The 114997-nt window shown below is 71.3% G+C and carries 98 protein-coding genes and 2 pseudogenes (1 of these 100 cut by a window edge); 50 read left to right on the forward strand and 50 right to left on the reverse strand.

Annotated elements, in window-relative coordinates; all coding sequences use genetic code 11:
- Window positions 1–167: 167 nt before the first annotated feature.
- From ACWC91_RS28060 to ACWC91_RS28080, 5 genes are all read right to left on the reverse strand, one after another.
- Window positions 168–896, reverse strand: a complete 729-nt coding sequence (locus ACWC91_RS28060; RefSeq protein WP_308043167.1) for a sugar phosphate isomerase/epimerase family protein — start codon at window positions 894–896, stop codon at window positions 168–170.
- A 353-nt stretch (window positions 897–1249) separates the two neighbouring features.
- A complete protein-coding gene (locus ACWC91_RS28065) occupies window positions 1250–4705 on the reverse strand; it encodes a ThuA domain-containing protein (protein ID WP_450644292.1) in 3456 nt (1151 codons plus the stop codon).
- A gap of 158 nt (window positions 4706–4863) precedes the next feature.
- Window positions 4864–5415, reverse strand: a complete 552-nt coding sequence (locus ACWC91_RS28070; protein ID WP_225078806.1) for a GNAT family N-acetyltransferase — start codon at window positions 5413–5415, stop codon at window positions 4864–4866.
- A gap of 156 nt (window positions 5416–5571) precedes the next feature.
- On the reverse strand, window positions 5572–6030 hold the full coding sequence (locus tag ACWC91_RS28075) for a DUF6174 domain-containing protein (RefSeq protein ID WP_376503109.1): 459 nt from the start codon (window positions 6028–6030) through the stop codon (window positions 5572–5574).
- 40 nt (window positions 6031–6070) lie between these two features.
- Window positions 6071–6664, reverse strand: coding sequence for a MarR family winged helix-turn-helix transcriptional regulator (locus ACWC91_RS28080; protein ID WP_225078804.1), 594 nt, complete (start codon window positions 6662–6664; stop codon window positions 6071–6073).
- 40 nt (window positions 6665–6704) lie between these two features.
- On the opposite strand from ACWC91_RS28080, the gene ACWC91_RS28085 reads away from it, so the two are divergent.
- Window positions 6705–7661 carry an EamA family transporter gene (locus tag ACWC91_RS28085; protein ID WP_450644295.1) on the forward strand — a complete coding sequence of 319 codons (957 nt, stop codon included), beginning with the start codon at window positions 6705–6707 and terminating at the stop codon, window positions 7659–7661.
- Here the strand turns inward: ACWC91_RS28085 and ACWC91_RS28090 are convergent.
- The 6 genes from ACWC91_RS28090 to ACWC91_RS28115 form a co-directional block, all read right to left on the reverse strand.
- Window positions 7658–10357 (reverse strand): M4 family metallopeptidase, encoded by a 2700-nt coding sequence (locus tag ACWC91_RS28090; protein ID WP_450644297.1) that lies wholly within the window; start codon window positions 10355–10357, stop codon window positions 7658–7660. The two genes, ACWC91_RS28085 and ACWC91_RS28090, sit on opposite strands and share 4 nt — an antisense overlap.
- A gap of 161 nt (window positions 10358–10518) precedes the next feature.
- Window positions 10519–11619 carry a helix-turn-helix domain-containing protein gene (locus ACWC91_RS28095; protein WP_450644298.1) on the reverse strand — a complete coding sequence of 367 codons (1101 nt, stop codon included), beginning with the start codon at window positions 11617–11619 and terminating at the stop codon, window positions 10519–10521.
- Between the two features lie 362 nt (window positions 11620–11981).
- Window positions 11982–12881, reverse strand: a complete 900-nt coding sequence (locus ACWC91_RS28100) for an ABC transporter substrate-binding protein (RefSeq protein WP_450642974.1) — start codon at window positions 12879–12881, stop codon at window positions 11982–11984.
- Window positions 12882–12929: 48 nt separating this feature from the next.
- Complete coding sequence (locus tag ACWC91_RS28105; protein ID WP_450642973.1) at window positions 12930–14345, reverse strand: M24 family metallopeptidase; 1416 nt, start codon at window positions 14343–14345, stop codon at window positions 12930–12932.
- A gap of 56 nt (window positions 14346–14401) precedes the next feature.
- Window positions 14402–15817: an MFS transporter gene (locus ACWC91_RS28110; RefSeq protein ID WP_225078798.1), complete on the reverse strand. Its 1416-nt coding sequence runs from the start codon at window positions 15815–15817 to the stop codon at window positions 14402–14404.
- Window positions 15818–16072: 255 nt separating this feature from the next.
- Window positions 16073–17284, reverse strand: a complete 1212-nt coding sequence (locus ACWC91_RS28115) for an NAD(P)-dependent malic enzyme (protein WP_450642970.1) — start codon at window positions 17282–17284, stop codon at window positions 16073–16075.
- Window positions 17285–18080: 796 nt separating this feature from the next.
- Between ACWC91_RS28115 and ACWC91_RS28120 the strand changes: the two genes are divergently transcribed.
- Window positions 18081–19550, forward strand: a complete 1470-nt coding sequence (locus tag ACWC91_RS28120; protein WP_450642968.1) for an MFS transporter — start codon at window positions 18081–18083, stop codon at window positions 19548–19550.
- A 127-nt stretch (window positions 19551–19677) separates the two neighbouring features.
- Here ACWC91_RS28120 and ACWC91_RS28125 read toward each other — a convergent pair whose 3' ends face one another.
- From ACWC91_RS28125 to ACWC91_RS28135, 3 genes are all read right to left on the reverse strand, one after another.
- Window positions 19678–20895, reverse strand: a complete 1218-nt coding sequence (locus ACWC91_RS28125; RefSeq protein ID WP_376503101.1) for an MFS transporter — start codon at window positions 20893–20895, stop codon at window positions 19678–19680.
- 49 nt (window positions 20896–20944) lie between these two features.
- On the reverse strand, window positions 20945–21724 hold the full coding sequence (locus ACWC91_RS28130; protein ID WP_450642966.1) for an ankyrin repeat domain-containing protein: 780 nt from the start codon (window positions 21722–21724) through the stop codon (window positions 20945–20947).
- A gap of 96 nt (window positions 21725–21820) precedes the next feature.
- Window positions 21821–22750, reverse strand: a complete 930-nt coding sequence (locus ACWC91_RS28135; RefSeq protein ID WP_281155444.1) for a carbamate kinase — start codon at window positions 22748–22750, stop codon at window positions 21821–21823.
- A gap of 127 nt (window positions 22751–22877) precedes the next feature.
- Between ACWC91_RS28135 and ACWC91_RS28140 the strand changes: the two genes are divergently transcribed.
- The 4 genes from ACWC91_RS28140 to ACWC91_RS28155 all read left to right on the forward strand — a co-directional run bounded on the left by ACWC91_RS28140 (window position 22878) and on the right by ACWC91_RS28155 (window position 27355).
- The gene (locus tag ACWC91_RS28140) at window positions 22878–23810 is read left to right on the forward strand and encodes a DUF2877 domain-containing protein (RefSeq protein WP_450642964.1); all 933 of its coding nucleotides are present in this window, start codon (window positions 22878–22880) and stop codon (window positions 23808–23810) included.
- The gene (gene fdrA / locus ACWC91_RS28145) at window positions 23807–25351 is read left to right on the forward strand and encodes an acyl-CoA synthetase FdrA (protein ID WP_281155442.1); all 1545 of its coding nucleotides are present in this window, start codon (window positions 23807–23809) and stop codon (window positions 25349–25351) included. Before ACWC91_RS28140 ends, fdrA begins: the two co-directional genes overlap by 4 nt.
- Window positions 25348–26775: an oxamate carbamoyltransferase subunit AllG family protein gene (locus tag ACWC91_RS28150; protein ID WP_450642962.1), complete on the forward strand. Its 1428-nt coding sequence runs from the start codon at window positions 25348–25350 to the stop codon at window positions 26773–26775. Before fdrA ends, ACWC91_RS28150 begins: the two co-directional genes overlap by 4 nt.
- Before the next feature lie 85 nt (window positions 26776–26860).
- Complete coding sequence (locus ACWC91_RS28155) at window positions 26861–27355, forward strand: DUF1097 domain-containing protein (RefSeq protein WP_225078789.1); 495 nt, start codon at window positions 26861–26863, stop codon at window positions 27353–27355.
- Window positions 27356–27398: 43 nt separating this feature from the next.
- Here the strand turns inward: ACWC91_RS28155 and ACWC91_RS28160 are convergent, their stop codons facing one another.
- On the reverse strand, window positions 27399–28661 hold the full coding sequence (locus ACWC91_RS28160) for an MFS transporter (RefSeq protein ID WP_450642960.1): 1263 nt from the start codon (window positions 28659–28661) through the stop codon (window positions 27399–27401).
- Between the two features lie 452 nt (window positions 28662–29113).
- Between ACWC91_RS28160 and ACWC91_RS28165 the strand changes: the two genes are divergently transcribed.
- The 5 genes from ACWC91_RS28165 (at window position 29114) to ACWC91_RS28185 (ending at window position 34379) form a co-directional block, all read left to right on the forward strand.
- On the forward strand, window positions 29114–30178 hold the full coding sequence (locus ACWC91_RS28165) for an acetamidase/formamidase family protein (RefSeq protein WP_281155439.1): 1065 nt from the start codon (window positions 29114–29116) through the stop codon (window positions 30176–30178).
- Between the two features lie 210 nt (window positions 30179–30388).
- A complete protein-coding gene (locus ACWC91_RS28170) occupies window positions 30389–31594 on the forward strand; it encodes an NAD(P)/FAD-dependent oxidoreductase (protein WP_450642958.1) in 1206 nt (401 codons plus the stop codon).
- An 81-nt stretch (window positions 31595–31675) separates the two neighbouring features.
- Window positions 31676–32911: a cytochrome P450 gene (locus ACWC91_RS28175; RefSeq protein WP_281155437.1), complete on the forward strand. Its 1236-nt coding sequence runs from the start codon at window positions 31676–31678 to the stop codon at window positions 32909–32911.
- A gap of 52 nt (window positions 32912–32963) precedes the next feature.
- Window positions 32964–33158 (forward strand): ferredoxin, encoded by a 195-nt coding sequence (locus ACWC91_RS28180; protein WP_450642956.1) that lies wholly within the window; start codon window positions 32964–32966, stop codon window positions 33156–33158.
- A gap of 186 nt (window positions 33159–33344) precedes the next feature.
- Window positions 33345–34379 carry a LacI family DNA-binding transcriptional regulator gene (locus ACWC91_RS28185; protein WP_450642955.1) on the forward strand — a complete coding sequence of 345 codons (1035 nt, stop codon included), beginning with the start codon at window positions 33345–33347 and terminating at the stop codon, window positions 34377–34379.
- 393 nt (window positions 34380–34772) lie between these two features.
- Here ACWC91_RS28185 and ACWC91_RS28190 read toward each other — a convergent pair whose 3' ends face one another.
- A complete protein-coding gene (locus ACWC91_RS28190; protein ID WP_225078783.1) occupies window positions 34773–35372 on the reverse strand; it encodes a TetR/AcrR family transcriptional regulator in 600 nt (199 codons plus the stop codon).
- Window positions 35373–35500: 128 nt separating this feature from the next.
- Here ACWC91_RS28190 and ACWC91_RS28195 point away from each other — a divergent pair, with 128 nt between their 5' ends.
- Together ACWC91_RS28195 and ACWC91_RS28200 are read left to right on the forward strand one after the other, a co-directional pair.
- A complete protein-coding gene (locus tag ACWC91_RS28195; protein ID WP_450642953.1) occupies window positions 35501–37192 on the forward strand; it encodes an amidohydrolase in 1692 nt (563 codons plus the stop codon).
- A complete protein-coding gene (locus ACWC91_RS28200) occupies window positions 37185–38660 on the forward strand; it encodes an APC family permease (protein WP_450642952.1) in 1476 nt (491 codons plus the stop codon). The genes ACWC91_RS28195 and ACWC91_RS28200 overlap by 8 nt, the downstream gene beginning before the upstream one ends.
- 35 nt (window positions 38661–38695) lie before the next feature.
- Here the strand turns inward: ACWC91_RS28200 and ACWC91_RS28205 are convergent, their stop codons facing one another.
- A complete protein-coding gene (locus ACWC91_RS28205) occupies window positions 38696–39913 on the reverse strand; it encodes an MFS transporter (protein ID WP_225078780.1) in 1218 nt (405 codons plus the stop codon).
- A gap of 346 nt (window positions 39914–40259) precedes the next feature.
- On the opposite strand from ACWC91_RS28205, the gene ACWC91_RS28210 reads away from it, so the two are divergent.
- Window positions 40260–41888 carry a SulP family inorganic anion transporter gene (locus ACWC91_RS28210; protein ID WP_225078869.1) on the forward strand — a complete coding sequence of 543 codons (1629 nt, stop codon included), beginning with the start codon at window positions 40260–40262 and terminating at the stop codon, window positions 41886–41888.
- 108 nt (window positions 41889–41996) lie between these two features.
- Window positions 41997–42350, forward strand: a complete 354-nt coding sequence (locus ACWC91_RS28215; RefSeq protein ID WP_225078779.1) for an ArsR/SmtB family transcription factor — start codon at window positions 41997–41999, stop codon at window positions 42348–42350.
- Between the two features lie 57 nt (window positions 42351–42407).
- Here the strand turns inward: ACWC91_RS28215 and ACWC91_RS28220 are convergent, their stop codons facing one another.
- Complete coding sequence (locus ACWC91_RS28220) at window positions 42408–42899, reverse strand: hypothetical protein (RefSeq protein ID WP_225078778.1); 492 nt, start codon at window positions 42897–42899, stop codon at window positions 42408–42410.
- Window positions 42900–43056: 157 nt separating this feature from the next.
- Window positions 43057–43944: an amidohydrolase family protein gene (locus tag ACWC91_RS28225; protein WP_281155433.1), complete on the reverse strand. Its 888-nt coding sequence runs from the start codon at window positions 43942–43944 to the stop codon at window positions 43057–43059.
- A gap of 941 nt (window positions 43945–44885) precedes the next feature.
- Between ACWC91_RS28225 and ACWC91_RS28230 the strand changes: the two genes are divergently transcribed.
- Entirely contained in the window at window positions 44886–45527 is a 642-nt protein-coding gene (locus ACWC91_RS28230) for a hypothetical protein (protein WP_281155432.1), read from the forward strand.
- Window positions 45528–45618: 91 nt separating this feature from the next.
- Here ACWC91_RS28230 and ACWC91_RS28235 read toward each other — a convergent pair whose 3' ends face one another.
- Window positions 45619–46068, reverse strand: coding sequence for a DNA-binding protein (locus tag ACWC91_RS28235; RefSeq protein ID WP_225078775.1), 450 nt, complete (start codon window positions 46066–46068; stop codon window positions 45619–45621).
- 269 nt (window positions 46069–46337) lie between these two features.
- On the opposite strand from ACWC91_RS28235, the pseudogene ACWC91_RS28240 reads away from it, so the two are divergent.
- Window positions 46338–46875: pseudogene (locus ACWC91_RS28240) on the forward strand (alpha/beta hydrolase); the annotation flags it as partial.
- 215 nt (window positions 46876–47090) lie between these two features.
- Here ACWC91_RS28240 and ACWC91_RS28245 read toward each other — a convergent pair.
- From ACWC91_RS28245 to ACWC91_RS28255, 3 genes are all read right to left on the reverse strand, one after another.
- Window positions 47091–47468 carry a fic family toxin-antitoxin system, toxin component gene (locus tag ACWC91_RS28245; protein ID WP_141364985.1) on the reverse strand — a complete coding sequence of 126 codons (378 nt, stop codon included), beginning with the start codon at window positions 47466–47468 and terminating at the stop codon, window positions 47091–47093.
- Window positions 47468–47707 carry a hypothetical protein gene (locus ACWC91_RS28250; RefSeq protein ID WP_225078774.1) on the reverse strand — a complete coding sequence of 80 codons (240 nt, stop codon included), beginning with the start codon at window positions 47705–47707 and terminating at the stop codon, window positions 47468–47470. Before ACWC91_RS28250 ends, ACWC91_RS28245 begins: the two co-directional genes overlap by 1 nt.
- Before the next feature lie 72 nt (window positions 47708–47779).
- Complete coding sequence (locus ACWC91_RS28255; RefSeq protein WP_450643802.1) at window positions 47780–47998, reverse strand: FxLYD domain-containing protein; 219 nt, start codon at window positions 47996–47998, stop codon at window positions 47780–47782.
- 73 nt (window positions 47999–48071) lie between these two features.
- On the opposite strand from ACWC91_RS28255, the gene ACWC91_RS28260 reads away from it, so the two are divergent.
- From ACWC91_RS28260 to ACWC91_RS28300, 9 genes and pseudogenes are all read left to right on the forward strand, one after another.
- Complete coding sequence (locus ACWC91_RS28260) at window positions 48072–48398, forward strand: hypothetical protein (protein WP_450643801.1); 327 nt, start codon at window positions 48072–48074, stop codon at window positions 48396–48398.
- A 330-nt stretch (window positions 48399–48728) separates the two neighbouring features.
- Window positions 48729–49802, forward strand: a complete 1074-nt coding sequence (locus ACWC91_RS28265) for a Gfo/Idh/MocA family protein (RefSeq protein ID WP_376503082.1) — start codon at window positions 48729–48731, stop codon at window positions 49800–49802.
- Between the two features lies 1 nt (window position 49803).
- Entirely contained in the window at window positions 49804–50874 is a 1071-nt protein-coding gene (locus ACWC91_RS28270) for a Gfo/Idh/MocA family protein (protein ID WP_225078771.1), read from the forward strand.
- On the forward strand, window positions 50871–51437 hold the full coding sequence (locus ACWC91_RS28275; RefSeq protein WP_281155429.1) for a PadR family transcriptional regulator: 567 nt from the start codon (window positions 50871–50873) through the stop codon (window positions 51435–51437). The genes ACWC91_RS28270 and ACWC91_RS28275 overlap by 4 nt, the downstream gene beginning before the upstream one ends.
- Before the next feature lie 355 nt (window positions 51438–51792).
- Window positions 51793–52437, forward strand: coding sequence for a dihydrofolate reductase family protein (locus tag ACWC91_RS28280; RefSeq protein ID WP_450643800.1), 645 nt, complete (start codon window positions 51793–51795; stop codon window positions 52435–52437).
- A gap of 150 nt (window positions 52438–52587) precedes the next feature.
- Window positions 52588–53400 carry a hypothetical protein gene (locus tag ACWC91_RS28285; protein WP_450643799.1) on the forward strand — a complete coding sequence of 271 codons (813 nt, stop codon included), beginning with the start codon at window positions 52588–52590 and terminating at the stop codon, window positions 53398–53400.
- Between the two features lie 175 nt (window positions 53401–53575).
- Window positions 53576–54001 carry a hypothetical protein gene (locus ACWC91_RS28290; RefSeq protein WP_450643798.1) on the forward strand — a complete coding sequence of 142 codons (426 nt, stop codon included), beginning with the start codon at window positions 53576–53578 and terminating at the stop codon, window positions 53999–54001.
- On the forward strand, window positions 53998–55581 hold the full coding sequence (locus ACWC91_RS28295) for a multicopper oxidase family protein (RefSeq protein WP_450643797.1): 1584 nt from the start codon (window positions 53998–54000) through the stop codon (window positions 55579–55581). Before ACWC91_RS28290 ends, ACWC91_RS28295 begins: the two co-directional genes overlap by 4 nt.
- Before the next feature lie 364 nt (window positions 55582–55945).
- Window positions 55946–56341, forward strand: a pseudogene (locus ACWC91_RS28300) (site-2 protease family protein); the annotation flags it as partial.
- Between the two features lie 604 nt (window positions 56342–56945).
- Here ACWC91_RS28300 and ACWC91_RS28305 read toward each other — a convergent pair.
- The 7 genes from ACWC91_RS28305 to ACWC91_RS28335 all read right to left on the reverse strand — a co-directional run bounded on the left by ACWC91_RS28305 (window position 56946) and on the right by ACWC91_RS28335 (window position 64498).
- Window positions 56946–57965, reverse strand: coding sequence for a metallophosphoesterase (locus ACWC91_RS28305; RefSeq protein WP_450643796.1), 1020 nt, complete (start codon window positions 57963–57965; stop codon window positions 56946–56948).
- 129 nt (window positions 57966–58094) lie between these two features.
- On the reverse strand, window positions 58095–59318 hold the full coding sequence (locus tag ACWC91_RS28310; RefSeq protein ID WP_450643795.1) for a glycosyltransferase 87 family protein: 1224 nt from the start codon (window positions 59316–59318) through the stop codon (window positions 58095–58097).
- The gene (mptB, locus tag ACWC91_RS28315) at window positions 59315–60703 is read right to left on the reverse strand and encodes a polyprenol phosphomannose-dependent alpha 1,6 mannosyltransferase MptB (RefSeq protein ID WP_450643794.1); all 1389 of its coding nucleotides are present in this window, start codon (window positions 60701–60703) and stop codon (window positions 59315–59317) included. The genes ACWC91_RS28310 and mptB overlap by 4 nt, the downstream gene beginning before the upstream one ends.
- Window positions 60704–60848: 145 nt before the next feature.
- A complete protein-coding gene (gene aspA, locus ACWC91_RS28320) occupies window positions 60849–62261 on the reverse strand; it encodes an aspartate ammonia-lyase (RefSeq protein ID WP_225078762.1) in 1413 nt (470 codons plus the stop codon).
- A 37-nt stretch (window positions 62262–62298) separates the two neighbouring features.
- The gene (locus tag ACWC91_RS28325) at window positions 62299–63366 is read right to left on the reverse strand and encodes an asparaginase (protein WP_374114040.1); all 1068 of its coding nucleotides are present in this window, start codon (window positions 63364–63366) and stop codon (window positions 62299–62301) included.
- Window positions 63363–64040, reverse strand: coding sequence for a FadR/GntR family transcriptional regulator (locus ACWC91_RS28330; RefSeq protein ID WP_450643596.1), 678 nt, complete (start codon window positions 64038–64040; stop codon window positions 63363–63365). Before ACWC91_RS28330 ends, ACWC91_RS28325 begins: the two co-directional genes overlap by 4 nt.
- Before the next feature lie 86 nt (window positions 64041–64126).
- Complete coding sequence (locus ACWC91_RS28335; protein WP_225078761.1) at window positions 64127–64498, reverse strand: DUF1330 domain-containing protein; 372 nt, start codon at window positions 64496–64498, stop codon at window positions 64127–64129.
- 188 nt (window positions 64499–64686) lie between these two features.
- On the opposite strand from ACWC91_RS28335, the gene ACWC91_RS28340 reads away from it, so the two are divergent.
- Window positions 64687–65229 carry a hypothetical protein gene (locus ACWC91_RS28340; protein WP_450643594.1) on the forward strand — a complete coding sequence of 181 codons (543 nt, stop codon included), beginning with the start codon at window positions 64687–64689 and terminating at the stop codon, window positions 65227–65229.
- On the opposite strand, the gene ACWC91_RS28345 is transcribed toward ACWC91_RS28340, so the two are convergent.
- A complete protein-coding gene (locus ACWC91_RS28345) occupies window positions 65112–65420 on the reverse strand; it encodes a mycothiol transferase (RefSeq protein ID WP_450726093.1) in 309 nt (102 codons plus the stop codon). The genes ACWC91_RS28340 and ACWC91_RS28345 overlap by 118 nt on opposite strands.
- A 323-nt stretch (window positions 65421–65743) precedes the next feature.
- Between ACWC91_RS28345 and ACWC91_RS28350 the strand changes: the two genes are divergently transcribed.
- The gene (locus ACWC91_RS28350) at window positions 65744–66886 is read left to right on the forward strand and encodes a glycoside hydrolase family 19 protein (RefSeq protein WP_281155258.1); all 1143 of its coding nucleotides are present in this window, start codon (window positions 65744–65746) and stop codon (window positions 66884–66886) included.
- 92 nt (window positions 66887–66978) lie between these two features.
- On the opposite strand, the gene ACWC91_RS28355 is transcribed toward ACWC91_RS28350, so the two are convergent.
- Entirely contained in the window at window positions 66979–67953 is a 975-nt protein-coding gene (locus ACWC91_RS28355) for an ROK family protein (protein WP_450643593.1), read from the reverse strand.
- Window positions 67954–67985: 32 nt separating this feature from the next.
- On the reverse strand, window positions 67986–68762 hold the full coding sequence (locus ACWC91_RS28360) for a GntR family transcriptional regulator (protein ID WP_450643592.1): 777 nt from the start codon (window positions 68760–68762) through the stop codon (window positions 67986–67988).
- A gap of 292 nt (window positions 68763–69054) precedes the next feature.
- Between ACWC91_RS28360 and ACWC91_RS28365 the strand changes: the two genes are divergently transcribed.
- The 13 genes from ACWC91_RS28365 to ACWC91_RS28425 all read left to right on the forward strand — a co-directional run bounded on the left by ACWC91_RS28365 (window position 69055) and on the right by ACWC91_RS28425 (window position 84719).
- The gene (locus ACWC91_RS28365; RefSeq protein ID WP_225078756.1) at window positions 69055–70209 is read left to right on the forward strand and encodes a Gfo/Idh/MocA family protein; all 1155 of its coding nucleotides are present in this window, start codon (window positions 69055–69057) and stop codon (window positions 70207–70209) included.
- Entirely contained in the window at window positions 70206–71237 is a 1032-nt protein-coding gene (locus tag ACWC91_RS28370; protein ID WP_450643591.1) for a sugar phosphate isomerase/epimerase family protein, read from the forward strand. Before ACWC91_RS28365 ends, ACWC91_RS28370 begins: the two co-directional genes overlap by 4 nt.
- A gap of 94 nt (window positions 71238–71331) precedes the next feature.
- Entirely contained in the window at window positions 71332–72726 is a 1395-nt protein-coding gene (locus ACWC91_RS28375; protein WP_450643590.1) for an ABC transporter substrate-binding protein, read from the forward strand.
- A gap of 104 nt (window positions 72727–72830) precedes the next feature.
- The gene (locus tag ACWC91_RS28380; protein WP_376503117.1) at window positions 72831–73709 is read left to right on the forward strand and encodes a carbohydrate ABC transporter permease; all 879 of its coding nucleotides are present in this window, start codon (window positions 72831–72833) and stop codon (window positions 73707–73709) included.
- Window positions 73710–73712: 3 nt separating this feature from the next.
- Window positions 73713–74543, forward strand: coding sequence for a carbohydrate ABC transporter permease (locus ACWC91_RS28385; RefSeq protein ID WP_225078752.1), 831 nt, complete (start codon window positions 73713–73715; stop codon window positions 74541–74543).
- A gap of 5 nt (window positions 74544–74548) precedes the next feature.
- Window positions 74549–75364 carry a 6-phosphogluconolactonase gene (locus ACWC91_RS28390; protein ID WP_225078751.1) on the forward strand — a complete coding sequence of 272 codons (816 nt, stop codon included), beginning with the start codon at window positions 74549–74551 and terminating at the stop codon, window positions 75362–75364.
- Window positions 75361–76338 carry a 5-dehydro-2-deoxygluconokinase gene (iolC, locus tag ACWC91_RS28395; protein WP_225078750.1) on the forward strand — a complete coding sequence of 326 codons (978 nt, stop codon included), beginning with the start codon at window positions 75361–75363 and terminating at the stop codon, window positions 76336–76338. The genes ACWC91_RS28390 and iolC overlap by 4 nt, the downstream gene beginning before the upstream one ends.
- On the forward strand, window positions 76335–77243 hold the full coding sequence (locus ACWC91_RS28400; RefSeq protein ID WP_450643589.1) for a Cgl0159 family (beta/alpha)8-fold protein: 909 nt from the start codon (window positions 76335–76337) through the stop codon (window positions 77241–77243). The genes iolC and ACWC91_RS28400 overlap by 4 nt, the downstream gene beginning before the upstream one ends.
- Window positions 77243–78127, forward strand: a complete 885-nt coding sequence (gene iolB, locus ACWC91_RS28405) for a 5-deoxy-glucuronate isomerase (RefSeq protein ID WP_225078748.1) — start codon at window positions 77243–77245, stop codon at window positions 78125–78127. Before ACWC91_RS28400 ends, iolB begins: the two co-directional genes overlap by 1 nt.
- A complete protein-coding gene (gene iolD, locus ACWC91_RS28410) occupies window positions 78124–80025 on the forward strand; it encodes a 3D-(3,5/4)-trihydroxycyclohexane-1,2-dione acylhydrolase (decyclizing) (protein WP_450643588.1) in 1902 nt (633 codons plus the stop codon). Before iolB ends, iolD begins: the two co-directional genes overlap by 4 nt.
- Before the next feature lie 289 nt (window positions 80026–80314).
- Window positions 80315–81520 carry a glycosyltransferase gene (locus ACWC91_RS28415; protein WP_225078865.1) on the forward strand — a complete coding sequence of 402 codons (1206 nt, stop codon included), beginning with the start codon at window positions 80315–80317 and terminating at the stop codon, window positions 81518–81520.
- Window positions 81521–81666: 146 nt separating this feature from the next.
- Window positions 81667–83835, forward strand: coding sequence for an RNA polymerase recycling motor ATPase HelR (gene helR / locus ACWC91_RS28420; protein ID WP_450643587.1), 2169 nt, complete (start codon window positions 81667–81669; stop codon window positions 83833–83835).
- A gap of 107 nt (window positions 83836–83942) precedes the next feature.
- On the forward strand, window positions 83943–84719 hold the full coding sequence (locus ACWC91_RS28425; RefSeq protein ID WP_450643586.1) for an SAM-dependent methyltransferase: 777 nt from the start codon (window positions 83943–83945) through the stop codon (window positions 84717–84719).
- A 76-nt stretch (window positions 84720–84795) separates the two neighbouring features.
- Here the strand turns inward: ACWC91_RS28425 and ACWC91_RS28430 are convergent, their stop codons facing one another.
- The 5 genes from ACWC91_RS28430 to ACWC91_RS28450 form a co-directional block, all read right to left on the reverse strand.
- Window positions 84796–85191 carry a hypothetical protein gene (locus ACWC91_RS28430; RefSeq protein ID WP_225078744.1) on the reverse strand — a complete coding sequence of 132 codons (396 nt, stop codon included), beginning with the start codon at window positions 85189–85191 and terminating at the stop codon, window positions 84796–84798.
- 278 nt (window positions 85192–85469) lie between these two features.
- Entirely contained in the window at window positions 85470–85688 is a 219-nt protein-coding gene (locus ACWC91_RS28435; RefSeq protein WP_225078873.1) for a hypothetical protein, read from the reverse strand.
- A gap of 1907 nt (window positions 85689–87595) precedes the next feature.
- The gene (locus ACWC91_RS28440; protein ID WP_450643710.1) at window positions 87596–88615 is read right to left on the reverse strand and encodes an IPT/TIG domain-containing protein; all 1020 of its coding nucleotides are present in this window, start codon (window positions 88613–88615) and stop codon (window positions 87596–87598) included.
- A gap of 148 nt (window positions 88616–88763) precedes the next feature.
- Window positions 88764–89510, reverse strand: coding sequence for an IPT/TIG domain-containing protein (locus tag ACWC91_RS28445; RefSeq protein WP_225078742.1), 747 nt, complete (start codon window positions 89508–89510; stop codon window positions 88764–88766).
- Between the two features lie 834 nt (window positions 89511–90344).
- A complete protein-coding gene (locus tag ACWC91_RS28450) occupies window positions 90345–91997 on the reverse strand; it encodes a glucuronyl esterase domain-containing protein (protein WP_450643711.1) in 1653 nt (550 codons plus the stop codon).
- 477 nt (window positions 91998–92474) lie between these two features.
- Between ACWC91_RS28450 and ACWC91_RS28455 the strand changes: the two genes are divergently transcribed.
- From ACWC91_RS28455 to ACWC91_RS28465, 3 genes are all read left to right on the forward strand, one after another.
- Complete coding sequence (locus ACWC91_RS28455) at window positions 92475–93770, forward strand: PP2C family protein-serine/threonine phosphatase (protein ID WP_281155244.1); 1296 nt, start codon at window positions 92475–92477, stop codon at window positions 93768–93770.
- Between the two features lie 191 nt (window positions 93771–93961).
- Complete coding sequence (locus ACWC91_RS28460; RefSeq protein ID WP_225078739.1) at window positions 93962–94336, forward strand: roadblock/LC7 domain-containing protein; 375 nt, start codon at window positions 93962–93964, stop codon at window positions 94334–94336.
- A 198-nt stretch (window positions 94337–94534) separates the two neighbouring features.
- Window positions 94535–94903: an ArsR/SmtB family transcription factor gene (locus tag ACWC91_RS28465; protein ID WP_225078738.1), complete on the forward strand. Its 369-nt coding sequence runs from the start codon at window positions 94535–94537 to the stop codon at window positions 94901–94903.
- 9 nt (window positions 94904–94912) lie between these two features.
- Here ACWC91_RS28465 and ACWC91_RS28470 read toward each other — a convergent pair whose 3' ends face one another.
- Window positions 94913–96040: an acyltransferase family protein gene (locus ACWC91_RS28470; RefSeq protein WP_281155243.1), complete on the reverse strand. Its 1128-nt coding sequence runs from the start codon at window positions 96038–96040 to the stop codon at window positions 94913–94915.
- Window positions 96041–96479: 439 nt separating this feature from the next.
- Here ACWC91_RS28470 and ACWC91_RS28475 point away from each other — a divergent pair, with 439 nt between their 5' ends.
- On the forward strand, window positions 96480–97391 hold the full coding sequence (locus ACWC91_RS28475) for an inositol monophosphatase family protein (protein WP_450643712.1): 912 nt from the start codon (window positions 96480–96482) through the stop codon (window positions 97389–97391).
- Between the two features lie 67 nt (window positions 97392–97458).
- Here ACWC91_RS28475 and ACWC91_RS28480 read toward each other — a convergent pair whose 3' ends face one another.
- From ACWC91_RS28480 to ACWC91_RS28490, 3 genes are all read right to left on the reverse strand, one after another.
- On the reverse strand, window positions 97459–97779 hold the full coding sequence (locus ACWC91_RS28480; RefSeq protein WP_225078864.1) for a GatB/YqeY domain-containing protein: 321 nt from the start codon (window positions 97777–97779) through the stop codon (window positions 97459–97461).
- Between the two features lie 270 nt (window positions 97780–98049).
- A complete protein-coding gene (gene rbsK / locus ACWC91_RS28485; protein WP_225078735.1) occupies window positions 98050–98943 on the reverse strand; it encodes a ribokinase in 894 nt (297 codons plus the stop codon).
- Window positions 98940–99983, reverse strand: a complete 1044-nt coding sequence (locus tag ACWC91_RS28490; protein WP_450643713.1) for a LacI family DNA-binding transcriptional regulator — start codon at window positions 99981–99983, stop codon at window positions 98940–98942. The genes rbsK and ACWC91_RS28490 overlap by 4 nt, the downstream gene beginning before the upstream one ends.
- 327 nt (window positions 99984–100310) lie before the next feature.
- Here ACWC91_RS28490 and uriH point away from each other — a divergent pair, with 327 nt between their 5' ends.
- Both uriH and uriT read left to right on the forward strand, forming a co-directional pair.
- Window positions 100311–101258, forward strand: a complete 948-nt coding sequence (gene uriH, locus ACWC91_RS28495; RefSeq protein ID WP_281155240.1) for a uridine-preferring nucleoside hydrolase UriH — start codon at window positions 100311–100313, stop codon at window positions 101256–101258.
- Window positions 101255–102697: a uridine transporter UriT gene (gene uriT, locus ACWC91_RS28500; protein WP_225078733.1), complete on the forward strand. Its 1443-nt coding sequence runs from the start codon at window positions 101255–101257 to the stop codon at window positions 102695–102697. The genes uriH and uriT overlap by 4 nt, the downstream gene beginning before the upstream one ends.
- Before the next feature lie 99 nt (window positions 102698–102796).
- Here uriT and ACWC91_RS28505 read toward each other — a convergent pair whose 3' ends face one another.
- The gene (locus tag ACWC91_RS28505; RefSeq protein WP_450643714.1) at window positions 102797–104482 is read right to left on the reverse strand and encodes a CocE/NonD family hydrolase; all 1686 of its coding nucleotides are present in this window, start codon (window positions 104480–104482) and stop codon (window positions 102797–102799) included.
- 123 nt (window positions 104483–104605) lie between these two features.
- Between ACWC91_RS28505 and ACWC91_RS28510 the strand changes: the two genes are divergently transcribed.
- The gene (locus ACWC91_RS28510) at window positions 104606–105325 is read left to right on the forward strand and encodes a TetR/AcrR family transcriptional regulator (RefSeq protein ID WP_281155262.1); all 720 of its coding nucleotides are present in this window, start codon (window positions 104606–104608) and stop codon (window positions 105323–105325) included.
- An 87-nt stretch (window positions 105326–105412) separates the two neighbouring features.
- Here the strand turns inward: ACWC91_RS28510 and ACWC91_RS28515 are convergent, their stop codons facing one another.
- The 3 genes from ACWC91_RS28515 to ACWC91_RS28525 are packed head-to-tail and all read right to left on the reverse strand — an operon-like array spanning window position 105413 to window position 109097.
- Window positions 105413–106738 (reverse strand): M20/M25/M40 family metallo-hydrolase, encoded by a 1326-nt coding sequence (locus tag ACWC91_RS28515; RefSeq protein WP_225078731.1) that lies wholly within the window; start codon window positions 106736–106738, stop codon window positions 105413–105415.
- Entirely contained in the window at window positions 106735–108141 is a 1407-nt protein-coding gene (locus tag ACWC91_RS28520) for a cytosine permease (protein WP_450643961.1), read from the reverse strand. The genes ACWC91_RS28515 and ACWC91_RS28520 overlap by 4 nt, the downstream gene beginning before the upstream one ends.
- A 2-nt stretch (window positions 108142–108143) precedes the next feature.
- Entirely contained in the window at window positions 108144–109097 is a 954-nt protein-coding gene (locus ACWC91_RS28525; RefSeq protein ID WP_450643960.1) for a DUF1177 domain-containing protein, read from the reverse strand.
- A 140-nt stretch (window positions 109098–109237) separates the two neighbouring features.
- On the opposite strand from ACWC91_RS28525, the gene ACWC91_RS28530 reads away from it, so the two are divergent.
- Both ACWC91_RS28530 and pepE read left to right on the forward strand, forming a co-directional pair.
- Window positions 109238–110077: an IclR family transcriptional regulator gene (locus tag ACWC91_RS28530; RefSeq protein WP_225078728.1), complete on the forward strand. Its 840-nt coding sequence runs from the start codon at window positions 109238–109240 to the stop codon at window positions 110075–110077.
- A gap of 29 nt (window positions 110078–110106) precedes the next feature.
- Complete coding sequence (pepE, locus tag ACWC91_RS28535) at window positions 110107–110835, forward strand: dipeptidase PepE (RefSeq protein ID WP_225078727.1); 729 nt, start codon at window positions 110107–110109, stop codon at window positions 110833–110835.
- 1056 nt (window positions 110836–111891) lie between these two features.
- On the opposite strand, the gene ACWC91_RS28540 is transcribed toward pepE, so the two are convergent.
- The 4 genes in view from ACWC91_RS28540 to ACWC91_RS28555 are tightly spaced (each overlapping or abutting the next) and all read right to left on the reverse strand, a layout consistent with a single transcriptional unit that may run on beyond the window.
- The gene (locus ACWC91_RS28540) at window positions 111892–112656 is read right to left on the reverse strand and encodes an ABC transporter ATP-binding protein (RefSeq protein WP_225078726.1); all 765 of its coding nucleotides are present in this window, start codon (window positions 112654–112656) and stop codon (window positions 111892–111894) included.
- Entirely contained in the window at window positions 112653–113453 is an 801-nt protein-coding gene (locus tag ACWC91_RS28545) for an ATP-binding cassette domain-containing protein (RefSeq protein WP_225078725.1), read from the reverse strand. The genes ACWC91_RS28540 and ACWC91_RS28545 overlap by 4 nt, the downstream gene beginning before the upstream one ends.
- Window positions 113450–114328 (reverse strand): ABC transporter permease, encoded by an 879-nt coding sequence (locus tag ACWC91_RS28550; RefSeq protein WP_225078724.1) that lies wholly within the window; start codon window positions 114326–114328, stop codon window positions 113450–113452. The genes ACWC91_RS28545 and ACWC91_RS28550 overlap by 4 nt, the downstream gene beginning before the upstream one ends.
- Window positions 114325–114997, reverse strand: the 3' portion of a protein-coding gene (locus ACWC91_RS28555; RefSeq protein ID WP_450643959.1) for an ABC transporter permease. Its footprint extends 293 nt past the window's final position; only the last 673 of its 966 coding nucleotides appear in the window; the start codon falls outside the window, past its right edge; its stop codon occupies window positions 114325–114327. Before ACWC91_RS28555 ends, ACWC91_RS28550 begins: the two co-directional genes overlap by 4 nt.

Below are 114997 nucleotides of genomic sequence, written 5' to 3' on the forward strand. Positions count from 1 at the left end.
TCACCCATGCACACCCCCACGGCTCGGCCTCCGCACCCGACCAAACGAACTTACTGGCCTCGGACCTTGACCAAACACATAGGGGCACCCCCCCGCCGCCGGATCGGCGACCCCCCGTGGCCTGCCGGGTGTTGGACCGGACAGGCCACGGGGCCGCAGGACGCGGGTCAGAAGCGCACGTTCCGCAGGTACTCGTAGCTGGTGCGGGCCGAGGCGAAGGGGTCGGCCGGGCTGTCGTGTTCGACCAGCCACTGCTTGACGCCGCCTCGTCGCGCCGAGCCGAACATGTGGGGGAAGTCCAGGACTCCGGAGCCGACGTCGGCGAAGTCGCCGTCCGGGGACATGTCCTTGACGTGCAGGGCCGGGAAGCGGTGCCGGTTCTCGGTGAAGTAGTCGGCCGGGTCCTTGGCACCGCCCTTCGCCGCCCAGTACAGGTCCAGTTCGAAGCCGACGAGGTGCGGATCGGTCTCCGCGAGCAGGATGTCGTACAGCATCTGCCCGTCGACCGTCCTGTGGTCCGGCTCGTGATTGTGGAAGAGCACCTTCAGCCCGGCCCCGCGGGCCGTCAGCCCCGCCTGGTTCAGCTTGCGCGCGGCCTCCCGGTAGCCATCCGGAGAGAGCAGGGAGCTCGGCAGGCTCGGTACGACGATCCACTTTCCGCCGAGCGTACGGATGTCCTCCAGGGCCTGCGGCAGACCGCTGCCGGTGACCGTTTCGTATCCGACGTGCTCCAGGACCGCCTTCAGGCCCGTCGCGTCCAGCATCCGCCGTATGCCGGCGGCGCTGTGCCCGTGGCGGCCGCTCACTCCGACGGTCGCGTAGCCGATGGCCGCCAGCTCCTCGAGGGTGCCCTCGAAGTCCCGCGCCAGCGGGTCGCGCATGGTGTACAGGTGCATGCCGATCGCGCTCGGCGGGATCCGCCGCGTCTGCCCGGTCCCGGCCGAGGTGCTCGCGGCGGGGCCGGTCGCGGCCCTCGCCGCGCCGGCCGTCGCCGCTGCCGCCGCGGCGCCGAGCAGGCCGCCGAGGAACAACCGCCTGCCGGGTCCGGGCGCGTGCGCGGACTTCGATCCCGTGTCGCGCGTTGCGTGCCGTTGTGCGCCGTCCATGTGCTGTCGCCTCCGATGAGCGGTGGGTTGGTGGGGAGCGAAGAAGGTTGGTCGCCGTGCGGCCTTGCGCGGTGGCCGGGCTCCCTCGAGCCCGGCCACCGGCCTGTGCGGCGGGGGCTGCACGGGCCGCACGCTCCGGACCGTCAGCTCACGCTGATCCGGACCGCTCCTGTCGTCGTGTGTCCCTTGTCGTCGGTGACGGTGAGGTGGGCGGTGTAGCTGCCCTTGCGGGCGTAGGTGTGCTGGACCGTTGCCGTGTCCGCCGTCTTGCTGCCGTCACCGAAGTCCCAGTGGTAGGACTTCACGGTCCGCCCGGCCTGAAGGCTCGCCGTGCCCTTGAGCGACACGGCCAGCGGCGCGGCGCCCTGCGACGGCGAGGCCGTGACCGCCACGCTGCCCGCGGGCCGCCGCTGGACGCCGGGGCCGTTGAAGTGCAGCCAGTCCAGAGCCAGCAGGTCCGCCTTGTCGGCCGTCCACTCCGGGTTGCGGAAGACCACGTACAGCTTCGTCGTCCCGCCCGGGTCGGCCAGATCGACCGTCGGCGAGACGAGGTTGCCCCAGCCACCGGTGCTGGGGATGTGGGCCGTGCCGAGGAGCTTCCCGGTGGGCGAGCCCGCCCGGAACTCCACGTCGCCGCCGATGCCGCCGGACGCCGCGCCGACGGTCACCGAGTCGATGCCCTTCAGGTGAACCGGGTCGAGGCTGATCCAGTCGCCGTCCTCGATCTCGACGAGCCGCTTGCCGCCGGAGGCGTCGGCCCGGTCCCCGATCTGCGCGCCGCCGTTGGCGCCGCCGGTGGCGGTGTAGTGCTCGGCCTCGCGGAACGCGGGACGCAGCGTCAGCGCCGCGGAGCCGGTGAGGGCCGGTGCTCCCGGGGCGCCCTTGTCCTCGTACTGCGCGCTGATCCCGGCGTACAGGTTCTGGCCCGGGCCGTGGCTGTCACCGGTGTCGGTCACGATCTCGCCCTCGCACCCGGTGTAGTTGTCCAGCGGGTGCAGGTGCGTGTCGTGGCCGAGCTGGGACTGCACGACCACACGCTCGCAGTCGATCGTGCCGTCCTCCGGGTCCTTGACCTTGACCCTGAAGGGAATGGTGTCACCGAAGGCGAACATCCCGCCGTTCGGCGGCTGTTGGATCGTCACCTCGGGCCGGGTGTTGCCGACGGTGATCTCCTTCACCGCCGCGGCCTCCAGCCCGCCGGGACCGGTGACCGTGAGGCGGGCGGTGAACACACCCTTGTCGCGGTAGGTGTGCGTGGGGTTGGCCTCGGTCGAGTCGACGGTCCCGTTCCCGTCGAAGTCCCAGGCGTACGTCACGGGCTTCCCGTCCGGCACGCCCGACCCCTCGCTGGAGAACTTCACCGTCAGCGGCGCGGGACCGTTGTCCGGGCCGGCCGCCGCCTTCGCGGCCGGCAGCCGTCCGTCCTGGACGTAGTCGATGCGGTAGATGCCCGACCCCTCGTTGCTGCCGCCGCGTCCGGTTCCGCTGCCGAGACCGAAGTCGATCACGTACAGGGCGCCGTCGGGACCGAACTCCGCCTCGAAGGGCTGGTTCCACTTCATGTCGGCGAAGACGGAGTTGATCGACAGCAGGTCGCCCTTCTCGGCGTCCGGGAAGCGGGAGTTCTCGAAGGACTGGTCCTGCTGCTGGAACGAGAAGGTCTTGAACCACTGACGCGTCAGCTCGTAGGTGAACCATTTCTTGTCGAAGTAGGCGGGGAACTTGGCCTTGTACGGGTTGTCCTCGTCGTACGCGTAGACGGGCCCGCTCATCGGGCCGCCGCCGCCCGCGCCGAGCTCGGGGAAGTCCTTCGAGGCGGAGTACGCGTACGACACCACCGCCGGCTGGGCGGGCGGCAGTTCGCTCAGGCCGGTGTTGTTCGGCGAGTCGTTCACGAGCGCGCCGCAGTCGAACTTCGGGCCGGACGTCTTCGTCGCGAAGTCGTAGTCGTTGAACGGGATGTTGTCGCCGATGCAGTACGGCCAGCCGAGGTTGCCGGCCTCGGTGACCCGGTTGAACTCGACCGTGCCCTCGGGGCCGCGGTCGGGCACCTCCGTCTTGGCGTCCGGACCGTAGTCGCCGATCATCAGCGCGTCGTCGTGCGGATCGATCGTGATCCGGAACGGGTTGCGCATCCCCATCACGTAGATCTCGGGGCGGGTCTTGTCCGTCCCGGGCGCGAAGAGGTTGCCTTCGGGGACGGTGTACGTGCCGTCGTCCTCCGGGTGGATGCGCAGGACCTTGCCACGCAGGTCGTTGGTGTTGCCCGCGGTGCCCTGCGCGTCCCAGGCGCGGCGGCCCTCACGCTCGTCGATCGGGGCGAAGGCATCGGACTCGAACGGGTCGGTGTTGTCGCCCGTCGCCGCGTACAGGTTGCCCTTGGTGTCCATGGCGAGTGAGCCCGCCATGTGCGAGTTGGCCCGGCCCTCGCCACGCCAGGTCGGGATCGTCAGCAGCCGCTTCTCGGACGCCGGGTCGACGGTGGAGCCGGACACGGTGAAGCGCGAGAGGTTGAGGTGCTTCCCGGTCTTGTCCGAGTAGAGCAGGTACAGCCGGTTGTTGTCGGCGAAGTGGCGGTCCAGGGTGAGGCCGAGCAGTCCGTCGGACTGGCTGGTCATCTCGGGGGTGTACTCGAAGTCCAGGGCGGTGGTGACCTTCAGGTTCTTCTGGTCGACGATCTTCACCTTGCCGGTGCGCTCGATGAAGAAGACCCTGCGGTCTGGCGCGACGGCCAGCTCGAACGGGTCGGCCAGGCCGTCGGTGACCAGCGGGCTGCGTTGGAAACTGCCCGTCCTGGTGGCGGAGCAGTCGCCGGGCCTGGCCCCGGCCGCCCACTCGATGCCGCCGAGGAGGTGCTTGACGAACAGCGGCTCGGAGAAGGCGGAGGGGTCGTGGCCGCCGGCCGTGAACCAGGACCGGCCACCGTCGTAGTTCTGGCACCAGGACCACGGATGGTCGACGCCCTGAGTCAGGCCGGTGATGCCGTCACGTTGCTTGATCTGCGCGAGCGTGTGGACCTTGCCGGTGGGGTTGAGGCGCCAGTTGTACCACTCCTCGGTCCGCTCCCACAGGTCCGGGAGTCCCTCGGTGGAGGGGTGCGCCTGGTCGAGCACCTTGATCCGGCCGGTCTGGACGGCAGGGTGCTGGTCGAAGACCGCGCCGACCAGGTCCCCGTACCAGTCCCAGTCGCGCTCGCTGGCGGAGGCCGAGTGCAGGCCGACCCAGCCGCCACCGCCGCGGACGTACTTCTGGAGAGCGGCGCGCTGGTCGGCGTCGAGCAGGTCGCCGGACTCGGGCGTGGAGTTGGTGTTGTTGAACACGATCGCCTGGAAGCGGGAGAGGTTGGCGTCGGTGAAGGCAGCCGAGTCGTCGGTCGCCTCGACCTCGAAGTTGTTCTCCGCTCCCATCTTCTTGATCGCCTCGACACCGGCGGGGATCGAGTCGTGACGGAAGTTGGTCACCTTGGAGAAGACCAGGACCCGGAACTGCGGGTCGGCGTGCGCCGGTGGCGACGCGGCCACGGCCCAGGCGAGAAGGAGGGCGAGGAGTACGACGAGGACGGGAAGGGGGGACCGGCTGCTGCGGACCAGTGGACTCATGGCGCTCCCGGTGCGAGTGAGAAAACTGCCTACGGGACATGGAAAGCGCTTACTGAGTTGCGCCGCTCAGAGTAGGTTCCCTTCGCGGGGCGGTCAACGGGGCCGGGCGGTACGTGTGTTGCGTGCGAGCAGAGACGCCGGGACGGCGGGAGCGTGCATCACTGTGCGTTGGGGTCACGGAGGCCGACTGCGTCATGCCGCCAGAACGGCTCCGCGTAGACCAGCGTCCCCGTCATCCATGGCTCGTACTCGGGGAGCCTGAGGGCCTGGAAGGCACCGTCCGGGATACGCAGGGACGGCTTCCGGAAGCCCAGGCCACCACCGGGAGCGAAGCCGAAACGCGAGTAATAGCCCGGATCACCCTCCAGGAAGACGAGGGGAACAGCTCGCTCGGCGAGAATCCCCAGTCCGTGTCGGACCAGGGCCGAGCCGATACCGCGCTCATGGAGCTCGGGCATCACGGCCAACGGGCTGAGGACTTGCACTTCAACCAGCTTCCGAGGGGCATCGAGCAGGCTACGGGTGAACATGACATGGCCGACGATCCGCCTGTCGCGCTCGGCGACCAGGGAGAGACCGCCCTCGGGCATGATGGTGTCCCGCAGGGTATCGACCAGGTCGGCCACGACAAGGCCATGGTCACCGAACGCCCGCAGGTGAACATCCCGCACGGCCCCTCTGTCGTTCGGAAGTTCTTCACGAAGATCCATGCCCGCAGGGTAAAGACCCCTCCGGGTGGCTCGCACACGGTTTCCGACGGGGCGAAGGTTCGCCGATACGGCACTGGACATGCGTGCACGGCTCACCGGCGACCCACCGAACGGCCGAAGGCCCACGGCCGGGCCCCGGGACCTCGTCGCATGCGGTCAGGGGAGTTCGCGGTATTCAGTGACGTAGTAGTCGGCCTCGTCGTCGATGGCGTTCTTCTCCCAGTCGATGTGGACCTCGGCGGGGTGGCCGTCCGCGGCGAACACCGTGTGCGCGACTTCGGCGTGATCCGCGCGCGCCTCCTGGACCTGGGTGAGGAGGTCGCCCAGGGTCGGGACGTTGTGTGGATTGTCCTTGACGGTACGCCGCGCCGACTCGTCGAGGCCGATCGCCTTGACGACCTTTCCGTTCTCCACCGTGATCCGGTAGTCCCCGAGGCCACCCCGTTCTCCGGACTCGGAGAGAAGCCGGAAGGAGTACCGGTCCGGTTCGGACCATCGGGCCGGCTTCTCCTGGGGAGCCCCTTCGGCGGGCGTTGCGGACCCTGTCCCGCAGCCGACCGCGGCGAGGACGAGCCCAGCGGACACGACAAGCAGGTGCGTGCGGGTTCTCGTCATGAAAGGGCCTCCCCGTAGCTCAGTCGGTCCTTCGACGATGTCACCGTCGATTCGGTTCCAGCCCCGGAGGGGGCACGACGGTCGGTCCAGGCCGCCCGGAGAGATCCCGTTGGCCGTCGCCGGAAGGGCGCGGATCCTCCATGCGGGCGAGCCAGGTGGTGAGCAGCGTTTCGAGTGCCTCGGCCTCGGTGGGCGTCAGCAGATCCAGCAGCCGGCGTTCGTTGTGCATGTGGTCGGTGAACGCGTGGTCGATCAGCTCGCGCCCGGGGCGGGTGAGGGCGACGATCCGGCCGCGCTGGTCGTCGCCGGAACGGCGGCGGGTGACGAGTCCGGCCTGTTCGAGACGGTCGACTCTCTTCGTGATCGCGCCGGTGGTGACCATGGTGTACGCGGCGAGTTCACCGGGTGCCCTTTCGTAGGGCTCGCCGGCGCGGCGCAGTGCGCACAGGACGTCGAACTCCCCCTCGCCGAGACCGTAGCGGCCGTAGACGAGACAGAGCTCCTCGGTGAGCCGGCCGGCGAGGCGGTGCAGTCGGCCGATCACTCCTTGCGGGGTGATGTCGACGTCGGGTCGTTCACGGCGCCAGTCGGCCTGGATGCGGGCCACGCGGTCCAGCGGTTGCGGATCGTCCATGGACACCATACTAGCTTCCACGGAAGCTATATTGCCTTCCATGGAAACTAATCTTCGCTGGGTGGCACTGACCGCGGTCGCTCCGGTGGCCTGGGGTACCAACTACTTCGTCACCCGCGAGTTCCTGCCGGCCGACCGCCCGCTCTTCGGGGCCGCCCTGCGGGCACTGCCCGCAGGCCTCGCCCTGCTGGCCCTGTGCCGGCGGCGGCCGCACGGAGCCTGGTGGTGGCGGTCCGCCGTGCTCGGGCTGCTCAACGTGAGCGTGTTCTTCGTGCTCGTCTACGCCGCCTCCCAGCTGCTGCCGACGAGCGTCGCCTCGACCGTCATGGCGGTGTCCCCGCTGGCGATGATGCTCATCGCCTGGGCCCTGGTCTCCGAGCGGCCCGGCATCTCACACCTGGCCGGCGCCGCGATCGGGCTCGGCGGGGTCTGTCTCATGCTGCTCACGGGGGTGGGAGGGGTGAGCGTGCCCGGGATCCTCGCCTCGGCCGCGGCCATGCTCGTGTCGGCCTTCGGCCACATCCTGGCCAAGCGGTGGAGCGCCAGTGCCGACGTGCTCGCCTCGACCGCCTGGCAGCTCACCGCCGGAGGCCTGTTCCTGCTGCCGGTCGCCGCGGTCGCGGAGGGCCCTCCCCCCGCGCTCCACACACCGGCACTCCTGGCGTTCGGCTACGTCGCCCTGGTCTCCACCGCTCTGGCCTTCACCGCCTGGTTCACCGGATTGCGTCACCTGCCCGCGGGAACAGTGGGACTGATCGGACTGCTCAACCCCGTCACTGGTGTACTGCTCGGCACAGCGGTCGCCGGGGAAGTACTGACGGTCCAGCAACTGTGCGGGCTGGTACTCGTCCTGGTCGGAGTCGTCCTGGGCCGGCCCACACGCGCGGGCCGACGCGGCAGCGGTCAGGCACCTCCCCCACCGGACGATCGGCACGACGCGGGCGGCCACCGGTCGAAGCGGTGGCCGCCCTCAGTGCCGTACTGCCACAGAGGCTAGGCGCAGGTGTTGGCGAACGTCTCGCGGGTCACGACGTCCGTCGTGGCGGCCGTGGTGTCGAGCCAGACGACGCGCCGGCCGTCACCGAGGGACGGGGCCAGCTGCGAGCCGGAGGAGCAGGAGACGCGGCTGAAGTCGTTCAGGCCGGCCAGCACGTCGGAGGTCTTGGCGACCTTCACCTTGGTGGGGCCGTCCCAGGAGCCGAGGGCGCCCCAGATGCTGTACGTCGAGTACGCCAGGTAGTTGTCGTTCACGGAGAACTGGGCGGCGTAGAGGCTCGACGGGTAGCGCAGGTTCGCCATCTGGTTCACGTCGTCGACCGGCGCCGAGCCCAGCGTGGTGCTCGGGATCAGGAAGCCGTTCGTCACACGGTAGAAGACGCGGTCCGACGTGAGCTGGATGTCCGAGATGTAGTTGAACAGGAAGCCGCCGATCCGCTTGTTCTGCGTGGTGCCGGTGGCGATGTCGTAGAGGTAGAGGTACGTCCCGTCGCCGCCGGCCCAGGCGATGGTGCCGTTCTTCATGGCGAGGTGGGAGGCCTGGGTGCCGGGCTCGGGCGTCACGTCGACCGTGGTGCCGTCGGCCTTGCGGAGCATGACGTCCTGCTCGCCGTCGGAGGTGGTGCGGATGTAGGCGAGGGCGCCGTTCTCGGTGACCGGCTCGGTCTCGTCCGCGCCCGGCTCGTCGACCAGCTTCTTGATCTCGCCCTGGCCCTTGTCGCCGGACTGGTAGATGCCGACGCCGTCGGCGGTGATCCGGGTGAAGACGACGCGGTCGCTGTCGAGGGACGGGTCGAGCAGGTAGGCGTCCTTCTGGGCCAGCTCGTGCTGCGGGTGCTTGGAGAAGCGGCCCACGGTGATGCCGAACGCGGCGCCGCCCTGGTCCCAGGCGATGGCGTCGCCGTGGCTGATGGCGTAGACGTCGCCCTTGATCTGGGCGGCCTGCTCGTCGACGCCGCCGTAGACCTCGTAGGCGGGCAGGACGTTGGCGCCGATGGTGGTGGCGTCGTGCGTGCCGCCCTTCTGCTCCCAGCCCTGCTCGATGCCGTGGGCGTCGAAGGCCTTGTCGATCGCGGCGAGGTCGGCCGTGGAGACCTTCATGGACTTGGCCGCGAGGGTGACCGCGTTGCGCATGTCGGTGAAGCCGGACAGCGGGGTGAGGTAGTTCTCCGCGGCCCGGTAGATGATCTGGTCCGCGAGCTTGGTGTCGATGTTCTTGCGGATGTCCCACAGCGCGCCGCCGACGATGGTGGAGTTGGAGTGCACTCCCCCGTTGTCGATGTCGAGCGTGATGGGCAGGAAGTCCTTCTGCGCGTTGCGGCCGTCGTTCAGGTCGCGCAGGGCGCAGTCCGCGAGCGGCTTGGTGCCGTTGCAGAGGTACTCGCCGACGAGGCCGGACGTGGGGTCGCTCATGGCGATGCCCTTGTCGGCGGTCTCCATGGCGTTGCCGAAGTAGTCGGAGATGGCCTCGTTGAGGGCGCCCGACTGGTTGAGGTAGACGAGTCCGGCGGCGTGCTCGGTGACGCCGTGCGTCATCTCGTGGCCGACCACGTCCAGGCCCACCGACAGCGGCACGCCGTTCATGTGGCCGTACACCATCTTGGAGCCGTCCCAGAAGGCGTTGGCGTAGTCCTTCCCGCTGCTGGCGACGTTGACGACGGAGTAGATACTGCCACCCTTGCCGTCGATGCCGTCCCGGCCGAGCTGGTTCTTGAGGTACTCGTAGACCTTGGCGGCGTTGACGTGGGCGTCGACCGCGCCGGAGGTGGTGTTCGCGCCGTCGAAGCGCTCGGTCGAGGACTTCACCAGCGGGACGTCGTCGGTGACCGGACCGCCCGCGACGAGCGTGTAGCTCTTGCGCTGGGCGTCGTAGGTGCGTATCTGGCCGCCGGTCCGCGCGTACATGTCGCGGGTGGAGTCGGCCAGGGTGTACGAGCCGTCCGCCTCCTGGTTGGCGTTCAGCTGCACCTCGCTGCCGTCCACGCGCACGCCCGTCGCCGTCACGGGCGCGGCGTCGGCCGCGTCGATGTTGTTGTACGACAGGGTGATGCCGCCGACGTTCGCGTCGACATACACCTCCTGGCGCACCGGGCTGCCGTCAGCCCTGGCGCCGGTCACGGTGAAGTGCCAGGTCAGCGTGCCGCCATGGGAGTTGGGCAGGACGACGAGGCCGTGCTCGGCGGTCTTGGCGCCCCGGACGGTGCCCAGGCGCGAGTCCAGCGAGAACATCCGCTGCTTGGCGGTGGCCTCGGTGACCTTCGGGGTGGTGGAGACGGTGATGTCGGTGTACAGCGTGCCGGTGGCGGAGAGGACCTTCTGGCCGCCGTCGGCCGGCTCGGTCTGCACCGCGTACTCGGCGCCGAAGACCGGCACCCCGTCGTGCTTCTGCCGGAAGCGGACCGTGGACTGCTTGCCGACCTTGGTGGTCCTCAGGGTCTGCAGGTCGGAGACCGGGACCCTGTACTTGTGCTGGTGGGCCTTGAGGTGCGCGCGGGCCGCCTCGGCGGGCGTCCCCTTGCGGGTGGCCCGGTCCAGGCCCTCGGTCATGGCCGGGGCCACCGGTACCCGGTCGGCGGTGACGTTCGCGGGCTGCGGTGCCCCGTCCTCGGCCCAGGCCGGTGTGACCAGCAGCGACGCTCCGGTGGCCGCGACGACCACTCCGGTGGCCAGAGCCCGGCGGAGACCTCTTGTCCTCATGGGGAACACAGGAACCTCTCCATCTTGCACGGATACGTGAAATCGCACCTGTACGCGGGGTGCACGGTCCCACGCGTTCGGTGAGCTCGATGGTTCGGTACGGCCCGTTCCGCGTACAAGGGATCAGCCCCGACGCAAATATGCCGTGGCGCAAACGCGCCTCAACCGTGGTGGGATTCCGGACGATTCGCGGGTGTCTCGTCCAGCCAGCCGGATCGGGCCGCGTGCCAGCCCAGTTGGAAGCGGGTGGCGGCGCCGACCTCCACCATGAGGGAGTGCAGGCGGCGTTGGACGGTACGGTGGCCCATGCCGAGCTGGCGGGCGATGGCCGCGTCGGTGAGGCCGACGTGCAGCAGGGCGACGATCTGCCGGTCGACGGCGTCGAGCCGGGACCGTCCGGGACCGTCCGGGCCGGGTCCGGTGCCGGAGTCGCGCAGCCGCCAGCCCTTCTCGAAGTACTCGTCGAAGAGCGAACCGAGCGCGGTGAGCAGCCCGGTGCGGTGCACGACGAGCGCCACGGGTTCGCCCTCGCGCTCCGGGTCGAGGGGCAGCAGGGCGATGCGCCTGTCGACGATGATCAGCTTGATGGGCACCTTGTCGGCGACGACGATGTGCTGGCCCTCAGCCACGTAGGAGGCCAACGCGGAGGCCGTTTCGGGACTTTCGAGCCAGTCACGCTCGATGACGCTGCGCATGACGACCCCGCGCCGGGCCATCTCGTGCTCGACCTCGTTGTGGTTGTCCTCGAAGGTGAGCACCGCGGGCACCCGTCGAAGCGGCAGCATGGTGCACACCTCGCCGACGGCCTGGCCCTGCATCAGCAGGAGTCTGCGCCGGATCGCCGCGGCCCCCGACAGCACCTCGATGGGCGCGCCCGTGGCATGGGCCTGGGCGGAGCGGTGCCGCTCGGCGAGGTCGGCGACGAGGGATTCGACGCGGTGCAGGGCGGTGCGGCGGGATTCGAGGAGGGGACCGAGGGCGAGCACCGGCGAGGCGGCGCGGTAGCGCGGAGGGCTCTCGTCGGTGCGGTCGGCGTTGGCCAGGCCGCGCTCGACCAGGAGGTCGAGGGCGCGCGCCACTTCGGCGGGCCTCCCCGTCGACGGGTCTGCCAGCGCGTCCGGATCACTGTCGGGCCGGTCGACGAGGAGCCGGTAGACGGCGCTCTCCCGGGGGCTCAGGCCGAGTTGGGTGAGCAGGGACGCGTCCGTGGGGTCCGGTCCGGCAAAGGCGCCGCCCGGCGGATGTATGCCGTCGGTTCTCAACGCCCGGCCCTTGTCGGGGCGTTCCCGGAACTCGCCGCACGAGGGCGATCCGCTCCGGGCGGCGTCCCGTCGGCGATGCCGGCGAGCGCCCTGCCTGGTTCCTTGCCCGTCACCACCATGTCCCGCCCCACCCCTGTTGTCCTGCTCCGTCGTTGACGGTGGTCAGGGTATCCACCCGGACCGGGCAGTCCTCCGCCCGGCTGGGTCGCGCGGGAGCAGGAACGTGAAACGTCCGACTCCGCACAGTGAACGCATCGACGACCGCCGGGTGCGGAACATCCGTTCCGCACCCGGCGGTGCCGTCTGCCGTCCCGGCTGCGGCCGGCCAGGCACAGCCCCCCGCCCCCGGATCCGGCTGCTTCTTACGCGACCGCGTCCATCGCCCGGGTGTCCACGATCGACTCGTAGGCGACCGGCGCCGTCGTCAGTCCGGCGTCGTGCAGGATCCCTGTCCACCGGTCGCAGGCGTCACGGTCCACCCGGACCGTGGCCCAGGTCCCGTTCTCCACGAGTTCCGCGGTGACCTCGGCGAGGACCTTGGGGTCCGCCCCGGGCCACTCGCTGCTGAACAGCGAACCCAGGTCGCCGGCTTCCCCGGTACGCAGCAGACCCATGGCCAGGTCGATCGACCGGACGAACGGGATGAGCTTCGGGGTGAGTTCCTCCAGACGTTCCCGCAGGACGTAGTAGACGCTGTTCGGCATCCGCCCGCCGCGCTCCGCGTGCCGGTAGACGATGTGGCCCCGGCCGGCGTGCTCCAGTTCGGTGGCGGTGCCGAGGTCGGCGATGAACGCGTCGCCCAGCCCGCCGAGGAACAGCTCACGCAGCATCTGCGTGGACAGGTCGTGCGCGAAGCGCGTCCGCCACGGATCGAGCCCGGCCTCACGCATCAGTCCTCGGGTGAACTCCGCCGGCGCGGTGCCTCCCTGCCCCGGCGCGAGAACGGTCTTGCCGGTGAGCCAGGACAGCTCGAAGCCGGCGATCGGTTCCCGGGTCACGATGCTCATCGGGAAACGGTCGTTCAGCTGGCAGACCGCCACGAAGTCACGGCCGTTGCCCGCGTACATCGCCGGCACCCACAGGCCGCCGAGCGCGACGTCCGCGGTGCCGTCCGCGAGGTCGTGCATGACACCGTCCCACGGGCTGCGCGGCTGGGAGGGAACCTTCAGCCCGTGGTCGGCGAAGATGCCGTGCTCGCGGGCGACGTACTCGGGCAGGTAGTTGGAGCCGTGTGCGGTGGCGCTGACGTTCAGGATTTCCACTGATGCGCTCCGTGTTCGTTGTCGGTGTGCGGGGCGTGCCGGGCCGGACTACGCGGTGACCCGGTACGGTTCGACACTGGTGCGGCAGGTGAGGTTCTCGAAGCCGTCGTTCGTGACGACGTAGAGGTCACCGAGGTTGGAGCCGGCGACGAGCGGGTCGACCCACTGCGCGTGGAGGACGAAGACCATCCCCGGTTCCATCCGGTCGGTGTTGTGGGACGCCACGTTGTACTGCGGCAGCTTCGGCATCCCGATGGCGTGACCGAGGTTCGGGTTGTGCGGCCCCGGAGCCGCCGGATAGACGTGCATCAGCCTGCGGCCCTGGGCCTCCCAGTCCGCGTCCGGCACGTATTCGCGCCGCACGCGCCGGGGGGAACCGTCCGGCATGGCCTCCCAGTTGAACGGCATCGTCCTGGTCTCCTTGGAGGTCAGGTAGCCGCGCTCCACGTAGGCGTCGAACGCCGCGTCGTGGAGGTCGCTGAACTTGGTGCCCGGCTTGATGAGTTGCTCGGCACGGCGAACGGCGTCGACCGTCATCTCGAGCACTTCCTCCTGCTTCGCCGTGGCGGAGCCGATCACCATCATCCGGGCGGCCTGGGCGCAGTAGCCGAGATAGGTGACGTTGGAGATGTAGAGGTTGAGCAGGTCTCCGTTCTGCACGACGTGGCCGTAGGGCTTTCCGCAGTGCGTCCCGTACCGGTTGACGCCGATCTGGTAGCCGTCGCCGGTCTCCCCGCCTCTGGCCATCTGCGCGTAGGAGAAGGCCGCGTAGACCTCGTAGTCGGTGACGCCCGGGCGGGTGACGTGGCAGGCGGCCTCGTAACCGATGTCGATCAACTGGCCGGCCGACCTGATGATCGCGATCTCGGCGGCCGAGCGGACGCGCTGCATCCTGAGCACGATGTCGGTCGCGTCCTGGAAGCCGGTCGTCGGCATGGCCTCGCCGAGCGCGGTCCAGAAGGTCCGTGCGGTGTCGTCGCCCACGGTGCCGATCCGGCCGCCCTCGGCCCCGAGACGGCGGAGGACCGCGGCGCAGGCCTCCACCGTCTTGCCGAGGGGCGAACCGGGCCGGTTGACGCTCTCGCGGCCGAACGGTGAGATCTGCCAGATCTCACCCACCAGCAGCGGTTCGCCACCCGGCGGTACGACGGCCGACTCGGTCCAGAACGACAGCAGTTCGAGCGGCTGGTCGGCGTCGGTCGGTATGACCAGCACTCCCTCGCGCATCCAGTCGCAGATGTAGCGCAGGAACGGGTTGGACGTGTGGTACCAGCCCACCAGGCTGCTGTGCACCAGAGTCGCGTCGTATCCGGCGACGGTGGCGTCCCGCCGGATCCGTTCGACGCGGTCGGCGTACTCGCCTTCGGTGATCTGCTCGGCCGGTTCGAACTCGAAGCTGGGTTCGAAATCGCGCAGGAGCGACTCCATGCGACGGTAGTCGACCGGGACGCTGTACTGTCTCATCTCTTTCCTTCCTTGTTGTGGCTCCAGCGGCGTCGAGCGCGGTGGGCTCACGTGGGTCAGACCTGGCTGCGGTTGATCTGCTCCAGCGACAGCCGGTACGTCTCCGGTGCGAACCGGGCCGAGATCGCCAGCACGACGTACATCGAGGCGAGCATCAGGAAGACGCCGGACATGCCGTAGGCGTGGAAGACCGGAACCGCGATCAGGGGCATCACCGCGCCGGAGACGTTGCCGATGCCGTTGACGATCGAGGTGCCCAGTGCGCGGACCTCGGTCGGGTAGACCTCGGGCGACCAGGCCGCGAGCGTGCTGTTGAGCAGCAGCGCGAAGAACTGGAAGGCGGCCCCGAGGATCAGGATCAGCGCGACGCCCTTCGCGAAGAGCGCGAACGCCACGGCTGCCGCGCAGCCGAGTACGGCGGCCCCGATGACCGTGGTCCGCCGGCCGAGCCGCTGCGCGAAGTAGGCCGCGGCACAGGCACCGAGCAGGCTGCCGAAGTTCATCGTCATCGTGAACGCCAGGCTGTCGCTGATGCTGTAGCCCTGGGAGACCAGGATCGTGGGCATCAGCACGAGCAGGGTGATCTGGCCGCCGAAGGACATCCAGGACGCGGCCCCGATCGCGGCGGTGCGCTTCAGCGAGGTGCTGGAGAGCAACGACTTGAGCGGCACCGACTCGCCGACGACGTCCGGGATGTCCGCCTCGGTGAGGTACGGCGTCGGAGGGCCCTGCAGCTTGCGGGTCAGCCGGCCCGAGGCCATGACGGTCAGGGCCGCGTTGGCCTCCTCCACTCGGCCCTTCGACAGCAGGAACCGCGGGGACTCGGGCATGTATCTGCGGATGAGGACGACCAGCAGCGCGGGCACGGCGAGGAGCACGTAGAGCCAGCGCCAGCTCATCGAGGTGCCGCCGAGCATGTCGTTGAGGGGGCCGAGGACGACCAGGAAGAGGCCGAAGGCGACGAAGTTGCCCACGCCGCCGGAGCCTATGTTCAGCGACGCGGCCACCGTGCCCCGGTACTTCGTGGAGACCATCTCGGCCACGAGCGCCAGGCCGACGGTGAACTCGCCACCGAGTCCGATACCCACGATGAACCGTGACACTTCGAGCAGGAACTGGTTCGGCGCCGCGGCGCTGAGGAGTCCGCCGAGGGTGTACAGCAACAGGTTGAACGAGAGCGCGTACCGCCGGCCCTTGCGGTCGGCGAGGTATCCGGTGCCGAGCCGGCCGACGAGACCGCCGATGATCATGACGGTGTTCAGGAACGCCAGATCGGACGTGTCCATCCCGAAGCTGGCCTTGAGGCCTTCGGTGATCGCTCCGGTGGTGTCCTGCTCCAGCGCGTCGAAGAACATCCCGGCGAGGACCATGATCACCACTGCCCAGTGGGCGCGGGTCCAGCCGATGCGTTCCATCACCGCGGAGAGGCCCCCCTGCGAGGGTGCCGTGGTGTCGTAGCTTTCCATGCTCATGTGAGGCTCCGTGAAGGTCGGGCCAAACCCCGGCGCGGTGTGGATCACGGCGTCGGGATGATGAGGGCTAGCAGCGTTCTGATCGACGTGTTCGCGATGAGGGGCTTCGGCGGGTGGTCCGCGGTCGGCGTGACCGCCCTGAGGTGCCGTAGCGTCCGGACGCCAGGACAGTTGTCCTGCCTGTGCGTTTGTGTGGAACCGATGTGGTGGGGCTGGTGAGGTGGAGCTGACGTGGTGGTTCGTCGGGCCGGAGGCCTACCTCCTGGCGACGCCCTCCGCGCGGGCCGCCCCGGCGACCGCCGCGGTGACCGCCGGCGCGACCCGTTCGTCGAACGGCGACGGGATCACCTTGTCCGCGCCCAGTTCGTCGGCCACGACCGCGGCCAGCGCCTCGGCCGCCGCCAGCTTCATCCCCTCGGTGATCCGCGAGGCGCGCACCTGAAGTGCGCCCGCGAAGATGCCCGGGAAGGCCAGCACGTTGTTGATCTGGTTCGGGAAGTCGCTGCGGCCGGTGGCCACCACGGCGGCGTACCGGTGCGCCACAGCCGGGTGGATCTCAGGGTCCGGGTTGGCCATGGCGAAGATCAGGCAGTCCTTCGCCATCGACGCGACCGCGGGCTCGGGCACGGTGCCGCCCGAGACACCGATGAAGACATCGGCTCCCTTGAGTGCGTTCGCCAGGCGGCCGGACAGTCCCGCCTTGTTGGTGAGACCCGCCATCTCGCGCTTGACGCCGGTCAGGTCCTCGCGGTCGTGGCCGACGATGCCCTTGCGGTCGCACAACGCGACATCGCCGATGCCTGCCTCGACCAGGATCTTGGCGACGGCGACCCCTGCCGCGCCCGCGCCGGAGATCACGGCTCGCAGCTCGCCGAGCGAACGTCCCGTCAGCTTCGCCGCGTTGCGGAGTGCGGCGAGCGTGACGACCGCCGTGCCGTGCTGGTCGTCGTGGAAGATCGGAATGTCCAGGCGCTCCTGAAGCCTGCGCTCGATCTCGAAGCAGCGGGGAGCGGAGATGTCCTCCAGGTTCACCCCGCCGAAGGACGGCGCGAGCCGGGCGACGGTCTCGACGATCTCGCCGACCTCCCGGCAGTCCAGCGCGATGGGCACCGCGTTCACCCCGCCGAACTGCTTGAAGAGGATGGACTTGCCCTCCATCACCGGCAGCGAGGCCTCCGGCCCGATGTCGCCGAGCCCGAGCACCGCGCTGCCGTCCGTGACCACCGCCACCACCTGGGACTTCCAGGTGTAGTCGTGGACGAGTTCGGGCTGTTCCGCGATCGCGGAGCACACTTTGGCCACGCCCGGTGTGTAGGCCAGGGACAGATCGTCCTTGTCCCGCACCGGCACCGTCGGTTCGACGGCCATCTTGCCGCCGCGGTGCAACGCGAAGGCCGCGTCGATGAGTTGCGCTTCGCTCCCGACGACGTCGTCGTCGTTGAGAGGATTGACGGTATCCGCTGACACGCTTTCCGCTCCTTTGTCGTAGTCGTCATGGCGACGTTCCGCCGGAGGTCCCCTGACGATTCGGGTTGTGGTGCGACGTGGTCGGCGGTGACGCCTGACGTCGAGGTGACCTCGGGAGACGTGCTGCTCAGCCGCGGTGGAGGCCTGGAGAAACCCGCTGGTGACCGCCGGAGCCCGGCCGGTCACGGGTCTGGGCCTCGGTGTCGCACCCGGCTGGTCGTGGCCGGTCCTGGATCCGCGGCACGGCTCGGTCAGTGGTGGTGACGGCCGTGCGGGATCAGCGAGTTGTACTGGCCGCAGTGTGGGTGGGTGATGCCTCGCGGCGTCCGTTCGCCATGAATGCGCCGGCCGAGTCGGCGGACATGTCGCCGGTGTCCGGGTCGAGAGAATCCGATCTGTGCAAAGGAGCCGACCTCCTTCAGAGGACGCTCAGGCTTCGGAGAGGAGCCGAGGCAAGGGACAACCCGGGGGGTGTGAGGGGTCGGGCTGTGACGAGGCCCACTACCGGGCCTCTGGTGACATAATTAGCAGTCATCTGATGACTTCGAGAAGGGGTGGGATGAAGAAAATTGAGCGGGCCTCACCGATCGACGCCGCCAGCAGGTAGCTACAGGAACGGATCGCCGGTGGACGCCGACCCGTTGGCCGGCGCCCCCTCCTGGAGCGGGCCGGCCGAACGGCTCGACGACACCCACGACGGCGGCACCCCGAAGCCCGCCGCGGCCTGAACATCCCCGCCGCCGAACCCACCCCCACGCTTGGTATCCCATTCTGCTTTTTTGGTATACAGAAAAGCATGCAGCCCACACCGACCTCGATCCCCGTTCCTCAGCCACCCCTTCCCGACCCCCGGCGCTGGTGGGCGCTGTGCGTCCTCGGACTGGCGCAGTTGATGATCCTGCTGGACAGCACCATCGTGAATGTGGCGCTGCCGTCCATGCAGAGGCAGTTGGGGATGGCGGACGGGGACCGGCCGTGGGTGGTCACCTCGTACACCGTCGCGTTCGGCGGGCTGCTCCTGCTCGCCGGGCGCATCGCCGACCACGCGGGGCGCAAGCGGGTGTTCATGTCGGGGCTGCTGGGCTTCGCGCTGGCCTCGGCCGCCGGAGGCGTCGCGCCCACCGCTCAGGTCCTGTTCGCCGCCCGGGCCGTGCAAGGCGCCTTCGCGGCCCTGCTCGCCGCCTCGGCGCTCGCCCTGGTCGCCACCACCTTCACCGACCCCCGTGAGCGTCGCAAGGCCATCGCCGTCTTCGGCGCTCTCGGCGGCGCCGGAGGCTCCCTCGGAGTGGTGCTCGGCGGGCTGCTCACCCAGTGGGCGGGCTGGCGCTGGTGCCTGCTGGTCAATGTGCCCATCGCCCTTCTGGCGCTGCTCGGCAGCATATGGACACCCCGCGACCGGGCGCGGCGTCCGTCCGGACGTGTCGATGTCGCCGGGGCTGTACTGGGCTGTGGCGGTCTGACGACCGTGGTGTACGGCTGCAGCCGGGCCGAGGCCCAGGGCTGGACCTCGCCGTCCGTGCTCGGGGCACTGGCCGGAGGAATGGCCCTGCTCATGGCGTTCGCCTGGTGGCAGACCCGTGCCGCCACCCCGCTTCTGCCGCCGCGGCTGCTGCGCGACCGCCGCCGCGTCGCCGCGCTGCTGGCCGGTGGCGCCCTGATGATGGCGCAGCTGTCCGTCTCGCTCTTCCTCACCTACTACTTGCAGACCGTGCTGGGCTGGTCCGCGGTGGCCAGCGGACTGGGCTTCCTGCCCATCAGCGTCGTCACCACCGCGACCGCCACCCAGCTCGGCACGCGCCTGCTGCCCAGGCTCGGCCCCCGATTCATGATGACGGCGGGCCTTGCCCTCGCCGCCTGCGGGCTGTTCCAGTTCACGCTGCTGACGCCGGACTCCGGTTACGCCGCGAACGTCCTCCCCGCGCTGGTCACGTTCAGCGTCGGCAACGGCGGCAGCTTCCTGGCCATCATGACCAGCGCCACCGCCGACGTGCCGGCCCAGGACTCGGGGATCGCCTCGGCCTCTGTCAACTCAGCGCAGCAGATGGGGGGTTCCATCGGATCGGCCGCCTTCAACACCGTGGCCGCCAGTGCCGCCGCGGCGTTCCACGGCGGCACACGGGCCGCTGCGGTGCACGGCTTCACCACGGCGATCCGGGTTCCCCTGGTCGTGCTGCTGCTGGCGGCCGCCGCTACGGCCACCCTGGCGGGCGCGGGGTCGTCCCGCCGTACGAGGCCGGGCGCGCCGACCGAGGTTCCCCCCGCGTAAGGCCGGGCACGCCGACCGCGGTTCCCGCCGCACGCCGACCGAGGTTCCCGCCACGCGATGCCGGGCACGCCGCCCCGGCTCTCCGTGGAGTGAGGGCGGCGGGTCGTCGAGCCGTTCGGGACGGGGCTCACCGTGCCGCGCCGCGGCTCCGCCACCGTGCGCCCGCCCAGCAGGCGCCCACAAGAGCGGTGGCGGCGGCGAGAACCGCGTACGCGACCGTGTAGGAACTCACGGTGACGACCGCTCCCGCCGCGAAGGCACCGAGCCCGGTGCCGGCGTCGAAGCCGACGTTCCAGGCGACGCTGACGGAGGAGCGGGCCCGCTCGCCGGCGGCCGCGAAGGCCTGCACCAGCGTCAGGTTCTGCAGGCCCCCGTACGCCACGCCCACGACGAGCATGCCGGCCACGACCAGAACCGGGCCGGCCGCACCGGACCGGCCTGCCGTGCCCGCGCCGATCACGGCGAGTCCGGCAGCGCCGGCGATCAGCAGCGGGGCGATCGCCGGGGCGGCGCCCCTGCGGTCCGCGACGTGTCCGAACCCCCATCGGCTCAGCGCCGCCGTAGCGGTGAACGCCAGGAGCGCGAGGTAGACGGCGACCGGGTCGGACAGCAGGCGGGGGGTGAAGGTGAGGATGGCGCCGCCGGCCGCAGTGATGGCGAGCAGCGCCGCGATCGGACCGATCAGGACGCGGCGCAGCCGGCTCGTGTCCCGTGCTTCGGCGGGTGCGGTGGATACGTCGCCGCTGTCGTGCAGGGCGCGTGCCACGCGCGGTGCCAGCGGGATGGCGAGCAGCGGCACGGCCGCGCATGTGAACACCAGCCAGAATCCGACGCGTTCGGCCAGCCAGGGCGCGACCGGGATGAGCAGGCACTGAGGGGCCGCGATGGCGAGCCCGTAGGCGCCGACCGCCCGGCCGCGGCGGGCGGGTTCGACGAGCGCGGCGACTCCGGTGGCACCGCACACGGTGAGGATGCCGAACCCGAGGCCCCGCACCGCCGCGAGGCCCATGACGGCTGCCGCCTGGCCGGTGGCCAGATGCCCCAGGGCGGGGAGTCCGAGCAGGCACGAGCCGAGGGCCAGTGACCTCTGCCAGCCCAGGCGTTGGAGGATCCGGCCGACCAGCAGCTGGGCGATCACCGTGAAGAGCATCAGTACGGTGTTGACCAGGCCCGCGCCCAGTTCGTCCGCCCCGCCTTCAAGGGCCCACAGGGGGGCGACCGGCATCAGCAACGACAGGCCGGCGAAGCCCAGCGCCGTCGAGGCCAGCAGGGGTCGCATCCCCGGCACGCGCCACACCGGTACCTCTTCCCGGCAGGCGGGACCGTCACCTTGTTGCTTCAACATTCCGTAGATGGTAGGCCGTTCGCACTGCTGTTCACGCTGCCTCCCCTTGTCAGGACGCCCGGTCGATCTCCTTCACGATCTCCTGGTAGCCGCGCCGTGCCGCGAGGTCGCGGGGCAGGACTCCCTGTTTGTCGGGGATCGACGGGTCCGCGCCCGCCGCGAGGAGCAGTCTGACCACCGTGACGTGGTCCCGGGAGCCGTTTCCGAGCACGATCGCTTCGTGCAGGGCGGTCCACGACAGGTTGTTGACGTGGTTGACGGGTACACCGGCCGCCAGCAGGATCCGGACGGTCTCGACGTGTCCGTGTTCGCCGGCGGGGATCAGAGCGGTCCCGCCGTAGCGATTGGTGCTGCGCACGTCGGCGCCGTGCTCGAGGGTGAGTTTGAGGATCTCGTCGAGTCCCTCCGCCCCGGCGTACAGGAAGGCGGAGTCCTGGATCTTGTCCTTCGCGTTGGGATCCGCGCCGGACTCCAGCAGCAGGCGGGCCAGCTTGACGTGGTTGGCCTTGGTGGCCACGACAAGCGGTGTCCGTCCCCGGTCGTCGCGCGCTTCGAGGTTCGCGCCGGCCTCGATGGCCCTGGCCGCGGAGCTCGTGTCGTTGTCCCCCGCCGCCGCGAGGAGCTGCGCGGTCGCGTCCCCACTGCTCACGGTGCTGGGTGACCGGCTCGTCGCCGGGGCCGGCACCGGAGGCGTTGGGGCACTGCTCGGCGGCACGGAGTCCGCTCTCGCCGAGCAGGCGGCAAGGGTCAGCGCCGCGGCACCCGCCGCCAGCGCGCGGGCCGTCCACCGGCGGGCCGGGGAGATCTTGTCGCGTGGAGTGTCGGCCATGGGCGGGCCCTCCGTTTCCTTTGCCGATGAGACAGCGGTCCCCGCACACGGCCCGTCGCCGTCCGGGGAACCGCCGCGGCCGCAAGAGCGGCCCCGTCACACGTAGACGATGCCGGCGTCGACGTCCGCGCGGATCTCGGTGCCGACCTTGCGGGCCAGCAGGTCGTCGAGCCGGTCCAGCGGCCCGATGAGGGCACGTCCGCCGGCCCTCGCGACGTGGATCGCGGCGTCGATCTTGGGCTGCATCGACCCCTCGGCGAAGGGGAGTTGGGAAATGGCGTCGGCGGACGCGGTCTTGATGTCCCGCTGCTGCGGGGTGCCCCAGTTCTCGCTGACGTAGTCGCCGTCCGTCAGCATGACGAGGGTGTCGGCCTCCAGTTCCGCGGCCAGCGCCGCGCTGGCGAGGTCCTTGTCGACCACGGCCTGCATGCCGATCTCGCGGCCCTTGCCGTCGATCCTCACCGGCACCCCGCCGCCGCCGACGCAGACCACGAGCCGCTGGTTCTCCAACAGCAGGCGCACGACCGGCGCCTGGACCACCCGGAGCGGGTTGGGTGAGGGCACGACGCGGCGGAAGGAACCGCCGTCGCGCGCGATCGTCCACCGGTACTCCGCGGCCGCCTCGGCAGCGTCCTGGGCCGAGTAGGTCGGGCCGATGAGCTTGGTCGGCCGCTCGAAAGCCGGGTCCCCCTCGTCGACCACCGTCGTGGTGAGCACGGCCGCCACCTCACGCTCGCCGGCGAGCGCGTTGGACAGCTCCTGCTGGATGACGTAGCCGATCATGCCCTGCGTCTCCGCCCCCAGGATGTCCAGGGGGTAGGCGGCGACGTCCTGGTAGGCCAGGTTCTGCAGCGCGAGCAGGCCGACCTGCGGCCCGTTCCCGTGTGTGATGACGACCTCGTGCTCGCGGGCGAGGCCCGCCAGGGCCTCGCAGGTCGACTTCACATTGGTGCGCAGCCGGTCGGCCGTCATCGGCTCTCCACGACGCGCCAGGGCGTTCCCACCCAGTGCCACGACGACTCGCATGCTCGTTCCCCTCTCCTTGTCTCGCTGGGCGGACAAGATGCCCAACGTTCCACAGCAAAACCAGATGGTATACCTTTTAGGCGAAAGGGATCCTCGGCTGGAAACGCCCGCACGACGGGGAGGGGTCATGACATCGCCTACTCTGCCGACCTCGACTCCGGCGCTCTCCATCGACGAAGAGCTGGCCGCGCGTCTGCGTCCCGGCCCTCTCACAGCACGCGTGGAGTCCATCTTCGGTCGCGCCGTAAACCTGCTGACCTGCGACGATGAACTCATCACGCTATGTGCGCGCGTTCTCGACGACGCGCCCTGGAGCATCCGTGTCGACCTCGCGGAGTGGTCGGCCTGGCGCCTCACCGTGGGCGACCCCGTCACGCTGACCGCCGATGCGATCATCCTCGGGGAGCCGGCGAAACACGCAGTGACGCTCGACGATCCCGACACATGGTATGCCGAATCGATCGTGCTGGGACTCGGTGCGCAGGAGCTGCTCGCCCGGGCACGGGTGCTGGCGGAGCTGCTGCACACGCACGGCGTCGCCGGGGGCATGCACACCCCGCGAGGACCGGTGAGCGTCTTCGACGCCGAGATCGGTGCCCGGCTACGCCGGGGACGCAACGCGCTGGAACGAGCCGTGCGGGCCGGGGACCTCCCGGGCATGGCGTCGGCGATCACGCAGCTGCTCGGCCTCGGGCCGGGGCTCACCCCGGCCGGTGACGACTTCCTGACCGGAATGGCTCTGCCGGCGGCCCAGCCGGGCAGCCGTCTGTCCGCGTACGTCGAGGTCGTCCGCGGTGTGCTGGACCGTCACCCGGACCGTACGACGCCGCTGAGCCGCATCACACTGCGCGAGGCCCTCCGGGGGCGTGCCCGCCAGAGCCTGCTCGACCTTCTGCACCGTCTCCTCGTCCCGGACGGACGGGACGCCGCGCAGCAAGCCGAGCACCTTCGAGTCCCGGTCCGCCGTGTGCTCGGCATCGGCCACACCTCCGGGACCGACCTCCTGTCCGGCCTGCTGACCGGACTCCGCCTGGAAGCAGAACTGAGAGGTTCCATGTGAACGTCACAGCAGTGGTCAAGAAGAACACCTATTTCGACTCGGTGTCCCTGATGTCGATCTCGACGAAGGCGAACCAGTTCGAGGGCGTCGACCAGGCCTTCGTCGCGATGGCCACCGAGATGAACAAGGGAGTGCTGAAGAACCTCGACCTCCTCACGCCGGAGGTCGAGGGGGCGGGCAACGGCGACCTCATGATCGTCGTCGTGACGGCCGACGGCGTCGACACCGGCACCGTCATCGCCGGGGTCGAGGAGCTCCTGGTGCGCAAGGCGCCGGCCGGCGGCGAGGCGAAGGTCGTCCACCGCACCATCGCCTCCGCGGCCCAGGCGGACCCGACGGCGAACCTCGCCGTCATCGCCGTCAACGGCGCGTACGCGGCCCGCGAGGCCCGCAAGGCGCTGGAGAACGACCTGCACGTCCTGATGTTCAGCGACAACGTCGCACTCGCCGACGAGATCGCGCTGAAGACGCTCGCCCATGACAAGGGCCTGCTGATGATGGGTCCGGACTGCGGAACCGCGATCATCAACAACGTCGGTCTCTGCTTCGCCAACGCGGTCCGTCCCGGGTCGATCGGCATCGTCGCGGCCTCCGGCACCGGCTCGCAGGAAGTCAGCGTGCGCGTCCACGCCCTCGGCGGCGGAATCTCGCAGCTCATCGGCACCGGCGGACGCGATCTGAGCGCCGAGGTCGGTGGCGTCATGATGATCGACGGCATCCGCGCCCTGGCCGCCGACCCGCGGACGGAGGCGATCCTGCTCGTCTCCAAGCCGCCGGCCCCGGAGGTCGAGCGGAAGGTCCTCGCCGAGATCGCCACCGCGGGCAAGCCCGTCGTCGTGTACTTCATCGGCGGATCCGAGCAGGCCGTCACCGAGGCCGGCGGGCACTTCGCCGCGAGCAGCCAGGACGCCGCCCTCCAGGCCGTACGCCTGACCAGCGACCCGGAGTCGGCCGTTCCGGGTCTCGACGCCGACCGCGTCGAGGCCGTGCGCGCCAAGCTGAACGCAGAACAGCGCCACGTACGCGGGCTGTTCTGCGGCGGCACCCTGTGCGACGAGTCGATGTACGCGCTGCTCGACGCCGGCGAGGAGGTCTGGAGCAACATCCAGAAGGACCCCGCCCACGTCCTGCACGCCGCGGACGCCAGCCGGGGCCACACCTTCCTCGACTTCGGCGACGACGAGTTCACCAACGGCCGTCCGCACCCGATGATCGACCCGTCCCCGCGGCTGGAGCGCCTGGTGCGGGAGGCGCAGGACCCGTCGGTCGGCGTCATCGTCATGGACTTCGTCCTCGGGTTCGGCGCGCACGAGGACCCGGTCGGGGTCACGCTGCCGGCGATCGCCGAGGCGAAGAGCATCGCCGCCGCGACCGGACGTCATCTGGAGATCGTCGGCTACGTGCTCGGTACCGACCTCGACAAGCCGTCGCTGGCCGAGCAGGTCGCCGCGCTCGAGTCCGCGGGGGTCACCGTCACCCGCAGCAGCACCGAAACCGGGCAGTACGCCCGCGCCATCGTCCGGGAGGGAACCCGCGCATGACCAGCCCCACCACCCAGCTCTTCGACGGCGAGCTGAACGTCGTCAACGTCGGCCTGGCGATGTTCGACGACGACATCTCCGCCCAGGGCGCGAAGGTCACCACCCTCGACTGGACACCCCCGGGCGGCGGCAACCCCGAGGTGATCGCCGCGCTCGACCTCCTGGCCCGGCCGGACATCGCCGCGCGGATCGAGGCGGCCAACGCCGAGGCGATCGAGCGGATCACCAGCGCCAAGCCCATGCTGGTGGGCTTCGGCCGGGCGATCGACGTCGTGCCCGGCATGACCCCGACCACGATCATCCATGCCGGACCGCCCATCACCTGGGAGCGGATGTCCGGCCCGATGAAGGGCGCCGTGCTCGGCGCGATCGTCTTCGAGGGCCTCGCCGCCGACCTCGCCGAGGCCGAGAAGGTCGCCGCCTCCGGTGCCATCACCTTCTCGCCGTGCCACGAGCACGACTGCGTGGGTTCCATGGCGGGGGTCACCTCGGCGTCGATGTACATGCACGTCCTGCACAACGAGACGCACGGCAACTACGCCTACACCAACCTGTCCGAGCAGATGGCGAAGATCCTTCGCATGGGCGCCAACGACCAGAGCGTCATCGACCGGCTGGTCTGGATGCGGGACGTCCTCGGCCCCATGCTGAAGGAGGCCATGGAGATCGGCGGACCGATCGACCTGCGCCTGCTGCTGGCCCAGGCGCTGCACATGGGCGACGAGGCGCACAACCGCAACATCGCGGGCACCCTGCTGCTCATGCAGGCGCTCGCCCCCTCGCTGCTGCAGACGGGTTTCACGACCGAGCAGAAGAAGGAGGTCTTCGACTTCATCGCCAGCTCGGACTACTTCTCCGGGCCGACCTGGCTGGCCGTGGCCAAGGCGGCGCTGGACGCCGCGCACGGCGTCGAGGGCTCGACGATCGTGACGACGATGGCCCGCAACGGTGTCGAGTTCGGGATCCGGGTCAGCGGGCTGCCGGGCAACCACTGGCTGACCGGACCGGCGCAGAAGGTCATCGGCCCCATGTTCGCCGGCTACAAGCCCGAGGACTCCGGGCTCGACATCGGTGACAGCGCCATCAGTGAGACGTACGGCTTCGGCGGCTTCGCCATGGCCGCGGCGCCCGCGATCGTGGCGCTCGTGGGCGGCACCGTCGAGGAGGCCGTCGCCTACACGCGGGACATGGGCGAGATCACCACCGCGCAGAACCCGAACATCACGATCCCCTCGCTCGGCTTCCAGGGCCTGCCGACCGGGATCGACGTCCGCAAGGTGCTCGACACCGGCATCCTGCCCGTCATCAACACCGCCATCGCGCACAAGGAGCCGGGCATCGGCATGATCGGCGCCGGGATCACCTACCCGCCCGCCGTGGTCTTCGAGAAGGCGGCTCTCGCCCTCGCCGAGAAGCTCGCCTGACCCCGCGGCGGACCGCCCCGGACCGCCCTGGCGGCGACCGGGGCGGTCCGCCGCCTTCCTTCACACCATCTCAGGGGAGAATGGTTTGAACTTCTACCGGCTTGCCACGGCGGCGTTCACCGGCCTGCTCTGCGGTCTCTGGGGCGGATTCGCGGGCCTGATGGACCTTTCGGCATGGGCGGGATTCGCCGGCTGCACGGCGTACTTCGCCTGCGGCATACGCCTGATTCCCGGGGCGGCGCTCACCGTGTCGTCCTCGTTCGCGGGCGTGGGGTGCGCCTGGCTGATGCTCCAGGGCGCGGACCTGCTGGGCAGCGCCAACTCGGCCTACGCGGTCTCCGTGGGCTTCTTCGTCATGTGCATCGTGCTGCTCGGACGGTTCAAGTGGACGTCGTTCGTCCCGGGCACCTTCGTGGGCTGCTACTCGCTCTTCGCCATCAAGGACAACGACTGGGTGGTACTGCTGGCCTCCCTGGCGGTAGGTGTCCTGCTCGGCCTGGTCTGCGACTGGGGCGGCAGCACGATCTTCGCGCGCTGGAAGCCCGGCGCCGACGCCGAACCCGTCGGCCAGGAGAGCTGAAGCGGCGTCTCCGGCTTCCGCGGCCTCCGTGCCGCCGCACTCGTCATGGAGTACGGCGGCCGCCGAACGTCAGCAGCGCCGGCACGCGCAGCGCCAGAACCCCGAGCCCGCAGACAAGGAGGAGAGCCGCGCAGAACACCGTCCTGGCCACCCCTGCCCGCTCCGCCGTCGCGCCGAGGACAAGGGTGGCAACAGGCATGACGCCGATGCAGAGTTCCTGGAGTCCCAGTGCCCGGCCGTGAACGGCCGGATCGGTCGTCAGCAGCAACAGGGTGGTCTGCAGCACCCCGAAGGCCGCGTTGGTGAGGCCGATGACGCACATGAGCGCGAACGACAACGACACCGTGCGGGACAGGGCGAACACCGCCCACAGGGCGGCCCAGGCCGTGGTGCCGAAGACGAACACCCCACCCTTGTAAGGGAAGTCGCCCATACCGGCGATGACGAGTGAACCGACCAGTCCCCCGACGCCGCCGCACGTCAGCAGAGCGCCAAGTCCCGCGGCGTCGAGCCCGAGGGACTCCTCGGCGAAGACCGGCATGAAGGCCTGGTACACCGGCCACAACAGGGTGTTCGCCGCCAGGGTGACGACGAGCACCGCCACCGCGAGCCGGCTGCGCGCGATGATCCGCAGTCCGCCGACGACCATCGCCCGCACCGACTGCGCCTGGTCGTGGACGACCCTCCCGTACCCGCGCAGAGGCAGGAGCAGCACGAGTGAGAGCCCGTACCAGGCGGTCGAGACCCACAGCGCGGCCGGAGCGCCCATCGCCGCGATCATGGCTCCGCCGAGTCCCGGCCCGATCACCTGCGTCATGTTCATCGCCATGGCGTTGAGCGCGTTGGCGTTGGAGAGTTTCTCCTGCCCCACGAGTTCGAGCACCACCGAGGCCCGGGCCGGCTGCGACGGGGACTGGGCGAGGCCGATGGCCAGGCCGCCGACGACCAGTACCCAGTACGGCAGCAGGTCCGCCGTGGCCAGTGCCGCCACCGCGGTGCCCGCGCCCGTGGCCCAGGCGCAGGCGACGACGAGCAGCCGGACGCGGTTGTGCCGGTCGGCGAACGCGCCGGCCACCGGACCGAGGAACATCGGCGCCAGGCGCGCGGCGGTGAACACCGCGACAAGGAGCTCGGAGTGCGTCAGCTCGAACGCGAGCCAGCCGAGTACCAGGGTCTGGGTCCACACGCCGCCGAAGAAGAACACGTTGGAGAACCACAGCCACTGGAAGGGCCGGTTTCCCCGCAGGGAGTCCAACGCGCCGCGCAGGCCCGGCCGGTGACTGGAGGCGTCTGACGCCGACGGCACGTGGAGAACCTTTCGGGTGAAGGTGTTGCGGGACGGGTCCGGAGCAGGACGTACCCATCGCGGGCGACGACCTCGCCACCGCGGATCACGAGCTTGCGCTCAGGGGCCCACGCCGGCGCGTCGGGGACGTTCTCCGTCTCGAAGTCACAGCCACGGCAGAAACGGTATACCAATTATTCCGCGCCCGCCGAGGCCCGTGACCTCGGATGCGGCCGCACAGCTCGCCGCAGGGCTCTATGGTCTACAACATATCGTATGCAATACTGCGGAGGTCGACACCGCGATTGCCATCCGTGCGCCAAGTACACGACCACGACAGCGAGACGGGACACGCTCGGGGCCACGGTGAGCGCGAGGGTGTCCCCCGCCGTCCTGGTATGGACGGCGGCCAGCAGGCAGCAACACCAGTTTCCTCGTACGAGTGCCGCATCACCGGATGACGGGAGACCTGCGTGTACCACAAGCTGACCGCCACCCCCGAGACCTGCCAATGGGGCTATTTCGACAACGCGCTTGAACCGGCGCTGACGATCCGGTCCGGCGACGTCGTGGCGATGGAGTGCCTGACCCACCACGCCGGCGAGGCACCCGACCTCATGATGGACGACGGCGTACGCGAGGTGTACGAGAACATCGACAAGAACGACCGGGGCCCTGGACCGCACATCGTCACGGGCCCCATCGCCGTCACCGGCGCCGAGCCCGGGGACGTCCTGGAGTGCCGTTTCCTCCAGGCGGAGCCGCGTCTGCCCTACGGCGTCAACTTCCAGGCCAACTGGGGGCTGCTGTACGGACCGGTGCGCGCCCCGCTCGGCCACGCGACGACCACGGATCTGGAGTCCCACCAGCACGTGGTGGTCTACGAGGCCGACTGGCAACAGGGCACCGCCAAGGGCCTGTTCCAGTACGCGTACCCCTACGCCGACGAGCCGCCGTACCCCGGCACGCTCATCGAGCCGCACACCGTCGCCCGCCAGTCCGCGCTGCGCGGCGTCAGCGTGCCGTTGCGCCCCCACATGGGCACCGCCGGGGTGGCGCTGGCGCAGGGCGGCCGGATCCACACGGTGCCGCCGGGAGAGTTCGGCGGCAACGTCGACAACCGCAGCTTCGTTCCGGGGACCCGCATGTTCTATCCCGTCCAGGTTCCGTCGGCGCTGTTCTGGGCCGGCGACACCCACTTCGCCGAAGGCGACGGCGAGATCTCGGGAACCGCGATCGAGGGGCATCTGAACGTGATGCTCCAGTTCGTCCTGCACAAGAACCTGCGCATCCGCACACCGCTGCTGGAGACCGACACGGAGGTGATGGTGCACGGCTTCCACGAGAACCTCGACGAAGCGGTCCGCATCGCCGCCGCGGAGACCGTCTACGAGATGGGGCGCCGGTGGGGGCTGTCCCAGCGGGAGTCCTACTCCCTGCTCAGTGTGGCCGGCGACCTCAGGGTGACGCAGGTGGTCAACGGCGTGAAGGGCGCGCATTTCGTGCTGAGCAAGAACGTCATCCGTGAGATGCGGTGAGCTTCCCGCAGGCCCTGTCCCGCGTCGCGGACACGCAAGTCAAACGGTTGACTAAACTTGCCGCCGGGACGTAGGTTCCCCGTGAGGGCATGAGTCGGGGAGCCTTCCCCGCTCCTTGCCCCACTCATTTGTCAGAAGTCTGTTCAGTGCTGCCGGGCGGGTCACGTAATGCCGGCCGAGCGCTTGTCGGCTGGTGAGTTGGAGCAACACGTGGGTGATCGGCCGGGCATATGCGTCGTGGGCGGTTCCGTCGCCGGCACCGCGGCCGCACAGGCACTGCGGACCAAGGGCTATGACGGCGAGATCCGGCTGATCGAGGCGGAGGCACAACTCCCCTACGACCGGCCGCCGTTGTCCAAGCAGGTCCTCCAGGGCGGGCTCGGCCTCCCGGCGCTTCAGTTCCAGTCGACCGCGGACTGGTCCCGGCTGGGGATCACCCTCTCGCTGGGCGCTTCCGTGACCGGGCTGGACTCCGGGCAGCGGGTGCTGCGGCTGAGCGACGGTTCGGAGCTGCGGGCGTCCGGGGTCGTCCTGGCCCCGGGGACGGAGTCCAGGCCCCTGCCGTTCCCGGACGAGCAGGCCCGGGTGCGCCGGCTGCGCACCCTCGAGGACGCGCTCGTGCTGCGCGGATCGCTGCGGACCGCCCGGTCGATCGTGCTCGTCGGCGCCGGCTTCATCGGCCTGGAGGTGGCCGCGACCGCCGTCCGGCTGGGGCTCGACGTCACCGTCGTCGAGCTGCTTCCGCTGCCGCTCGCCCCGGCGATCGGCGAGGTGGCCGCCGAGCGGGTGTGCGCCGCCCACCGGGACGGCGGAGTCACCCTGCTGACGTCGCGTTCGGTCGCGGAGGTCAGGGGCGACGGGCGGGTCTCCACCGTCGTCCTGGACGACGGCCGGGCGATCGAGGCGGACATCGTCGTCGCCGGTGTGGGGGTGCGCCCGGCCACCGGATGGCTGGCCGGATCCGGCCTGGAACTGGGCGACGGCATCGAGGCCGACGCGTACTGCCGGACCTCGGCGGACCTGGTCTACGCCGCCGGTGACGCGGCGCGCTGGCACAACCCCGCCTTCGGCGCCCGGATGCGTGTCGAGCACTGGAGCACCGCCCGCGAGCAGGGCGCGACGGCCGCCGCGAACCTGCTGGGCGAGCTGCGCGGGGAGAGCGCGGCCCGGACCCCGTTCGCGCATGTGCCGTACTTCTGGTCCGACCAGCTCGACATGAAGATCCAGCATGTCGGCCGCATCCTCGGGGGCGGGCACAGCGAGGTCGAACACGACGGCGACGGCGCCCTGTTCGTCACGCACCGGCTCGGCGACCGGCTGACCGGTGCGACGACGATCAACCGCCCGAGGGACGCGATGCTCTCGCGCAGAAGGATCTCGGAGGAGTGCGAGCGGCTGGGGCCGCCCAACGGCTGACCGGCCTGCCGGCAGGCCGTCCGAGGAGCCGCGTTCGGTGCACCGGCGCACCGGTGAGCGTTGACGTTGAAAGGAAGAACCATGGGCAGTTCGCAGCAGGACGCGCAGATTTTCGATCCGACCGACCCCGAGTTCCTGAAGGACCCCTACCCGGTTCTGAACCATCTGCGGGAGAACACCCCCGTCGTCAGGGCGGAGTCGCTGGGACTCTGGCTCGTGACGCGCCACGAGGACGTGTTCGCGTGCCAGCGTGATGCCCGCCTCACCCGGAACTTCAGCCACAAGTACACCCCCGAGGAGATGGGGGTCGCTCCGCGCGACGCCCGGTGGGCCGACTTCTGGCAGGCCGAGAAGTGGAGCCTGCTGGACCTCGAACAGCCGGACCACACCCGCATCCGCTCGCTGGTGTCCTCCGCCTTCACCCCGCGCCGTGTGACGCAGATGCGTGACGCGGTCCGCGCCCGTTCCCGGAAGCTGCTCTCGGACCTCGTCGAGCAGGGCGAGTTCGACCTGCTGCACGACTACGCGATGCCGTACTCGGTGTCGATCGTCTGCGAACTGCTCGGAGCCGACCAGGAGCAGGCCCCGCTGTTCCTGGACTGGGCACACGCGATGGTGAAGATGTACGAGCTGGACACCACCGAGGAGCAGGCGAAGCGGGCCAACGACTCGGCCGCGGCCTTCATCGCCTACGTCCGCGAGCTCATCGCGCTGCGCCGTCGGCAGCCCGACGACGCCCTGGTGAGCGCACTGGTCCAGGCCGAGACCGAGGAGGGCGGGAAGCTCACCGACGACGAGATCGTGTCCACGGTGATCGTCCTGCTGAACGCCGGTCACGAGGCCACGGTCAACACGACCGGCAACGGCATGACCGCCCTGCTGCGCCACCCCGGCCAGTGGGCGCGGGTGACCTCGCAGGAGGTGGCCCCGCGGCAGGCGGTGGAGGAGGTCATCCGCTGGGATCCCCCGTTGCAGCTGTTCGAGCGCTGGGTGCTGGCCGACGACGTCGAGATCGCCGGCCGGAAGATCCCCTTCGGCTCGAAGATCGCGATGCTGTACGGCGCGGCCAACCGCGACCCGCGCCTGTTCACCGACCCGGAGGTGCTGGACGTCGGCCGTGTGAACGCCTCCCGCCACGTCAACTTCGGCGGCGGCGTGCACGCCTGCCTGGGCGCGCCGCTGGCCCGCATCGAGCTGGAGGAGACCTTCACCTCGATCCGGGACCTGTGCCCGGACCTCGAACTCGTCGAGGAGCCGCGCCGCAACTCCGCGTTCGTCATCTGGGGCATGGAGTCGGTCCGCGTGGCCGTGCGCTGACCCCTCAGCCAGCAGCTCAACAGCACGTCAGCAGTCAGTAGGAGGAAAACCCATGCCACGCCTGCAGGTCGACGAAGCCCTCTGCAAGGGTCACGGTCTGTGCTATTTCGGCTGGCCGAAGATCTACGACCTCCGGGAGAACGGCATCGCCGTCGCCCTGGTCGACGAGATCCCGGCCGAACTGCTGGAGGAGGCCCGCAACTCCGTCGAGGCCTGCCCGGAGCGGGCCCTGAGGATCGTGGACTGACCCCGGTCCTCGCGTGCGCACACGTCTGACGGCGGCCGGTCCTGGCCGCCGCCGGACGTGCGGTGCTCACCGGGCCCGGCGCCGGATCCGCGGAACGTATCATCGACGCTGGCGAGCCCGGTCGGACCGGGCCGCGGCGCTCGCAGGGGCTGGTCGCCGGCGTCCGGCGGGAAGGGAGTGACACTCGTGGCACGCCGCCGGGTTACGGGCGCCGATGTCGCCGCCGAGGCGGGGGTGTCGGTTTCCATCGTGTCGCTGGTCCTGAACGGGAAGGACTCCGGGAGGGCGAACCAGGCCACCCGGGACAGGGTCCACGCGGCCGCGCAGCGGCTCGGATACCGTATCGACCGCCGGGGCCGCAGCCTCTCCACCGGCCGGACCGGCATCGTCGGTTATGTCGCGCCCGATGTCGCGACCCCGTTCTTCAGCAGTGTGCAGATGGGCCTGCTGAGCGAACTGAGCCCGGAGTACCAGGTCCTCACCGTGGTCACCGCCCTGGGCCAGACGGTCAGCCAGGAGAGCGTCCAGCGGCTGCTCGACCTGGGCGTGGACGGCCTGATCATCTCCACGGTCGAAAGCGACCTGGTGACGTCCCTGAACCCCTCGTGCCCGGTGGTGATCCTCGACTCCCCCGGGCGGCAGAAGGACCTGCCGCGCGTCAACCTGGACGTCGGCGGCAGCGCCAGGGAACTCGCCCGCCATCTGACGGGTCTCGGCCACCGGAGGTTCGCCTATCTCGACATCGACACCCGGACCCGGACTCTGGAGGCGCGCCGCAGGGCGTTCACCGACGAGGCGCGGAAGGTGTCGGAGCAGGTGGGCGTCGTGGTGGCGCGCTCCCCCATCGATGTGACGGCGGCCTACGACAGCGTGGCGGGCAACTGGCCCTCCTGGCGCGACTCCGGAGTGACCGCGCTGGTGTGCGGCTCCGACCTTCAGGCGTTCGGCGCGCTGGCGGCGCTGCGTGACCTCGGGGTCGGGGTTCCGGAGGAGGTGTCCGTGGCCGGCGCCGACGACCAGCCGATGTCCCGGATCGTGCAACCGTCCCTGACCACGGTGCAACTCCCCTCGTTCGAACTGGGAGGCCTCGGCGCGCGGGAGTTGCGCAAGGCCATGGACCGGCCGGACGCGGTCGCGGGGCGGCCGCTGGTGCTGCCGACCCGGCTGGAGATCAGGGAGTCGACCGGCAGCGCGCCGGCGGCCCGGTCCACGCCGCGCTGACGCACCCTTCGCGGGTGGGCACCGGCGCGGCCGGGTCATACGGGGGGCGGGGTGCGCAGGGCGAGGATGGCCATGTCGTCGTGGCCGTCGCCGGCACTCCGCACGCGCTGCCGCCCGGCCTGACCGCCACGCGCCCGCACGTCCTCACCATCCCGCCCGGCCCCTCCCCACCCTCTTCGTCAGCCGTCACGACAAGGCGCTCTTCCTGGACCTCGTCCAACCCCGCGCCTGGTACACCCGCGAACAGGCCGGCCACCTGGCGAACGCTCTGCAGCGCGCCCTGACCGCCATCACCGGAGCACCCGGCATGGAGGACCTCACCCGCCCCTCACCGCCTTCCGGATGACGGCCAAGGCCCATCAACGAGTCGGCGCGCAACTGTGAATGAGGCGTTCACACAGCCGGTGCGCCGAACGCCCGCGCGGCGTCGAACATCGCCTCGACGGCCCGCTCCACGCTGATCTGACCGTTGCCGGCCACGATGTGCAGCCCGTAGGCGTCCTCCAGCGCCACCAGGTTCAGGGCCGCCGTCGGCGTGTCCAGGACGAGCTTGAAGGCGCCGGCGCCGGCGCCACGTTCCAGCACGTTCCGGTACGTGGCCAGTTGCCGCTCGTACATCGACTCGACCAGCTTGGTGTGCAGCGGAGAACTCTCGGCCAGCACGTCGAACTCGTACAGCAGGCGCATCAGCGCATCGTCCGGTCCCGTCGGGAGACCGGCGCGGATCGTCTCCCCCAGGAGTCGCGCCGGGTTCTCGATCGTGTCCCGCAGCGCGTCCCGCCGGTCGCAGAAGCGTTCCATGCCCGCGCGATAGGCCTCGCTCAACAGCGCGTCGAGGTCGTCGTAGTAGTACAGGACGGCCCCTCGGGTCAGCCCCGCCTTGCGTGCCACATCCGCGAGCGAGAGGGAGCGGAGCCCGGTCTCGGCGGTCGTGTCGATGACCGCCTGGATGAGGTGGGCACGGCGTTCGTCCTGATTTTTTCGGCGGGCCATCCCTTGACAGTAGCCGAGACGCTCATGAGACTCGAACCATTCTTTGACGCCGATGGCAAAAAATGCGCGCGCCGTCTCGGCGCGCCGTCGCCGCGCGTTCGTGGCGCGGCTCAGAACCAAGGACGACCATGCTGGACACCCTGATCACCGGCGCCCGTGTGCGCACGTTCGACGACGCCCGCCCGTGGGCCGGCGCCGTCGGCATCACCGGCGGACGCATCGCCTTCGTGGGCGACGAGGCGGAGGCCCCGGCGGCCCGCGAGCACCGCCGCCTGGACGGGGGCCTCCTCACTCCGGGCATCATCGACAGCCACAACCACCTGCTGCTCGGCTTCGACCCCGACGCCGTCAGCCTCGAAGGCGCCGAGACTCTCGAGGAGGTCCGCCGCCGTATCGCCGAACTCGCCGACGCGCGACCGGACCTGACCTGGATCTGCGCCGAGAACGCCGTGTACTCGGTGGTCCACGGCCGCCGCCCCGCCGCCCGCGACCTGGCCGGCATCACCTCGCGCCCCGTCTTCGTCACCACCTACGACCAGCACTCGGTGTGGCTCAACGACGCCGCCATCCGCGCGCTGCACCTGGACGAAGGCGGCGACATCCCCTGGGGCCGCCCGGAGCGGGACGCCGACGGCCGCGCCACCGGGTGGGTCACCGACTTCTACACGAGCGCCATGACGACGGCGGGCCTGGCCGGCCTCCAGCGCGACATCCCCATGTACTCGCCGCAGCGGCGCTACCGCAAGCTGCTGGGCAGCCTCGAGATGGCCACCGCCGCCGGCATCACCACCGTGGTGGAACCGCAGGTCCCGCTCGCCGAGATCGACCTGTTCCAGCGCGCCCGGGACGAGGGACGCCTCAGCTCCCGCGTCATCGCGGCGCTCTTCCACCCCATGGGGTCCGACGGCGCGTTCCGGCAGCGGTTGCGCGCGGCGGCCGACGCCGCCCCCAGCGGTGACCGTCTGGCCTTCGGCCCCGTCAAGCTCTACGCCGACGACGTGATCGAGCCCCACAACGCCTGGATGCTCGACGACTACGCCAACCGGCCCGGGCACCGCGGCCACCCCTCCGCGCCCCTCGGCGAGCTCACCCAGGTCGTCACCGAACTGGACCGCCTCGGCTTTCAGACCCACACCCACGCGACGGGCGACGGCGGCATCCGCCTGGCCCTGGACGCGATCGAGCACGCCGCGCGCACCAACGGCACGCGCGACCGCCGCCACGGGATCGTGCACGTCGAGTGCCTGGCCCCCGAGGACCTGCCGCGCTTCGCCCAGTTGGGCGTCACCGCCGCCATGCAGCCGCGCCACTGCTCCCCGGACCTCGTGGCCGGCACCTGGATGGAGAACATCGGCGAGGCCCGCTGGGATCGCGCCTGGCGACTGCGCTCGCTCATGGCCTCCGGTGCCCATGTGGCCCTCTCCAGCGACTGGCAGGTGGGAGAGATGGACCCCCTGATCGGGTTCTACTCGGCCCTCACACGGGCCGGCCTCGACGGCCAGGACGCCTGGACCCCGGCGGAGCGTCTGGGGCTCGACGACACGTTGCGCGGCTACACGGCCGAGGGGGCCTGGGCCTGGCACCGGGAGGACGAGTACGGCGTCATCCGCGAGGGCGCCAAGGCGGACCTCGTCGCATGGTCCGAGGACCTCTACGCGCTCGAACCGGACCCGGCGGCGCTGCTCCAGCAGCGGGCCGAGGTCACCTGGGTGGGCGGCGAGGTGGTCCACGAGGCCACCACGGCACGCGCCACCACCGGCCACTACGGTGCGCTCACCAGCTGCTCCGCGCACGCCGAAGGCGGTCACGCCCATGTCTGACAGCAGCCTTCCCCCGCACACAGCCCAGGGCACCGCGACACAGGCCACGGCGAACCGCTCGCCCGCCGCACACGGCGGCACCGGGCAGGACACCGCGACCGCCGCCGACCCCGACCGGGCCCAGGACGACCCGGGCGGTCCGCAATTGCGCCGCAGCCTGAAGCTGCGCCACATCGTCTTCCTCGGCCTGGCCTTCATGGCGCCGCTGGCGGTGTTCGACACCTTCGGCCTGGTCTCCGAGGCGACCGACGGCCATGTGCCGCTGGCCTACCTGGCCGTCCTCGTCGCGGTGGGGCTCACAGCGCTCAGCTACGCGCGGATGGCCCGCCGCATCACGTCCGCCGGATCCGTGTACACCTACGCCGGCAAGTCGCTCGGGGCGCCCGTGGGCTTCCTGGTGGGCTGGTCCGCCACGCTGGACTACGTGCTGCTGCCCATGCTCAACGCGCTGCTGGCCGCGATCTACATGGGCGCCGTGCTGCCCGGGGTCCCGGCGTGGGTGTGGGTGCTCTCCACCGTGGTGGCCTGCACGGCACTGAACCTGGTGGGCGTGAAGCTGGCCGCCAAGGTGAACGTGGCGCTCGTGGTCATCCAGGCCGGCGTGGCCATCGCGTTCCTCGTGTTCGCCGTGCGTGCCATCGCCACCCATGGCCAGTCCTTCGGGACCACCGGCTGGGACCCGGCCTCGGTGCCGCTGCCCGCTCTGCTCAGCGGTGCCTCGCTGCTGGCCCTGTCCTTCCTGGGCTTCGACGCCGTCTCCACCCTCTCCGAGGAGGCCGAGCAGCCGCGCCGGGACATCCCGCGGGCCATCCTGCTCATCGTGGCCGCGGCCGGGGTGTTCTTCCTGGCCATCACCTACGCCATGCAGACGCTCTTCCCGGACGTCTCGGCCGTGGGCAGCATCGTGGGCGCCTCGCCGGAGATCGCCAAGTACATCGGCGGTGCGGCGTTCCAGGCGGTGTTCGTGGGCGGCTACCTCACCGCGGTGCTCGGGTGCGGTCTGACCCAGCAGATGAGCGCGGCACGGCTGCTGTTCGCCATGGGCCGTGACGGCATGCTGCCGCGCGCGGTCTTCGGGCGGGTCGATCCGCGTACCGGCGTCCCCGCCCTCAACGTGCTCGTCGTGGGTCTCATCGCCGCCTCCGCCGTCTTCCTGGACCTCGGCAGCGCCGCGTCGCTGATCAACTTCGGGGCCTACGTCGCCTTCGCCGCGGTGAACCTGGCGGTGATCGGGTTCTGGGTGCGCGACCGGCGCGCGGGACGGGCGGAGGCTCGCGGACCCGTTGCCGCCCTCCTGCAACTACTGCTGCCGGCCCTCGGGTTCGTCGTGAACGCGGCCCTGTGGGTCAGTCTGGACACCCCGGCCAAGGTCGTGGGCGTCATCTGGGCACTGGTGGGCGTGGGGATCCTCACCCTTCGCACGGGCGGATTCCGCCGCCCGGTGCGGACGTTGAACCTGGAGGATTGAGCCCGGGGAGTGCCCGGGTGCCCGGGGCGGCGTGATCAGAGCCGCAGGGCGGTACGCCCTCGTCCCGCACGCTCGGTGGGGCCGGTTCCGGCTCTCAGGGCGCGCATGGCGAGGGCGCCGGCCAAGGGGCCGGGACCCAGGAGGAGGAACGCGTAGCGCCAGCCGACGGCGTCGGCGAGGAGGGGGGTCAGCTGGATGCTGACGACGGTGAGGGCGAACCCGATCGCGGTCTGGGCCGTGAGGGCCGTTCCGATGTAGCGGGAGTCGGCGACCTCGCTGAGGGCGGTGGAGAACACTCCGGAGTCGGCGATCACGGCGGCGCCCCAGAGGACGCAGAACGCGACCACGAGGGCCGGCGGGGAGTGGACGAGCAGCGGTGAGAGCAGACAGCACAGGCCACTGGTGACCAGGGCCGCGATGGCGGCGGGAGAACGGCCGAAGCGGTCGGCGCCCCAGCCGCCGAGCAGACAGCCGACGACGCCGCCGATCCCCATGGTGAGGAACACGGTGACCTCGACCGATCCGGGAAGGTGAGCGGCGCTGTCCGTGGCGGCGAGAAAGGCGGGGATCCAGGTCCACAGGGCGTAGAGCTCCCACATGTGCCCGAAGTAGCCGAGGTTGGCCGAGCGGGGGCCGCGCTGGGTGAACATGGTCAGGGCGTAGCGGGGGTTGCGGGCGGGCGCGGCCGGGGCGGCGTGGGGGCCGACGCGGATGAAGGCCAGCGCGATGCAGGAGGCCAGGAGCCCGGCGGCCGACGCGACCAGGAGAACGCCCCGCCAGGGCAGTGACCCGACGCCGGCGATGAGGTGCGGAAGGGTCGATCCGAGCGTCAGGGCGGCGATGAGAACCCCCATGGACTTGCCGCGTGCGGCGCCGTGCGCCCAGGAAGCCATGAGTTTCATGCCGACCGGATAGACACCGGCCAGGCAGACACCGGTCACGAAGCGGAGCGGAACGGCCGCGGCGAACCGATCGACCGACAGGGCCAGCAGCACGGTGCACACGGCGGCCGCGGCGGCGCCGCCGGCGAGAAGGCGCTGGGGCGGGAGACGGTCGGCGAGGGTGAGAGCGGCGGAGGTGAGCGCGCCGGTGACGAACCCGAGCTGGACCGACGCGGTCAGCCATACGGCGTCGGCGGAGTCGAGCCCCCACTCGCCGCGCAGTGTGGGAACCACCGCCGACATGGAGAACCAGACGGCGAGGCCGAGTACTTGTACGGCGGCGATCGCGCCGCGCTGTATGCCGGCGTTCATGGTCTCTCCCCCTCCCTCACCGGAACCGAGTTGGCGGGAGAAGCCTACGGGGCGGCCTCCTGCCGGCTCGGCTCGGCTCGGCTCGGCTCCCGGAGCGTGGGGCTGATGTGTCCCATCGCCCCACGACGCCCCCTTATCCACACAAACAGAACAAAAAGGATTTCAGGATTGCCAAATTTCGCAATTGCTTAGATGCTGTTTTCGCTGTGCCCCCAGGTAGCCGGGGGCACAGCTTCTGTGTGGCTCGCCCCGGTGGGGCTGTGCGAGGGGAAGCTGAGGGGTCGTGTCGGTTCCGCTGTGTCAACGGATCACCTCCTTGCTGCCCTCCCGCTCGGATCTGTCCCAGATGCGGCGTGATCCGCGCCGTGACCTGCTCGCCGGGCTGACGGTGGCGATCGTGGCGCTGCCGCTCGCCCTCGGCTTCGGGGTGTCTTCCGGGCTCGGTGCCGAGGCGGGTCTGGCGACCGCGGTGGTCGCCGGCGCGCTGGCCGCCGTGTTCGGCGGGTCGAATCTCCAGGTGTCGGGGCCGACCGGGGCGATGACCGTGGTCCTGGTACCGATCGTCGGCCAGTACGGTCCGACCGCCGTTCTCACGGTGGGCCTGATGGCCGGCGTGATGCTCGTCGTCCTCGCCGCCTTCAGGGCCGGGCGCCATATGCAGTACGTGCCGGCACCCGTCATCGAGGGCTTCACGCTCGGCATCGCCGCAGTGATCGGGTTGCAGCAGGTGCCGAACGCGCTGGGCGTGCCCGAACCCGAGGGCGACAAGGTCCTCGTCATCACCTGGCACGCGGTCGAGGCGTTCGTGAAGGCGCCGGACTGGACCGCCGTGGGGCTCGCGGTCTCCGTCGTCGTGCTCATGCTCGCCGGTGCACGGTGGCGGCCCACCGTGCCGTTCTCCATCGTCGCCGTGATCGCCGCCACCGTCGTGGCCCAGGTGGCCGGGCTGGACACGAAGCCGATCGGCGACCTGCCCGCGGGACTGCCCGCGCCCTCCCTCTCCTTCCTCGATCCCGGCTCGCTCGGCTCACTGCTCGCCCCGGCCGTGGCGGTGGCCGCGCTGGCCGCGCTGGAGTCGCTGATGTCCGCGGCCGCCGCCGACGCGATGACCGTGGGACAGCGCCACGATCCGGACCGGGAGCTGCTCGGCCAGGGGCTGGCCAACATCGCCGCCCCGCTGTTCGGCGGCGTCCCGGCCACCGGAGCCATCGCACGCACCGCCGTCAACGTCCGCACGGGGGCCCGCTCCCGGCTGGCCGCCCTCATCCACGCCGCCGTCCTCGCGGTGATCGTCTTCGCGGCGGCTCCCCTGGTGTCGAAGATCCCGCTGGCGGCGCTGGCCGGCGTGCTGCTGGCGACCGCCATCCGCATGGTCGAGGTCGGCTCGCTGAAGGCGATGGCCCGGGCCACCCGGTCCGACGCGGTGATCCTCGTCCTGACCGCAGCCGCGACGCTGGTCCTGGACCTGGTGTACGCGGTGATCATCGGGCTGTTGACGGCCGGGGCCCTCGCCCTGCGGGCCGTGGCGAAGCAGGCCCGCTTCGACCAGGTGTCCCTCGACCGGGGGGACCACACCGACGAGGAGCACCGGCTGCTCGCCGAGCACATCGTCGCCTACCGCATCGACGGTCCGCTGTTCTTCGCCGCCGCGCACCGCTTCCTGCTGGAGCTGACCGAGGTGGCGGACGTGAAGGTCGTCGTCCTGCGGATGTCGCGGGTGTCCACGATGGACGCCACCGGCGCCCTCGTCCTGAAGGACGCGGTGGAGAAGCTGAACCGGCGCGGCATCCTCGTCCTGGCCTCCGGGATCCGTCCCGAGCAACGGCAGGTGCTCGACTCCGTCGGCGCTTTGGAACTGCTTCAGCACGAGGGCCGCGACTACGCCCACACGCCCGAGGCGATCCGCGCCGCACGCGATCACCTGCACCTGGCCGGAGTCCTGCCGGCCGAGCCGACGGCACCGGCTGGACAGTGACGCGACAGGACACGCGAGGATAGGGCGCATGTTCTTGACGAGTAGGTGGATGCGATGCCGAGTGGACCGGCCGTTCCGGTCGTACCGTGCCGGGGAGGGGACGGCAGGGTGAGCACGCCCCTGTACCAACTGAAGGCCGAGTTCTTCAAGACGCTCGGACACCCGGCCCGTATCCGCGTCCTGGAGTTGCTGAGCGAGCGCGAGCACGCGGTCGCGGAGATGCTGCCCGAGGTGGGGATCGAGCCGGCGCACCTGTCCCAGCAGTTGGCGGTGCTGCGGCGGGCGAACCTGGTGCGGACCCGCAAGGAGGGGTCGAACGTGTACTACTCGCTGGCCGACCTGGAGGTGGCGGAGCTGATGCGGGTGGCCCGCTCGATCCTGTCGGGTGTGCTGGCGGGGCAGGCGGAGCTGCTCGCCGATCTGCGGGCGGACCAGCCGGAGAGGAAGCCGCCGCCGCGGTGACGGTCATCGGACGGCGGCGGTCCTGGGCAGGCGGCCTGTAGGGCGTCGCGGTCGGGGCTACGCCCCGCGGGTGGTCTCGTGCTCCGCCCCCTGCGGCCAGAGCACCTCGACGTCGACACCGTGGCTGCGGGCATAGGCCACCAGGTGCGCCGTCGCGTCCCGCCCCGAGGAAGGGGAGCCGTCCCAGACGGCCAGCACCCGCGCGCACGAGCGCAGCAGGCCCTCGTCGGCCGTCACACACGAGGAGCGGTCACCGGGGTCGTACTCCACCAGCCGCACCTGCTGGGACAGCAGCAGGAGTTCCCCGGCCGCCTTCCGGTCCGGCTCGGCGACATGCGCGGGTACGCCGTTGCAGGACGGCAGGACCGTCACCAGGGCCAGTCCCGCCTTCCGGGCGGCCCGTCCGAAGGCCACCGGCAGTCCCTTCCCGGCGCGCACCAGCCCGGACGTTCCCGCCTGGGCGAAGGCGGCCAGACGGGAACGCAGTTCCTCCTCCAGCACAGCCAGCGCCGACGCGCTGAGATCGGCGTGCCCTACAACAGCGATCACTGGTGGCTTTCCCTTCTCCCCATGCTCTTGATCATCGTCAAGGCCGGCCGGGACGCGCAGGGGTCCGGTGGGCCCCGGTATCAGGCTGTTCGGCCCTGGCGGACGACGCCGCACGAGTGCAACGGGCATACGCTCGAGGGCTGTCCTCGCTTGCGCGTCACAGCCCGAACAGTCCTGCCGCGTTGTCGTGGCACACGGCCCGCAGCCACTCCGGTCCGAGTCCCAGCCGCTCCAGGGCGTCGAGCTGATGTACGTAGGGGTAGGGGATGTTGGGGAAGTCGGAGCCGAGCAGGACGCGGTCGCCGAGCGCCGCGAGCCGGGGCAGGGCCAGGCGCGGGAACGGCATGAATCCCTCGGTGAAGTCGGTGAACGCCATCGTCGTGTCCAGCCGCACCTGCCCGTACCGCTCGGCGAGGCCGAGGAAGTCCTCGTACTCGGGCATCCCCATGTGCGCGACGATCAGGCGCAGTTGCGGGTGCCGCGCCAGCACCCGGGCGATCGGCTCGGGGCCGGTGTGCTTGCCGGGCGCGGGCCCCGAGCCGCAGTGGATCACCACGGGGATCCGCGCCTCGGCGAGCAACCCCCATGCCTGCTGCAGATGTTCGTCGGCCGGGTCGTAGGCCCCCACCTGTACATGCGCCTTGAACACGCGCGCGCCCGCTTCGACGGCCTCGCGGACGTACGTCTCGACGTCCGGCTCGGGGTAGAGGGTGGCGGTGTGCAGGCAGTCGGGGGTGCGACGGGCGAAGTCGGCCGCCCATCCGTTCAGCCACCGGGCCATGCCGGGCTTGTGCGGGTAGAGCATCGCGGTGAAGGCCCTGACGCCGAACTCCCGCAGAACGGCGGTGCGTTCAGCCTCGTCCTTCCGGTAGGCGATCGGCCACTCGAGCCCACCGGTCAGCGGTCCCTGCGCGTCGAAGTAGTCCCAGACCTTGTGCAGGACACGCTCGGGCATGAAGTGCGTATGGACGTCGACCAGCCCGGGAAGACCGAGCCGGCCCCAGAAACGGCGGACCTCACCGGGTGCCATGCGGTGATCGTTCATGTCGTCCACGATCGGCCCTGGTGAGGGTGCGGGCCACCCTTTCCGCAAGGGGCGCGGTGCGGGATCCGTCACACTGCCCCCGGTGGCCAGGCGCCGTTCCGGCTAGATCCTGGCCCGGCGGGCGGCTGCTGATCGCGGGCGCCTTCCCGAGCGGTCCGGTGGCTCCCCGGGTGACCCGGGCCATCGCCGGGATGTTGGTCCACGGTGTCGCGCACGGGGAGGTGCCGGAGGATCCCATGTCCGCCGCCGACGTGCGGCAGTACGCGGAGGTGCTCCGTGCCGTCGGGTTCAGCGAGCCGCGGTTCGCCGACGTGCGGCCCTGGACGCGTTATCTCCTGGCGGAGCGGCCGGCCTGCGGCGTGAGCACGGGAGGGGCGCCACCGCGGGGGAGCGGCGCCGCTCCGGAACGTTCGGGCCGGGTGGCCGGGGCACGGCAGCGTGCTCCGGCCACCCGGCCTGTGAGGAAGCCCTCCGACGGGCCGGCCGAGGTCCAGCGTCCGGGTCGCCCGGGTGAGGACCTTCCGCGGATCGCGCACACCGGCGTCGGGTAGGCGCACTTTCCCTGTGGCGTGCTGGACAACAGCGCGTCGGCGTGGGCGTGGCGGATGCCCGCGGCGCGTGCCATGAACCGCACCGCCCGCACCAGGAAGCCGCGTTGCGGCCGGGCGACGGCCGCGAATTCGGGAATGCCCGCGCACACATAGTTGCCCGGCCGCACAGCCACTCGGCGGCAATGCTTCTTGGCCCGGTAATGCCTCCACTTGAGCGTGAATCCGCTCGCGCGGCAAGGGCTGAACGCCATACTGGCCGAAGTGGTCGGTCAACAAGTGATATACCCGGCCTATCATCACTGGGCCAGACCCCCACAGCCGGAGTACCTGCCGCCTGACTCTCTGCACCTGGCACGCAGGCTTCGCCCGGCACGGAGCAAGGAGAGAAGGATGCCCGAAACCACGGCTCCCGCCACCGAGTTGACGTCCCAGTACATCAACCAGGTAACCAGCGACCTCGAGCGCAACGTCAAGGAGCAGGAACGCATCACGGCGGAAATCACGGCGTTGCAGTCACAGTTGGACGCCCTTCAGCACGACCACACCCTGCTGGTGAGCATGCAGCAGGCACTGGGTATCGCGGCAACGGCCCCCGAGCCCGCGCCCGTCGGCAGCGCCTCCGTGCCTTCTCCCCGGAAGAAGACCACTGCCGAGCCTCGGAAGAAGGCGAAGGCGGCGAAGACGGCGACCGCGAAACAGCCCACGGCCAAGAAGCAATCCGCCAAAAGCCCCGCGCCCAAGAACGACGCCGCCGCGAAGAAGGCACAACCCACGCTGGCCGAACTCGTCCGCCGCCACCTGACCGAACAGAGCGAGCCGCGCTCCGCGGCGGAAATCGCCACGGCACTCGGCCAGGCACACCCCGACCGCGACATCAAAACCAACGTCGTGCGCACCACTCTCGAAAACCTTGTGGCCAGGAGCCAGGCTCAACGCAGCAAGCAGGGCACGTCCGTCTACTACACCGCTCCCAACCCGCCGGAGCCCACGGCAGCCCCCAAGGCCGAGGCCCAGCCCGAACCCGCCGCATAAGGCCACGCTCGTCGTGCGCTGAACCGCTGCTGCCCGACGCGGAGTCGGCAGACCCGAGGAAACAGGCCGGGCAGCCCCGAGGCCGGCTCCTCTACTCCGGGTCCTCCGCGTCGGCTGCGGCACGGCCGGCCAGTCGTTCGTATCGCTGCCTGGCCGCCTGCGGGGTGCCGAGCCCGAGCCCGAAGGCGATCTCCTGCCAGGTCATGCCACGGCCTCGTGCCATCTGGAGCAGTCCGGTCTCCAGTTCGTCCATTTCCCCGCGAACCAGCGGGACGAGACTCAACGCGGCCGTGATGTCGGCGCGATCCACCTCCGGTTCGCCGTCATCCGGCTGTGCCGCCCCGCTGAGCAGGAACGACACGAGTCGGACGGCCTCGTGCGGCGCGACGACCGAGGGGTGGACCTGTCGCCTGCGTTGCTCGTCGGTGGCCGCGTGCCGCTCGGCGATCCGGAGCAGGGACGCGTAGACGCGCCGTGCCCGCGCCTGCTCCGGATGCGGAGGCGTGAAGGGGTCGGTGTGCTGATCAGAAGTCGACGCCATGAGACGAGGATGGGGCAGCACACACAGGGAAGTCAACAGAACGTTTTAAACAATTCGTTCAATCCGGTGTTCGCCCGCATGGAAACGTGGGCCTGGAACCCTTGACACCTTCACCCGGCCGACGGATGGTTTCTGGCCGCTCAGCGCTACGGCGTTGCGCCGAGCGCACCGGAAGGCGGCGGAGCCGCCCGGTGCGGGGCACCAGATGATCGAGGAGTCTCATGGCCGAGCCGACTGACGAACCGGGTACACCAGCGCTTCGCGGGGTGCTGCAGAGCGCGTTCGTGGCCGGGCCGGCCGGACCACGGCGGTCGGACGCCTTCCTGCACGGCGCCCAGGCCACGCTGTCCTTCGCGCCGCGTCCCCTGTACGCGGCGCTCCACGAGCGCATCCACGCCCAGGGCGGCCGGGCCACCGCATGGTCGGCGCACCGCGTCCGCGAGGAGTTCCCCGAGTTCGACGCGGACAGTGACGGCCCGTTCCGGTTCACCGGCGAGATGATCTAACCCCTGGCAGTTCGACGAGGACCCGGCGCTGGTTCCGCTGCGCGAGGCTGCGCATCTGCTGGCCGCGCGCACCGACTGGCCCGCCCTGTACGACCTGAACCGGCTCGCGGGCAACAGTGTCCCGGTGGCGGCGGCCGTGTACTTCGACGACATGTTCGTCGACCGCGAGCAGTCCCTGGAGACCGCCGAGGTGGTCCGCGGTCTGCGGCCGTGGATCACCAACACCCATGCCCACGACGGCGTCCGCGCCGACGCCGCCGTGCTGGACCGGCTGATCTCGATGGCGCGCGGCGAGGTGTGAGTCCTCCGCCCGCGGCCCAGTGCCGATCCCCGCTCGGCGTCGTACGAGCGGGGATCAGCGCCGTGCCGGCGGGCTGTGCCCCGGATCGGACGGTGGATGCCCGGGGTGGATCGAGCCCCCTCAGGGGTTCCGGACCGGACCGGCGAAGCCCTCGGCAGGTCTCATGCGGCTGGTGCGGGAGGGCGCTCGCCGTCCGGCTGCCCGGGGAGCGCGGATCAGGTGGCCTGCGGCCAGGCGCGCAGCAGGCCGGCGATCCTCTTGGCGGTGCAGCCGGGGTCGCGTAGCAGGTCGCGCAGGGCGATGGCGTCCTCGCGGGTGGGCTTGACCGGGATGCCGGAGGCCTCCAGGTACATCACACCCGTCGCCGCGGCCACGGCCATGTTGGAGCGCTCGAGCCAGCGACAGCGGCCGAGGATGTGCACGAGGGCGGCGGCGCGGGCGTAGGGGCCGTCGTAGACGGGTGTTCCCAGCAGTTCGGCACGGTGGCAGGCGACCGCGGCCACGGGCACCCCGTAGTCGTCGGGGGCGGGATCCCCCGCTCCCGCGAGTTCGGCGACCTGCAGGATCCAGGGGACGTCGATGTGCAGTTCCATTACGCGGCGTGCGCTCCCCGGGGGCGGAGATCGGCCTCCTCCGTCTCGTCGAAGAGACTCTGGTGCTCGTCGAGGAAGCGCCGCGCGGCTTCCAGGCCCCGCTGCCGCAGCCCGCTGGTGTCCTCCCGCACCAGGCCGGCGATGTAGTCACCGAGGCTCAGGCCGCGGTCCCTCGCACGGGCTTCGGCCAGTTCCTTGATGTCGTCATCGACGCGCACGCCCAGCTGTGTCTTCGCCATCCACCGATGGTAACAGCTGTTACCACTCGGGCGGCCCGACGCGGAACGGCTTTCCGCACACCACCGAGCCGCTCAGTAGCGCTCGGCCTTCGCCAGCCGGGGCGTCAGCTTGGGCTCGGGAGGTTTCCGGCTGAACACGATGGGCTGCTCGCGCTTGCCGGGCTCCAGGTTCTCCGCGCCTGCGTAGCGGGTCTCGACCACGCGCCCCTGCGCGTCCACGAAGTCGACCTGCACGGCGTAGGACGCCTTGCGGTCGGTCTTGTTGGTGATGGTGACCAAGGAGGCCGGCACACCTCCAGTCTGCGTCCTGGGCACTCCGGTCAGGCTCACCTCCGACCGCGCGTTGCCGCCTCCCTTGACGCCCTTGAGCGCCTTCTCGGCGGCCGCGGCCCGCCGGGCGGTCTCGGCCGACACCGACGCCTCGAACTCCGAGGCACGCGCGGACGCGGACGAGGCCGCCGCCGACGCCGAGGCACGGGCGGAGGCGATGGCCGACGACGCGGAGGACGCCAGCGCCGACGGCAGCGGCTGGGACGAGAACGACGCCGTGCTGGGAGGAGTCGGCCTCGGGCTGACCGTGGAACCACCGCCGCCGCTGTTGCCGCATCCGGTCAGCACGCCGGCTGCGAGAGCGAACGCCACGGCGACCGAGGCCCGGGCGAAGTACCGCCTGTGCGGGCGGACACGGTGAGGGGACGGCGGCACGTCTTCCGTCGGCTGAGGGAGCATGACCTCATCGTCCGCACTGCGTGTCCGGTACGCGACGCGGGCAAGTCCTGACGGGTGACCCTCCCGCCCCGGGGAGCGTCGTGTCGCACGACCGGGCGCCGGGACACCCGGTCGACATGCGGGCTCGCCGGAGATCAGTCCGGGACTGCGTGCGCGGCGACATCAACCGGGTCAAGCCGGCCACCTCTTCCTGAGGACCGGCGCATGGCGCCCCTCCCGCAATTCACGATTTGGACATACGATGTCTGACGTCTGAACTCCAAGGCGAGAAGTCGAGTGTGAGGAGCCGTGCGTGCGCTCTGTCCCCGTGCCCGGAGAGGCCGCCGTGCCCGGAGAGCCCGGGCAGAAGGAATCGGAGGACCCCGGACAGCGGACGCGCGACCATCGCGTGGCCGTCCTCGGTGCCGGTGCCATCGCCCGTGACCACGTCGCCGCGCTCGCGGGTGTCCCGGGAATGCGACTGGCCCACGTCGTCGACCGGCATCCCGAGCGGGCCGCCGCGCTGGCCGCCCTCGCCGAGGGAGCCACCTGGTCCACCGACCCGGCGAGCGCGTGGTCCGACGGCATCGACGTCACCGCCGTGTGCACCTCCCCCGAATCGCACGCCGAGTTCTCCGTGGCGGCGCTCCAGGCCGGACGCGCCGTCCTCCTGGAGAAGCCCGCCGCGCTGAAGGTGGCCGACGTCGACCGGGTCCTCGCGGCCGCGGAGGCCGCCGGCCGGCCCCTGCTCGTCGCCCAGACGGCCCGCTTCCAGCCCGTCCACCTGGAAATCGCCCGGGCGGTCGCCGAGGGCGCGATCGGCACACCCCGCCTGGCCCACCTCACCTGGTACACCGGGCACGTCTGGCCCGGAGGCTGGCGCGGCTGGCAGCTGAACCCGGCCCGCTCCGGAGGCCATGTCGCCCACAACGGCGTGCACGCCCTCGACCTGCTGACCTGGCTCATGGACGACGAGCCGGTCCGCGTCTTCGCCCGCCCCTGCCGCACATGGGCGCCCGGGATGCCGACCCCCGACAGCTTCCAGATCCTCGTACGCTTCGCCGGTGGCGCCCTCGCCACCGTCGAGCTGTGCTACGCCCTGGCGGCACGCGGCACGTTCGTCCGCCGGCTCGTGCTGTCCGGCACGGCCGGCACCCTGCACCACAGCAGTGAGGACGAGCCGAGAGCGCACTCCGCGCCGCCGGTCGCCCCGGCCTCGATCGACGGCGCCATGACGGAGCAGACCAGGCACCTGCGCGACGTGCTCGACGGGGTGGCCGCCCCGCTGACCGCGCCCCACCAGGTACGTGCCGCTCTGGCCGCCGCCCTGGCGGCACAGCTCAGCGCGGACGAAGGCCGCCCCGTCGACGTCAAGGAGGTCTGCTGACATGAGGATCCTCATCGCATCCGGGGTCCGGCACGCCCGTGACTACGTGCCGCTGCTGCGGTCCCTGCCCGGCATGGAGGTGATCGGCTGCGCCGACACCGCCGACAGCCCCTTCGCGGAGGACAGCGCCGCCCTCGCCCGTACGACGGGCATTCCGCTGCTCGACCTGGACCAGGGCCTCGCCTCCTGCGACATCGCCCTCGTGTGCAGCGAACCCACGCGGCACGTCGAACTCGCGCTGAGGGCGCTCGAAGCGGACCGCCACGTCATCGTCGACAAGCCCGCCGCGACCGACACCCGTGGCGCGCAGCGCCTGTGGGACGCCGCCGACCGCTCCCGCGGACTGCTCACCGCCGTCCATCGCCTCTACTCTCCCCAACTCGTACGGGCCCGGCGCATCGTGGACTCCGGCGCGATCGGCCTGCCCCTGGCCGTCGACGCGGAGTGGCTCGCGGCCGGCGGACTCGACGGCACCACGGTCGAGCGCCCCGAACTCGTCTGCGACCCCGCCCTGTCCGGCGGCGGCGAACTGATGAACTTCGGGTGGTATCCGGCCCTGGCGGTCCGGCACCTGACCGGCCTGGACGTGGACGAGGTCGTCGCCTTCAGCAGTGCCGCGCCCCACGCGCCGCTGTTCGACGGCCCGCACGGCGCCCACGGTGTCGAGGACGCGGCGGTGCTCTCGCTCCGCCTGCGCAACGGGGTGGTGGCGACCGCCACCGTGGCCCGCGCACCCGCCGGCATCGGCCCGGCGCCCGTCTCGTCCACCCTGCGCGTACTCGGCTCGCACGGCCACGTACTCGCCGACGAGGACGCTCCCTCCGTGTCCGTACGCGGTGCGGACGGCGCCGGCGTCTCCCGCCAGGTCGGCGGACCCGCCGGGGAGACGGCCCTGCGCCGGCTGTTCACCGAGTTCCGCGACGACATCCGCCACGGACGCACTCCCCTGGTCACGGCGGCCGACATCCACGCGGCCGTCGCGGTGGTCGAGGCCGCGCTCAGCTCGGCGCGCCTGAACGGCGCCCCCGTCGCTCCGGCCGTCCGCACAGTGGGCACAACCACCGGGGCATGACTCTCCCGCCACGGCGGCCGCGCGCACGGGGAGCTCGACGCCGCGCCTGCCGCAGGGGCGCGGCAGCGCGCGACACCGTCAACGTCAGTCAGCGGGCAAGCCTGTACCGGACCATCGACCGGCTGCTCGACGCCGAGCTGATCGCGGTGCGCGAGACCAGCCGGGACCAGCAGTACCCCGAACGCACCGTCTACGAGGTGACGGACGCCGGCCGCGCGGCGACGCGTGAGTGGCTGCGGGAGATGCTGGCCGCCCCGCGGGCGGAGTACCCGGAGTTCCCGGCCGCGCTCTCGTTCACCATGATGCTGCTGCCGCAGGAACTGCAGGCCGACCTGACCACCCGGGCCGCGCAGGTGCGGGCCCAGCTCACCGAACTGGACACCGCCGCCGAGGCAGCACGGCGGACGGCACTGCCGCGGATCACCATGCTGGAGGACGAGTACCGCCGCGCCGTACTGACCGCGGAGCTCGACTGGCTCGACACGGTCACGTCCGACCTCCGCTCCGGCGCACTCACCTGGGACCACGAGACCCTGGCCGCCCTGGCCCGGGACACCTTCTGACCCCGGGCTCCCACACCCGCGGTCCGCGGGTCCGCCAAGCCCGTGTGAGCGGCGGCACACAGCCGCGGGTCTTCCGATCCGGACGGCGGAGGCGTACGTTCCGCTTACCTCGCGTAGGCGCCTCCGAGGCGCCGGCCCGCCGGTCCTGGGCGGCGGGCCACGCGGGGGCCAACCGAACCTGCCTCGGTGAGCCGGAGTTGGCATTCGGCCGATCCGAGTGGCGCCTCCCCCGAAAGGCCGGCCGTAGGGGTGCCGCGATCGACGCGGCCGGTATGTTCCTCCCCACGGGACGCGGCGATGAGTTTTCCCCACCCGGAGAGTCTCACCACCGTTGTCGACACCATCGGAGGAACACATGGCTCAGCTGCTGAGGGTGCAGAACTTCAGCGTCTCCAGTGACGGAATCGGCGCCGGGGAGGACCAGAGCTTCGAGAATCCGTTCGGCCACGTCCGCCCCGAGAGGCTGTTCGCCTGGGCCGGCGCCACGGCGAGTTGGCCCATGCGCACCGACCCCGGAGGGAGCCGGGGCCTCGACGACTACTTCACGCGGGACTACGCGCGCGGCGTCGGAGCCGAGATCATGGGCCGCAACAAGTTCGGGCCCCAACGGGGACCCTGGTCCGACCATGAGTGGCGCGGCTGGTGGGGTGAGGAGCCCCCGTTCCGCACCCCGGTGTTCGTCATGACACACCACAAGCGTCCCTCGTTCACGCTCTCCGACACCACCTTCCACTTCGTCGACGGCGACCCGGCCACGGTCCTCGGTCAGGCGAAGGAGGCGGCGCAGGGCAAGGACGTACGACTCGGCGGCGGGGTTACCACCGTCCGGCAGTTCCTCGACGCCGGCCTCGTCGACACCATGCACGTCGCCGTCTCCCCGGTGAAGCTCGGCTCCGGGCTACGGCTCTGGGAGTCACCCGACGAGTTGCTCGACCGGTTCCACCTCGAGGTCGTGCCCAGCCCGAGCGGCGTGACGCACCACCTGTTCTGGCGGAAGTGACACGAGGGCCCACCGGACAGCGGCTCACCGGCCCCGAGTTGCCGCACCACGCGGGCGGCGACAACGGGCCGACGCCGCCTTCGGGTTGCCGGAGGAGTTGGTGATCGGAATCGTCGGCGGGTCACGGCCGTGTGTGCCAGGGTGGTCGGCATGTCGGAGGAGCCGATACCGGGCCCGCGAAGCGGCCATGACCGTCGACGGGATGTCATCGCGGCTGTCATCACGTGTTCGGCGATCGGAGCCGCGATCGTTCACGCGGTCGAACCCGGTCTGAAGATCGACGCGGTCACGGCCGTACTCCTCGCGGTGGCCGTCGTGCCGTGGCTGGGCGCCCTGTTCGACAGTATCGAGCTGCCCGGCGGGACGAAGTTCCAGTACAAGCGGCTGGTGGATCGCATCGAGGCAGCCGAGGAACGCAGCGCGCGAGCCGGTCACGCGGCTGATGACGCATCACGCACAGCCCGTCTCGCTTTCGTGGCCGGCGGCAGTGCGGACGACGAGGGGGCCACCGGCTCCACCGTGAGTGGAACCGTCGCACAACTCGCCGCCGAATACACCCAGGTGCGAGAACGCATGGCGAGCAGCCCCGAGCGCACCAACCTCATGGAGCAGATCTTCGCGGACCTGGTGACCGCCACCCGCCGTGAACAGGACTTCGATGTCGAGGACTCGCTCAAGTCCCACGATCCCGGGACCCGGCTCGCCGCCTACGCGCGCCTTTACGCGCGCCCCGACGCCGACCATCTCGACCCCTTGGTGGAGGCCGTCCTCGGCGACGAGGACCGCGCCTTCAGTCAGTACTGGGGCTTCAAGACGATCACCGCGGTCATCGACACGGCAGGCGCGGGCAGGATGCGGATCGGCGACGTCGACAGACTGGAGACCTGCCTCTCCCGCCTTCCCCGCGACAGCGACCGCATCGGTGTCCTCGCGCGACTGCTCGACAAGATCGAAGCCCGCTGACCGGGCCACACACGCTCAAGCGCGGGGATCACAAAGTCACCTCGCGGAACTCGGCATTGGGGTTGCGCCCGCGAGTCCCCGGACGGTTCGATGACGCGGGTTCTGCGACTTGTACGCCTGTGTGCCCTTCCCATGCCGCAAATCCCTTAAATCGACAAAGAGCTGAGGTATCCGTATGTCCTTACGTCGTTCCCTGCTCGCCGTCCGTGTGGTCGCCCTGCTTCAGTCCGTGCTGCTCCTCTTCCAAGTGGCCCTGGCCGGGGGCTTCCTGGGCGGGCACTTCGACATGCTGGAGATGCACGGCATGCTGGCCCGCGGGATCGTGGGCGTGGCCATGGTGATGGCTCTGGCCGCCTTCCTCGTTGGCCGGGCGGGCGGGCCGTCATCGCTCCTCGGCCCCTCGGTCCTGCTGCTGATCGCGCTCCTGGGCCAGGTCGTGCTCGGCGTGAAGCACAGCGTGCCCGCCCACGTGCTGCTCGGGGTGACCATCGTCGCGGCCACGGCGATGCTCACCCAGCGCGTGATGGCCACCCCGCTGCCACCCGGTGACTCCCCCGGTACCCCGGACACACCGCCCCATGAACCGGAGTTGGTCGCGTGAGACGGCGCACCTTCCTGAACGCGGGTGGCGCCGCCCTCGGCGTGGGTGCCGTGACCCTGGCGAGCCGGTCCCTGCTGCGCTCCTATTTCAGCGAGGGCAAGCCCGGCCGCCTGCTCGGCAGCACGGCCGAACTGCCCCGGCCCTACCAGGTGCCCCTGCCCGTGCCGCCGGTACTGGAGCCCGCCTCCGGCAGCGGCACCACGGACACCTACGACATCACCCAGCACGTGGCCGAGTTGGAGATCCTGCCCGGTCTCAGGACGAAGGCCTGGACGTACGGCGGTACGTTCCCGGGGCCCACCATCGTCTCCCGTTCCGGGCGGCGCACCGTGGTACGGCACCGCAACGAGCTGGACCAGCCCGTCGTCGTGCACCTGCACGGCGGGCACACCCCGGCGGCGAGCGACGGCTACCCGACCTCGCTCATCCTGCCCGCCAACGGCTCCTACGACGCCCACCGCGCCGTCCAGGACATGGCCGGCGGCAAGCACGGCATGTCCGTGGACCACGGTGCGATGGATCTCGCCGAGGGGGTGCGGAGCTACACCTACCCGGTGAAGCAGCGCGCGGCGACGCTCTGGTACCACGATCACCGCATGGGCTACACCGGGGCGAGCGTGTGGAGGGGGCTGGCCGGGTTCCATCTCGTCCACGACGACGAGGAGGACCGGCTGCCGCTGCCGAGCGGCGAGCGTGACATTCCGCTGATGATCACGGACCGGTCCTTCGCGGAGGACGGATCGTTCCGTTACCCCATGGTGGATCCGGGATTTCACGCTCCAGGCGTCACCGACGCCTACATGAACGGCGTACTGGGTGACGTGGTGCTGGTCAACGGAGCGCCCTGGCCGGTGCACGAGGTGCAGCGGCTGCGCTATCGCCTGCGGTTCCTCAACGCCTCCAACGCCCGTGTGTTCAAACTGGAGTTGGACCCGCAGCCCGAGGGCGGTGACGCCTTCGCGCAGATCGGCGGCGACGGCGGGCTGCTGTCCTCCCCCCGCCGCCACGACGCGTTGGAGATCGCACCCGGCGAACGCTTCGATGTCGTCGCCGACTTCTCCCGGTACCGCGCGGGCACGAAGGTGCGTCTGCTCAACCGCTTCGGGGACGGCACGACCGCCGCGGTCATGCGCTTCGACGTGGGGTCGGGCTCACCCGAGGACGACACGACGGTGCCGGAGAAGCTGAGCGAGGTGGTCGCGCTGGAGCCCGGTCGGGCCGCGGTCACCCGGGACTTCCACTTCCGCGGCTCGGTCGAGGGGTGGACCATCAACGGCCTGGGGTACCAGCCGGGCCGTGCTCTGGCCAGGCCCGGGCTGGGACAGACCGAGGTGTGGCGGTTCACCACCAACTTCCACCACCCGGTCCATCTCCACCTCAACCACTTCCAGGTGGTCTCGCGGAACAACGGGGAGCCGGGGGCGTACGACCACGGCTGGAAGGACACCGTGTCCCTGCGTCCGGCCGAGGCCGTGGAAGTGGTCGTCCGTTTCACCGACTACACCGGCCCCTTCATGCTCCACTGCCACAACCTGGAGCACGAGGACATGGCCATGATGGGCGACTTCGTCACCGAGTAGCACCCGCACGCCGGCGGCCGGCCGCCATGCGTCCGACGGACCTGGACGGCCGGCCGCCGTACACCCGCGACGGCCATCATGCCGCTGTACGGATGGATGTTTCCTTTCGTTGGTCTGTGGCGGACCCTGGAAGGAGGGCGGGGGTACGGCCGGAGGGCGTGACCTGTCGGCGGTGATGGGAATGAAGGGTTCGATCCGGATCGGAAGCATCCGAGGGCTGGCGATTCAGGCTCACTGGAGCGTGCCGCTGGTCATGCTCTTCTTCGCGTACGGTCTGGCCAGCTGGACGCTGCCCAGGTACGAGGCGGGCCTGGCACCGGTCGTGTACGCGGCCGCCGGGGTCGTCGGTGCTTCGCTGTTGCTGATGAGTCTGGTGGTGCACGAGGCCGCGCACGCGCTGACGGCCCGCAGGGCGGGGATAGCGGTGCGGGACGTGACGCTGTGGGCGCTCGGCGGACTGACCCGGATGGACCGGCCGACGACAGCACGCACGGCGTTCTCGGTCGCCGTGAGCGGGCCGGTCGCCAGCCTGCTGCTCGGCGGTGTCTGGCTGGGCGCGGCGGCCGGCGTGGACGCCACGACGGGATGGCGGATTCCGGTTGCCGTGCTGAGTTGGCTGGGCGGCACGAACCTGCTGTTGGGTGTCTTCAACCTGCTGCCCGCCGCACCCCTGGACGGAGGGCGGCTGGTCCAGGCCGCGGTGTGGTGGCGTACGGGGGACCGCGAGCGGGCCCAGCGGGCGGCCGGTCGCAGCGGACAGATCGTGGGAATGGCGCTGGCCGCCGGCGGGTGGGTGATGCTCCTGAGGGGCACGACCGGCGGCTTGTGGCTGATGGCCATCGGTCTGTTCGTGGCCGGTACCGCCGCGACCGAACGGCGGTGGGCTGAGCTGGTCACCGCTCTGCGTGGCGTACGGGTGGGGCAGACGATGACCACTCCGGTGGTCACCGGGCCGGACTGGCTGACCGTGGACAGCTTCCTGTCCGAGGTGGCCGCCCGGACAGGGCACTCGGTGGTGCCGCTGCTGGACTTCGACGGTCACCCCAGCGGCCTCCTGCAACTGCGCCGGCTGGTCACCGTACCGCCCGGGCAGCGGGAGCGCCTGCGGGTACGGGACCTCGCGACCCCGCTGTCCCGGTGCACCCTCGCCGCACCGGACGAGCTGCTGAACTCCGTACTGGAGCGCCTCGGCGCCGCGGGCGGTGGACTGCCCATCCTGGTGATGGACGACGGCCGCCTCGGCGGGATCATCACCGCGCACGACATCGACCGCTCCCGCCGACGCTACCGAGACCCGTCGGCCCACAGGGAGCACCCGGCGTAAGACGCCGGGTGCTTCCAGTGTGGTGTCCCCCGGAGGGGACTCACTTCGTGTGGGTGAAGGGCACCCGGGTCCAGCTCAGGACCTGCTTGCTGCCCGGATCGATCGTCACCTTCAGCCAGTTGCCGACGTCGGTCGAGCCGTCGATGGTGACCCGGTGGAGGTTGGGTGCGACGGACTTGACGCCGTAGAAGGACAGCCACTGGGAGCCGGTGTCCAGCGGCTTGTCGCTGTTGTAGACGTGGCTGTCGCCGTTGAAGAGGTACACCGGGCCCCGGAACTTGGCCGACTCCTCGGCGATCGCCCTGACGATCGGCTGGAAGGCGTAATAGTCCGCGAAGGACGGGCCGGTGACCGTCGGATCGAACATGTCGGCCTGGGTGAGCAGGACGACGGCCTTGTTGTGCTCGTGCGCGGCGGCCGCGAAGGTGTCGCGGATCTCCTGCACCACGGCGGCCGTACGGCCGAGTACCTCGGCCGCCTGCTCCGGCGTGGCCGAGGTGTTGCCGGTCCACGGCGCCATGTTGTTGTTGCTGCCGACGATGTGCAGGGCGGCGAAGGCGACGTTGGCCCGGGTGTACCGGACGTCCTCGGGGTAGCCCTGGTCGGCCTGCGAGGTCACCCGGACGCTGTTGCGGCCCAGTGTCCGGCCCGGCTGAGGGAAGAAGACGTCACGGATGGCGGCCAGGCGGTCCAGCGGGTCGTAGCTTCCGTTGTTGGGCCGGTGGCAGTCGGTCCACTCGTTGTCGCCCACCGTGTAGACGAGCGGGTCCTCGAACGTGTCGAAGTCCGACTTGATCAGCCTGAAGTAGTCGTCACTGCAGACGGTGGAGCCGTTCTTGATGTCGCCGATGTGGTGGACGAACCGTACGTCGGGATCAGCGTTGATCTGGCTGATCACCTTCGGGAAATCGGCGATCTGGCTGTCACCGTAGGGAATGTCGCCGATCACCGCGAAACTGAAGCGGCTGTGCCCGGGGTCGGCCGTCGCCGACTGGTTCGTCAGGGCGAAGGGGGCGCTCAAGGCCAGTACGACGGATGCCGCGCGACGCCACGATCTCATCGAAACCTCCTGGTGGTATGCGGCAGCACTGTTCTGCCCGGGGCTTAACTCCGTCTCGAACCCGGATGAGGAAGGGATGAACGGGTGCCGTACACCAAGATCGTCCGGCATCCGTGCCGCGGTCATGGCCTACGGCCGCGTCGTGTACGGGCCGGCGTGCGGCTCGCCGGTCGCGGGCGCGGGCGCGGGTTCTCCGGTGCTGCCGACGGGGGGCGGGCTCGTGGTGTGCGGCCGACCGGTCGGCAGGGTCAGCAGCAGGCCCAGGGTGATCCACACATAGGTGTTGCTGCCGAGGAAGCCGTCGAGTCCGGAGGAATCGTCGAACCACAGCCAGACCACGCTGCTGCACAGCAGCCCGTACAGGACGGCCGCGGTCCGCAGGCGGCGTGCGCGCGCCAGCACCGCGAACGACGGCAGCAGCCAGACGAGATGGTGCACCCAGGTGATCGGGCTGATCAGGCAGGAGACAAGCCCCGTGAGGGCGAGGGCGGCCGGCCAGTCACCGGCGCGCAGGGCCCGGTGCGTGCGCCACACCCAGACCGCCAGGACGAGGACGACGGCCAGGGCCCAGACGGCTCGGCTGGGTTCGCCGGGTGCCGCGAGCCGGGCGATGACGCCCTGGAGGGACTGGTTGGAGACGTAGTCGAGGCGGCCGACGCGGGTGGTGTCCCAGACGGCGTGGGTCCAGTAGAAGCGGGACGCGTCCGGTGCCGCCCAGGCCGCGAGAACGGTGGCGGCCACGGTGACGGCGGTCGCGACGGCGGCGGCCCGCCAGCGCCGGGCGAGCAGCAGCAGGCCGATGAAGACGGCGGGCGTGAGCTTCACGGCCGCGGCGAGTCCGATGCCCGCCCCCGCCCAGCGGCCCCAGCGGCCGCGCCCGCCGGACAGCAGCCAACCGTCGGCGAGCACGAGGGCCAGCAGCAGGAGGTTGACCTGTCCGAAGCTGATGGTGTCCCGTACGGGTTCGAGCAGCGCGAGCGCGCAGGCCGCCAGGGCCCAGCCGAACCAGCCGTGGCGGCGCAGTTCCCGGCCGACGAGGATCCACAGCACGGCGGCGACGGCGACGAGGTCGAGCAGCAGCGCGGCCGTGATCGCCGTGTTGAGGCCGACGAGTGCCATCGGCAGCATGCTCAGGGCGGCGAACGGCGGGTAGGTGAAACCGTAGGTGGTCCCCGGCACCCGGTAGTCGTAGATACGGCCGCCGTGGTGCACCCAGGCGTTCACGGCGCCGTAGTAGACGCGCAGGTCGAACCAGCCGCGCAGCAGCGGCACGGTGGCGGTGAAGACGGTCACGGCCACGGCGAGGCACAGGACGAGGACGAGCCGTCCCCTGTCGGTGCGCGGCGGTCTCACGCGGTCCCTCCCAGCACCGGTGTCTGAGCCGTCTGGTGGGCCTGCCACAGGACGACCAGGGCGAGCGCGCCTCCGGAGACCGCCAGGGCCACCTGGGCGAGGTCCGGCGGGCCGCCGCTGGGCAGTACGGCGAGCGCGAGGACGGCGGTCGTGGCGGCCACCCGGTGCCGGACGGAGGCGCTGGGCGCGGCGGCGGCGATGAGGAACAGGCCCCACAGGGCGTACCAGGGCCGGATCGCCGGGCCGAGGACGGCCACGGCGGCGAGGCTGAGGCCGAGCGCGTAGATCGGGCCGGGGCGCAGCCGGAGCCAGATGAACAGCACGGCGGCCGTGGTCGCGAGAAGTCCCGCCGCGTGCCAGACCGGGGTGGCGAGGGGCGCGAGGCCGCTGCCCAGCCGTGCCAGGATGTCGCCCGTGACCCGGCCCAGGACGCTGGTGGGCGACCAGTTGTGCGGGGAGACCGGTGTCCGCAGGGCCGCGATCCAGCCGTATCCCGTGCCCGTGAGGGCGGTTGCCACGACCGTGGTGGCGAGCGCGACCGCGGTGGTCGTCGCCACCGCGCGTGCCAGTCCGGTGTGCCGGCGCAGCGCGATCACGGCCAGCAGGCCGAGCGCGGCCGGTGCCTTCACCAGTGCGGCGAGCGTGATCAGGACGACACCGAGGACGTGCAGGCGGCCGCGGGCGGCGAGCAGTCCGATGCCGAGCAGCCCCAGCATGATGGCGTCGTTGTGGGCGCCTGCGACCAGGTGCAGCAGCACCAGCGGGTTGAGGGCGCCGAGCCACAGCGCGGCGGCGGGATCGGCGCCGCACTGCCGGGCGAGCCGCGGCAGTGCGACGGCCATGAGGGCCACGCCGAGCAGTGCGACCAGCCGCATGCCGATCAGGCCGGCCGGCAGTTCCCCGCGGGTCAGACCGGACAGGGCGGAGGCGACGGCCAGGAAGACCGGACCGTAGGGGGCCGCGGTGTCCCGCCACACCGGCGCGACCTCGGCCGCGAGCGGTCCGCCGAGTTGCGACGGCCCGTGCGTGTACACGTCGAGATGGGCGTCGACCATGGCGCCCTGCGCGAGGTAGCTGTACACGTCCCGGCTGAACAGCGGCGGCGCCAGCAGCAGCGGCGCCGCCCACACGGCCAGGACGAGCAGCAGGGTACGGGGCGTGGGCGGCTCGGGGCCGCGGATCACCCGGCCGAGCAGCGCCCACGCGGCGATCAGCAGAACGACCCCGAAGTACACCCCCACCAGTCCGAGCGCGGCGCGCCCGGACTCGGGGGAGACCAGATCCGCGACCGGCAGGGCCCCGGCGGTCTGACCGCCCAACGCGAGGAAGGCGGTACCGGCCAGGCCGAGGGCCTGGCAGCGGCGGAGATCGACGGGGAAAGCCATGGCCAACACTCGGGAAGCGTGTCAACGCGTGGTGGCCGGAAGGCGACGCACGCCCCTCGGCCGGGCGGCGCGCGCATGACCGCCGTGTGAGCGGCGCGCGCCTGCCCCGTATGAGCAGTTGCCGACTCTCCGGGCGCGCGGTGGCTCAGACCTCCGGCGAGCCGCTGCCCGCGAGCACCTCGGGCCGCAGCAGTGACTCGAGGCGCTCGGCCGGGAGCAGGCCCTTCTCCAGGACGAGTTCGGCGACGCCGCGGCCGGTGGCCAGGGCCTCCTTGGCGATGCCGGTGGCCGCCTCGTACCCGATGTACGGGTTGAGGGCGGTGACCAGACCGATGGAGTTCTCCACCGCGGCGCGCAGCTGCTCCGTGTTGGCCGTGATGCCGGCCACGCACCGCTCGGCGAGGGTCAGGCAGGCGTGCTCCAGATGCGTGATGCTCTCGGAGAGGGAGTGCAGGATGACCGGCTCGAAGGCGTTCAGCTGGAGCTGACCGGCCTCGGCGGCCATGGTGATGGTCACGTCGTTGCCGATCACCTCGAAGGCGACCTGGTTGACGACCTCGGGGACCACCGGGTTGACCTTGCCGGGCATGATGCTCGAACCGGCCTGTACCGGCGGCAGGTTGATCTCGTTGAGGCCCGCGCGCGGCCCGGACGACAGCAGGCGCAGGTCGTTGCAGCTCTTGGAGAGCTTGACGGCGATCCGCTTGAGCACGCCGGACATCTGCACGAAGGCACCGCAGTCCTGGGTGGCCTCCACCAGGTTGGCGGCCGTCACCAGCGGCAGGCCGGTGATCTCGGCGAGGTGGCGGCGGGCCGACTCGGCGTATCCGGCGGGGGCGTTGAGACCGGTGCCGATCGCCGTGGCGCCGAGGTTGATCTCGTGGATCAGTTCGACGGCCTCCGCGAGCCGGAGGCGGTCCTCGTCGAGCATGACCGCGAACGCGGAGAACTCCTGCCCCAGCGTCATCGGCACGGCGTCCTGGAGCTGGGTGCGGCCCATCTTGAGTACGTCGCGGAACTCGACGGCCTTCCCGGCGAAGGCGTCCTGGAGTACCGCCATCGCCTTGAGCAGGCCGCGTACGGCGAACACCGTGGCGATCTTGACGGCGGTCGGGTAGACGTCGTTCGTGGACTGGCCGAGGTTGACGTCCTCGTTGGGGTGCAGGTGCTGGTACTCGCCCTTGGCGTGACCCAGCAGTTCCAGCGCGCGGTTGGCGACGACCTCGTTGGCGTTCATGTTGGTGGAAGTGCCGGCGCCGCCCTGGATGACGTCGACGACGAACTCGTCGTGCAGCTTGCCGTCCCGGATCTCGCGGCAGGCCTCGACGATGGCGGCGGCCTTCCGGGGCTCCAGCAGGCCGAGTTCCTCGTTGGCGAGGGCGGCGGCCTCCTTGACGGCGGCGAGGGCGTCGATCAGGTGCGGGTAGGCGGAGATCGGCGTCCCCGTGATGGGGAAGTTCTCCTTGGCGCGCAGGGAGTGGATGCCCCAGTACGCCTCGGCGGGTACGTCGCGGTGGCCGAGCAGGTCGTGCTCGCTGCGGTGGGCTGCGGCGGTCATGGCTGTGCGGATCCTCTTTCGGAGGTGGGCGTTGCGGTCAGGCTGGCGTTTGAGTGTGGGGGCCGCCCCCGCCCGAGCGGAGCCGGGAGCCCGGGGCGGGATCGAGCGCGCGGGCGGGGCGGACGCTGCCGACCGGCCGGCCGCCGCCGAGCAGGGGCTCCCCGGCGAACTCGGCGAGCGCGGCCGGGTCGACCCCGGCCCGGGCGAGGGCCGCGGCGGCGACCGGGACGCGCGCCCGGTTCGCTCCGTCGGCGATCTTCACGGCGACGGCCCGGCCGTCCGGCAGCGCGGCGACCTGGACGCCCTCGAACCCGTCCTTGGCGAGCAGACCGGGCACGGCGCGCATCAGCGCGGCGACGTCGCGCCCGGAGCCGGAGGCCGTCTCGGCGTGCTCGCGCATGGCGTCCGCCACCCGCGCCTCGGGGGTGCCGGCCGGCGCGGTGGTGATCCGGGCCGCGGCGCGCGCGAGCCCGTGCAGCGAGACGGCGAACAGGGGCGCTCCGCAGCCGTCGACGGTCACGCGGGCGATCGCCTGCCCGGTGAGGTCCTCGACGGCCTCGGCGACGGCCCGCTGCAACGGGTGGCCCGGGTCGAGGTAGTCCTCCAGCGGCCAGTCGTTGAGGCGGCAGGTGTAGAGCATGGCCGCGTGCTTGCCGGAGCAGTTCTGCGCGAGCCGGGACGGCAGGCGCCCCTCGCGCACCCAGGCGTCGCGGACGACCGGGTCGTACGGCAGGTCGGGGACGTTGCGCAGGTCGTCCTCGGTGACTCCGGCCAGCTCCAGGATGCGCCGGGTGCCGGCCAGGTGCCGCTCCTCCCCGGAGTGGCTGGCCGCGGTCAGCGACAGCAGCTCCCCGTCGAGCGGGAGCCCGGCGCGGAGCATGGCCACCGCCTGCACCGGCTTGAGCGCCGAGCGCGGGTAGAAGGCGGCCTCGATGTCGCCGAGTTGCAGCTCCACGGCTCCGTCGGCGCCGAGGACGACGACCGAGCCGTAGTGGATGCCCTCGACGACCCCGCCGCGGACGAGGTGGGCGACGGGGGCGTGCAGGGGTTCCCGGATCACAGGAGCCCCGGCCACCGAACTTCCGTACAACACTGCCTGGTTCATGACTCGGGTCCGTCTTCGGTGGGGGCGTCCGTGCGGGTCGGGCGCATGATGTCGGTGAGGGTCGTCTCGACGCGGTCGAGATGGTGGGTCATGGCCTGCACCGCGTCGTGCTCGGAACCGTCGATCAGCGCCTCGATGATCGCCCGGTGCTCGCGGTTGGACTGCTCGCGCCGGCCGCCGAGTTCGTTGAGGAAGGCGGACTGGCGGGCCAGCGCGTCCCGGATCTCCTCGATCACCCGGCGGAAGACCGGGTTCTGGGCGGCTTCGGCCACGGCCAGGTGGAAGACGGTGTCCATCGCGACCCAGGCGGTGGTGTCCGTCTCCTGCTCCATCCGGTCCAGGAGGTGGGCCAGGTGGTCGAGGTCCGCCGCGGTGCGCCGCCGCGCCGCGTACCCGGCGACCGGGATCTCGACGTGGCGGCGCACCTCCAGGAGGTCGCTGGCCGCGTAGTCGCCGAAGGTGGGGTCCTCGACGGCGCTGGCGACGACGAAGGTGCCCTTGCCGGTCCTGGAGACCGTGAGCCCCATCGTCTGCAGGGCCCGCAGGGCCTCCCGCAGCACGGGCCGGCTGATCTCCAGGGTGCGGCACAGCTCCGCCTCCGAGGGGAGCTTGTCGCCGATGGCGTAGTCACCGCGCTCGATGGCGCCACGAAGGTGGCCGAGCACCGCTTCCATGGCGCTGACGCGCCGCGGTCCCCGACCACCTGTCTGGCTGTCTGACAGGTTCACGGGGCGATACTGCGGGTGCCGAGGCCGGACTGTCAAGGCGTGCCCGAATCCGAGAGCTGCTCGGCGGGCAGCACCTCCCTCATCGCCTTCGCGGCGCCGGTCGGGTCGTAGTCCTCGGAGACACCTGGGACCAGGATGATGTCGCCTTCGATGTGCCGCGAGCGCAGCGGTGCGATCTCCTGGTACGCGGGTGAGTCCCACCAGGCCCGCGCCTCGGCGATCCCGGGGAAGGAGATCACCACGACGTGCCCGGGCCAGTCGCCCTCCTTCACCTCGTGCCGCGTGGCGTGCACGAGGAAACGGCCACCGTACGGCTCGAAGGTGGCGGAGATGCGCTCGATGTACTCGGCGATCTCCGGGTGCGGAGCGGCCTCCTGCAAGTGGGCTATGGCATAGGCGGTCATGTCGTCCTTCCGGCCGGTCGGGCTCTGTTACACCGGCGATCCTGGCAGGTGGGCACGCTGGGGGCGATGACCTGAGAGGTAGGTGCCGGCCGCGTACACGGGGAGGGACGAGGCCGCCACCGCGGGCCCGGACACCACACCCGGGCGCGAGCTGTGGCGCGCCTCACCTCTGTGACACGCTCTGAAGCATGGGGTGGACTTTCAAACTGCATGGTGGTGTCGCGGCCGGGCTGGGCGCCGTGTTCCTCTCGCCGGCAGCACTCACATGGCTGCCCGGGACCTTGCCGCTGGCGGACGCGGGTTGGTGGCCGGTCGCGATCTTCGCCACCGCCTTCCTGACCTGTGTCTCCGCCCTGGCGCGACTGGCCCTGACGCGTGCGGCCAAGGACGTGGTGTGGCTCGCCTTCCGATGCCTGCCGGGCAAGGTGCAGATGACACTTGGGGCGTTGACCGTGGGGGGTGTGGCGCTGTTGGTGTTCAGCACGCAGCAGGAGACCAGCCTTCAGTCGGCCGAGATGAAGGATGGCCGTTACGTCGCCCTCGACACGACGCCCCATGCGCGCGGCCTGGTCGAGATCTCCCGGCGCCGCTACGAGGACGTACTGGAGGGCGATCAGCGCACCATGCTCGCCGTGCCGGGCCTGCTCTGCCTCGGCGCCGCCTGCGCCGCGCTGACAGCCGGAGAACTGCGCCGCGCGGACCGCGCTGCCGCCCCGGCTGACGTCATGTAAGACGCGCGCCGCCGTCCCACCCGGCCGTCGATGCGCTCGCGCAGCAGATCGGCGTGCCCGCGGTGGCGTGCGTACTCCTCGATCCGGTGAACCCACAACTCCCGGACGCAGTCGCAGTCGCGGCCCACTCGCACGCCCGGATCCGCGTACTCGTCCAACACCACATCTGTCGCCGCCTGTTCGCGGGCCACATGGTGAAGGCGCCGTCCACCAAGCCCTGCTCCCCCGACGGCCCCTTCCCTGCGGCTCGTGGCGACGGCGTGGCCGTCCTTCCCCTCGGCCGCTCCTCGATTATCGGCCAGATGTCATGTACAGGTCTTGACCGGATTGGTTTAGACCTTTAGATTCCAGGCCGTCAGGCCCCTCCCACAGCGCCGGGTTGAGTGCTCGTGTGGCAACGACGCTCTTCGCCGGCCCGCAGTCGTCCCCCACCCTCGCGGCCGCCCCGAGCCCCAACTGGAGCCCGGCGGCCACGTCGTCTCCCCATCACCTCTTCCTCAGGAGCACACTCCTCATGTCCACCCCCCACCCCGGTACCAGCCTCCGCAGACGCTCAGCCCTGGCCAGGCTCACGGTCAGCGCGATGCTCGCTCTCGCACTCTCCGCTCTGTTCGGCGTCTCGCCCGCCTGGGCGGCGGACGGGCAGATCACCGGCCTCGCGGGCAAGTGCGTCGACGTCGCCGCCGCGAGCAACGCCAACGGCACGGCCGTCCAGCTCTACGAGTGCAACGGCACGAACGCGCAGAAGTGGTCCAACTCCGGCGACGGAACCCTGCGGGCACTCGGCAAGTGCCTCGACGTCGTCGACCGCAGTACGGCCGACGGAGCCGCCGTCCAGCTGTGGGACTGTTCCGGCGGGGCGAACCAGCAGTGGGTCGTCACCGGCGCTCGCGACATCGTCAACCCGGCCGCGAACAAGTGCCTCGACGTCCGGGACAACAACAGCGCCAACGGCACCCGCCTGCAGATCTGGACCTGCACCGGAGGCGCCAACCAGAAGTGGAACGCTCCCGCGAGCGGCGGCGGTGGCAACCCGTCCGGATTCGTCGTCTCCGAAGCCCAGTTCAACCAGATGTTCCCGAACCGGAACTCCTTCTACACGTACAGCGGCCTCACCGCCGCGCTCAGCGCCTACCCCGGCTTCGCCGGTACGGGCAGCGACACGACCAAGAAACAGGAGGCGGCCGCGTTCCTGGCCAACGTCAATCACGAGACGGGCGGCCTGGTCTACGTCGTGGAGCAGAACACCGCCAACTACCCCCACTACTGCGACTGGAACCAGCCGTACGGCTGCCCCGCCGGGCAGGCGGCCTACTACGGCCGCGGGCCGATCCAGCTCAGCTGGAACTTCAACTACAAGGCAGCCGGTGACGCGCTCGGCATCGACCTGCTCAACAACCCCTGGCTGGTGCAGAACGACGCGTCCGTGGCCTGGAAGACCGGCCTGTGGTACTGGAACACCCAGTCGGGTCCCGGCACCATGACCCCGCACGCCGCCATGGTCAACGGCGCCGGCTTCGGGCAGACCATCCGCTCGATCAACGGCTCCCTGGAATGCGACGGCAGGAATCCCGCCCAGGTGCAGAGCCGCGTGGACGCCTACCAGCGTTTCGCCTCCATCCTCGGCGTGAGCCCCGGTAACAACCTGTACTGCTGAGCGGTTTCCTTCCTCCGGCAAGCGGGGCGTGGGCCGATGCAGTTCCGGTCCACGCCCCGCCCGCTGTCGGCGTCACAGGCCGGCACGCGGCGTCAGGAGAACGACGCCGTGAGCCCCCTGAGTGCCGGGAGTGCCGCGGCGCCGATCAGGCCGGCGTCCGGGCCGAGGGCGGCCCGGTGGACGGGCGGCGGCGCGGGGCGGGTGCGGGTGGTGCGGGCGTAGGCCTCGCGCAGGGCGGTGTGCAGCGGTCCGTCGCCGGTGCCGAGCCCGCCGCCGAGCACGATCGCCGAGGGGTCGAGAACGCGGACGAGATGGCCGAGCACCGTGCCCAGCGCCTGTCCGGCGGTCGTCAGGATCCGGGCCGCGGCCGGGTCGCCGGACCGGGCCAGGGCGGTGACCTCACGGGCGCCCGGTACGGGTGAGCCGCCGCAGGCGGTGCGGCGTGCGCCGATGCCGCGGCCGGAGCAGTACTGTTCGAGGTTTCCGCGCCAGTCCGGGTCCACGGAGGCCGGGACCTCCAACTCCCCCAGGGCGATGGCCTCCCCGCGCCGTCCGGCGACGGGCCGCCCGTCGAGAACGAGGGTGGAGGACAGCCCCGTGCCCAGGGAGACGTAGAAGAAGTCGGGAAGGTCGCGGCCGACTCCGTGCCGGGCCTCGCCGAGCGCCCCGCAGCGCACGTCGGAACCGACGGCCACCGGCAGGCCGGGCGCGGCCTCGGCGGCGAGTACGGCGGCGGGCTGGACGTCCCAGGCCAGTACCTCACGGCTGGTCAACACGCCGTCGGCGTCGACGTATTCGGGAAAGCCGGCACCCAGAGCGGTCACCGTGATGCCCAGCCGGGCGGCGTCGTCGAGGAGGGCGCGGGCCGCCCGGGCCGTGCCGGCCAGACCGGGGTCGCGCAGTCCTCCCTCGGCGGCGGTGGCGGTGGGCAGTTCACGGCGGTGCAGCAGGGTGCCGTCGGCGGTGACGAGTCCGGCGGCGATCTTCGTGCCGCCGACGTCCAGGGCCGCGACGGCGGCACGGCCGGACGGATCCCCGGCGGGCGCCGGGATCGGGCTGGTGTTCACGGGAGTTGGCCTTCGCCTGGGATGCGGTGGGTTCAGTCGGAGCTGCGGTGCAGGGTGGCTTCGAGGCGGTAGGCGTCGCCGCGGTACACGGCACGGCCGAGCAGCACCGGCGTGTCGTTCTGGTCGTAGGTGACCTCCTCGCCGACCAGGACCGGGGTGCCCGGCGGCACCCGCAGCAGCTCCGCCTCCAGGGGCTGGGCGCCGTCGGCGCGCGCGGTGTACGTGCTGTGCATGACGCGCACCCCGGCCCTGGCCTCCAGCTCGGCGAAGAGCGAACGGTCCGTCAGGTCGGCGTCCTCCAGTGCCCGAGCGCGGGAGCGCACCAGCACCGTGGTGTCCAGGCACACCGGTACGTCGTCCAGGCCGCGCACCCGGACGATCTCCAGCACGTCGGCGGCGGGTGCGATGCGCAGCCGGGCCGATTCCTCGTAGCCGGCCGGGCGGACCTCGCGGCGCAGCAGCCGTGCGGTCGCGGTCAGGCCCCGGGCGCGGGCGATGTCCGTGAAGCTCTTCAGCACGCTGGGCGGCTCGCTGACCACGTCGGTGGCGACGAACCAGCCGCGCTGCGGGGAGGAGTGCACCCGGCCCTCGTCCTCCAGCAGGGCAAGGGCCTGGCGCAGGCTGCTGCGGCTGACGCCGACTCGCTGGGCCAGTGCGCGCTCCCCGGGCAGTTGGCTGCCCGGGGCCCATACCCGGCGGTCCAGCAATTGCCCGAGTGCGCGGCGGGCGAGCTGGACGGCCGGACCTGCGGTCGCGGCGGTGGCGGGGGCGGGGACGGATGGTGAGGCCGTTGCGTCATGCGTGGTCACGGTCATGGACCGTACCAGAGCAACCAGTTCATGGACCAGATCAAAATCTGGTCCAAACACTGGACTGACTGGACTGAAGTGCGCCATGATCCCCCCACGCCGAAATTCGGAAGCCCCTCTTCCGTCCCCCGGCGTGTGCCCGCGTGCCGGTGCACGGGGCCACCGCCGGCCCCGGCCTCCAACAGGCCCCAGGGCCCGGCCCGATGGCACGCCCCCGACACCACCACCCGCGACACCACCCATCCGCGACCGCGACAGCACACCGCGCCGCACCCGAGCCGAGGGAGCCTCGATGCCGTCACATCCACCGGTCCGTCTCGCCGTCATAGGCGCAGGAACGATTTCTCAGTCGGTCCACCTCCCCGCCGTCCAGCGCCTGGGCGCGCTGTTCGAGACCACGGTCGTGTGCGACTTGTCCCCCTCCCGCGCGGCGGCGGTGGCCGCCCGCTGCGGAGTCGGCGTACGGGCCACGCACAGCTATGGGAGCGTGCTGGCCGACGACACCGTCGACGCCGTACTGCTGGCCACGCCCGGCACCCACGCGCAGGCCGCACGCGCCGCGCTGGAGGCCGGAAAGCACGTCCTCGCCGAGAAGCCGCTGTGCCTGACCGTGGCCGAGGCCGAGGAACTGGGCGCGCTCGCCGAGGCCAGGGGCCTGGTGCTTCAGGTCGGCTACATGAAGATGTACGACCCGCTCACCGAGGTCGCCGCGGCCGAGCTGGCCGAGCTGGACACCCCGCGCACGGTCCGGGTCACCGTGCTGCACCCCGCCGACGAACCGCAGGTGGAGCATCTGCGGCTGGCCCCGCCGACCGACGACGCGGACCTCTCCGTGATCGCCGAGTCCCTCGCCTACGAGGACGCGCGCACCCTGGACGCCCTCGGCGAGGTACCGGCCGAGCTGGGCCGCTACTACCGGGACGTGCTGAACGGCTCGGTGATCCACGAGCTCTCCGTACTGCGCGCGCTCGGCTTCACCCTGCCCACCGCATTCGACAGCGCCCAGCTGTGGCCGTGGCCGGTCGAGGGCGAACCGCCGTGCCTGCTGGCCACCGCGCCCCTGGGTGACGGCGCCCAGTTGGTCCTCAACTGGAACTGGCTCCCGGACCACCCCGAGTACGGCGAGGAGATCGCCGTACTCGCCCGCGACGGCCGGCTGCGCCTGGACATGGCCGCGCCCTACCTGGTGGACGTGCGCTCCACCCTGCGCGTGGAACGCGCCGAGGGCGCGCTGCGCCGCGACACCACCGCGCGGCACGGCTACGACACCGGGTTCGTGCGCCAGCTGGAGGAATTCGCCGCCGCGGTGCACGGGGAGGCACCGGTCCGCTCCGGCGCCGCCGGGGCGGCCGAGGACGTGCGCTGCCTCCAGGCGCTGGTCGCCGCGCTCGCCGCGCGGGCGGGCGTCGCGGTCGGCGGCGAGGCCGCGAAGGGGGCCGTCGCATGACCGGCCCCACCACGGGCTCCGCCGTGAACCCCACCACGGTCTACGCCACGCACCCCACCACGACGCCTGGCACGCACCCCTCCGGCGGCCTGCCGGACGGCATCCTGTTCGGCAACGCGCCGGTGAGCTACGGCGTGTACGGCGAAGGCGCGGGCGGGCCCGGCTCCTCCCCCGGCGCCCTGCTGGCCTCCATGGCCGAGGCCGGCTACCACGGCAGCGAACTCGGCCCGCCCGGCTTCTTCGGCACGCCGGAGCAGACCGCCGCACTGTTCACCGAGCACCGCCTGGCCGCCGTCGGCGCCTACATCCCCGTGCACTACGCCCTCGGCGACGACGTCGTGGAGCACGACCTGGCCCGGATGGAACAGACCTGCCGCGAACTGGCGGCGTGCGCCGAGGCGGCGGGCACCCCCGCCGACCGGGCGCCGCTGGCCATCCTGGCCGACGAGGGCAGCCAGACCCTGCTGCACAACCCCGCCCGCTCCTGGGACGACCGCTCGCTGGCCCTGGACGAGGCCGGCTGGGAGCGCCTGGCCCGGCTGTCCGAGCGCGCGGTGGCGATGGCCCGGTCCTACGGACTGCGCCCCTCCTTCCACCCCCACATCAGCACCTATGTGGAGTCGCCGTGGGAGGTCGAGCGGCTGCTGGAGCTGACCGAGGTCGGCCTCACTATCGACATCGCGCACATCCAGCTGGCCGGCGGCGACCCGGTGGAGTGCCTGCGGGCCTGGCGCGAGCGGATCAACCACGTGCACGTCAAGGACGTACGGATGGCCGTGCTCGCCGACGCCAAGGCCGCCGGCCGCACCGACTTCGACGAGTGGTGGGCGGACGTGTGCGTGCCGTTCGGCGAGGGCGACGTCGACATCGACGCCTTCCTGGCCGAACTGCTGCGCGGCGGTTACCGCGACTGGCTGCTGGTCGAGCAGGACCGGGCACCGACCCCCGCCGATCAGTACCCGCAGGTCGCCGCCGAGCAGGCGGCCAACTACGCCTGGCTGGCCGCGAAGGTGGCCGCCCACTCCTGATCACCCGGCTGCCCCGGGGGCGCGCGGCCCGACCGCCGTGCCTTCCGGGCGCCGTTCCCGGTCCGCCCGCGGGCGGGCCCGAAGTGGAGCAAGGATGAACAAGCTGCGTTGGACCGGGGCCGCGGGGCTGGCCCTGACCGGGCTGCTGGTCTCCGGGTGCGGTGTCCCCGGAGCCGGCGGCACCACCGCCTCGTCCGGCATCACCGGACCCCGGATCACCCAGCCGGTGACCGTCCAGGAGGTGGCCAAGCCCGGGCCCACCACCCTGCGTGTGCTCGCCGACTCGGGCGAGGACGCCACTCTCAAGGCGCTCGTGCCGATGTACGAGAAGAAGTACCCCAACGTCAAGGTCGAGGTCGTCACCAAGGGCTTCGACGACCTGATGAAGACCGTCGTCAACTCGATGTCCGGCACCGACGCGCCCGACCTGGTGCAGGGCAACCAGGGCTACGGCACCGACGGCCCGCTGGTCAAGGCCGGGCTGATCCGCCCGCTGGACGACGTGATGCGCGCCTACGGCTGGGAGAACACCTTCACCGACGGCGCCCTCAAGCAGTACCGCTGGACCCCCGACGGCGCCGTCTTCGGCTCCGGCAGCCTGTACGGCATCTCCCCCGCCACCGAGTACGTCGGCGTGTTCTACAACACCGACAAGCTGGCCAAGCTGGGCATCAAACCGCCCACGACCTATGCCGAGTTCACCGACGCGCTGGCCCGCGCCAAGGCCGCGGGACAGCAGCCCATCATGCTGGGCAACTCCGAGAAGTACCCCGCCAGCCAGGTCATCGGCCTGGTCCAGGCGCAGAACGTGCCCAGCCGCGACATCCGGTCGTGGATCAGCGGGGTCCCCGGCGCCACCATCGCCGACCAGGGCACCGAGGCCGCGGCCCGTACCGTGCAGGACTGGGCGAAACGCGGCTGGTTCGGCAACGGCTACGACGGCATCAGCTCCGACGACGCGGTCGCCAAGTTCAGCCACGGCCAGGGCGTCTTCCTGGTCGCCGGCTCCTGGAACGCGCCGGCCCTCCAGCAGAGCATGAACGGCCATGTCGGCTTCACCCTGCCCACCCGGCCCGACGGCACCCGCGCCACGGTCGGCTCGCTCGGCCTCGGCTGGCACATCAGCTCCAAGACCCGGCACCTGCCCGCCGCGGTCGCCTTCCTCGACATGCTGATGAGCGACCGGTTCGCGCAGACCCTCGCGGACGTCGGCCGCACCCCGGTCACCGGCCAGGGCACCGTCAAGGCCGACAGCGAGGTCGTCGACCAGGTCAACAGCATCGGGCTCGAGCTGCTCGCCGACGACGGGCAGAACTTCTACCTCGACTGGGCCTCCACCACGATGCTCGACACCATCGGCTCCAAGACCCAGGACCTGCTGGCCGGCCGCACCTCCCCGCGCGGCTTCGCCGAGGGCCTGCAGAACAACTGGCTGGCGTTCCAGAAGCAGCAGCGCCAGGACGCGGCAGCCGCCGGAGGCACCCCGTGACCGCGGCCCCGCTCTCCGGACGGGCCACCGCCACCGAGCCCGCGTCCCCCGCGCCGGGCTCCGACGACAGCCACAAGCCACCGGCCCACCGGAGACGGCACGGTCTGCGCGCCTGGGCCGGACGCCAGTACTGGCCCGCCCTCTGGTACCTGCTGCCCGCCGCCATCGTCTACACGCTGTTCGTGCTGCGGCCGCTGGGCCAGACCGCCTGGATCTCCCTGTTCCGCTGGGACGGCCTCACCGAGGGCCGCTGGGTGGGGCTCGGCAACTACCGCGCCCTGCTGTCCGACACCCGTATCCCCGCCGCGATCGGCCACTCGCTGGAGTTCGTGGTCTTCTACGCGCTGCTGCCGGTCGCCCTCGGCCTCTTCCTCGCCGCCCTGATGTCCCGCATCCGGGTGCACGGACTGAGCTTCTTCCGCGCGGTGCTGTTCCTGCCGCAGATCCTGGCCACCGTCGTGGTCGCCGTCTCCTGGCGGTGGGTCTACGACATCGACGGCCCGCTCAACGCCGCCCTGCGCGCCGTCGGCCTCGGCTCCCTGGCCCGCGCCTGGCTGGGCGACTACCACACCGCCCTGCCCTCGGTCGGCCTCGTCGGCACCTGGGTGATGTACGGGCTGTGCATGGTGCTCTTCCTCGCCGGCACCCAGAAGATCCCCACCGAGCTGTACGAGTCCGCCCGCATCGACGGCTGCGGCCCGGTCCGCGAGTTCTTCACCGTCACCCTGCCCGCGCTGCGCGGCGAGATGTCCATCGCCCTGGTCCTCACCATCACCTACGCCCTGCGCAACTTCGACCTGGTGTGGAACACCACCACCGGCGGCCCCGGCACCTCCACCACCGTGCCCAGCGTCTTCATCTACCAGGGTGCCTTCCTCACCCACGAGGTGGGCGGCGCCGCCGCGATCAGCGTCTGCCTGACCGCCGTGGTGCTGGTGGTGACCGGGCTCGTCATGCGCCTGGTGCGCGGAAAGGAGGGCTGACGGATGCTCACCAGCCGCCGCCAGACCGTCATCGGACACGCCGTCCTGGCCGTCGCCGCCATCGCCGCCCTGTACCCCTTCCTGTCCGTGGTGCTGCTGGCGCTGAGCAAGCCCGGCACCCGGCAGAGCGGTTTCACGCTCCCCACCTCCATCAGTCTCGACAACTTCTCCGAGGCCTGGAGCCGGGGACTGTTCTCGCAGGCCCTGCTGTCCAGCCTGATCGTGGCCACCGCCGTGGTGGTGGGCACCATCGTGCTGGCCGTCCTCGCGGGCTACGCCTTCGCGGCCTTCCCCTTCCCCCTCAAGGGACTGCTCCTGGGACTGCTGCTGATCGGTCTGGTGATGCCGTACGAGGCGACCGTGATCCCGCTCTACTACCAGCTCCGGTCCTGGCATCTCACCAACACCTACTGGGCGTTGATCCTGCCGCAGATCGGCCTGTCGCTGCCGTTCGCGGTGTTCTGGATGCGCACCTTCTTCGTGTCCACACCGCCGGCGCTGCGCGAGGCCGCCGCGGTCGACGGAGCCTCCAGGTTCCGCACCCTGCGCTCGATCCTGCTGCCGATGGCCGCACCCGCCATCGGCACCCTCGCCACCCTGCTCTTCCTCTTCGCGTGGAACGAGTTCCTGCTGGCACTGGTCCTCGTCCCGGACGACCGCAGCGTGCAGACCGCGCCGCTGGCCCTGTCGTTCTTCGCGGGCAACCGGCGCAACAGCAACCCGGGCGTCACCGCGGCCGCCGCCGTCATCGTCGCCCTGCCCGTACTCATCAGCTACATCGCCCTCCAGCGCCGCATGATCAGCGGCATGCTGGCCGGCGCCGTAAAGGAGTGACATCCATGTCGGCCCCCCTTCCCCCGCGCGTCTTCGACAGCCCCGCCCAGCTGGGCGCGGAGCTGGCCCGCGAGATCGCGGACGGGATCGCGGAAGCAGCAGGCTCCGGCCGGCGCTACGTCCTGGGCTGCCCCGGCGGCCGCAGCCCCAAGCCGGTCTACGAGGCGCTCGCCGAACTGACCGCCGAACGCGGGCTCGACCTGCGGCACGTCGTCATCGCCATGATGGACGAGTACGTCCTGCCCGACCCCGAAGCGCCGGGCGGCTTCCACGACATCGACCACGGCGCGCACAACAGCTGCCACCGCTTCGCCGCCGAGGAGATCGTCGCCCCCCTCAACACCGCGGCCGGGCCCGCCCGGAGCATCCCCGCCGACGCGGTGTGGTTCCCCGACCCCGCGGACCCGTCCGCCTACGAGCGGCGTCTGGCCGAGGCCGGCGGCATCGACCTGTTCATCCTGGCCTGCGGCGCCTCGGACGGGCACATCGCCTTCAACCCGCCCGGCACCGAACGCCGCAGCACCAGCCGGATCGTGGAGCTCGCCGACACCACCCGCGTCGACAACATGGGCACCTTCCCCGACTTCGCGTCCCTCGACGAGGTGCCCCGGCACGGCGTCACCGTCGGCGTGCACACCATCGTGGCCAACTCCCGGCGCGCGGTGATGACCGTCCACGGCGCCCACAAGCGCGAGGCGGTGCGCCGCCTGGCCACCGCCCGCGGCTACGACCCCTCCTGGCCCGCGACCCTGGTCACCGAGTGCGCCGACGCCGCGCTCTACGTCGACCGGGCGTCGATGGCCCTGGAGGACGCCGCGTGACGTACGACCTGATCACCCTGGGCCGGGTCGGCGTCGACCTCTACCCGCAGCAGACCGGGGTCGGCCTGGCCGCGGTGCGCACCTTCGCCAAGTACCTCGGCGGCAGCGCCACCAATGTGGCCGTCGCCGCCGCCCGGCACGGCCTGCGCAGCGCGGTGGTCACCGGAGTCGGCGACGACCCGCTGGGCGGGTTCGTCCGTGACGCGCTGCGCGGCTTCGGTGTGGACGACCGGCATGTGGTGACCGTGCCCGGTTCCCAGACCCCGGTGGTGCTGTGCGAGCTGTTCCCGCCGGACGACTTCCCGCTGTACTTCTACCGGCCCGACGCGCCCGACCTGCGGCTGCTGCCCGAGCATCTGGACCTGCCCGCGCTGCGCGGTGCCCGGGTCGTGTGGGCCACCGGCAGCGGCCTGTGCGCCGAGCCGTCGTACGGCACCACACTGCGGGCGCTCGCCGAACGCGACGCGGGCACCGACACCGTGCTGGACCTGGACTGGCGCCCGATGTTCTGGGACCGGCCCGAGGACGCGCCCGCCCGGTACGCGCAGGCGCTGGAGCACGCCACCGTCGCGGTCGGCAACCGCGACGAGGTCGAGGTCGCGGTGGGCACCCGTGACCCGGACCGGGCCGCCGACCTGCTGCTCGCCCGCGGAGTACGGCTGGCCGTGGTCAAGCAGGGCCCGCACGGCGTCCTGGCGCGCACCGCGACCGAGGACGTACAGGTGCCGCCGATCCCCGTCGAGGCGGTGAACGGCCTCGGCGCGGGCGACGCGTTCGGCGGCGCCCTGGTCGCCGGACTGCTGGCCGGACAGCCCCTGGCCGACACCCTGGCCGCCGCCAACGCCGCCGGGGCCCTGGTCGCCTCCCGGCACGCCTGCGCCGACGCCATGCCCACCCCCGAAGAGATCGCCGAGCTGACCGGCCGCCCCACCCCGCGCGCCGTCGCCACCACCACGACCGGAGAACCTCGTTGAGCGCCACCCTCGCCACCGCCCCCGTCGCCCGTGACCTCTCCGAGGTCACCCGGATCCGGCTCACCGACCCGGACGCGATCCGCCGGGCCGCCGCCGCCCGCCCGAAGTTCGACAGCGCGGACCTGGCCCGGCCGCTGTTCATCCTGGCCGCCGACCACCCGGCCCGCGGCGCGGTGGCCGCCGGCGGCAACCCCACCGCCATGGGCGACCGGCACGAGCTGCTGGCCCGCTGCGTCGAGGCGCTCTCCCGCCCCGGGGTGGACGGCTTCCTCGGCACGCCCGACCTGGTCGAGGACCTGACGCTGCTCGGCGCGCTCGACGGCAAGCTGGTGCTCGGCTCGATGAACCGGGGCGGCATCCCCGGCGCCTCGTTCGAACTCGACGACCGCTTCACCTGCTACGACGCCCGTGGCATCGAGGAGGCGGGGCTGGACGGCGGGAAGGTGCTGCTGCGCGTCGACCCCGCCGACCCGGGGACCGCGGAGACCCTCAGCGGGACCGCCACCGCCGTGAACGAACTGGCGGAGCGCCGGCTGCTCGCCCTGATCGAACCGTTCAAGTCGGTGCGCGAGGGCGGCAAGGTGCGCAACATCCTGGAGGCCGACGCGCAGATCTGGGTGAACAACATCGCCTCCGCGCTCGGCCGCACCTCCGCCTACACGTGGCTGAAGGTCCCTGTCGTCCCCGACATGGAGCGGATGATGGCCTCCACCACCATGCCCACCCTGCTCCTCGGCGGCGAGGGCGGCGGCGACCCCGACGCCATGTACGCGTCCTGGCAGCGCGCGCTGGACATCGAGCACGTCCGAGGGCTGATCATCGGCCGTACGATGCTCTTCCCCGCCGACGGCGATGTGGCCGGTGCCGTGGACACCGCCGTCTCGCTGCTCGGCCGGGAGTCCTGATGTCCCGTCGGCTGCACCTGCCCGACGGCACCGCCGCGGCGGACGGATTCCGCCTCACCGTCACCCCGCGGGACGCCGGATGGGCCTACAGCTCGCTGCGCGTCCTGGACCTCGCACCGGGTGCCTCACGGACGCTGGACACCGGTGACAGCGAGATGATCGTGCTGCCGCTGTCCGGCGGCTGCCGCGTGGAGATCGACGGCACCGTCCTCGAACTCGACGGCCGCCCCGACGTCTTCAGCCGGGTCACCGACTTCGCCTACGCGCCGCGCGACGCCCGGCTCACCGTGCACTCGGCGGCCGGTGGGCGGTTCGCGCTCCCCGCGGCCCGCTGCGAGCGCCGGCTGGCGCCCGCCTACGGTCCCGCCGAGGCCGTACCGGTCGAGATCCGCGGCGCGGGCCCCGCCACCCGGCAGGTGAACAACTTCGCCTCCCCCGAAGGCTTCCCGTGCGACCGCCTGGTCGCCGTCGAGGTGCTCACCCCCGGCGGGAACTGGTCGTCCTATCCGCCGCACAAGCACGACGAGCGACGTCCCGGAGAGGCGGTGCTGGAGGAGATCTACTACTTCGAGATCGGCGGCCCCGGCCCGCACGGCTTCGGCTACCAGCGGGTGTACGAGCCCGCCGCGGCCGGGGTCGACGGGGTGGACGTGCTGGCGGAGGTCCGGCAGGGCGACGTCGTGCTCGTCCCGCGGGGCTACCACGGCCCCTCGATGGCCGCTCCGGGGCATCCCCTCTACTACCTCAACGTGCTCGCCGGGCCCGATCCGCAGCGCACCATGGCGTGCTGCGACGACCCGGCCCACCACTGGGTGCGCGCCTCGTGGGACGGCCAGGCCGCCGACCCCCGGGTGCCGATCTGCGACGCGGGAGGCCCGCGATGACCACGACCACGTCCGCCGGGCGGGTACGCCGACTGACCACCGCCCAGGCGCTGGTGGCGTTCCTCGCCCGGCAGTACACCGAGCGGGACGGCGTCGAACAGCGGCTGATCGAGGGCTGCTTCGGCATCTTCGGCCACGGCAACATCGCCGGCCTCGGCCAGGCGCTGCTGGAACGCCCCGACGACCTGACCTACTACCAGGCCCGCAACGAGCAGGCCATGGTGCACGCCGCGGTGGCCTACGCCCGCACCCGGCGCAGGCTCTCCACGCTGGCCTGCACCGCCTCGGTGGGACCCGGCTCCACCAACATGGTCACCGGGGCGGCGCTGGCCACCGTCAACAGGCTGCCGGTGCTGCTGCTGCCCGGTGACACCTTCGCCTCGCGCGCCGCCTCACCGCTGCTCCAGGAGCTGGAGCAGCCGTACGCCGCCGACATCACCGTCAACGACACCTTCCGCCCCGTCTCCCGGTTCTTCGACCGGATCTGGCGGCCCGAGCAACTGCTCTCCTCGGCCGTGCAGGCTGTGCGGGTGCTCACCGACCCGGCCGAGACCGGCGCCGTCACCCTGTGCCTGCCGCAGGACGTGCAGGCGGAGGCCTGGGACTTCCCCGAGGAGTTCTTCGCCCGCCGGGTGTGGCACGTCCGCCGCCCGGCACCTGACGAGGCGTCACTGGCAGCCGCGGTGCGGCTGCTGCGGGGTGCCCGGCGCCCGCTGATCGTGGCCGGCGGCGGAGTGATCCACTCCGACGCCACCGCCGCGCTCGCGGAGTTCGCCGCCGCCACCGGCGTTCCCGTGGCGGTCACGCAGGCCGGGAAGGCCGCGCTGCCGCACGGCCATCCGGCGGCGGTCGGCGCGATCGGCCACACCGGCAGCGCCGCGGCCAACGCCCTGGCCCGCGAGGCCGATGTCGTGATCGGCGTCGGCACCCGCTGGCAGGACTTCACCACCGCCTCGCGCACCCTGTTCGCCGACCCGCGGGTGGCCTTCGTCAACCTCAACATCGCCTCGTTCGACGCCGCCAAGCAGGCCGGGGTGTCGCTGGTCGCGGACGCCCGCGCGGGCATCCAGGCCCTGGGCGCCGCTCTGTCCGGCTGGTCGGCCGCCCCGGAGTGGCGTGAGCGCGCGGCCGGACTGGTCCGCGGCTGGGACGCGGTGGCGGACGCCGCCTTCACCGCCGGACACCGGCCGCTGCCCGCCCAGAGCGAGATCATCGGCGCGCTGCGGGACGGCATGGGCGAGCGCGACGTGGTGGTGTGCGCCGCCGGTTCGATGCCGGGCGATCTGCACAAACTGTGGCGCCCCAGTGACCCGCTGGGCTACCACGTCGAGTACGGCTACTCCTGCATGGGCTACGAGATCGCCGGAGGGCTGGGCGTGAAGATGGCCGCGCCCGAGCGCGAGGTCGTGGTGCTGGTCGGCGACGGCTCGTACCTGATGATGGCTCAGGAGATCGCCACGGCGGTGGCCGAGCGCCTCAAGCTGGTCGTGGTGCTGGTGCAGAACCACGGCTACGCCTCGATCGGCGCGCTGTCGGAGTCGGTCGGCGCCGACCGGTTCGGCACCCGTTACCGCTACCGCGACCCGGCCACCGGGCACCTGGACGGCGACACCCTGCCGGTCGACCTGGCCGCCAACGCGGCGAGCCTGGGCGCGGACGTCATCCGCGCCCAGGGTCTGGACGGCTTCCGCGAGGCGCTCGCCACCGCGCTGGCCGCCGAGCGCACCACCGTCGTCCATGTGGAGACCGACCCCCTGGTGCCGGCACCCGACTCGGACGCCTGGTGGGACGTCCCGGTCGCCGAGGTCTCCGCACTGCCGTCGACCACCGTGGCCCGCGCCGCCTACGAGCAGCACAAGAAGGCCCAGCGCCCGCTGCTCGCCCCACCACCGGCCTGACCCGGCCCCGGCCCGCGTCCTCCGAGACTCCCTCGGCAGGACGCGGGCCTTGTGTGCCGTCCTGCTTGCTCCCGCCAGTTCCCTCAGGCGGCGGAGTCGATATGCGCAATACGCGCGAAAAGGACATCGCCCGTCGGCGTCGGACGGACAAAAAGAAAGGGAAAGGAGGTCACCCGCTCCTTTCCACTCTCAACGTATAGCGCACTGGGGGGCTTGCGGCAAGGCCCCCGTCGTGCCGCAGAATCGCCGGCCGAAGCCGGAAAACGAGGGTGGGTGTCGCGAAGTGCGTGTGTTGTTGTCGACCTATGGATCGCGTGGGGACGTCGAACCGCTGGTGGCACTCGCGGTGCGGTTGCGGGAACTCGGCGCGGAGGTGCGGGTGTGCGCGCCGCCGGACGAGGACTTCGCGCAGCGGTTGGCCGGTGTCGGCGTACCGCTGGTGCCGGTCGGCCGGTCGGCGCGCGCGCTGACGACCGCGGCGCCGTCGCCGTCGTCGCTGCCCCAGCGCGCGGCCGAGCTGATCGCCGGCCAGCTCGACGCGGTCACCGCGGCGGCCGGGGGATGCGACGTGCTGGTGGCGACCGGCATGATGCCGGCCGCGGCCGGCGCGCTGTCGGTGGCGGAGAAGCTGGGCATCCGCTCCGTGTCCGTGACCTTCCAGCAGCTCACCCTGCCGTCGCCGCACCGCGCGCCGCTGGCGTATCCGGGCCGTCCGTTCCCGCCGGACGTGACCGGCAACCGGGAGCTGTGGGACCTGGACGCCCAGAGCATCAACACGCTGTTCGGTGAGGCGCTCAACACGAACCGCGCCTCCATCGGCCTGCCGCCGGTGGACGACGTCCGCGACTACGTCATCGGCGACCGGCCGTGGCTGGCGACGGACCCGGCCCTGGACCCGTGGCAGCGGACGCCGGACCTCGACGTCGTCCAGACCGGCGCGTGGACCCTGCCGGACGTGCGCCCGCTCCCGGCCGAGTTGACGGCGTTCCTGGACGCCGGGACGCCTCCGGTGTACGTGGGCTTCGGCAGCATGCCCATGCGCACCTCGACGGACGTCGCCCAGGCGGCCGTCGACGCGATCCGGGCACAGGGCCGCCGCGCGGTCGTGGCCCGTGGCTGGGCCGACCTGGCCCTGGTCGACGACCGTGACGACTGCTTCGTCGTCGGCGAGGTCAACCAGCAGGCGCTGTTCGGCCGGGTGGCCGCCGTCGTGCACCACGGCGGCGCGGGCACCACGACGACGGCCACCCGGGCCGGCACGCCTCAGGTGGTGGTGCCCCAGGCGGCGGACCAGCCGTACTGGGCCGGCCGGGTGGCGGACCTCGGCATCGGCGCGGCACACGACGGTCCGACTCCGACCTTCGAGTCCCTGTCGGCCGCGCTCGGGACGGCGCTCGCCTCCGGCGCCCGCGCACGAGCGACCGCCGTGGCCGACATGATCCGCACCGACGGAGCGGCGGTGGCCGCGAGGCTGCTGCTCGACGCGATCAGCTGAGAGGTCCGCCGGTACCCGCGTGGGCCACGCGGGATCGCCGAGCCGGGACCCCGGAACACGACAACCCGCCGGCCCGACGTCACGCCGGGCCGGACACCTTGCCGCACGCAACGGTCGCAAGCGACCCCAGATCGGAACCGAAGACCATGAACCCCCTCACCACCAGCGCTTTCGACCTTCCCGACCGTCTCTCCTCCAAAGCCGACCCGACGCTGATCGCCGACGACGAGCAACACTTCGCGGCCATCGCGGAGTGCCTCGAGCAGTCGATCGCCGAGGTGTCAGACCGCCTCGCCGCCGAACGCAGGGCGCCCGGCGGCATGGGCCGGCAGGCGTTGGACCGGGACCTGGAGATCCACCGGCTGACCGCTCGCCTGCGCACACTGCGCCGCTTCGGCCTGGACCTGTGCCTCGGCCGCATGGTCGGCGCGGACCACTCCGAGCCCGTGTACGTCGGCCGGCTCGGCCTCACCGACAGCACGGGTCGCCGGCTGCTGCTCGACTGGCGCTCCCCCGCGGCTGAGCCGTTCTTCGGAGCCACCCACGCCAACCCGATGGGTCTGACGAGCCGCCGCAGGTACCGCTGGACCGGCGGCCGGATCAGCGACTACTGGGACGAGGTGTTCACCGCGGACGACTTCGCCGGGCACGCCGCGCTCGACGACCAGTCCGCGTTCATCGCCAGCCTGGGCAGCAGCCGTTCGCCTCGGATGCGCGACGTGCTCGGCACCATCCAGGCCGACCAGGACGCCATCATCCGCGCGGGATCCCGCGGCGCCCTCGTCGTCGACGGCGGTCCGGGCACGGGGAAGACCGTCGTCGCCCTGCACCGCGCCGCCTACCTCCTCCACTCCGACCCCCGCCTCGGTCACCGCCGCGGCGGCCTGCTGTTCGTCGGCCCGCACCAGCCCTACCTCGGCTACGTCGCCGACGTCCTCCCCAGCCTCGGCGAGGAGGGCGTGCGGACCTGCACCCTGCGCGACCTCGTCGCCGAAGGGGCCGCGGCGGCGGTCGAGTCCGATCCGGACGTGGCCCGTCTGAAGTCGTCCGCGGATCTGGTGAAGGCGATCGAGCCGGCTGTCAGGTTCTACGAGGAGCCGCCCGCCAAGGGGATGACGGTCTCCACCCACTGGTCCGACATCCGGCTGACCGCCGACGACTGGGCCGCCGCGTTCGAAGCGGCGGACCCCGGTACCCCGCACAACGAGGCACGTGACCAGGTCTGGGAGGAACTGCTCGCGATCCTGGTGGACAAGCACGACGGCGACGCCCCGGACGACCTGCTGCGCAGATCACTGCGGCAGAACAGGGAACTGCGAACGGCCTTCAGCCGCGCCTGGCCGCTGCTCGAAGCGGCCGACCTCGTCGGAGACCTGTGGTCGGTGCCCGCCTATCTGCGGATGTGCGCTCCCTGGCTCGGCCCCGGCGACGTCGAGAAGCTCCAGCGCCCGGACGCCCAGGCCTGGACGGTGTCCGACCTGCCGCTGCTGGACGCGGCGCGGCAGCGCCTCGGTGACCCGGAGACGTCACGGCGCAAGGCCCGTCACGAGGCCGTCATCGCCGCGCAGCGCGAGCGCATGGCGCAGGTCGTGGACAACCTGATCGCCGCCGCGGCCGACTCCGGGGCCGACGGGGACGACGGCGAGGGCCTGGTGACGATGCTGCGCGGTGAGGACGCCGAGGTCAGCCTGGTGGACGAGTCCGAACTGTCCACCGCCGACCCGGACCAGCTCGCCGGCCCGTTCGCGCACATCGTCGTCGACGAGGCTCAGGAACTGACCGACGCGGAGTGGCAGATGCTGCTGCTGCGCTGTCCGTCCCGGAGCTTCACCGTCGTCGGGGACCGGGCCCAGGCCAGGCGCGGGTTCACGGAGTCGTGGCGGGAGCGGCTCGAACGGATCGGGCTCGACCGGATCGACCTGGCGTCCCTGAGCATCAACTACCGCACGCCGGAAGAGATCATGGCGGAGGCCGAGCCGGTCATCCGGGCCGTGCTCCCGGACGCCAACGTGCCGACCTCCGTCCGCGGCAGCGGCGTGCCCGTCGTGCACGGCTCCACCGCGGACCTGCATTCGATCCTCGACACCTGGGTCGCCGCTCATGCCGACGGGATCGCCTGCGTCATCGGCGATCCGGCTTTCCCGAGCACGGCGCGCGTCCGGTCGCTCACCCCGGAACTGTCCAAGGGACTCGAATTCGACCTGGTCGTCCTCGTCGACCCGGAGACGTTCGGCGAGGGCGTCGAAGGAGCGATCGACCGCTATGTCGCCATGACCAGGGCGACCCAGCAGCTCGTCATCCTCACGAGCCCGTGACACCGGGGACGCCGGCCGGGCGAGGCGGCCGGCGACCACCCACCTCGGCACCGGCGCGGAAAAAACTGGTGTCGCCGGCCGCCGTGTCCTCCCTACCGTTCGGGATCATGGATGACATCACCGCCCCGCCACGGCTGACCCGGCTCACCTTCCACGGGCCGCTCTCCGAGGACCGGGCCGCCAGGATGATCCGGCGGCTCGCCTCTCCGGCCGGTCCGACAACCCCGGCCACCGTGCTCGACATCGGCTGCGGCTGGGGCGAGTTCATGCTCCGCCTCCTCGCGGCGATGCCCGGCGCGACCGGAGTCGGTGTCGACCTGAACGAGGAGGACCTCGCGCGGGGGCGCGCCAACGCCGAGAGCCGCGGGCTGGCCGAGCGCGCCCGCTTCGTCGAGGAGTCCGCCGTCGACACCTCCCGAGGCCCCGCGGACCTCGTGCTCTGCCTCAGCGCCAGTCACGCCCTCAGCGAGGCCCGACCCCCCGAGCACACCACGGCCGCCCTGCACGCCCTCCGGCGTCTGGTCACCCCGGGCGGCCGTGTCCTGCTCGGTGAGGGGTTCTGGCAACGCCCGCCTGCTCCGAGCGAGTTGGCGGCCATGTGGCCTGACGCGTCCGCCTTCGAGTTCCACCACGTCGCCGACCTCGTCGACCTCTCCGTCGCCGCGGGGTTCCGTCCGGCGTGGATCGAGACCGCGAACGACGACGAATGGGAGGAGTTCGAGTCCGCCTACCAGGCCGACGTCGAGGAATGGCTCGCCGCCCACCCCGGGCATCCCCTGGCGGAGGAGACCCGCGACCGCGTCGACCGCCACCGCGGCATGTGGCTGCGGGGCTATCGCGGCGTTCTGGGCATGGCCTACCTGACCCTCGTTCCCGTGGACTGAAGACCGGACGGTGTCAATGGGGACGCCCGACAGCCTCGCGCTGCCGGGCACCGCTCCCCACTGGCTCCACCGCGTCTCAGCGCCCTTCCTTCCGCCTGCTGCGCACGAGCCAGGTGGCTCCTCCGACGGCCAGGGCGACCGGCCACTCAAGGGCCCCCGCGACAGCGAGGGCTCCCAGGCCTCCGTAGAAGACCAGGTCCCGGGTGGGCACGTTCTCCAGGCTGAGGTACGGGATCGGAACCGGGGCGCGGAACATACGAGTGCGCAGGTGGACACCCCCGTCAGGGTGAGCCTCACCGGTCCCGTTCCGGGCTTGCGTACGCCCGGTGAACGTGCTGTGGCTCCCGTACTGCCCCTTCTGGGCCCGCACGCGTGCCGCGGGCTCGAGCGTGGTCAGTCCAGCGTCCGACATCTTCTTCTGGGCCCGGACACGCTCGGTGGGCTCGAGCACGGTCTCGGCTGCCGTAACCATCCCCGCTCCTCCTCTCCTGTGAGCCGGTATGGATGTGTCTGGATGTGTCTCTTCATCCATCGTCCCTTCCATCCTCGCGCGCCGTCCGCCATAGCGGCTGCCTCGCGGGGAACCAGGACGACTCGGCCGGGCTCCGGCGGCACTCGCGCGGGGACCCCGGTCGGCCCTGCAAGGCCGACCGGGGTCCCCGGACCCGCTCACTTCACGGTCACGAACCGAGCGGGGTCGGCCGGTACCGCGTCAGGCCCCGGCCGTCCCTCACCCCCGTTACCAGGCCGTCACGGCGCGCAATAGGCGATCGGAGTGACGGAGTAGTTCTGGGTGGCGGAGGTGTTGTGGAAGTTCACGGTCCAGCTGTCATCGGGGTTCGTGCTCGTGCTCCGGTAGCTGTTCACGGGGATGACCTCGTCGCCCCCGACCCAGCCCCCGCTGACCGCATGCTGACCGGCCGGGCACACAGCGACCAGGGCGAGCGTCTGCCCCGGTGTCAACGTCACGCTGTCTCCGACGGCCGGAGTGATGTCGGCGACGCCCGAGGCACCCTGCGGCCCGGTGGCACCCGTGTCACCCTGAGGCCCGGTGGCGCCTGTATCGCCCTGCGGACCGGTGGCACCCTGAGCACCGGTAGCACCAATATCACCCTGAGGCCCAGTCGCACCTGTATCGCCCTGAAGGCCAGCGGCGCCCGTAACACCCTGGGGGCCCGTGGCACCCGTGTCCCCCTGAGGGCCGGTGGCGCCTGTGTCGCCCTGCGGACCGTTAGCACCCTGCGGCCCAATGGCACCCGTGTCGCCCTGAGGGCCAGTAGCGCCTGTATCGCCCTGCGGACCGGTGGCACCCTGAGCACCGATAGCACCCGTGTCCCCCTGAGGCCCGGTCGCACCTGTGTCGCCCTGAGGGCCCGTGGCGCCCGAAACACCCTGGGGGCCCGTAGCACCCGTGTCCCCCTGCGGGCCAGTGGCGCCCGTGTCACCCTGCGGACCATTAGCACCCTGCGGCCCAATGGCACCCGTGTCGCCCTGAGGGCCAGTAGCGCCTGTGTCACCCTGCGGACCGGTGGCACCCTGAGCACCGATAGCACCCGTGTCCCCCTGAGGCCCGGTCGCACCTGTGTCGCCCTGAGGGCCCGTGGCGCCCGAAACACCCTGGGGGCCCGTAGCACCCGTGTCACCCTGCGGGCCAGTGGCGCCCGTGTCACCCTGCGGACCATTAGCACCCTGCGGCCCAATGGCACCCGTGTCGCCCTGAGGGCCAGTAGCGCCGGTGTCACCCTGCGGACCGGTGGCACCCTGAGCGCCGGTAGCACCAGTGTCGCCCTGCGGGCCAGTGGCACCGGTGTCACCCTGCGGGCCAGTAGCGCCCATGTCACCCTGAGGCCCGGTGGCCCCCATGTCACCCTGCGGCCCGGTCGCACCCATAGCACCCTGCGAACCCGTCGCACCTGTGTCGCCCTGCGCACCAGGGGCACCGGTGTCGCCCTGAGGGCCGGTGGCACCTGTGTCACCCTGCGGCCCGTTAGCACCCTGCGGCCCGGTGGCACCCGTGTCACCCTGCGGCCCGGTGGCACCCGTGTCGCCCTGAGGCCCGGTGGCACCCGTGTCGCCCTGAGGCCCGGTGGCACCGGTCGTGCCTTGCGGCCCGGCCGCACCCGTCGTGCCCTGCGGGCCGGCAGGCCCGGTGGCACCCGTGTCACCCTGCGGCCCGTTAGCGCCCGTGTCGCCCTGAGGCCCGGTCGCGCCGTTCGTGCCCTGCGGACCCGTCGCACCCGTCGCACCCTGCGGCCCCGTCGCCCCCGTCGCGCCCTGCGGGCCTTGAGGCCCGGGCTGCCCGCACGACGGGACGGTGCTCGAGACGCTGACGTAGCGGGCGGCCACCCAGCCCGAGCGGTTCGCGAGCCGGTACCACTCCGGGTCTCCGTCGACGCTCTCGCCCAGCGCCTGGCACCAGACGCTGATCCGCGCGCCGTTGTGATAACTCCCCAGTTCGGCGGACCTGGACGTCGGTCGGGCGCGGATGCTCAAGCTCGTCCTGGCCGTGACGGTCCCGGAAATCGCCGCCCCGAACACGTTCCGTTCCACGTGTGTCGCAGCGACATCCGAACGCATTGTGTCCGTCAGCCCCGGAGCAGCCACCGCCACGGACCCTTGCAGCTCACATGCCAGGCCGAGGCTCACCGCCCCCAGGGCCAGAGACAGAAAGGTAAGCCCTCGCATCAAGAAACACCACGCCTTTCGCTTCTCGCCTGTGATGAAGAGAGACGTGAAGAGAAAAGCGCATAATCAGCTCATAACACTGCTATGACACGAACAAAATCCCATCGGACAGTAAGCTGCTTTCAACCTCACTGGTTTCCCAGCGAGTTGGCGTAAGGGTGGCCGGCGCGTAGTCGGGCCGGCCTCACAAGTCAGATCGCGGGGCCCGTGATCCGGGTGTAGGTGAGCCCGTTGCTGACGCCGCCGGGAGTGGTCACCGTGATGGTGACCGCTCCGGCGGCACCCGCGGGCGCGACAGCCGTGACACTGGTCGGGGAGAGCACGGTGAACGCCGCGAGGACGCCGCCGAACTCCACTCCGGTCGTGTTGGTGAGGTTCGTGCCGGTCAGCGTGACGACCGCGCCCGCGTACGTCGGCCCCTGGCCGGGGGTCACGGAGGTCAGGGTGGGGGCGTCGAGGTAGACGTAGCTGAGAGGACTGCCGGTGCCGCCGGGGGTGGTCACCGTGACCGCCACCGCACCGGCCGCGTGAGCAGGCGTCACCACGGTGATCTGAGTGGCGGAGACGACGGTGAACAACGCCGCCACCATGTCGAAGCGCACCGCCGTCGCGTTGAGAAGTCCGGTGCCGGTCAAGGTCGCCGCGGCGCCGCCGGCCGAGGATCCGGCGGGGGGCTCGATGTCGGTCGGCGAAGGCACGGGGGCGTAGTAGAAATACGCGCTGTCGCCGGGGTTGCTGGTGCCGCCCGGAGTGGTCACCGTGACCGCCGCCGCACCCGCCGCGTGAGCGGGCGTCACCGCGATGATCCTCGTGGCGGAGAGGACGGTGAACGACGTCGCCGCGATTCCGTCGAAGAACACCGCCGTCGCCCCCGACAGGTTGGTGCCCGTCAGCGTCACCGTAGTGCCACCGGAGACAGGTCCCTGACTGGGCGTCACACCCGATACGGCGGGGGCGGCGACGTAGGTGTACGTGACCGTCTGGGTGCTGGTGCCCTGGCTGGTGGTGACGGTGACGTTGACCGCACCGGTGCCGGAAGGGGGCACCGCCGTGAGCTGTGTGCTGCTGAGGACGGTGAACGAGGTGGCGGCTCCGCCGCCGAACTGGACGGCTGTCGCACTGCTGAAGCCGGTGCCGGTCACGGTGACGATGTTCCCGCCTGAGGACGGCCCCTGGTTGGGGCTGATCGAGGAGACGGTGGGGGCAGCCATGGCTGTACTCCTTCAGGCAACACTGCGGCGGATCTGCGGCGGACCGGTTCGGGCTACGACGGCCGGAGCGGGGTGACACCCGTCCGAGCGCAGGAGGGGACCGCGTTCGGACGGGTGCCGTGTGCATCCCCGGTACGGGGCTGCTGGATCAGATGCCGGGGCCGGTGACGTAGGTGAATCCGCCGGCGGCGGTGGCGGATCCGGCGGGGTTCGTGACCACGACGTCGACCGCACCGGCCGTGCCGGGCGGCGTGACCGCCGACAAGGTGGTGGCGCTGATGACCGAGAACGGCGCGGCGGTGCCGTCGAAGGTGACCGAGCTGGCGGTGTCGAGGTTGGTGCCCGTGATGGTCACCGCCGTGCCGCCGGAGGTCGGACCCGAGGTCGGGTTGACGGTCACGATCGTGGGGTCGTCGATGTAGGTGTAGGACAGGCCGTTGTTGCTGCCGCCCGCGGTCGTCACGGTCACCGACACCGGCCCGGCCGCCGTGCCCGCCGGCACGACGACGCTGATGGAGCTGTCGGAGTTCACCGTGGGGGTGGCGGTGTTGCCGCCGAAGGACACGCTGGTCGCGGTCGACAGGCCGGTGCCGTTGACGGTGATGGTGTTGCCGCCGGCCAGCGGCCCCGAGCTGGTGCTCAGGGAGGACTTGAACGGGGCGCCGACGTAGAAGAACGACACCGGGTTGCTCGTCCCGCCCGGGGTGGTCAGGGTGACCCCGACCGAGCCCGCCCCCGAGGGGGAGACCGCGGTGACCTGGGTCGGTGAGACGTTGGTGACGCTCGTGGCGGGCTTGGTGCCGAACAGCACCGCGCTGGTGTTGGAGAGGTTGGTACCGGTGATGGTCACCAGCGTGCCTCCGCCGGTGGAACCCTGATTCGGAGAAATGGGCATGGGGACACTCCTTCGTCTCTGGTGGGGACATGCGAGGAACCAGCGGAGTGGCCAGTCACCGTCCGCGCCGCCGCCGAGAAGCGGGACCGCCGCCGGCGCAGAGCGCCGTCAGCCCTTTCGGGCTGATTCAGGCGTGGAAGAACACGGCTCAGGAGTGCTTCTGGGCCCGGAGGGAACGAACGGACTCTCGCGCCGGCACGCACGGCCGGGCGCACAGCAACCTGCGCCGTCTCCCTGGGCATGGAGAAAACCGGCCAACAGCTGCCTGTCTCAACGTCCTTCTGGCACGGGGATGGGCAGCCCGCCGGTGTCGCACTTTCAGTGACCCACGCGTCCGATCGAGTGACAAGAGGCCATTCATCGTAATCACCCGTATGGAGTAATCCTCTGCCTGACCCGCCAGGGGCCGCACCCTCCTACGGGGGCGGGTCGGCACCGCCCGGCCGGGCGGTGCCGCCGCCGCGTCGCACGGCCGCGATCAACTCGCGCGTCTCACAAAGCAAGACACCGTTGAGGGGTGCGACCTAGGGAATCCCAGTGGGCGGTACGCCGAGAATGATTGAAACCGTCGCGGTCCCCTGTTGGAGTGACGCCTCCAGAAACCCCTTGCCGGTGCCCTGACCCGGAGGATTGGATGTGAATATCCAACCGGTGGGCCGCCCATCCTCTCCGGGGGATGTGGCAGTCGATCCGCGTGCGGCTTCTCCGGAGGAAGTGCGTGGGTGCCGGTTTGCCACGATGGGCACCCCCGCAGAGGGCTTTGGATCGGGTCAGCCGGTGCCGTCCAGGTACCGGCTGACCCGGTGGTACTCCTGCATCAGAACACAGCGGGATTCAGGGGCTCTTGCAGGTGATGTTTGCGGGTGCCGGGCTGGAGTTGCCGGTGGCGGTGAAGCCGAAGGTGGCGGTGCCGCTGGCCGCGAGGGTGCCGTTGTACGAGCTGTTGCGCACCGTGACGGATCCGCTGGTCCCGGTGTTCACCCCGTCCCAGAGGCTGCTGATGGACTGGCCGGAGGCCAGACTCATGCCGACGGTCCAGCCGTTGAGCGTGCTGGTGCCGTTGTTGCGGATCGTGACCTCACCCTGGAAGCCACCGGGCCAGCTGTTGACGTTGCGGTAGCCGGCGGTGCAGGTGCCGTTGGTGCCACCGCCACCCGGGCCACCCCCCGGGTCGCCTCCCGTGCCGCCGCCCGGGTCACCGCCGTTGCCGCCTCCGCCGTCGGTCAGGGTCGGTGTCTGCCAGTCCCGCCATGTGGACAGGTTGCCGGACTTGCTGGTGGCGATCCTGAACACGCCGGAGCTGCTTCCCGTGCCCAGCAGGAACTTCTGGATGTTCTGCTGCAACGGCGTCTTCCACTCGGACCTGACGGCGCAGTGGGTCCCGTCCTGGACGTCGGACCAGTAGCTGATGTTGCTCCCCGCGCCGAGCGCCTTGTAGACCTCGGCCGCGCCCAGCGCGGCCACGCTGCCCGACCTGGCGGCCAGCCAGTCGACGTACGGGTTCTCCATGACGAACAGCCCGCGCGGCGCGACCATGCCCAGGATCTCGTGGGTGTCCACCGGCAGGGAGTTCGGGTTGCCCGTGTAGGAGCTGAACGCGTCGCCCAGCCAGGGTTGTTCGGAGTAGGCGCTGCTCAGCGGCTGGGCGCCGTTCTCCCCCGGAATGCCGCGGAGGATGGGAACGCCGCCGCTCCCGGACTCGATCGGCATGGTCAGCGCGACACGCTGGTCGAACGCCCCGGCCACGATGGCACCCTTGCCGAACCGCGAGCATCCCGTGACGCCGGTCGCGCTCGCCTTGAGGATGTTGCCGCCCGACTGCTCGATGACGTCGATGATGCGGCTCACGCCCCAGGACCAGGCCATCAGCAGGCCCGTGCTGCTGGACGAGCCGTACACGCTGTAGAAGGCGCCCTGCTTGTTGTTCCGCGCGGTGCCCTCCTTCCCCACCGAGTAGGGGTCGTAGTTGATGACGGCGACACCGGAGGCCTTGATGGTGGCGGTGTCCGCGCCGAGCCCGCCCAGCACGACGACGGCGGGGAAGGGTCCCGAACCGCTCGGCAGGCTCACGCTCGCCGAGAAGCTCGCGCTCCTGCCCTGGTCCGACACGTTCACCGTGATGCTGCTCGCCGACACCGTGCCCTTGACACTGGCGGGTCTCACGGGCTTCTGGCCGTAGACGGATCTCTGCGCCAGATCTCTGATCTCCGCCCGGCGGCACCGCCAGTCGGATGTGGCCGAGATGCGCGTGCCGTTCAGCCTCTTGAAGGGATCGGGAAGCATGGAACTTGACGTCGGAGAGCCCGGGTTGGGCACCGCGCAGTCCGCGCCGTCGTCCTCGCCGCCGGCTTGCACCTGCGCGGCGACGACCTGTCCGTCGGCGGCGCCCGCCTGCGCGGTGAGCGAGGGCGTGATCAGGCTCGCGGCGGCCACCAGGGCCGCGGCCGCCCACACCCGGGGCCGATATCGATACCGATGGAAGCGCATTGGGGACCTCCAGAGGAAGGTGCGCGATCGACGGGGGGAGGGACCCTGCCCGGCCGGCATGACGGGGTGCCGCCGCAGGGACGGCGACCGGCAGAAACTTGGGGTTCCCGCTTCGAATGTTGCGTGGACGCGGGCGCCACGGCCAGGGCTTGGGAGCGCTCCCAAGCGTAGGAACGAGGTCGGAGCATGACAACACCCGGGAAGCGGACCGCCTCAGTTTGGCCATTCCGGCACAGCCGCTGGCACTCAACAGGACCAGCAAAGGGGGCGCATGAGGGGAAACCGGCGGAACCAGTCGGCGCCTGCGGCGCCACACAACGGGAAGTTCCAGCCGTTTCGTAGGGTGTGGCGAAAGTTTCGACGCTTCCACCGTACGTCTACGGCGAACCGCTCACGAGCCTTCACCGCACCGGACGGCGCAGCACCCTCGGCGAAGGGTGACAGAGTATGACAACAGGCGCACAGGGAAGGAACGTGATGAAGCGGAAACCCTCACCGTCGACGGAACCGAAGGCGGGATCCACGCCAGAGGTCGCTGCGGCTCGTCTGCGTCTGCTCGCCGAGGCGAGCCGGGCACTGGCATCGGGCCTGGACGCGGAGGAGTCGCTGCGCCGACTGGCCAGGGTGGTGGTCCCGCATCTGGCCGACGCCTGCGTCGTGGACATGGTCGAGGGAAACGGGCTGCGCCGTCTCACCGTCGCGGACCGGGACGCGGAGAGGGTGCTGCGGGTACTTCCCGGCGGTTTCCTGCCCGGGCCGGACGACTCGGCCGCCGCTCTGGCGAAGGTGCTGCGCGGGGCGGGCCCCATGGTGGTCACCGAATTCGACATGCCCGATCCGGGCGACTCCCTGCGCGCAGCCCAGTGGACCCTCTACCGCATGCTGGGCGCCGAGACCGCGTTGATCGTGCCCATGGGCGTACGGCGGCAGGCCCTCGGGGCGCTCACCTTCGTCCGCCGTGCCCCGGCCGTTCCCTTCGACGAGCAGGAGCAGGCGCTCGCCGCCGACCTGGGACACCGCGCCGGCCTCGCGCTGGACAACGCGCGCCTGTACGCGCTGCAACAGCACACCGCGGAGCAGCTCCAGCTCTCCCTCCTGCCCGATCTGACCGGGCTCGGGCACCTCCAGCTCGCCACCCGCTACGTGGCGGCCCGCGAGCGGGCCGAGGTCGGCGGCGACTGGTATGACGCCTTCCCGCTCCCCGACGGCTCGGTGATCCTCGCGATCGGGGACGTGGTCGGCCACGACCTGGCGGCCGCGGTCCGCATGGGCCAGTTGCGCAACATGCTGCGCGCGCTGGCCTACGACAGCGGGGACGACCCGGCCGGAGTGATGAACCGCCTGGACCGGGTCATGCAGGGCCTGACCAGCATCGAACTCGTCACGGCCGTCATCGCCCGCATCGAGACGCCTCCCGACGGACCGTGGCGGCTGCTCATGAGCAACGCCGGCCACCTTCCGCCGCTGCTCGCCCAGCCCGACGGCCGCACTCTCCTGCTGGAGGAAGGGCACGCCCCCGTGCTGGGAGTCGACCCGGCGCTCAAGCGCGAGACCGCGGCGGTCACCCTGCCTCCCGGAGGCACCCTGCTGTTCTACACCGACGGCCTCATCGAACGCCCCGGCGAGGACATCGGCCGCGGCCTCACCCGGCTGCGCCAGCACGCGGCCGCGCTGGCCCGGGAACCGCTGACGGTCTTCCGCGACGAACTGCTCACCCGGTTGAGCGACGACCAGCACGACGACATCGCCATCCTGGCCCTGCGCGTCCCCTGACCCCCGGGACACATTGGCACAGAGAAGCGAAAGGTCAGTTGCAGTCGTCGAAGTGTTCGCATACGACACTCCTCGATCAATGGACGTCAGTCTTGAAGACCTCCACTCGAACTCCCGCGCTGCGCGCCTACGGTGCGATCACCGGTCGGCCCGGGCCGTCCGGACTCAGCCGACGATCAAGGGGAGGCACCGTGGCGAGTGTGGAGGTGTCGCTGAAGGAAATGATGACCGCGGTCGAGGGGGCGCTGGGCGCGGCGGTCGTCGACTACACCAGCGGAATGGCGCTGGGAACCCTGGGCGGAGGCAAGGATCTGGATCTGACCGTCGCCGCGGCGGGGAACACGGACGTCATCCGCGCCAAGGTCCGCACCATGGAGCAGTTGGGCCTGAACAGTCAGATCCAGGACGTGCTGATCACGCTCGGCGACCAGTACCACCTGATCCGCCTGGTCACCGGACGCAACGGCAACGGCCTGTTCCTCTATCTGGTCCTGGACAAGTCCCGTTCGAATCTGGCGATGGCCCGCCACCAGCTCAAGCGCGTCGAGGAACAGCTCGAGGTCTAGGTCTTCCCGTGCCCCGGGCCGACGTGCGCCCATGATGTGAAGACTTCTTCAAGTCACCACATCAGCATGATTCCAACTCGTGGTTGCACGCGGCCCGGGGCGAGAAGGATCTGCCCTGCAAGGCACATTCCGCGTGGCGCCCTCCGGGGCGCCACCGCGTCCTTGGACGATCCCCGATGCGGCAGGGAGCACGCACTCATGCAAGTCCCCCTCTACCAGGCCAAGGCGGAGTTCTTCCGCATGCTCGGGCACCCCGTGCGCATCCGGGTCCTGGAGCTGCTCCAGCACGGTCCCGTGCCCGTACGTGATCTGCTCGCCGACATCGAGATCGAGCCGTCCAGCCTCTCGCAGCAACTGGCCGTGCTGCGGCGCTCCGGCATCGTCGTGTCCATCCGGGAGGGATCCACGGTCCGTTACGCCCTCGCCGGCGGCGATGTCGCCGAACTGCTGCGCGCGGCCCGCCGCATCCTCACCGAACTCCTGGCCGGCCAGAACGAACTGCTCGCCGAACTCCGGCAGACCGACGGCGCCGCGACCGCGGGCGCCCCGGGCGGACAGCAGATGTGACCGAGTCGCTCAACGGCGCCGAGTCGGCGGCTCCGGGCCGAACGCGGCGGTCTTCAGCGAACGCCGCATGGCCAGCACCATCGGGCGCTCCACGAACCGGTGCACGAGATAGGACAGCACGACCAGCGCGGCGACCGTGACCCCGACCAGGAGCAGGGGATCGACCCGGTCGCCGAAGTGGTGCGCGACGGTCATTCCGAGCGTGTCGTGCAGCAGGTACAGCGGGAAGGTCATCGTGCCCATGACGGTCAGCCCGCGCCAGCGAAGCCGGTGGGTCCAGCCGAGCGCGATGGCGCCGACCATCAGGAAGAACACCGTGACCGCCAGGACCAGCCAGCCGCGCCACGGCGACCAGGTCTCCCAGTTGTTGCGGCCGCCGGTGGGCGCCAGCAGGAAGTGCAGCGCCAGCAGCCACGACATGGCGACGATGCCCCACAGCAGAGGTGTCGGCCGGTACCGGTACATGAGGTAGAAGGCCATGCCCGCGATGAAGTACGGGGCCGACGTCGGGTTCACCACGAGTGTGAGCAGCGGCATGTGGGCGGCGGGCGCGAGTACCGCGGCGACCGTCCACAACCCGCAGAAGATCACCACGCGCTGGTAGGTGAGGCCCTTCCACACCACGACCGCGAACGTGAGGTAGAAGCAGAGCTCCGGCCAGAGGGTCCAGTAGACCGGGTCCAGGTTGGACACGCCGAGCGGGGTCTGCAGCATGGTGAAGTTCGCCAGCAGGACGCGTGGGTGCGGGTGCCCGAAGGGCGTGTCGGCGAAGTAGATGACGCACGCCGACACCACGATCGCGATCCAGTACATCGGGTACAGGCGGGTGACGCGTGAGATGAAGAAGTCACGCGGGGTGCGCCCCCACGCGCTCATGCAGATGACGAAGCCGCTGATCAGGAAGAACAGGTCGACGCCGAGCCGCCCGAAGGCGAAGTAGCCGTGCAGTTCCGGGAAGACGCTCTGGTAGGGGTGCCCCCAGATGCCTTCCATCGCTCCCGGGGTCTGGCCGACGAAGTGGAAGAGCACCACCGACAGCGCCGCCAGGAAGCGCAGCCCGTCCAGTGCGGCGAGTCTGTCTCTTCCGGTGCCCTTCCCGGCGACGAGCACCCGTGCCGCAGGGGGCGCCTGCGGCACCAGCACTTCCTCTGCGACCGCCCCCTCGTTCCGCGGTCGCGTGGCTGCACCGGCCGATGCCCTGCGATCCGTCTGGGTCATATCTCCCGTTCCAGAGTCGTCCTTTACCGAAAGGGCCCTGGAATCCGGATCACATGCCCGACGGGCGGATGACGATTTCGTCGAGTTCGTACTCATTCCGCTGCGGGGCGAGTGCCGGCACCGCCCTGGCCCACAGAGGGGGCCTACCCGATGTCCCCGATGAGATACGGGGCCGCCGGGGTGACACGGACCGCACACAGGAGCGACCCCTCCCCCCGCCGGGGCGCCCCGGCCTTCCCGGATACCCCCGGCCGAAGACCATCGGAGCCGGCCGCGGTTTCCGCGTTCCTGCCCGCGGTGAGCGACCAATGCCGGTGAATCGGCTGGGCTGTTCCCGGTCTCGACTACTCTGCAGGGCGTGATCAACTCGTACGCGGGACTTGATGATGCCGGGGTTGCCATCGCTGCGGCACGTGCGGGCGCGGACGTGGTGCGCACCTCGTACGGCCGGCCGCTCGCCCGTATCGACAAGGGTGCCGGGGACTTCGCCACGGCCGCCGACGTGGAGGCCGAAAAGGCGATCTTCGCCGTCCTCCGGGCCGCCCGGCCGGACGACGCGGTGCTCGGTGAGGAGAGCGGACAGCAGGGTGCCTCCGACGCCGCGCGCCAGTGGTTGGTGGACCCGTTGTGCGGCACGCTGAACTACGCCGCCGGCAACATGCTGGTCGCGGTCAACGTGGCGCTGCGCGACGGGGCGGCGGCGGTGGCCGATCCGTTCAGCGGCGAGGTCTTCTTCACCAGCGGCGAGACCGCCTGGGTGCGGCGGGCCGGGGCCTCTGCGCCGCTGACGCCCACGCCCGCGACCCGGCTGGTGGACGTCAATCTGGACCCGCCGTTCCCGAGCGCGCCCGGCTTCCGGGCCGTGGACCTGCTGGCCGGCCCCGGGTTCGTCGAGCGGTTCCGGCCGCGGGTCGTCTCCACGACGCTCGCGTTGGCCTGGGTCGCTGCCGGCAAGCGCGCCGCGTACGTCACCGACGGCGGGGACCTGTCCGGAAGCGTGCATTTCGCCGCCGGCATCGCTCTGTGCCGGGCCGGCGGCTGCGTGGTCACCGGGATCGACGGCGCTCCGATCGGGGCGACGGGCCGCGGACTCGTCGCGGCCGCCGACGCCGACACCCACCGGGCGCTGATGGCGATGATCCACGGCGGTAGCCAGGGGCCGTCCGGCCTGTGGAGCCGTGCCCTCGGGGCACAGGCCGCACTCGTGCGGCCCGAGGCAGACGTTCAGGCGGGCATACGCCGGTCGGTACCAGAGCGCCCAGAAGCCTGACTTCCTGTCCGCTCACGCGTCCTCGTCCTCGTCCTGGCAGTCGTGAGCCACGAGGGTCCGCCCTGTGCTAGGCGGTGCCGTGGCCGTCCAGGAAGCGGAGCAGTACCGAGGCCTCCTCGCGGAGTCGGGTGGCTCGGTCGGCGTGGGCGGGCGTGGTCAACTGCGCCGCGGCTTCGAGTCGTTCGGCGGCCTCGGCGCGCACGATGTCCGCCACGTCGTTCTCCGTCAGCTCACGCCGCAAGGCTTCGGTGGCGCCGGCACCGACCGGTGACTGCTCCAGGGCGAGGCCACGTGTCCCGGTCTCGCCCACGGGCACCGCCTCCGCGTTGTCAAAGGCGGCGAGTGTCGAGCGCAGGGCGCTCACCGCGGCCTTGTCGCGGGCGCGCATCGCTTCCGGGAGGGCTTGACGCATACGTACTCGTAGGGACATGCCGGGACCCTACGGCGCTGTTCCTGGTCCCACAACGCAATATCCCGGGCGAGCCCGCCGACTCGGCGTGCGGTCGCCAGTACCCGCTTGATGAGGGCGTCGACGCTTCGGGCGGCCAAGGGGCGGGTCGGCGGAGGCCGCGCGCGGCCCGGCGCATGCGGCGCGCAGTTCCAGTGAGGGCCCTCGCTCGGCGAGCGGTACCACCAGCGCCTCCCAGCGGCCCAACCGTCAGCGCTTGAGGAATGCCTCCACCTCGTCGCGGTGGGGCAGCGACGGCTGGGCGCCTGGGCGGGTGGTGCTGAGTGCCGCCGCGGCACAGGCCCAGCGGACGGCCTGTTCCAGGGTGCGGCCCTCGGCCAGGGCTACGGCGAGCGCGCCGCAGAAGCAGTCACCGGCCGCTGTGGTGTCCACCGGCTGGACCGCGAAGGCCGGGATGTGCAGCCGGGCGGTGCCCTCCAGGAGCAGTACGCCGTCACCGCCGAGGGTGACGATGACCGCGCCCGGTCCGCTCAGCTTGCCCGCGGCGGCGGCGACCTCGTCGATCGTCTCCGGGACCGGGGTGCCGGTGAGGGCGGCCAGTTCGGTGCGGTTGGGGACCAGTACGTCGACGTGGCGGGGCGGGACGGCGCCCTCGACGGCGGGTGCGGGGTTGTGCACGACGATGCCCCCGGCCAGCTCGGCGGCCGCGTGGTTTGCCTCGTCGGGGACCTCCTGCTGGAGGACGGTGACCTTGGCCCGGTTCAGCACGTCGGCGGCGGCCCGGCAGTCGGCCGCGGTCAGGCGGGAGTTGGCGCCGGGGCTGACGATGATCGAGTTCTCGCCCGACGGGTTGACGGCGATCAGCGCGCGCCCGGTGGGCACTCCGGGGGTGCGGGACAGGTGCGCGGTGTCGACGCCCTCGGCGCGCACCGCGGCGGCCATCACGTCGGCCGCGTCGTCCTCGCCGACGCGGCCGATCAGGGCGACCTGTCCGCCGAGCCGGGCCGCGGCGACCGCCTGGTTGGCCCCCTTGCCGCCGGGGTGCTCGACGATGTCCCCGCCCAGCACGGTCTCCCCCGGCACCGGGTGCCGTGGAACGGGTGTGACGAGATCGAGGTTGAGGCTTCCGACGACTGCGATCACTGGTGTTCCTCTGGGGTTCTGCTGCCGGGGATGGTCGTGGGCGCGGTGGCGCGGGGAGCGCTGGAGGCGCGTACGACGAGTTCGGGTGAGAGGCGGACGGACCGGTACGCCTCGGCTCCCCCGGCGCCGAGCCGCTGGTCGAGGAGCCGGAGCGCCTCGGCCGCGACTTGGGCGGCCGGCTGGCGGACCGTGGTCAGGTTCGGTTCGGCGAGGCTCGCCATGGGGATGTCGTCGAAGCCGGTGACGGCGACCTCGCCGGGCACGTCGACGCCGAGTTGTCCGAGGCGTTGCACCGCTCCGACCGCGATGAGGTCGTTGGCGCAGATGACGGCGTCCGGGCGGGCCGGCCAGATCCGTTCGACCGCGGCACGCCCCCACTCCACGGAGAAGTCGCCGAGTTCGGTGCGGTCGGGTGCCGTCGGGTCCAGGGCGGCGACGCCCGCCGCGTAGGCCATGCGCCGTTCGACGGCGGTCGAGGCGGTCCCGGCGGCGCCGAGGAAGCAGAACCGGCGGCGCCCGGTGCGGACCAGGTGCTCCAGGACCAGGGCCATGCCGGCGGCGTTGTCGACGGCCACCGAGTCGGCGACCCCGGGACCGCAGGAGCGGTCGAGCAGGACCAACGGGACGCGGGCCGCGGCGAGTTCGACGGCCTCGCGGCTGTGAGTCTCGTCGACGGGAATGACCAGCAGCGCGTCCACCTGCCGGTCCAGCAGGGCGGTGATCCGGGCCGCCTCGGTCCGCGGGTCGTCGTCGCAGTCGGCGAGCAGCAGGCCGCGGCCCCCGGCGTGCAGGGCGTGCTCCACCTCACGTACGAGGGAGGGGAAGAAGGGGTTCGTGATCTGCGGCAGCACCAGGCCGATGGTGCCGGTGGAGCGGCTGCGCAAGGCGCGGGCGACCTGGTTGGGGCGGTAGCCGAGGCTTTCGGCCGCGGCCCGCACACGGCGTGCCGTCTCCGCTCCCACCGGGCGGGTGCCGGCCAGCACGCGGGACACCGTGGCGACGGAGCAGCCCGACGCGCGAGCCACGTCACGCAATGTCACCTCGGTCACCGTACTCCGCCCCCTTCTGTCGGGTCGGTTTCCTGGCCGTCACAGGAGCAACCAGTGTCGACCGGCACCGACCAGCACCGATGCCGGAGAACGTTATCACCCGCCTCTTCCGTCGCAGGCCGCCGCGGAGCAGGGGGAGGTGAAAGAAAGATGTAACCGCCATTGACACATCGGCGAGGAATGGGCGAATGTTCGGGAGAACGTTTTCCCTAACGTCTCCCGAGGTGCCGGACCACTCGGCGCCCTCCGGACGAGTCCGCCCCTGGGCGTCCCCGGAGATCGGTTTCACCAAAGGTAAGCGAGCAAAGGGGCTCTCCGTTGGCCAGAAAGATCATCCTCGACTGCGACCCGGGGCACGACGACGCCATCGCCATGCTTCTGGCGCACGGCAATCCCGAGATCGAGCTCGTGGCCGTCACGACCGTGGTCGGGAACCAGACGCTGGAGAAGGTGACCCGCAACGCCCTGTCCGTCGCCCGCATCGCCGGGATCACCGGGGTGCCCTTCGCCGCGGGTTGCCCCAGGCCTCTGGTGCGCGCCATCGAGACGGCGCCGGACATCCACGGCGAGTCCGGGCTCGACGGCCCCGTGCTGCCCGAGCCGACCCTGGAGCTGGACCGCCGCCACGCGGTCGACCTGATCATCGACACGGTCATGTCGCACGAGCCGGGCGAGATCACGATCGTGCCGACCGCCGGTCTGACCAACATCGCCATGGCGGTCCGCAAGGAGCCGCGCATCGCCTCGCGCGTCCGCGAGGTCGTCCTGATGGGCGGCGGCTACCACGAGGGCAACTGGAGCGCGGTCGCCGAGTTCAACATCAAGATCGACCCCGAGGCCGCGCACATCGTCTTCAACGAGAGCTGGCCGGTCACCATGGTCGGTCTCGACCTCACGCACCAGGCACTCGCGACGCCCGCCGTCACCGAGAAGATCGCCGCGGTCGGCACCGCGCCCGCCAAGTTCGTCCTGGAGCTGCTGGACTTCTTCGGCGCGATGTACGAGCAGGCCCAGGGCTTCGAGTTCCCGCCCGTGCACGACCCCTGCGCGGTCGCCTACGTCATCGACCCGGACGTCATGACGGTGCGCAAGGCCCCGGTGGACATCGAGCTCACCGGCACCCTGACCCTCGGCATGACCGTGGCCGACTTCCGGGCGCCCGCCCCGGACGACTGCCACACCCAGGTCGCGGTGAAGCTCGACCACGAGCGGTTCTGGAACCTGGTGGTGGACGCCCTCGAGCGGATCGGCGACGTCCAGGCATGACCGTTCCCAGCGTTTCCACCACCGACAGACCGCCGGGCTCGGGGCAGGGCTCCCCCGTCCGGATCGGTGTGCTGCTGACCGCGCTGCTCGCCGCTTGTGTGGCCTTCCAGCTCAACGCCAGCATGATCAGCCCGGCGCTGAAGAGCATGGAGGGCGCCCTCCACGCCACCTCCGCCGAGATCGGGCTCACCCAGACCGCGTTCTTCACCTCCGCGGCCCTGTTCTCGTTGTTCCTGCCGCGGCTGGGCGACGTCGTCGGCCGCCGCAAGGTCCTCGCCGGAATGCTGGCCCTGATGGCCGTCGGATGTGTCGTCGCCGCGTTCGCGCACAACGTCCCGGTCCTGTTCGCCGGGCGCATCATCCAGGGCGTGTGCGGCCCGGTCGTCCCGCTGTGCCTGATCATGCTGCGGGAGGAGGTGTCCGAGCCCAAGCGGTACGGCACCCTGCTCGGTGTGATCACCGCCTTCAACGGCGGAGTCGCCGGTGTCGACTCCCTCGCGGGCGGCTACCTCTCCGACCACCACGGGTTCCAGTCGGTCTTCTGGGCGATGGCCGTCGTGGCGGCGGTCGCCACGGGAATGGTCGTTCTGATGACCCGCGAGTCCAGGGCGCCGGTCGCGGCGCGCATGGACTGGCCCGGCGTCGTGCTCCTGGTGGTCTCGGTCGGCTCGCTGCTCGTCGCGCTGAACGAGGCCGGCAAGCTCGCGGCGGCCAACTGGCCGCTGATCGCCCTGCTCCTCGTCGTCGCCGCGGCCGCCTTCGCGCTGTTCTGGCGCACCGAGGACCGCAGCGGGCATCCGCTGGTCGCCACGCGCCATCTGCGGCAGCGCTCCACATGGGCGCTCCTGCTGACGACGGTGCTCACCATGACGGGTGTGTTCGCCGTCATGAACGGGCTGATCCCGGCGTTCGCCGAGGACGCGCAGGCCGGACTGGGCATGTCCGCGCAGCAGTCCGCGTGGTGGACCCTCACGCCGTACGCCCTGGCCGGACTGGCCATGGGCCCGATCGCGGGCCGGCTGGCCGCCACCTTCGGCTACGGCCGGATCCTGCGGATCGGCCTCATCGGTGCCGCGGCGACCGTCGTACTGATGATCCTCACGCTGCACGGCCATTCGCGCGCCCTGCTGCTGACGGCGTCCATCCTGGTGGGGATCACCTATGCCGGGATCGGGAACATCGTGCTCAACGGGCTCGGCATCGTGCTGTCCCCGCGTGAGAACCCCGGGTTCCTGCCCGGTCTGAACGCGGGGGCGTTCAACCTCGGCGCCGGACTGAGCTTCGCGGTGCTGTACGCGGTCAAGACCGCGGCCGCGCCCGCGGACCCGTCGTCGACCGGCGACTACACGACCGCCATGATCACGGGTGCGGTCATCATGGCCGTCGCCGTAGTGACGTCCTTCCTCATCCCCAAACCGGTGGCTGCGGAAGCGCGTTGAGCACGAGGGCCCCGCCGGGATTTCGTTCCCGGCGGGGCCCTCGTCGACATACAGCGTTCGCCGTTTGACAGCACCGCCGGACCGCCGGGTGGCGGAGCTTCAAGCCGGTCCGGAACCGTGGGCGAGCGTCAGTGCGGAGTCCGCGTGCAGTGTGACGCGCACCGCTGTGAAGGTGGTGGCGTCCACCGGAGACTCGCCGGTTCCGGGATTGCGGGCATAGCGCGGATGAGCGCCCGCGCTGATCTGCCAGCGTATGCGGTGACCGGCGGCGAAGCGGTGGGCGGTGGCGCTCATGGGCACGGTGACCCGCGCGGGCGTCTGCCCGGCCGTCCTCGTCCGGCCCAGCCCGTCGCAGACGTTGACCGAGCGGCCCTGCGGGTCCACGTCGCACAGGCGGGTGAAGACGTCGGCGTGGCCGGTGTCCGTGGAGATGCCCAGCCGGGCGGAGACCGGGCCGAGGACGTCCACGGGTTCGGTCAGCGGCGGGCCGGTGAACGTCAGGACGTCGTCCCGGGCTTCCAGGCCGCTGTTGTCGCGAGGGCCGGCACCGCGGGAGAGCAGCGGGCCGCCGAGGGACGGGGTGGGATCGGCCGGGTCGTAACGGAACGACGCCAGTGGTCCGGAGTCCGTGGGGGCCTGCCGGGTGAGATGCCCGTCCGGGGTGGGGAACCACGTGGTGGTGGCCGGGTCCGCCGGCCAGTCGTCGAGGTCGCGCCAGGCGTCCTCACCGCCGATGTGCACGCGCACCGGGGTGGGGCGCAGGCCGGAGGAGTCGCCGCACAGGTGGGCGCGCAGCCAGGCGAGGCTCTCGGCGAACATCTCGGGCCACCCCTGCTGCAGTGCGGAGGTGTGGGTCCACGGGCCGACGAGCAGGGCGGTCCGGCAGCCGGACCGGCGCAGTCGCTCGTACTGTTCGAAGGTCTGGTCGACCAGTGCGTCGTGCCATCCGGTGATCAGGCTGGTCGGCACGTTCAGCCGGTCCGCCGCCGCTGCCGGTGACGCGCCGCGCCAGTACGCGGCGTCGGCGTCCGGGTGCGTCATCACGTCGTCCAGCCAGAGCACTTCGCCCCCGAGGGCGGACGCGTACGCCCCGCGCAGCGGCTGCGCGAAGGTGACGTCACGCAGGCGGCGCTGGAGGCGCAGCGTCGCCCTCAGAAACGGTGCCATCCCCTGGTGCTGATAGGTCATGCCCGCGCCGACGGCGAGGACGTTCTCCAGGCGGAGCGCGCCGTCCGCGTGGAAGAGGGCGTGGGGATCGTGCAGGCCCACCTGCACCACCATCGCCTTCAGCTCCGGTGGCGGCTCCAGGGCGAGAGCCCACTGCACGTAGCCGAGGTAACTGGGGCCCACGGTCCCCAGCGTTCCGTTGAACCAGGGCTGCTCGCGCAGCCAGGACACCGTGGCCCGGCCGTCCTCCGCCTCGTTGCGCCACAGATGGAACGCACCGCCTGAACCGCCGGTGCCGCGGCAGCTCTGCAGGACGACGTGAAAGCCCTGTTCGGCGAAGAGCATGCCGTACATGGGGGACCAGGGCAGGCCCCTGCCGTAGGGCGAGCGCACCAGGAGGGTGGGGAAGTCGCCCTGTGCGCGCGGGAAGTAGTGGTCGGTGATCAACGGGCTGCCGTCCGCGGCCGGCACCACCAGTCCCGGCTCCCACCCGGCGTCGTGCCGTTTGCGCGGGAGCCCGCGCCAGGTCGCCCTGATCAGCCGTGAGACCAGGGGCGCCTTGCCGGAAGGCGGTGCCCAGGTGTGCGCCGGCGCAGGACCGTGTGTGCGTGCTGCCATCGATGCCCTCCTTATTTTCCGTACAGTGTACGAGAATGTTTCCGTACAGCGTACGTGAATGGAGGATGCTTGGATGACACCCGCGAGGGCGGTGTCGCGTACGAGGAGAGGAGCACGAAGTCCGTGTCCCGAGACGGAGAGACCGGCGCCACGGGCGTCGACCCCGAACAGCTGTGGCTGGGCCACCTCCAGCCGCGCAGGGGCCGCAGACCCGCCTACAGCCGTGAGGCGATCACGGCGGCAGCCGTCGAACTGGCGGACGCGGAAGGGCTCGAAGCGGTCACCATGCGCCGGGTCGCCGCACGGGTCGGAGCCGGTGTCATGTCGCTCTACAGCTACGCCCCCGACAAGGAGACGCTGCTGGAGCTGATGGTCGACCACGTCAGCGGCGAACTGCCGGCCACAGTCGCGCCCACGGGCGACTGGCGCGCCGACATCACGGCCGTCGCCCACCTCCAGCGCGCCCTGATGCTGCGGCATCCCTGGCTGCCCGCCGCCCTGTCCACCCGCCGCACCCCCGGCCCCCATACGCTGGCCTTCATGGAACGCGCGCTCGCCGCCCTGCGGCCCACCGGGCTGGACGGTGCGGCGAGGCTGGAGGTCTTCGCTCAGCTCACCGCGTTCGTGGTCGGTCACGTCACCCACGAGATCGCCCAGGCCTCGGCCTCGCAGGCGCCCGGTCGAGCCGCGGCCGAAGCCCGTTATCTCGCCGCCGTCGCCGCGGACGGCCACCACCCGGAACTCGCCGCGGCCCTCTCCGCCCCCGGCCGCCTCCTCACCCCGGAAGCGACGTTCACCCGCTTCCTCAACCGCCTGATCGATGGCCTCGGGACAACCGACTGACCCAGCCACGTGGAAAGCCCCGTGCGGCTCGGTGAGCGTCTGCTCGCCGAGCCGCACGGGGCGGCGCAGAGGCGGGGGTGGGGCCGGTCAGCAGTTCTGCCACAGGCGGGTCATCACCCGGACGCCGAACCGGAGGCCTTCGAGGGGGACTCGTTCGTCCACTCCGTGGAAGAGGCGGCCGTAGTCGAGGTCGTGGGGCAGTTTCAGGCCCTTGAAGCCGAAGCAGCGGATGCCGAGCTTCGTGAAGGCCTTGGCGTCGGTGCCGCCCGGGTTGCAGTACGGCACCGGATGCCCGTCGGGGTCCTCGGCGCGCACCGCCGCGCACATCGCGTCGACGAGGGGGCCGTCGAAGGAGGTCTCCATGGCGATGTCGTGGTTGACCCACTGCCGGGCGACCGACGGCAGGAGCAACGCGTCGATGGTGTCGACGAGTTCCTGTTCGTGGCCGGGCAGGAAGCGGCCGTCGACGCGGGCGGTGGCCCGGCCCGGGATCACGTTGGTCTGGTAACCGGCCGAGAACATGGTGGGGTTGGCGGAGTTGCGCAGTACCACCTGCATGAAGTCGGCGACCGGACCGAGCTTGGCGAGTTCCTTGTCGAGGTCCTCGGCGTCGAAGTCGATGTCGACGTCCTGGAGCCGGGCGGCCTCGGCGAGCAGCGCGCGCACCGGTTCGATCAGGCGGATCGGGAAGGTGTGGCGGCCGATGCGGGTGAGTGACTCGGCGAGGTCGGTGACCGCGTTCTCGTCGTTGGGCGAGGAGCCGTGGCCCGCGCGGCCGGTGGCCGTCAGTTCCATCCAGGCCATGCCGCGCTGGGCGTTCTCGATCGGGTACAGCCGCCGGGTGTCGTCGAGCGCGTAGCTGAACCCGCCGCCCTCGCCGATCGCCTCGGTGACTCCGGCGAACAGCTCGGGCCGGTGCTCGACCAGCCAGTGCGCCCCGTACCGGCCGCCCGCCTCCTCGTCGGCGAGGAAGGCCAGGACGATGTCGCGGGAGGGCCGGGTGCCGGTGCGGGCGAAGTGCCGGGCGGTGGCCAGCATGACCGCCACCGTGTCCTTCATGTCGATGGCGCCCCGGCCCCACAGGTAGCCGTCGCGGATCTCGCCGGAGAACGGCGGGACCTGCCACTCGTCCGGGTCGGCCGGCACGACGTCCAGGTGGCCGTGGACGAGCAGGGCCCCGCGGCCCGGATCGCCGCCGGGGATGCGGGCGACGACGTTGGCGCGGCCGGGCGCGCTCTCCACCAGCTCCGAGGTGATGCCGGCCTCGGCCAGGAGCTCGACGACGCGGTCCGCGCAGGCCCGCTCGTCGCTGGTGGGGTTGGAGGTGTCGAAGCGGATCAGCTCGGCGCACAGTTCGACGACCTCACGCTGTGCCTCCTCGGAGGCGGTGACGAGTGAGGGGGTGGTGGTCATGACGCTCCTACGGGGGCCTTGCCGGTGGCGGCCGGGGACTGCCCGGTGCCGTCGGCGGGCTCGTCGTCGAGGGTGGTGGTGCCGTACGTCCTGACCCACCCGGCGAGCCCGAGCACGCTGTAGAGGACGAAGGCGGTCAGCAGGGAGTTGAGGGCGGGGATCCCGCCGTCGTAGAACTTGCCGACGCAGAACGCCGCGGCCCAGATGACCAGGGACATCGGCACCCAGACCGGTGAGGTGGCGGGCAGGGTCTGCGTCTCGCGGGTGGCGTCGAGCGGTCCGCGCATGCGGCGCACCACCCAGTACTCGGCGACGATGATGCCGCCGACCGGCGGGATGGCCACGCCGAGCACCGTCAGGAAGTCGGTGAAGTGGGTCATGATGCCGACCGCGGACAGCAGGGTGCCGGCGAGGCCGAGGACGATGGTGACCACGCCGCGGCTCAGGCGCTTGCGGAAGACGACCTGGAAGAAGTTCACGACGCCGAGCGAGGAGCCGTACAGGTTCCAGTCGTTGATCTTCGCCGTGGACATCAGGACGACCAGCACGCCGAAGACGCCGGAGGTGGAGAGCACGATCTGGGAGACCTGGTTGCTGCCCACCATGTGGCCGAGGAGGACACCGGTCATGCCGACGATGTACTCGGACAGGATCATGGAGGAGGCGCTCTGCACGAAGACGTGCGCGCCCTTCTTGTTGTAGCGGGTCATCTCGGGCGCGACGATCGCGCCGGTCATGAAGCCGCCCGCGATGGCGGTCGCGGCGACAGACAGCGGGACCGCCGGGCCGGGGGCCGGCGAGTGGACGAGGTCCGAGATCGAGTGCTTGGTCAGGGCTTCGGTGACGGACCAGGCGACCATCGCGAAGAACAGCGGGGTGACGATCTTCGCGAAGACCGCCATGTACCGGAAGCCGAAGACGACCAGGACGGTGATGGCCAGTCCCGCGACGACGCACCACAGCCACGAGGGGCCGCCGACCAGCGCGGAGACGCTGTTGCCGAAGATCGTGTTCTGGACCCCGAACCAGCCGACGAGGCTGATGGCGATGACGAGGCTGACCAGCGCGGAGCCGTTGCGGCCGAAGCCGACCCAGCGGGTGAGCAGCGGGGTCGCGAGGCCCTCGCGCATTCCGGCCAGGCCGATCGCGAAGATCACGACTTCCAGGATCACCGCGCCGAGGGTGAAGGCGAGGAGCGCGTTGCCGAAGGACATGCCGACGCCGATCGTGGCGCCGAGCGTGAACTGCGAGATCGATCCGGACTGGGCGAGCCACTGGAGCAGCATCGTCCAGAAGCCGAGCCGCTCGTCGCGCGGGACGCGGGCGAGTGCGTAGTCGTCGCTGCCCAGCGTTCTGTGGCCCGCGGTGTCCGGGGCGGTGGCGGTGTTCTTGTGAGCGGCCATGATCACGACTCCCTGGGTGCGCGGCCGAGGGTCTGCAGGTGCGCCAGCGAGCCGTAACGGGACACGAGCTGGTCGAACTCCACGTCGTCGTGGAAGTCCAGGCGTCCGCCGCCGTAGGCCTTCGCGGTCTCGACGGCGAACCGGGCGGCGGCCGCGATGTCGGTCTCGTGGCTCGCGCCCGTCTGGCAGCCGGGCACCGCCGCGGCCGAGGTGACCGCGAGGCCGACGACCGGGGCGGCCGTCGCCGTGGCCGGCTGAAGGATCGAATTGATGTGGTGTACACCGTTACCGTACGGGGTGATGTCCTGCGTGGTCACCGGGTACGTGACCAACGGCTCACCGGTGACCACGGCCAGCAGCTCCCCCAGCTGCTCGGCGACCTTGAGCACCCAGCCCTCCTTGACGGTGGGCGACAGGGCCAGGCCCTTGTGGTTGATGATCCGGTTGCCCTTGGTGGTGTCGATGGAGAGCACCGCCTCCATCTCGTCCGTGACCTCGTGCCGGTTCATGGTGGCGATGTCGACCGGCGAGTCCATGAACGGCACCGGGTCGTGCGGTGCGGTCGGGGCGTTCGGGCAGATGTGGGTGGCCACGATCACGTCGCCGTCGAGCACGTCACCGCGGCGGCGCATGTCCAGCAGCTTGGCGGCGGTGGCGAGCGCGGCGATCGCGCCGTCCGCGTCGGAGACCAGGCCGGTGATCTGCGGACGGGCACCCACACCGCCGAGCCGTCCGACCACGCCGAGGGTGCGCGAGGTGCCACCGCGGCTGCGGCCGGTGCGGCCGGCCACGCGTACGAGGACGAAGTCCGTGGAGCCCCGCTCACCGGTGACGGTGGTGACCTGGGCGCCGGAGCCGGCGGGTCCCGCCACGGAGTCGAGGTAGGCGGCGACTCGCTTGCCGTCGGCATCGGGATCGTCCAGCAGATCCACGATGTCCAGGACGTACTTCAACATGGGCAGCTTCTCCTGATCCGCACCTGAGGCGGTGCTGACAGAAGATTCGGGATCCGTTAACCTTCTTGGCAACTGTTTCCCGTTATCTGCAATTCAGGTCTGAATGGCGAGATGGGCGGACGGGCGTCCATGCGGACGTCATGCGGAGAGGAGTTGCCGTGCCTGACATCCCCGTCGACCGGAAGACCCCGGCCGGGGCACTGCAGACCGTCGACCGCGCCCTGCTGGTGCTGCTCGCGTTCGAGCGCACCCGGCCCGACTGGGGGGTGACGGAGGTCGCCACCGAGTTCGGCTGGGACACCTCGGTCGCACAGCGACTGCTGTCCACCCTGGCCGGGCGCGGCTTCCTGGTGTCCGATCCGGCGACCCGCCGCTACCGGATCGGTCCCGCCGCCCTGCGGCTGGGCCGCCTCTGGGAGCGCTCCGGCTCGCTGGAACTGCTCGCGGAACCGGTCCTTCAGGAACTGCGCGCGGCGACCGGGGACACGGTCCTGTTCTGCCTGCCCGACAGCTTCCACATGCGGTGCGTGGCGGCGGTCGAGGGCGAGGAGGGGCCGCTGCGGTACTACCCTCTCGTCGGCGAGCTGTACCCGGCGCACGCGGGGGCGACCAGTAAGTCGTACTACGCGTTCCTACCCGACGAGCAGCGCCACCGGCTCTTCCGCGGCCGCCCCATGGCCCGTTTCACCGAGCGCACCGTCACCGACCCCGACCAGCTGGAACGCGAGTTCCGCCAGGTCAGGGCGCAGGGCTACGCCTGGACGGTCGGCGAGTACGACGCCGGCATCGGCACCGTCGCCGTGCCGGTCTTCCTCGGTGCCGAGCCCTACGGCAGCCTCAGCCTCGGGGCCGCCAGCGAGCGTTTCCCGGACGGCCCCGAGGACCGGCTCGACGCGCTGCGCAAGGCGGCCCGGCTGCTGGAGCAGCGGCTGACGCACCCGCCCCAGCACCACCGCCGCCCGCGCACCCGCACGGCCTGACGCAACGAACCCATGGTGAGGAACACCCCTTGAACCTGCTTCTTCTGTCCAACTCGACCCAGCACGGCCGCGGTTACCTGGAACACGCCCTCGACACCGTGACCGCGTTCCTGCCGGCCCGGGCACGGCTCGCGTTCGTGCCGTACGCGCTCGCCGACCACGACGCCTACACGGCCAAGGTGCGCGACGCGCTCGCCGGGGCCGGCATCGACGTGCACGGGGTGCACGAGGACGGTGACCCGGTCGGCCGGCTCGCCGAGGCGGACGCCGTGTTCGTCGGCGGCGGCAACTCCTTCCGGCTGCTGACCGCCCTGTACCGGACGGGCCTGCGGGACGCGCTGATCAAGGCGGTCGGGGACGGGCTGCCCTACATGGGCGCCAGCGCGGGCACCAACATGGCCGCTCCCACGCTGCGCACCACCAACGACATGCCGATCGTCCAGCCCCCGTCCTTCGAGACGCTGGGACTGGTCCCGTTCCAGATCAACCCGCACTACCTGGACCCCGACCCGCGCTCCACGCACAAGGGTGAGACCCGCGAGGAGCGCCTGACGGAGTTCCTCGAGGAGAACGACGTACCGGTGCTCGGCCTGCGCGAGGGCTCCTGGCTGCGGGTGGCCGGAACCCGCGCCACGATCGGCGGCGAGAACGACGCGCGCCTCTTTCGCCGCGGCACGGCACCGCGCGAGCTACCGGTCGGCTCGGACGTGTCCGAACTGCTCACCGTCACACCGGAGTACGACACACCGGCACGGTAGGACCGGGCGCAGGCCCCCGGGACGACGGGGGCGTCGGGGTCCGGAGGAGCAGGGGCCCGCGCTGAGCGACGTGGCAGGGGTTCGGGCAGGCCGGACGCCTGGCCCGCGTCGGATCGCGCGTTTCGGGTGCGGGTCGGCCGGAAACGGCGGGGCCCGTACTTGACGGCGCGACGGCGGCTCGGGCCGACCGGAACGGCCAGACCCCCGGAGCAACCGGTGATCGGCACGGGCGGGGACCCGACGGCCGGGACAACCGGGCCCACGCTCGACCATGCGTTGCGGGTGCGGGCCAGCCGGAAACTGCCGGGGCCCGCACTTGGCGGTGCGACGGCTGCTCGGGCCAGCCGGAACGGCCAGACCTCCCGGATCAGCCTGTGATCGGCACGGGCGGGGCTCGAACGGCCAGGACGACCGAGAGTCCACCCTCGACCGCGCCTTACGGGTGCGAGCAGGCCGGAAACCACCAGGGCCGGAGGCCGCAGAGGCCAAAGCCCGGCGCGGCCAAGGCCCGCGCCACACGTCGCGACGGCGGCTCGACCAGCCGCGACGACCAGACCTCCCGAAACAACCGATAGCCCGCACCGGCGGCGCCCCGAACGGCCAGGACAACCGAGAACCCGCACCAGAACCGCCCGTTACGGGCTCGGGGCAACCGGAAACCACCAGGCCCAGAAGCCGCAGAGGCCAAAGCCCGGCGCGGCCAAGGCCCGCGCCACACGTCGCGACGGCGGCTCGACCAGCCGCGACGACCAGACCTCCCGAAACAACCGATAGCCCGCACCGGCGGCGCCCCGAACGGCCAGGGCAACCGAGAACCCACACCAGAACCGCCCGTTACGGGCTCGGGTCGGCCGGAAGCGGCCGGGGCCCGCGCGGCCGGGACAGCCGAGGGTTCGCGCCGGAACGGGCGTTGAGGGTTCGGGACGGCCGGAACGGCTGCGGGCCCGGCACGGGTGGATCTTACGCCGGGCGGCGTAGTGGCGGTTCGGTGCGGCCGGAAACGGCCGCCGGGGCCCGGCGCGGTCGGGGGCCCGCGCCGGGCGGTGTGGCGGTGGTTCAGGCCGGCAGTCGCGGCACGCTGTCGAGCAGGCGGCGGGTGTACGGGTGCTGGGGCCGGCCCAGGACCTGGGCAGTGTCGCCGTGTTCGACCACACGACCGCGTTCCAGGACGGCGGTGCGCTCGCACAGGGAGGCGACGACCGACAGGTCGTGGGAGACCATCACGAGCGTCAGCCCCTGCTCCTGCTTGAGTTCGGCCAGCAGGTCGACGACCTTCACCCGGGTGGTCACGTCGAGCGCGCTCACGGGTTCGTCGGCCAGCAGGACCCGCGGGTTGCAGACGGTGGCGCGGGCGATGGCGATGCGCTGACGCTGACCGCCGGAGAACTCGTGCGGATAGCGGTCCGCCGCGTCGGCCGGCAGGCCGACCCGTTCCAGGGCCGCGGCCACCTTCGGCCGGGCCGTGGCGCGGCTGTCGATGCCGAGGGACAGCAGCGGCTCGGCCACGGTGGCGCCGACGCGACGGCGCGGGTCGAGCGAGGAGTAGGGGTCCTGGAAGACGCACTGGACGCCGCGCCGGAAACGGCGCGTCTGTTCCCGGTCCCGCGGGGACAGTTCGGCGCCGTCGAAGCGGACCTGGCCGGCCGTGGGGCGGGCGAGGCCCAGCAGCAGTCGCAGCAGCGTGGTCTTGCCGGCTCCGGACTCCCCGACGAGCGCGAGACTGTGTCCGGCCTCGACCTCGAAGGAGACGTCCTCGACCACGTTGCCCGTGCTGCCCCGGTAGCGCAGCGCGACACCGGACAGTTCGAGTACGGGGGTCATCGCGCGCTCCTCAGGTCCAGGGCGGATTCCAGGCGCCGGGCGCTGGCGACGAGGGCCTTGGTGTACTCCTCGCGGGGCGCGCCGACGATGGTCTCGACCGGTCCCTCCTCCACGGCCCGCCCGTCCTTCAGCACCAGGGCGCGGTCGGTCACCTTGGCGACCACGGCGAGGTCGTGGCTGACGAACAGCACCGCCATGTCCCGTTCCCTGACCAGCGTGTCGACGAGTTCCAGCATCTCCGCCTGCACGGACACGTCCAGCGCGGTGGTCGGCTCGTCCGCGATGAGCAGTTTCGGTTCGCAGGCCAGGGCCATGGCGAGGGCCACGCGCTGGCGCTGCCCGCCGGAGATCTCGTGCGGGAACGCGCGGGCGATGCGCTCGGGGTCGGGCAGCCGGACCTGTGCGAGCGTGTCCGCCACGGCACGCTGAAGGTCCTTGCCCTTCAGGCCGGTACGCCTGCGGAGGGGTTCGGCGATCTGGCGGCCCACGCGCATCAGCGGGTCGAGCGCGGTGAGCGGCTCCTGGAAGACGACGGCCGCGTCCCTGCCGCGCAGGGAGGTGAGCCGCTTTTCAGGGGCGCCGACGACCTGGGTGCCGGCGAGTTCGACGCTGCCGGTGGCGGTCATGCCGTCGGGCAGCAGACCGAGCACGGCCAGCGTGGTCAGGGACTTGCCGGAGCCGGACTCGCCGATGAGGCCGAGGCGTTCGCCGCCGGCCACGGTGAAGGACAGGTCGTCGACCAGGGTGCGGCCGTCGCCGGTGCGGACGGTCAGCCCGCGTACGTCGAGGAGGTTCACGCGCGCCTCCGGCGGGTGGCCGGGTCGAGGGTGTCGCGCAGGCCGTCGGCGATGAGGTTGACGCCGATGACGAGCAGGACGAGCAGGATGCCCGGGGCGAGCGCGCCCGCCGGGGCGGTGGTGAAGGTGGCCTGGGCCTCCTGGAGCATCCGGCCCCACGAGGCGTTCGGCGGGGGTGCGCCGAGCCCGAGGTAGGACAGTCCGGCCTCGGCCAGTACGGCGAGACCGAACTGGAGGGCGAGGTTGACCACGAGGGTGGGCCAGATGTTGGGCAGCACATGGCCGACGACGGTCCTGGGCCAGGATGTGCCGGAGGTGCGGGCCGCGGTGATGTAGTCCTGCGCCAGCACGCGTTTGACGAGGATGCGCACCAGCCGGGCGACGACCGCGCTCTGCGCCAGGCCGATGGCGAGGACGGCCGAGCCGAGGGTCGCCGAGCGGGCGGCGACGATGAGCATCGCGAGCAGCAGCGTCGGGAAGGCGATGAGGATGTCGAGGAACGCCGAGAGCGTGTCGTCGAGCCAGCCCTGTGCGAACGCGGCGAGCACACCGAGGGTGACGCCGATCGCGGCGGCGACGAGGACCGAGCCCAGACCCGCCTCGACGGCGATCCGCGAGCCGGTCATCACCTGGGTGAACAGGTCGCGCCCGAGCTTGTCGGTGCCCAGCAGGTGTCCGTTCCCGGGGCCGGCCAGCCGCCCTCCGGAGGTGTCGTCGGCGGGGTAGGGCAGCCAGAACAGGGAGACCAGGGCGAGCAGTGCGATGAGCCCGGCCAGGACGCAGCCGACGACGAGCGTGGCGGAGCGCCGGGGCCGGCGTCGGCTCGGTGACTTCTCCTCCGGCCGGACGGTGGGCAGCGTGTCTGCCTGGGTCATCGGGCACCTCCGGAGAGCCGGCCGCGCAGGCGCGGGTCGATGATCCGCTGGACGAGGTCGGCGACGAAGCCGATGAGCAGCACGGCGAGGGTGGAGACGAACAGCACGCCCTGGATGACGGGGTAGTCGTGCTGGGCGATGGCGGTGGCGAGCATGGAGCCGAGGCCGGGGAGCGCGTACACCGATTCCACGACGACCGCGCCGAGCAGGGTCGAGGCGAGTTCGATGCCGAGGATGGAGATGACCGGTACGGAGGCGTTGCGCAGGCCGTGCCGCCACATCGCCCCGCCGAAGGACGAGCCAAGGGCGCGGGCGGTGCGCAGGTAGTCGCTGCCGAGGACGTCGAGGGTGGCGGAGCGGACGTAGCGGATCAGGGACGCGCTCATCACCAGGGCGATGGTGGCGACCGGCAGGACGAGGGAGCGGATCGCCTCGGCGGGCTCGGACCAGCCGTCCGGCGGGAAACCGCCGGACGGGAGCCAGCCGGCGTTCAGCGCGAACACGGCGATGAGGATCATGCCGAGCCAGAACACCGGGATGGCGATGCCCAGTTGGGACACGCCGCTGAGCAGCGCGCCGTACCAGGTGTGCCGCTTGTGCGCCGCGACGAACCCGGCGGGCACGGCGAGCACGACAGCGAGGGCGAACGCGGCCAGGGTCAGCGGCACG

It is taken from the genome of Streptomyces sp. NPDC001204 (assembly GCF_053598035.1).

Excerpts from the sequence above, each read along its gene's own strand:
- ACWC91_RS28060 (WP_308043167.1), bottom strand. The coding sequence starts at position 896 with ATGCACCTGTACACCATGCGCGACCCGCTGGCGCGGGACTTCGAGGGC.
- ACWC91_RS28065 (WP_450644292.1), bottom strand. The coding sequence starts at position 4,705 with ATGAGTCCACTGGTCCGCAGCAGCCGGTCCCCCCTTCCCGTCCTCGTC.
- ACWC91_RS28070 (WP_225078806.1), bottom strand. The coding sequence starts at position 5,415 with ATGGATCTTCGTGAAGAACTTCCGAACGACAGAGGGGCCGTGCGGGAT.
- ACWC91_RS28075 (WP_376503109.1), bottom strand. The coding sequence starts at position 6,030 with ATGACGAGAACCCGCACGCACCTGCTTGTCGTGTCCGCTGGGCTCGTC.
- ACWC91_RS28080 (WP_225078804.1), bottom strand. The coding sequence starts at position 6,664 with ATGGACGATCCGCAACCGCTGGACCGCGTGGCCCGCATCCAGGCCGAC.
- ACWC91_RS28085 (WP_450644295.1), top strand. The coding sequence starts at position 6,705 with ATGGAAACTAATCTTCGCTGGGTGGCACTGACCGCGGTCGCTCCGGTG.
- ACWC91_RS28090 (WP_450644297.1), bottom strand. The coding sequence starts at position 10,357 with ATGAGGACAAGAGGTCTCCGCCGGGCTCTGGCCACCGGAGTGGTCGTC.
- ACWC91_RS28105 (WP_450642973.1), bottom strand. The coding sequence starts at position 14,345 with ATGAGACAGTACAGCGTCCCGGTCGACTACCGTCGCATGGAGTCGCTC.
- ACWC91_RS28110 (WP_225078798.1), bottom strand. The coding sequence starts at position 15,817 with ATGAGCATGGAAAGCTACGACACCACGGCACCCTCGCAGGGGGGCCTC.
- ACWC91_RS28120 (WP_450642968.1), top strand. The coding sequence starts at position 18,081 with ATGCAGCCCACACCGACCTCGATCCCCGTTCCTCAGCCACCCCTTCCC.
- ACWC91_RS28125 (WP_376503101.1), bottom strand. The coding sequence starts at position 20,895 with ATGTTGAAGCAACAAGGTGACGGTCCCGCCTGCCGGGAAGAGGTACCG.
- ACWC91_RS28130 (WP_450642966.1), bottom strand. The coding sequence starts at position 21,724 with ATGGCCGACACTCCACGCGACAAGATCTCCCCGGCCCGCCGGTGGACG.
- ACWC91_RS28135 (WP_281155444.1), bottom strand. The coding sequence starts at position 22,750 with ATGCGAGTCGTCGTGGCACTGGGTGGGAACGCCCTGGCGCGTCGTGGA.
- ACWC91_RS28140 (WP_450642964.1), top strand. The coding sequence starts at position 22,878 with ATGACATCGCCTACTCTGCCGACCTCGACTCCGGCGCTCTCCATCGAC.
- ACWC91_RS28150 (WP_450642962.1), top strand. The coding sequence starts at position 25,348 with ATGACCAGCCCCACCACCCAGCTCTTCGACGGCGAGCTGAACGTCGTC.
- ACWC91_RS28175 (WP_281155437.1), top strand. The coding sequence starts at position 31,676 with ATGGGCAGTTCGCAGCAGGACGCGCAGATTTTCGATCCGACCGACCCC.
- ACWC91_RS28180 (WP_450642956.1), top strand. The coding sequence starts at position 32,964 with ATGCCACGCCTGCAGGTCGACGAAGCCCTCTGCAAGGGTCACGGTCTG.
- ACWC91_RS28190 (WP_225078783.1), bottom strand. The coding sequence starts at position 35,372 with ATGGCCCGCCGAAAAAATCAGGACGAACGCCGTGCCCACCTCATCCAG.
- ACWC91_RS28195 (WP_450642953.1), top strand. The coding sequence starts at position 35,501 with ATGCTGGACACCCTGATCACCGGCGCCCGTGTGCGCACGTTCGACGAC.
- ACWC91_RS28200 (WP_450642952.1), top strand. The coding sequence starts at position 37,185 with ATGTCTGACAGCAGCCTTCCCCCGCACACAGCCCAGGGCACCGCGACA.
- ACWC91_RS28205 (WP_225078780.1), bottom strand. The coding sequence starts at position 39,913 with ATGAACGCCGGCATACAGCGCGGCGCGATCGCCGCCGTACAAGTACTC.
- ACWC91_RS28210 (WP_225078869.1), top strand. The coding sequence starts at position 40,260 with ATGCGGCGTGATCCGCGCCGTGACCTGCTCGCCGGGCTGACGGTGGCG.
- ACWC91_RS28225 (WP_281155433.1), bottom strand. The coding sequence starts at position 43,944 with ATGAACGATCACCGCATGGCACCCGGTGAGGTCCGCCGTTTCTGGGGC.
- ACWC91_RS28230 (WP_281155432.1), top strand. The coding sequence starts at position 44,886 with ATGCCCGAAACCACGGCTCCCGCCACCGAGTTGACGTCCCAGTACATC.
- ACWC91_RS28235 (WP_225078775.1), bottom strand. The coding sequence starts at position 46,068 with ATGGCGTCGACTTCTGATCAGCACACCGACCCCTTCACGCCTCCGCAT.
- ACWC91_RS28245 (WP_141364985.1), bottom strand. The coding sequence starts at position 47,468 with ATGGAACTGCACATCGACGTCCCCTGGATCCTGCAGGTCGCCGAACTC.
- ACWC91_RS28250 (WP_225078774.1), bottom strand. The coding sequence starts at position 47,707 with ATGGCGAAGACACAGCTGGGCGTGCGCGTCGATGACGACATCAAGGAA.
- ACWC91_RS28270 (WP_225078771.1), top strand. The coding sequence starts at position 49,804 with ATGAGGATCCTCATCGCATCCGGGGTCCGGCACGCCCGTGACTACGTG.
- ACWC91_RS28275 (WP_281155429.1), top strand. The coding sequence starts at position 50,871 with ATGACTCTCCCGCCACGGCGGCCGCGCGCACGGGGAGCTCGACGCCGC.
- ACWC91_RS28280 (WP_450643800.1), top strand. The coding sequence starts at position 51,793 with ATGGCTCAGCTGCTGAGGGTGCAGAACTTCAGCGTCTCCAGTGACGGA.
- ACWC91_RS28285 (WP_450643799.1), top strand. The coding sequence starts at position 52,588 with ATGTCGGAGGAGCCGATACCGGGCCCGCGAAGCGGCCATGACCGTCGA.
- ACWC91_RS28290 (WP_450643798.1), top strand. The coding sequence starts at position 53,576 with ATGTCCTTACGTCGTTCCCTGCTCGCCGTCCGTGTGGTCGCCCTGCTT.
- ACWC91_RS28305 (WP_450643796.1), bottom strand. The coding sequence starts at position 57,965 with ATGAGATCGTGGCGTCGCGCGGCATCCGTCGTACTGGCCTTGAGCGCC.
- mptB (WP_450643794.1), bottom strand. The coding sequence starts at position 60,703 with ATGGCTTTCCCCGTCGATCTCCGCCGCTGCCAGGCCCTCGGCCTGGCC.
- aspA (WP_225078762.1), bottom strand. The coding sequence starts at position 62,261 with ATGACCGCCGCAGCCCACCGCAGCGAGCACGACCTGCTCGGCCACCGC.
- ACWC91_RS28325 (WP_374114040.1), bottom strand. The coding sequence starts at position 63,366 with ATGAACCAGGCAGTGTTGTACGGAAGTTCGGTGGCCGGGGCTCCTGTG.
- ACWC91_RS28330 (WP_450643596.1), bottom strand. The coding sequence starts at position 64,040 with ATGGAAGCGGTGCTCGGCCACCTTCGTGGCGCCATCGAGCGCGGTGAC.
- ACWC91_RS28335 (WP_225078761.1), bottom strand. The coding sequence starts at position 64,498 with ATGACCGCCTATGCCATAGCCCACTTGCAGGAGGCCGCTCCGCACCCG.
- ACWC91_RS28340 (WP_450643594.1), top strand. The coding sequence starts at position 64,687 with ATGGGGTGGACTTTCAAACTGCATGGTGGTGTCGCGGCCGGGCTGGGC.
- ACWC91_RS28350 (WP_281155258.1), top strand. The coding sequence starts at position 65,744 with ATGTCCACCCCCCACCCCGGTACCAGCCTCCGCAGACGCTCAGCCCTG.
- ACWC91_RS28365 (WP_225078756.1), top strand. The coding sequence starts at position 69,055 with ATGCCGTCACATCCACCGGTCCGTCTCGCCGTCATAGGCGCAGGAACG.
- ACWC91_RS28370 (WP_450643591.1), top strand. The coding sequence starts at position 70,206 with ATGACCGGCCCCACCACGGGCTCCGCCGTGAACCCCACCACGGTCTAC.
- ACWC91_RS28375 (WP_450643590.1), top strand. The coding sequence starts at position 71,332 with ATGAACAAGCTGCGTTGGACCGGGGCCGCGGGGCTGGCCCTGACCGGG.
- ACWC91_RS28385 (WP_225078752.1), top strand. The coding sequence starts at position 73,713 with ATGCTCACCAGCCGCCGCCAGACCGTCATCGGACACGCCGTCCTGGCC.
- ACWC91_RS28390 (WP_225078751.1), top strand. The coding sequence starts at position 74,549 with ATGTCGGCCCCCCTTCCCCCGCGCGTCTTCGACAGCCCCGCCCAGCTG.
- iolB (WP_225078748.1), top strand. The coding sequence starts at position 77,243 with ATGTCCCGTCGGCTGCACCTGCCCGACGGCACCGCCGCGGCGGACGGA.
- iolD (WP_450643588.1), top strand. The coding sequence starts at position 78,124 with ATGACCACGACCACGTCCGCCGGGCGGGTACGCCGACTGACCACCGCC.
- helR (WP_450643587.1), top strand. The coding sequence starts at position 81,667 with ATGAACCCCCTCACCACCAGCGCTTTCGACCTTCCCGACCGTCTCTCC.
- ACWC91_RS28425 (WP_450643586.1), top strand. The coding sequence starts at position 83,943 with ATGGATGACATCACCGCCCCGCCACGGCTGACCCGGCTCACCTTCCAC.
- ACWC91_RS28430 (WP_225078744.1), bottom strand. The coding sequence starts at position 85,191 with ATGGTTACGGCAGCCGAGACCGTGCTCGAGCCCACCGAGCGTGTCCGG.
- ACWC91_RS28440 (WP_450643710.1), bottom strand. The coding sequence starts at position 88,615 with ATGGCTGCCCCCACCGTCTCCTCGATCAGCCCCAACCAGGGGCCGTCC.
- ACWC91_RS28445 (WP_225078742.1), bottom strand. The coding sequence starts at position 89,510 with ATGCCCATTTCTCCGAATCAGGGTTCCACCGGCGGAGGCACGCTGGTG.
- ACWC91_RS28450 (WP_450643711.1), bottom strand. The coding sequence starts at position 91,997 with ATGCGCTTCCATCGGTATCGATATCGGCCCCGGGTGTGGGCGGCCGCG.
- ACWC91_RS28455 (WP_281155244.1), top strand. The coding sequence starts at position 92,475 with ATGAAGCGGAAACCCTCACCGTCGACGGAACCGAAGGCGGGATCCACG.
- ACWC91_RS28465 (WP_225078738.1), top strand. The coding sequence starts at position 94,535 with ATGCAAGTCCCCCTCTACCAGGCCAAGGCGGAGTTCTTCCGCATGCTC.
- ACWC91_RS28480 (WP_225078864.1), bottom strand. The coding sequence starts at position 97,779 with ATGCGCGCCCGCGACAAGGCCGCGGTGAGCGCCCTGCGCTCGACACTC.
- uriT (WP_225078733.1), top strand. The coding sequence starts at position 101,255 with ATGACCGTTCCCAGCGTTTCCACCACCGACAGACCGCCGGGCTCGGGG.
- ACWC91_RS28505 (WP_450643714.1), bottom strand. The coding sequence starts at position 104,482 with ATGGCAGCACGCACACACGGTCCTGCGCCGGCGCACACCTGGGCACCG.
- ACWC91_RS28515 (WP_225078731.1), bottom strand. The coding sequence starts at position 106,738 with ATGACCACCACCCCCTCACTCGTCACCGCCTCCGAGGAGGCACAGCGT.
- ACWC91_RS28520 (WP_450643961.1), bottom strand. The coding sequence starts at position 108,141 with ATGGCCGCTCACAAGAACACCGCCACCGCCCCGGACACCGCGGGCCAC.
- ACWC91_RS28525 (WP_450643960.1), bottom strand. The coding sequence starts at position 109,097 with ATGTTGAAGTACGTCCTGGACATCGTGGATCTGCTGGACGATCCCGAT.
- ACWC91_RS28530 (WP_225078728.1), top strand. The coding sequence starts at position 109,238 with ATGCGGAGAGGAGTTGCCGTGCCTGACATCCCCGTCGACCGGAAGACC.
- ACWC91_RS28540 (WP_225078726.1), bottom strand. The coding sequence starts at position 112,656 with ATGACCCCCGTACTCGAACTGTCCGGTGTCGCGCTGCGCTACCGGGGC.
- ACWC91_RS28550 (WP_225078724.1), bottom strand. The coding sequence starts at position 114,328 with ATGACCCAGGCAGACACGCTGCCCACCGTCCGGCCGGAGGAGAAGTCA.